The organism is Leeuwenhoekiella sp. ZYFB001, from assembly GCF_011784865.1.
In the GTDB taxonomy this organism is placed as follows: Bacteria; Bacteroidota; Bacteroidia; order Flavobacteriales; family Flavobacteriaceae; genus Leeuwenhoekiella; species Leeuwenhoekiella palythoae.
The window spans coordinates 2,572,299-2,687,641 of the sequence record NZ_CP050460.1; the positions used below are offsets into that span (position 1 = coordinate 2,572,299).

The 115,343-nt window shown below is 39.5% G+C and carries 111 protein-coding genes and 5 tRNA genes (2 of these 116 cut by a window edge); 23 read left to right on the plus strand and 93 right to left on the minus strand.

The annotated features are described in order from the left end of the window. From rpoC to HCN54_RS11110, 24 genes are all read right to left on the minus strand, one after another. Nucleotides 1–1,330, minus strand: partial view of a DNA-directed RNA polymerase subunit beta' gene (rpoC, locus tag HCN54_RS10995; RefSeq protein WP_072983809.1) — the 5' end (the start) only. It extends 2,972 nt beyond the left edge of the window; only the first 1,330 of its 4,302 coding nucleotides appear in the window; its start codon is at nt 1,328–1,330; its stop codon lies off the left edge, out of view. 88 nt (nt 1,331–1,418) lie between these two features. After that, nucleotides 1,419–5,231, minus strand: coding sequence for a DNA-directed RNA polymerase subunit beta (rpoB, locus tag HCN54_RS11000; RefSeq protein ID WP_072983807.1), 3,813 nt, complete (start codon nt 5,229–5,231; stop codon nt 1,419–1,421). A gap of 188 nt (nt 5,232–5,419) precedes the next feature. After that, complete coding sequence (gene rplL, locus HCN54_RS11005; protein WP_072983806.1) at nt 5,420–5,794, minus strand: 50S ribosomal protein L7/L12; 375 nt, start codon at nt 5,792–5,794, stop codon at nt 5,420–5,422. Between the two features lie 57 nt (nt 5,795–5,851). Next, nucleotides 5,852–6,373: a 50S ribosomal protein L10 gene (gene rplJ, locus HCN54_RS11010; protein ID WP_072983805.1), complete on the minus strand. Its 522-nt coding sequence runs from the start codon at nt 6,371–6,373 to the stop codon at nt 5,852–5,854. Nucleotides 6,374–6,383: 10 nt separating this feature from the next. Continuing rightward, complete coding sequence (gene rplA / locus HCN54_RS11015) at nt 6,384–7,082, minus strand: 50S ribosomal protein L1 (protein ID WP_072983803.1); 699 nt, start codon at nt 7,080–7,082, stop codon at nt 6,384–6,386. 21 nt (nt 7,083–7,103) lie between these two features. Continuing rightward, a complete protein-coding gene (gene rplK, locus HCN54_RS11020; protein WP_009781168.1) occupies nt 7,104–7,541 on the minus strand; it encodes a 50S ribosomal protein L11 in 438 nt (145 codons plus the stop codon). A 69-nt stretch (nt 7,542–7,610) separates the two neighbouring features. Continuing rightward, nucleotides 7,611–8,165 carry a transcription termination/antitermination protein NusG gene (gene nusG / locus HCN54_RS11025; protein WP_009781169.1) on the minus strand — a complete coding sequence of 185 codons (555 nt, stop codon included), beginning with the start codon at nt 8,163–8,165 and terminating at the stop codon, nt 7,611–7,613. 10 nt (nt 8,166–8,175) lie between these two features. After that, complete coding sequence (secE, locus tag HCN54_RS11030; RefSeq protein ID WP_072983801.1) at nt 8,176–8,373, minus strand: preprotein translocase subunit SecE; 198 nt, start codon at nt 8,371–8,373, stop codon at nt 8,176–8,178. A 96-nt stretch (nt 8,374–8,469) separates the two neighbouring features. After that, nucleotides 8,470–8,542, minus strand: a tRNA-Trp gene (locus tag HCN54_RS11035). 98 nt (nt 8,543–8,640) lie between these two features. Continuing rightward, nucleotides 8,641–9,828 carry an elongation factor Tu gene (gene tuf, locus HCN54_RS11040; RefSeq protein WP_072983799.1) on the minus strand — a complete coding sequence of 396 codons (1,188 nt, stop codon included), beginning with the start codon at nt 9,826–9,828 and terminating at the stop codon, nt 8,641–8,643. Nucleotides 9,829–9,965: 137 nt separating this feature from the next. Then, nucleotides 9,966–10,037: transfer RNA gene (locus HCN54_RS11045), tRNA-Thr, on the minus strand. Between the two features lie 167 nt (nt 10,038–10,204). After that, nucleotides 10,205–10,277: transfer RNA gene (locus tag HCN54_RS11050), tRNA-Gly, on the minus strand. 49 nt (nt 10,278–10,326) lie between these two features. Continuing rightward, nucleotides 10,327–10,409: transfer RNA gene (locus HCN54_RS11055), tRNA-Tyr, on the minus strand. A gap of 73 nt (nt 10,410–10,482) precedes the next feature. Further along, nucleotides 10,483–10,556, minus strand: a tRNA-Thr gene (locus HCN54_RS11060). 98 nt (nt 10,557–10,654) lie between these two features. Further along, entirely contained in the window at nt 10,655–10,957 is a 303-nt protein-coding gene (gene hpf / locus HCN54_RS11065) for a ribosome hibernation-promoting factor, HPF/YfiA family (protein ID WP_072983797.1), read from the minus strand. Nucleotides 10,958–10,994: 37 nt separating this feature from the next. Continuing rightward, entirely contained in the window at nt 10,995–11,891 is an 897-nt protein-coding gene (locus tag HCN54_RS11070) for a tyrosine-type recombinase/integrase (protein WP_167597836.1), read from the minus strand. 243 nt (nt 11,892–12,134) lie between these two features. Next, nucleotides 12,135–12,329 (minus strand): 30S ribosomal protein S21, encoded by a 195-nt coding sequence (gene rpsU / locus HCN54_RS11075; protein WP_009781174.1) that lies wholly within the window; start codon nt 12,327–12,329, stop codon nt 12,135–12,137. 90 nt (nt 12,330–12,419) lie between these two features. Continuing rightward, complete coding sequence (locus HCN54_RS11080) at nt 12,420–13,589, minus strand: acyl-CoA dehydrogenase family protein (protein ID WP_167597837.1); 1,170 nt, start codon at nt 13,587–13,589, stop codon at nt 12,420–12,422. Nucleotides 13,590–13,666: 77 nt separating this feature from the next. After that, a complete protein-coding gene (locus tag HCN54_RS11085; RefSeq protein ID WP_167597838.1) occupies nt 13,667–14,533 on the minus strand; it encodes a helix-hairpin-helix domain-containing protein in 867 nt (288 codons plus the stop codon). Nucleotides 14,534–14,548: 15 nt separating this feature from the next. After that, nucleotides 14,549–16,213: an alanine/glycine:cation symporter family protein gene (locus tag HCN54_RS11090; protein WP_167597839.1), complete on the minus strand. Its 1,665-nt coding sequence runs from the start codon at nt 16,211–16,213 to the stop codon at nt 14,549–14,551. A gap of 273 nt (nt 16,214–16,486) precedes the next feature. After that, nucleotides 16,487–18,172: an alanine/glycine:cation symporter family protein gene (locus tag HCN54_RS11095; protein WP_167597840.1), complete on the minus strand. Its 1,686-nt coding sequence runs from the start codon at nt 18,170–18,172 to the stop codon at nt 16,487–16,489. 91 nt (nt 18,173–18,263) lie between these two features. Further along, nucleotides 18,264–19,271, minus strand: a complete 1,008-nt coding sequence (locus HCN54_RS11100) for a potassium channel family protein (protein WP_167597841.1) — start codon at nt 19,269–19,271, stop codon at nt 18,264–18,266. Between the two features lie 3 nt (nt 19,272–19,274). Further along, nucleotides 19,275–19,502 carry a PspC domain-containing protein gene (locus tag HCN54_RS11105; protein ID WP_205881685.1) on the minus strand — a complete coding sequence of 76 codons (228 nt, stop codon included), beginning with the start codon at nt 19,500–19,502 and terminating at the stop codon, nt 19,275–19,277. Nucleotides 19,503–19,561: 59 nt separating this feature from the next. Next, on the minus strand, nt 19,562–20,848 hold the full coding sequence (locus HCN54_RS11110; RefSeq protein WP_167597843.1) for a DUF2851 family protein: 1,287 nt from the start codon (nt 20,846–20,848) through the stop codon (nt 19,562–19,564). Nucleotides 20,849–20,933: 85 nt separating this feature from the next. Between HCN54_RS11110 and HCN54_RS11115 the strand changes: the two genes are divergently transcribed. Continuing rightward, complete coding sequence (locus tag HCN54_RS11115; protein WP_167597844.1) at nt 20,934–21,464, plus strand: NTF2-like N-terminal transpeptidase domain-containing protein; 531 nt, start codon at nt 20,934–20,936, stop codon at nt 21,462–21,464. Between the two features lie 7 nt (nt 21,465–21,471). Here HCN54_RS11115 and HCN54_RS11120 read toward each other — a convergent pair whose 3' ends face one another. The 3 genes from HCN54_RS11120 to HCN54_RS11130 form a co-directional block, all read right to left on the minus strand. Beyond that, nucleotides 21,472–22,452 carry a PLP-dependent cysteine synthase family protein gene (locus HCN54_RS11120; RefSeq protein WP_167597845.1) on the minus strand — a complete coding sequence of 327 codons (981 nt, stop codon included), beginning with the start codon at nt 22,450–22,452 and terminating at the stop codon, nt 21,472–21,474. A 142-nt stretch (nt 22,453–22,594) separates the two neighbouring features. Continuing rightward, nucleotides 22,595–23,251, minus strand: coding sequence for a hypothetical protein (locus tag HCN54_RS11125; protein WP_167597846.1), 657 nt, complete (start codon nt 23,249–23,251; stop codon nt 22,595–22,597). 101 nt (nt 23,252–23,352) lie between these two features. Next, nucleotides 23,353–24,582 (minus strand): ABC transporter permease, encoded by a 1,230-nt coding sequence (locus HCN54_RS11130; RefSeq protein WP_167597847.1) that lies wholly within the window; start codon nt 24,580–24,582, stop codon nt 23,353–23,355. A gap of 7 nt (nt 24,583–24,589) precedes the next feature. Between HCN54_RS11130 and HCN54_RS11135 the strand changes: the two genes are divergently transcribed. From HCN54_RS11135 to HCN54_RS11155, 5 genes are all read left to right on the plus strand, one after another. Then, the gene (locus HCN54_RS11135; RefSeq protein WP_240924866.1) at nt 24,590–25,861 is read left to right on the plus strand and encodes an exo-beta-N-acetylmuramidase NamZ domain-containing protein; all 1,272 of its coding nucleotides are present in this window, start codon (nt 24,590–24,592) and stop codon (nt 25,859–25,861) included. 136 nt (nt 25,862–25,997) lie between these two features. Next, on the plus strand, nt 25,998–26,375 hold the full coding sequence (locus HCN54_RS11140; RefSeq protein ID WP_167597848.1) for a carboxypeptidase-like regulatory domain-containing protein: 378 nt from the start codon (nt 25,998–26,000) through the stop codon (nt 26,373–26,375). Between the two features lie 101 nt (nt 26,376–26,476). Beyond that, on the plus strand, nt 26,477–27,757 hold the full coding sequence (locus tag HCN54_RS11145) for a serine hydrolase domain-containing protein (RefSeq protein WP_240924867.1): 1,281 nt from the start codon (nt 26,477–26,479) through the stop codon (nt 27,755–27,757). 136 nt (nt 27,758–27,893) lie between these two features. Continuing rightward, entirely contained in the window at nt 27,894–29,444 is a 1,551-nt protein-coding gene (locus tag HCN54_RS11150; RefSeq protein ID WP_167597849.1) for a M20/M25/M40 family metallo-hydrolase, read from the plus strand. Nucleotides 29,445–29,508: 64 nt separating this feature from the next. Further along, nucleotides 29,509–30,162, plus strand: coding sequence for a hypothetical protein (locus tag HCN54_RS11155; RefSeq protein ID WP_167597850.1), 654 nt, complete (start codon nt 29,509–29,511; stop codon nt 30,160–30,162). Nucleotides 30,163–30,167: 5 nt separating this feature from the next. Here the strand turns inward: HCN54_RS11155 and HCN54_RS11160 are convergent, their stop codons facing one another. Both HCN54_RS11160 and HCN54_RS11165 read right to left on the minus strand, forming a co-directional pair. Then, on the minus strand, nt 30,168–31,154 hold the full coding sequence (locus tag HCN54_RS11160; RefSeq protein WP_167597851.1) for a DUF1028 domain-containing protein: 987 nt from the start codon (nt 31,152–31,154) through the stop codon (nt 30,168–30,170). A gap of 5 nt (nt 31,155–31,159) precedes the next feature. Next, a complete protein-coding gene (locus HCN54_RS11165; RefSeq protein WP_072983746.1) occupies nt 31,160–31,657 on the minus strand; it encodes a YkgJ family cysteine cluster protein in 498 nt (165 codons plus the stop codon). Between the two features lie 35 nt (nt 31,658–31,692). On the opposite strand from HCN54_RS11165, the gene HCN54_RS11170 reads away from it, so the two are divergent. Both HCN54_RS11170 and HCN54_RS11175 read left to right on the plus strand, forming a co-directional pair. Further along, nucleotides 31,693–32,424 (plus strand): class I SAM-dependent methyltransferase, encoded by a 732-nt coding sequence (locus HCN54_RS11170; RefSeq protein WP_167597852.1) that lies wholly within the window; start codon nt 31,693–31,695, stop codon nt 32,422–32,424. 94 nt (nt 32,425–32,518) lie between these two features. Then, complete coding sequence (locus tag HCN54_RS11175; protein WP_167597853.1) at nt 32,519–33,313, plus strand: membrane metalloprotease; 795 nt, start codon at nt 32,519–32,521, stop codon at nt 33,311–33,313. Nucleotides 33,314–33,389: 76 nt separating this feature from the next. Here the strand turns inward: HCN54_RS11175 and HCN54_RS11180 are convergent, their stop codons facing one another. Continuing rightward, a complete protein-coding gene (locus HCN54_RS11180) occupies nt 33,390–34,274 on the minus strand; it encodes a hypothetical protein (RefSeq protein ID WP_167597854.1) in 885 nt (294 codons plus the stop codon). A gap of 229 nt (nt 34,275–34,503) precedes the next feature. On the opposite strand from HCN54_RS11180, the gene HCN54_RS11185 reads away from it, so the two are divergent. Beyond that, nucleotides 34,504–34,668 (plus strand): hypothetical protein, encoded by a 165-nt coding sequence (locus HCN54_RS11185; protein ID WP_164916934.1) that lies wholly within the window; start codon nt 34,504–34,506, stop codon nt 34,666–34,668. Nucleotides 34,669–34,671: 3 nt separating this feature from the next. Here HCN54_RS11185 and HCN54_RS11190 read toward each other — a convergent pair whose 3' ends face one another. The 4 genes from HCN54_RS11190 to HCN54_RS11205 form a co-directional block, all read right to left on the minus strand. After that, nucleotides 34,672–35,364, minus strand: coding sequence for an HAD family hydrolase (locus HCN54_RS11190; protein WP_167597855.1), 693 nt, complete (start codon nt 35,362–35,364; stop codon nt 34,672–34,674). A gap of 95 nt (nt 35,365–35,459) precedes the next feature. Further along, nucleotides 35,460–37,151 (minus strand): energy-dependent translational throttle protein EttA, encoded by a 1,692-nt coding sequence (gene ettA, locus HCN54_RS11195; RefSeq protein ID WP_167597856.1) that lies wholly within the window; start codon nt 37,149–37,151, stop codon nt 35,460–35,462. A gap of 60 nt (nt 37,152–37,211) precedes the next feature. Continuing rightward, nucleotides 37,212–37,682, minus strand: a complete 471-nt coding sequence (locus tag HCN54_RS11200; protein ID WP_167597857.1) for a DinB family protein — start codon at nt 37,680–37,682, stop codon at nt 37,212–37,214. Then, nucleotides 37,682–37,858: a CAL67264 family membrane protein gene (locus HCN54_RS11205; protein WP_225599925.1), complete on the minus strand. Its 177-nt coding sequence runs from the start codon at nt 37,856–37,858 to the stop codon at nt 37,682–37,684. Before HCN54_RS11205 ends, HCN54_RS11200 begins: the two co-directional genes overlap by 1 nt. Nucleotides 37,859–38,094: 236 nt before the next feature. Between HCN54_RS11205 and HCN54_RS11210 the strand changes: the two genes are divergently transcribed. Together HCN54_RS11210 and HCN54_RS11215 are read left to right on the plus strand one after the other, a co-directional pair. Continuing rightward, entirely contained in the window at nt 38,095–39,723 is a 1,629-nt protein-coding gene (locus HCN54_RS11210; RefSeq protein ID WP_167597858.1) for an acyl-CoA carboxylase subunit beta, read from the plus strand. 166 nt (nt 39,724–39,889) lie between these two features. Then, nucleotides 39,890–41,065, plus strand: coding sequence for an MFS transporter (locus tag HCN54_RS11215; protein WP_167597859.1), 1,176 nt, complete (start codon nt 39,890–39,892; stop codon nt 41,063–41,065). A 37-nt stretch (nt 41,066–41,102) separates the two neighbouring features. On the opposite strand, the gene HCN54_RS11220 is transcribed toward HCN54_RS11215, so the two are convergent. The 7 genes from HCN54_RS11220 to menA form a co-directional block, all read right to left on the minus strand. Next, nucleotides 41,103–42,425 carry a M24 family metallopeptidase gene (locus HCN54_RS11220; protein WP_167597860.1) on the minus strand — a complete coding sequence of 441 codons (1,323 nt, stop codon included), beginning with the start codon at nt 42,423–42,425 and terminating at the stop codon, nt 41,103–41,105. A gap of 134 nt (nt 42,426–42,559) precedes the next feature. Further along, nucleotides 42,560–43,024 (minus strand): hypothetical protein, encoded by a 465-nt coding sequence (locus HCN54_RS11225; protein WP_128755703.1) that lies wholly within the window; start codon nt 43,022–43,024, stop codon nt 42,560–42,562. An 80-nt stretch (nt 43,025–43,104) separates the two neighbouring features. Beyond that, nucleotides 43,105–44,181, minus strand: a complete 1,077-nt coding sequence (locus HCN54_RS11230) for an AMP-binding protein (RefSeq protein ID WP_167597861.1) — start codon at nt 44,179–44,181, stop codon at nt 43,105–43,107. Nucleotides 44,182–44,191: 10 nt separating this feature from the next. Then, nucleotides 44,192–45,175 carry a CPBP family intramembrane glutamic endopeptidase gene (locus tag HCN54_RS11235; protein ID WP_167597862.1) on the minus strand — a complete coding sequence of 328 codons (984 nt, stop codon included), beginning with the start codon at nt 45,173–45,175 and terminating at the stop codon, nt 44,192–44,194. A gap of 3 nt (nt 45,176–45,178) precedes the next feature. After that, entirely contained in the window at nt 45,179–46,213 is a 1,035-nt protein-coding gene (locus tag HCN54_RS11240) for an o-succinylbenzoate synthase (protein WP_167597863.1), read from the minus strand. Between the two features lie 11 nt (nt 46,214–46,224). Further along, entirely contained in the window at nt 46,225–46,905 is a 681-nt protein-coding gene (locus HCN54_RS11245; RefSeq protein ID WP_167597864.1) for a metal-dependent hydrolase, read from the minus strand. Between the two features lie 83 nt (nt 46,906–46,988). After that, nucleotides 46,989–47,891 carry a 1,4-dihydroxy-2-naphthoate octaprenyltransferase gene (menA, locus tag HCN54_RS11250; protein WP_167597865.1) on the minus strand — a complete coding sequence of 301 codons (903 nt, stop codon included), beginning with the start codon at nt 47,889–47,891 and terminating at the stop codon, nt 46,989–46,991. Nucleotides 47,892–48,091: 200 nt separating this feature from the next. Here menA and HCN54_RS11255 point away from each other — a divergent pair, with 200 nt between their 5' ends. The 3 genes from HCN54_RS11255 (at nt 48,092) to HCN54_RS11265 (ending at nt 51,873) form a co-directional block, all read left to right on the plus strand. Further along, nucleotides 48,092–49,840: a glycoside hydrolase family 13 protein gene (locus HCN54_RS11255; protein WP_167597866.1), complete on the plus strand. Its 1,749-nt coding sequence runs from the start codon at nt 48,092–48,094 to the stop codon at nt 49,838–49,840. An 86-nt stretch (nt 49,841–49,926) separates the two neighbouring features. Beyond that, nucleotides 49,927–50,460: a DUF421 domain-containing protein gene (locus tag HCN54_RS11260; protein WP_167597867.1), complete on the plus strand. Its 534-nt coding sequence runs from the start codon at nt 49,927–49,929 to the stop codon at nt 50,458–50,460. Between the two features lie 192 nt (nt 50,461–50,652). Next, a complete protein-coding gene (locus tag HCN54_RS11265) occupies nt 50,653–51,873 on the plus strand; it encodes a DUF4998 domain-containing protein (RefSeq protein ID WP_167597868.1) in 1,221 nt (406 codons plus the stop codon). A gap of 87 nt (nt 51,874–51,960) precedes the next feature. On the opposite strand, the gene HCN54_RS11270 is transcribed toward HCN54_RS11265, so the two are convergent. Genes HCN54_RS11270 through HCN54_RS11285 form a run of 4 tightly spaced genes read right to left on the minus strand, consistent with a single transcriptional unit; the run spans nt 51,961 to nt 54,961 of the window. Continuing rightward, the gene (locus HCN54_RS11270; RefSeq protein WP_167597869.1) at nt 51,961–52,908 is read right to left on the minus strand and encodes an aldo/keto reductase; all 948 of its coding nucleotides are present in this window, start codon (nt 52,906–52,908) and stop codon (nt 51,961–51,963) included. A gap of 17 nt (nt 52,909–52,925) precedes the next feature. Beyond that, on the minus strand, nt 52,926–53,756 hold the full coding sequence (locus HCN54_RS11275; protein WP_167597870.1) for an MBL fold metallo-hydrolase: 831 nt from the start codon (nt 53,754–53,756) through the stop codon (nt 52,926–52,928). A 2-nt stretch (nt 53,757–53,758) separates the two neighbouring features. After that, nucleotides 53,759–54,553 carry an SDR family NAD(P)-dependent oxidoreductase gene (locus HCN54_RS11280; RefSeq protein ID WP_072983712.1) on the minus strand — a complete coding sequence of 265 codons (795 nt, stop codon included), beginning with the start codon at nt 54,551–54,553 and terminating at the stop codon, nt 53,759–53,761. 15 nt (nt 54,554–54,568) lie between these two features. After that, entirely contained in the window at nt 54,569–54,961 is a 393-nt protein-coding gene (locus tag HCN54_RS11285; RefSeq protein WP_167597871.1) for a DoxX family protein, read from the minus strand. 152 nt (nt 54,962–55,113) lie between these two features. Here HCN54_RS11285 and HCN54_RS11290 point away from each other — a divergent pair, with 152 nt between their 5' ends. Both HCN54_RS11290 and HCN54_RS11295 read left to right on the plus strand, forming a co-directional pair. Then, nucleotides 55,114–55,968 (plus strand): AraC family transcriptional regulator, encoded by an 855-nt coding sequence (locus HCN54_RS11290; protein ID WP_167597872.1) that lies wholly within the window; start codon nt 55,114–55,116, stop codon nt 55,966–55,968. Between the two features lie 212 nt (nt 55,969–56,180). Further along, entirely contained in the window at nt 56,181–56,774 is a 594-nt protein-coding gene (locus HCN54_RS11295; protein WP_167597873.1) for a hypothetical protein, read from the plus strand. A 51-nt stretch (nt 56,775–56,825) separates the two neighbouring features. Here the strand turns inward: HCN54_RS11295 and HCN54_RS11300 are convergent, their stop codons facing one another. Together HCN54_RS11300 and mnmA are read right to left on the minus strand one after the other, a co-directional pair. After that, complete coding sequence (locus tag HCN54_RS11300) at nt 56,826–57,761, minus strand: NAD(P)H-dependent flavin oxidoreductase (RefSeq protein ID WP_167598895.1); 936 nt, start codon at nt 57,759–57,761, stop codon at nt 56,826–56,828. Between the two features lie 6 nt (nt 57,762–57,767). Continuing rightward, nucleotides 57,768–58,967, minus strand: a complete 1,200-nt coding sequence (mnmA, locus tag HCN54_RS11305) for a tRNA 2-thiouridine(34) synthase MnmA (RefSeq protein WP_167597874.1) — start codon at nt 58,965–58,967, stop codon at nt 57,768–57,770. 190 nt (nt 58,968–59,157) lie between these two features. On the opposite strand from mnmA, the gene HCN54_RS11310 reads away from it, so the two are divergent. Further along, nucleotides 59,158–60,123 carry a fasciclin domain-containing protein gene (locus HCN54_RS11310; RefSeq protein ID WP_167597875.1) on the plus strand — a complete coding sequence of 322 codons (966 nt, stop codon included), beginning with the start codon at nt 59,158–59,160 and terminating at the stop codon, nt 60,121–60,123. Nucleotides 60,124–60,203: 80 nt separating this feature from the next. On the opposite strand, the gene yidC is transcribed toward HCN54_RS11310, so the two are convergent. The 5 genes from yidC to HCN54_RS11335 all read right to left on the minus strand — a co-directional run bounded on the left by yidC (nt 60,204) and on the right by HCN54_RS11335 (nt 66,044). Beyond that, entirely contained in the window at nt 60,204–62,069 is a 1,866-nt protein-coding gene (yidC, locus tag HCN54_RS11315; RefSeq protein WP_167597876.1) for a membrane protein insertase YidC, read from the minus strand. 101 nt (nt 62,070–62,170) lie between these two features. After that, the gene (locus tag HCN54_RS11320) at nt 62,171–63,811 is read right to left on the minus strand and encodes a CTP synthase (protein WP_072983701.1); all 1,641 of its coding nucleotides are present in this window, start codon (nt 63,809–63,811) and stop codon (nt 62,171–62,173) included. A gap of 108 nt (nt 63,812–63,919) precedes the next feature. After that, nucleotides 63,920–64,162: a DUF3820 family protein gene (locus tag HCN54_RS11325; protein ID WP_240924869.1), complete on the minus strand. Its 243-nt coding sequence runs from the start codon at nt 64,160–64,162 to the stop codon at nt 63,920–63,922. Between the two features lie 2 nt (nt 64,163–64,164). Further along, nucleotides 64,165–64,731 carry a pentapeptide repeat-containing protein gene (locus tag HCN54_RS11330; protein WP_167597878.1) on the minus strand — a complete coding sequence of 189 codons (567 nt, stop codon included), beginning with the start codon at nt 64,729–64,731 and terminating at the stop codon, nt 64,165–64,167. A 2-nt stretch (nt 64,732–64,733) separates the two neighbouring features. After that, nucleotides 64,734–66,044 carry an MATE family efflux transporter gene (locus tag HCN54_RS11335; protein ID WP_167598896.1) on the minus strand — a complete coding sequence of 437 codons (1,311 nt, stop codon included), beginning with the start codon at nt 66,042–66,044 and terminating at the stop codon, nt 64,734–64,736. A gap of 206 nt (nt 66,045–66,250) precedes the next feature. Between HCN54_RS11335 and HCN54_RS11340 the strand changes: the two genes are divergently transcribed. Then, complete coding sequence (locus HCN54_RS11340) at nt 66,251–66,835, plus strand: hypothetical protein (protein ID WP_167598897.1); 585 nt, start codon at nt 66,251–66,253, stop codon at nt 66,833–66,835. On the opposite strand, the gene HCN54_RS11345 is transcribed toward HCN54_RS11340, so the two are convergent. From HCN54_RS11345 to HCN54_RS11390, 10 genes are all read right to left on the minus strand, one after another. Beyond that, nucleotides 66,832–68,361 (minus strand): GH3 auxin-responsive promoter family protein, encoded by a 1,530-nt coding sequence (locus HCN54_RS11345; RefSeq protein ID WP_167597879.1) that lies wholly within the window; start codon nt 68,359–68,361, stop codon nt 66,832–66,834. The two genes, HCN54_RS11340 and HCN54_RS11345, sit on opposite strands and share 4 nt — an antisense overlap. An 85-nt stretch (nt 68,362–68,446) precedes the next feature. Beyond that, nucleotides 68,447–69,838 (minus strand): M20/M25/M40 family metallo-hydrolase, encoded by a 1,392-nt coding sequence (locus HCN54_RS11350; protein ID WP_167598898.1) that lies wholly within the window; start codon nt 69,836–69,838, stop codon nt 68,447–68,449. Between the two features lie 165 nt (nt 69,839–70,003). Then, nucleotides 70,004–70,870: a PPK2 family polyphosphate kinase gene (locus HCN54_RS11355; RefSeq protein ID WP_167597880.1), complete on the minus strand. Its 867-nt coding sequence runs from the start codon at nt 70,868–70,870 to the stop codon at nt 70,004–70,006. A 24-nt stretch (nt 70,871–70,894) separates the two neighbouring features. After that, on the minus strand, nt 70,895–72,058 hold the full coding sequence (locus tag HCN54_RS11360) for a sigma-54-dependent transcriptional regulator (protein WP_167597881.1): 1,164 nt from the start codon (nt 72,056–72,058) through the stop codon (nt 70,895–70,897). A 2-nt stretch (nt 72,059–72,060) separates the two neighbouring features. Next, complete coding sequence (locus HCN54_RS11365; RefSeq protein ID WP_072983682.1) at nt 72,061–72,948, minus strand: hypothetical protein; 888 nt, start codon at nt 72,946–72,948, stop codon at nt 72,061–72,063. Between the two features lie 11 nt (nt 72,949–72,959). Then, nucleotides 72,960–73,877: a mechanosensitive ion channel family protein gene (locus HCN54_RS11370; RefSeq protein WP_167597882.1), complete on the minus strand. Its 918-nt coding sequence runs from the start codon at nt 73,875–73,877 to the stop codon at nt 72,960–72,962. Nucleotide 73,878: 1 nt separating this feature from the next. Continuing rightward, the gene (locus tag HCN54_RS11375; protein WP_072983677.1) at nt 73,879–75,168 is read right to left on the minus strand and encodes an ABC transporter permease; all 1,290 of its coding nucleotides are present in this window, start codon (nt 75,166–75,168) and stop codon (nt 73,879–73,881) included. Then, the gene (locus tag HCN54_RS11380) at nt 75,168–76,124 is read right to left on the minus strand and encodes an ABC transporter ATP-binding protein (protein WP_072983894.1); all 957 of its coding nucleotides are present in this window, start codon (nt 76,122–76,124) and stop codon (nt 75,168–75,170) included. Before HCN54_RS11380 ends, HCN54_RS11375 begins: the two co-directional genes overlap by 1 nt. A gap of 331 nt (nt 76,125–76,455) precedes the next feature. After that, nucleotides 76,456–77,580 carry a molecular chaperone DnaJ gene (gene dnaJ / locus HCN54_RS11385; protein WP_009781235.1) on the minus strand — a complete coding sequence of 375 codons (1,125 nt, stop codon included), beginning with the start codon at nt 77,578–77,580 and terminating at the stop codon, nt 76,456–76,458. Nucleotides 77,581–77,617: 37 nt separating this feature from the next. Then, nucleotides 77,618–78,193 carry a nucleotide exchange factor GrpE gene (locus HCN54_RS11390; protein ID WP_167597883.1) on the minus strand — a complete coding sequence of 192 codons (576 nt, stop codon included), beginning with the start codon at nt 78,191–78,193 and terminating at the stop codon, nt 77,618–77,620. A 153-nt stretch (nt 78,194–78,346) separates the two neighbouring features. On the opposite strand from HCN54_RS11390, the gene HCN54_RS11395 reads away from it, so the two are divergent. Next, a complete protein-coding gene (locus tag HCN54_RS11395) occupies nt 78,347–79,021 on the plus strand; it encodes a YceI family protein (RefSeq protein WP_167597884.1) in 675 nt (224 codons plus the stop codon). 81 nt (nt 79,022–79,102) lie between these two features. On the opposite strand, the gene HCN54_RS11400 is transcribed toward HCN54_RS11395, so the two are convergent. Further along, a complete protein-coding gene (locus HCN54_RS11400) occupies nt 79,103–80,011 on the minus strand; it encodes a TIGR01777 family oxidoreductase (RefSeq protein ID WP_167597885.1) in 909 nt (302 codons plus the stop codon). 148 nt (nt 80,012–80,159) lie between these two features. Between HCN54_RS11400 and lnt the strand changes: the two genes are divergently transcribed. Next, nucleotides 80,160–81,773 carry an apolipoprotein N-acyltransferase gene (gene lnt / locus HCN54_RS11405; protein WP_167597886.1) on the plus strand — a complete coding sequence of 538 codons (1,614 nt, stop codon included), beginning with the start codon at nt 80,160–80,162 and terminating at the stop codon, nt 81,771–81,773. Here lnt and HCN54_RS11410 read toward each other — a convergent pair whose 3' ends face one another. The 22 genes from HCN54_RS11410 to HCN54_RS11515 form a co-directional block, all read right to left on the minus strand. Then, complete coding sequence (locus tag HCN54_RS11410) at nt 81,774–83,162, minus strand: exopolysaccharide biosynthesis polyprenyl glycosylphosphotransferase (RefSeq protein ID WP_167597887.1); 1,389 nt, start codon at nt 83,160–83,162, stop codon at nt 81,774–81,776. A 36-nt stretch (nt 83,163–83,198) separates the two neighbouring features. Further along, nucleotides 83,199–84,212, minus strand: a complete 1,014-nt coding sequence (locus tag HCN54_RS11415; protein ID WP_167597888.1) for a glycosyltransferase family 4 protein — start codon at nt 84,210–84,212, stop codon at nt 83,199–83,201. After that, nucleotides 84,169–85,539 carry an O-antigen ligase family protein gene (locus HCN54_RS11420; protein WP_167597889.1) on the minus strand — a complete coding sequence of 457 codons (1,371 nt, stop codon included), beginning with the start codon at nt 85,537–85,539 and terminating at the stop codon, nt 84,169–84,171. The genes HCN54_RS11415 and HCN54_RS11420 overlap by 44 nt, the downstream gene beginning before the upstream one ends. Beyond that, nucleotides 85,523–86,593 carry a glycosyltransferase gene (locus HCN54_RS11425; RefSeq protein ID WP_167597890.1) on the minus strand — a complete coding sequence of 357 codons (1,071 nt, stop codon included), beginning with the start codon at nt 86,591–86,593 and terminating at the stop codon, nt 85,523–85,525. Before HCN54_RS11425 ends, HCN54_RS11420 begins: the two co-directional genes overlap by 17 nt. Nucleotides 86,594–86,596: 3 nt before the next feature. Then, nucleotides 86,597–87,709, minus strand: a complete 1,113-nt coding sequence (locus tag HCN54_RS11430) for a glycosyltransferase family 4 protein (RefSeq protein ID WP_167597891.1) — start codon at nt 87,707–87,709, stop codon at nt 86,597–86,599. After that, complete coding sequence (locus HCN54_RS11435) at nt 87,706–88,698, minus strand: glycosyltransferase family 2 protein (protein ID WP_167597892.1); 993 nt, start codon at nt 88,696–88,698, stop codon at nt 87,706–87,708. The genes HCN54_RS11430 and HCN54_RS11435 overlap by 4 nt, the downstream gene beginning before the upstream one ends. Further along, on the minus strand, nt 88,695–90,236 hold the full coding sequence (locus HCN54_RS11440) for a glycosyltransferase family 2 protein (protein ID WP_167597893.1): 1,542 nt from the start codon (nt 90,234–90,236) through the stop codon (nt 88,695–88,697). Before HCN54_RS11440 ends, HCN54_RS11435 begins: the two co-directional genes overlap by 4 nt. A 2-nt stretch (nt 90,237–90,238) precedes the next feature. After that, nucleotides 90,239–91,372 carry a glycosyltransferase family 4 protein gene (locus HCN54_RS11445; protein ID WP_167597894.1) on the minus strand — a complete coding sequence of 378 codons (1,134 nt, stop codon included), beginning with the start codon at nt 91,370–91,372 and terminating at the stop codon, nt 90,239–90,241. Then, nucleotides 91,372–92,463 (minus strand): glycosyltransferase family 4 protein, encoded by a 1,092-nt coding sequence (locus tag HCN54_RS11450; RefSeq protein ID WP_167597895.1) that lies wholly within the window; start codon nt 92,461–92,463, stop codon nt 91,372–91,374. Before HCN54_RS11450 ends, HCN54_RS11445 begins: the two co-directional genes overlap by 1 nt. Continuing rightward, nucleotides 92,460–93,866 (minus strand): hypothetical protein, encoded by a 1,407-nt coding sequence (locus tag HCN54_RS11455; protein WP_167597896.1) that lies wholly within the window; start codon nt 93,864–93,866, stop codon nt 92,460–92,462. The genes HCN54_RS11450 and HCN54_RS11455 overlap by 4 nt, the downstream gene beginning before the upstream one ends. 247 nt (nt 93,867–94,113) lie before the next feature. Beyond that, entirely contained in the window at nt 94,114–94,404 is a 291-nt protein-coding gene (locus HCN54_RS11460; RefSeq protein WP_167597897.1) for a GIY-YIG nuclease family protein, read from the minus strand. A gap of 325 nt (nt 94,405–94,729) precedes the next feature. Further along, entirely contained in the window at nt 94,730–95,854 is a 1,125-nt protein-coding gene (gene neuC, locus HCN54_RS11465) for a UDP-N-acetylglucosamine 2-epimerase (protein ID WP_167597898.1), read from the minus strand. Further along, the gene (gene neuB / locus HCN54_RS11470; RefSeq protein ID WP_317171969.1) at nt 95,851–96,891 is read right to left on the minus strand and encodes an N-acetylneuraminate synthase; all 1,041 of its coding nucleotides are present in this window, start codon (nt 96,889–96,891) and stop codon (nt 95,851–95,853) included. The genes neuC and neuB overlap by 4 nt, the downstream gene beginning before the upstream one ends. Before the next feature lie 242 nt (nt 96,892–97,133). Further along, nucleotides 97,134–97,793 carry a cytidylyltransferase domain-containing protein gene (locus HCN54_RS11475; RefSeq protein WP_167597899.1) on the minus strand — a complete coding sequence of 220 codons (660 nt, stop codon included), beginning with the start codon at nt 97,791–97,793 and terminating at the stop codon, nt 97,134–97,136. Then, on the minus strand, nt 97,790–98,734 hold the full coding sequence (locus HCN54_RS11480) for a glycosyltransferase family 2 protein (protein WP_167597900.1): 945 nt from the start codon (nt 98,732–98,734) through the stop codon (nt 97,790–97,792). The genes HCN54_RS11475 and HCN54_RS11480 overlap by 4 nt, the downstream gene beginning before the upstream one ends. Beyond that, on the minus strand, nt 98,727–99,554 hold the full coding sequence (locus tag HCN54_RS11485; protein WP_205881687.1) for a hypothetical protein: 828 nt from the start codon (nt 99,552–99,554) through the stop codon (nt 98,727–98,729). The genes HCN54_RS11480 and HCN54_RS11485 overlap by 8 nt, the downstream gene beginning before the upstream one ends. After that, entirely contained in the window at nt 99,539–100,453 is a 915-nt protein-coding gene (locus HCN54_RS11490) for a glycosyltransferase family 2 protein (RefSeq protein WP_167597901.1), read from the minus strand. The genes HCN54_RS11485 and HCN54_RS11490 overlap by 16 nt, the downstream gene beginning before the upstream one ends. After that, a complete protein-coding gene (locus HCN54_RS11495; RefSeq protein ID WP_167597902.1) occupies nt 100,440–101,702 on the minus strand; it encodes a glycosyltransferase family 4 protein in 1,263 nt (420 codons plus the stop codon). Before HCN54_RS11495 ends, HCN54_RS11490 begins: the two co-directional genes overlap by 14 nt. 3 nt (nt 101,703–101,705) lie before the next feature. Continuing rightward, nucleotides 101,706–102,677 carry a glycosyltransferase family A protein gene (locus HCN54_RS11500; RefSeq protein WP_167597903.1) on the minus strand — a complete coding sequence of 324 codons (972 nt, stop codon included), beginning with the start codon at nt 102,675–102,677 and terminating at the stop codon, nt 101,706–101,708. Further along, complete coding sequence (locus tag HCN54_RS11505) at nt 102,674–103,576, minus strand: glycosyltransferase (RefSeq protein ID WP_167597904.1); 903 nt, start codon at nt 103,574–103,576, stop codon at nt 102,674–102,676. The genes HCN54_RS11500 and HCN54_RS11505 overlap by 4 nt, the downstream gene beginning before the upstream one ends. Before the next feature lies 1 nt (nt 103,577). After that, nucleotides 103,578–104,513, minus strand: a complete 936-nt coding sequence (locus HCN54_RS11510) for a glycosyltransferase family 2 protein (RefSeq protein ID WP_167597905.1) — start codon at nt 104,511–104,513, stop codon at nt 103,578–103,580. Then, the gene (locus HCN54_RS11515; RefSeq protein ID WP_167597906.1) at nt 104,504–105,337 is read right to left on the minus strand and encodes a glycosyltransferase family 2 protein; all 834 of its coding nucleotides are present in this window, start codon (nt 105,335–105,337) and stop codon (nt 104,504–104,506) included. The genes HCN54_RS11510 and HCN54_RS11515 overlap by 10 nt, the downstream gene beginning before the upstream one ends. Nucleotides 105,338–105,375: 38 nt before the next feature. Here HCN54_RS11515 and HCN54_RS11520 point away from each other — a divergent pair, with 38 nt between their 5' ends. Further along, nucleotides 105,376–106,326 (plus strand): beta-1,6-N-acetylglucosaminyltransferase, encoded by a 951-nt coding sequence (locus HCN54_RS11520; protein WP_167597907.1) that lies wholly within the window; start codon nt 105,376–105,378, stop codon nt 106,324–106,326. On the opposite strand, the gene HCN54_RS11525 is transcribed toward HCN54_RS11520, so the two are convergent. The 4 genes from HCN54_RS11525 to HCN54_RS11540 are packed head-to-tail and all read right to left on the minus strand — an operon-like array spanning nt 106,318 to nt 110,305. Continuing rightward, nucleotides 106,318–107,265, minus strand: a complete 948-nt coding sequence (locus HCN54_RS11525; protein ID WP_167597908.1) for a glycosyltransferase family 2 protein — start codon at nt 107,263–107,265, stop codon at nt 106,318–106,320. The two genes, HCN54_RS11520 and HCN54_RS11525, sit on opposite strands and share 9 nt — an antisense overlap. Continuing rightward, on the minus strand, nt 107,256–108,413 hold the full coding sequence (locus HCN54_RS11530) for a glycosyltransferase family 4 protein (protein ID WP_167597909.1): 1,158 nt from the start codon (nt 108,411–108,413) through the stop codon (nt 107,256–107,258). Before HCN54_RS11530 ends, HCN54_RS11525 begins: the two co-directional genes overlap by 10 nt. Next, entirely contained in the window at nt 108,413–109,357 is a 945-nt protein-coding gene (locus HCN54_RS11535; RefSeq protein ID WP_167597910.1) for a glycosyltransferase family 2 protein, read from the minus strand. Before HCN54_RS11535 ends, HCN54_RS11530 begins: the two co-directional genes overlap by 1 nt. Next, nucleotides 109,358–110,305, minus strand: a complete 948-nt coding sequence (locus HCN54_RS11540; RefSeq protein WP_167597911.1) for a glycosyltransferase family 2 protein — start codon at nt 110,303–110,305, stop codon at nt 109,358–109,360. It lies immediately after the preceding gene. 434 nt (nt 110,306–110,739) lie between these two features. Between HCN54_RS11540 and HCN54_RS17490 the strand changes: the two genes are divergently transcribed. After that, nucleotides 110,740–110,946 (plus strand): hypothetical protein, encoded by a 207-nt coding sequence (locus HCN54_RS17490; RefSeq protein WP_240924871.1) that lies wholly within the window; start codon nt 110,740–110,742, stop codon nt 110,944–110,946. Continuing rightward, nucleotides 110,907–111,485 carry a hypothetical protein gene (locus HCN54_RS11545; RefSeq protein WP_240924872.1) on the plus strand — a complete coding sequence of 193 codons (579 nt, stop codon included), beginning with the start codon at nt 110,907–110,909 and terminating at the stop codon, nt 111,483–111,485. Before HCN54_RS17490 ends, HCN54_RS11545 begins: the two co-directional genes overlap by 40 nt. Nucleotides 111,486–111,526: 41 nt before the next feature. Here HCN54_RS11545 and HCN54_RS11550 read toward each other — a convergent pair whose 3' ends face one another. The 4 genes in view from HCN54_RS11550 to HCN54_RS11565 are tightly spaced (at most 3 nt apart) and all read right to left on the minus strand, a layout consistent with a single transcriptional unit that may run on beyond the window. Further along, a complete protein-coding gene (locus HCN54_RS11550; RefSeq protein ID WP_167597912.1) occupies nt 111,527–112,270 on the minus strand; it encodes a class I SAM-dependent methyltransferase in 744 nt (247 codons plus the stop codon). Further along, complete coding sequence (locus tag HCN54_RS11555) at nt 112,260–113,540, minus strand: ABC transporter ATP-binding protein (RefSeq protein WP_167597913.1); 1,281 nt, start codon at nt 113,538–113,540, stop codon at nt 112,260–112,262. The genes HCN54_RS11550 and HCN54_RS11555 overlap by 11 nt, the downstream gene beginning before the upstream one ends. Beyond that, a complete protein-coding gene (locus HCN54_RS11560; RefSeq protein WP_167597914.1) occupies nt 113,540–114,403 on the minus strand; it encodes an ABC transporter permease in 864 nt (287 codons plus the stop codon). Before HCN54_RS11560 ends, HCN54_RS11555 begins: the two co-directional genes overlap by 1 nt. A 3-nt stretch (nt 114,404–114,406) precedes the next feature. After that, nucleotides 114,407–115,343: the end of an exopolysaccharide transport family protein gene (locus HCN54_RS11565; protein WP_167597915.1), read on the minus strand. Its footprint extends 1,547 nt past the window's final position; only the last 937 of its 2,484 coding nucleotides appear in the window; the start codon falls outside the window, past its right edge — the gene reads right to left on this strand; it ends in the stop codon at nt 114,407–114,409.

The window sequence follows — 115,343 nt, forward strand, 5'->3', positions numbered from 1 at the left end:
GAGCACGGTTTAGCAATACCGGGTGTCCTTTAAGAACATTCTCTAAGATATCCCAAACTACTGGCTCTTTTTTATCTATAATCTTTTTAGCAGACTTTACGGTTTTTACAATTCCTCTTTCGATCAATTTTCTGATCACGAAAGGCTTGTAAAGTTCTGCTGCCATATCTTTAGGCAGACCACACTCATAAAGTTTTAATTCTGGTCCAACAACAATTACCGAACGCGCAGAATAATCTACACGCTTACCAAGTAAGTTTTGACGGAAACGACCTTGCTTACCTTTTAAGGAATCAGAAAGTGATTTTAAAGGACGGTTTGAGTCGGTTTTTACCGCTGAAGATTTACGAGTATTATCAAATAGTGAATCTACCGCTTCTTGAAGCATACGCTTCTCATTACGCAAAATTACCTCTGGAGCTTTGATTTCCATCAAACGCTTCAAACGGTTGTTACGAATGATCACACGACGGTAAAGGTCATTTAAATCTGAAGTCGCAAAACGACCACCATCAAGTGGCACAAGTGGACGTAATTCTGGTGGAATTACAGGAACTACTTTCATAATCATCCACTCAGGTAGATTCTCGCGATTCTTATTAGCATCACGCAGAGATTCTACAACCTGAAGACGCTTTAATGCTTCGGTTTTACGTTGTTTTGAAGTCTCATTGTTAGCTTTATGACGCAAATCGTAAGACAATTCATTAAGATCAATACGTCTTAATAAATCAACTAGACATTCTGCACCCATTTTAGCGATAAACTTATTTGGATCGCTATCTTCTAAGTACATATTTTCTTGAGGAATAGACTCAAGAACGTTTAGGTATTCTTCTTCCGTAAGGAAGTCCATCTTCTTAAGCTCCTCTCCTTCTTCATTCTTAGCTATACCAGGCTGAATAACTACATAGCGCTCGTAATAGATAATCATATCTAATTTCTTAGACGGAAGACCTAAGAGATACCCTATTTTATTTGGCAAACTTCTAAAGTACCAGATGTGTGCAACAGGCACTACAAGGTTGATATGCCCAACACGGTCTCTACGTACTTTTTTCTCAGTAACTTCTACACCACAACGGTCACAAACAATGCCTTTATAGCGTATACGCTTATATTTTCCACAAGCACACTCATAATCCTTTACAGGACCAAAGATGCGCTCACAGAACAAACCATCACGCTCAGGCTTGTGCGTACGGTAGTTTATAGTTTCTGGTTTTAACACCTCTCCGCGCGATTCAGCCAAAATCGCTTCAGGAGATGCAAGACCAATAGAGATTTGATCAAATCTCTTTACTGCATTCTTATCATTATCTCTTGCCATAATACCTTATGTCGAAAATTATTCTTTTTTAACTGCTTGATACTTTTTAAATAAGGTTACGCTTCCGCGGAAGCGCAACCCTCAGTATCTATTCTTCTAGACGAATGTCTAGTCCAAGTCCTTTAAGTTCGTGCATTAATACGTTGAACGATTCTGGTAAACCAGGCTCTGGCATTGGCTCTCCTTTTACGATACTCTCGTAAGTTTTAGCTCTACCAATAACATCGTCAGACTTCACGGTTAAGATCTCACGCAGGGTAGCTGAAGCTCCATAAGCCTCAAGTGCCCAAACCTCCATCTCACCAAAACGCTGACCACCAAACTGTGCTTTACCACCTAGCGGCTGTTGCGTAATTAATGAGTAAGGCCCTATAGAACGTGCGTGCATCTTATCATCAACCATATGCCCTAGTTTAAGCATATAAATCACACCTACGGTTGCCGGCTGATCAAAACGATCACCTGTACCACCATCGTAAAGATACGTATGACCAAATCTTGGAATTCCTGCTTCATCAGTAAGCTCATTGATCTGATCTAAAGTAGCTCCGTCAAAAATTGGAGTTGCATACTTACGACCTAATTTTTGACCTGCCCAACCAAGAACAGTTTCATAAATCTGACCAATGTTCATACGAGAAGGTACACCAAGTGGATTAAGTACGATATCTACAGGAGTACCATCTTCTAAGAATGGCATATCTTCTTGACGTACGATACGTGCAACAATACCTTTATTACCGTGACGACCTGCCATCTTATCCCCTACTTTCAGTTTACGTTTTTTAGCAACGTATACTTTAGCAAGTTTGATAATACCCGCAGGAAGCTCATCCCCAACAGAAATGGTAAACTTCTCACGACGTAAATTACCTTGAAGATCATTTTCTTTGATTCGGTAATTATGTAATAAATCTGCGATCAATACATTAGTCGCGTCATCAGTCGTCCAAGTACCTTGATTTAAGTGTGTATAATCTTCAACAGCATTAAGCATCTTAAGCGTGAACTTCTTTCCTTTAGGAAGAACTTCTTCACCTAAGTCATTCTTAACACCTTGAGCAGTTTTTCCATTAACTAACTGGAAAAGTTTGTCAACTAAAATCGCTTTAAGATCATCAAATTTCTGATCGTATTCTGCTTCTAATGCAGCGATATCTTCTTTGTCTTTAGCACGCTTGCGCTTATCTTTTATCGCACGAGCAAATAACTTCTTATCAATTACAACTCCTCTTAAAGATGGAGAAGCTTTTAACGAAGCATCCTTAACATCCCCGGCTTTATCACCAAAGATTGCACGAAGCAGCTTTTCTTCTGGAGTTGGATCTGATTCTCCTTTTGGAGTAATCTTACCAATTAATATATCTCCAGGTTTAACTTCAGCACCAATTCTGATCATTCCGTTTTCATCAAGGTCTTTAGTAGCCTCTTCTGAAACGTTTGGAATATCATTGGTCAATTCCTCATTACCTAGTTTAGTATCTCTAACATCTAAAGAATACTCATCTACGTGAATAGATGTAAAGATGTCATCGCGTACAACTTTCTCAGAAATCACGATCGCATCCTCAAAGTTATACCCTTTCCAAGGCATGAAGGCTACTTTCATGTTTCTACCAAGTGCAAGTTCACCTGCTTCGGTAGCGTATCCTTGACACAATACCTGACCTTTTTTGACACGATCACCTCTTCTTACGATAGGCTTCAAGTTAATAGAAGTACTTTGGTTTGTCTTACGGAATTTAATTAACTGATAGGTTTTACTATCACCATCAAAACTTACCATACGCTCATCATCAGTACGGTCATATTTGATAGTAATTTCATTAGCATCTACATATTCAACTTCACCATCACCTTCAGCATTAATCAATACACGTGAATCAGAAGCTACCTGACGCTCAAGACCTGTACCCACAATAGGTGAATCTGCGCGTAAAAGTGGTACTGCCTGACGCATCATGTTTGACCCCATCAACGCACGGTTTGCATCATCATGCTCCAAGAACGGAATCAAAGAAGCCGAAATAGAAGCAATCTGGTTTGGAGAAACATCAGCATAATGAACTGTATTTGGCTCAACAACCGGGAAGTCACCTTCCATACGTGCAATTACGCGTTCTTCTTCAATCTTACCAGAGTCATCCATTGGGTTGTTTGCTTGCGCAATCAACATCCCTTCTTCTTCCTCTGCACTTAAATATTTTGGTTTAGTCTCTAAGTCAATTTTTCCATCGGTTACGGTGCGATATGGAGTTTCAATGAAGCCCATATTGTTCACCTTAGCATACACTGCTAAAGAAGAAATCAAACCAATGTTTGGACCTTCAGGAGTTTCAATTGGACAAAGACGACCATAATGTGTATAGTGTACGTCACGAACCTCAAAACCTGCACGCTCACGAGAAAGACCACCGGGCCCTAATGCTGAAAGACGACGCTTGTGCGTGATCTCTGCAAGAGGATTCGTCTGATCCATAAACTGAGAAAGCTGGTTGGTACCAAAGAAAGAGTTGATCACAGACGAAAGAGTTTTCGCGTTAATCAAGTCAATCGGAGTAAACACCTCATTATCACGAACGTTCATACGTTCACGAATGGTACGCGCCATACGTGCTAAACCAACACCAAACTGAGTAGATAATTGCTCCCCTACTGTACGTACACGACGGTTAGAAAGGTGATCAATATCATCAATCTCAGCTTTAGAGTTAATAAGCTCAATTAAATATTTTACGATAGTAATGATATCTTGTTTGGTAAGCACTTGCTTATCCATACCAATATCAAGACCTAATTTTTTGTTCATTCGGTAACGACCAACTTCACCTAAATTGTAACGTTGATCACTGAAGAATAATTTATCGATAATACCACGTGCTGTTTCCTCATCTGGCGGCTCAGCATTACGCAATTGACGATAAATATGCTCTACTGCCTCTTTTTCTGAGTTAGTAGGATCCTTCTGAAGTGTATTGTGAATGATTGCATAGTCAGCCAACTGATTATCTTCTTTATGAAGAAGAATTGTTTTAGCACCTGCATCTAAAATTTCGTCCACGTGTTCTTTCTCAAGAACAGTATCACGGTCTAATACAATCTCATTACGCTCAATAGATACAACTTCACCTGTATCTTCATCAACGAAATCCTCGTGCCATGTGTTCAATACACGTGCAGCGAGTTTACGACCTAAATATTTCTTTAATCCGGTTTTTGAAACTTTAACCTCTTCAGCAAGGTCAAAAATCTCAAGAATATCTTTATCACGTTCAAAACCAATTGCACGGAAAAGAGTAGTTACCGGTAATTTTTTCTTACGATCGATATATGCATACATCACACTGTTGATATCTGTCGCAAATTCAATCCACGATCCTTTAAAAGGAATTACACGTGCCGAATAAAGCTTAGTACCATTTGCGTGAAAAGACTGCCCGAAGAAAACACCTGGTGAACGGTGAAGCTGAGATACAACAACACGCTCTGCACCATTAATACAAAAAGTACCACTAGGTGTCATGTAAGGAATAGTACCAAGATAAACATCTTGTACTATGGTTTCAAAATCTTCATGTTCTTCATCAGTACAGTATAATTTTAAACGAGCTTTAAGTGGCACACTATACGTAAGGCCTCGCTCGATACACTCCTGAATTGAGTATCTGGGTGGATCTACAAAGTAGTCCAAGAATTCTAGTACAAAATTATTACGGGTATCCGTAATTGGGAAGTTCTCTAGAAAAGTATTGTAAAGTCCTTCATTTCCTCTTTCTTCAGACTTAGTCTCTAATTGAAAGAAATCTTGAAAGGATTTAATCTGAATATCTAAAAAGTCAGGGTATTCAGGTCTGTTCTTTACCGATGAGAAATTCAGTCTTTCAGCTTGTTTTGCTTGCATCTTCAACGAACGGAATTTAATTAAAATAGATTGAGAATCTGTTTATTCAGATTCTGAGACCTCTTAACATAAGAAATCTAAGGCAATAATAGTCGTAAATATTAGGAAAACCTTATATACGACAAATGGTTTAGGCCCATTTCGATAAATCGAAAAGACCTAAACCTTTGTATTTATAGTAGCTAAGCTTACTTAAGCTCAACTTCAGCTCCAGCTTCTTCTAATTGAGATTTGATAGCTTCTGCTTCGTCTTTTGCAATGCCTTCTTTGATTGGGCTTGGTGCGTTGTCAACAAGCTCTTTTGCATCTTTAAGACCAGCTCCAGTTAATTCTTTTACAAGTTTTACAACTGCAAGTTTAGAACCACCAGCGGCTTTAAGGATTACATCAAATTCAGTTTGCTCTTCACCAGCGTCATCACCACCAGCAGCAGGACCAGCAACAGCAACTGCAGCAGCTGCAGGCTCGATACCATACTCATCTTTTAAAATAGTAGCTAACTCATTTACTTCTTTTACTGTTAAGTTAACTAGTTGTTCTGCGAAATCTTTTAAATCTGCCATTTTTCTATCGTTTTAAAAAAAATTGTCTTTATATAAATTATTAAGTGCGTACGTTAATTAACCTTCTCTTTCTTGAAGGGTTTTAACAAGGCCAGCAATTGTAGAACCTCCTGATTTAAGAGCGCTGATAACGTTCTTAGCAGGCGACTGAAGAAGACCAACGATCTCTCCAATAAGCTCTTCTCTTGACTTGATATCTACAAGGGCGTCTAACTGATCGTCACCGATGTAAATTGCCTCTTCAATAAATGCTCCTTTAAGTAAAGGTTTTTCAGATTTCTTACGAAATTCCTTAATTACCTTAGCTGGTGCATTTCCTGTTTCAGAAAGCATAATTGAAGTGTTCCCTTTTAATACCTCAGGCAATTCTCCAAAATCTTTTTCTGAACTCTCCATTGCTTTTGCAAGCAATGTATTTTTAACCACGGCTAGCTTTACGTTTGCCTTAAAACAAGCTCTACGTAACTTAGACGTAGTGTCAGCATTAAGACCTGAAATATCTGCTAAATAAATATTAGCACTATCAGCCAACTGCGCAGTCAAATCTTCTATTACTTGTGATTTTTCTTCTCTTGTCATAATTTAACTTTTACTGCTCAGCAAAACGTTTTGAATCTACTTCAACACTAGGACTCATAGTACTAGACATAAAGATGCTTTTAATATAAACACCTTTAGCTGCAGTAGGCTTCAATTTTACTAATGTGGTTATCAATTCTCTTGCGTTAGCTGCAATTTTCTCAGCATCAAAAGACGCCTTACCAATCGCTGCGTGCACAATACCTGTCTTATCAACTTTAAAGTCAATCTTACCAGCTTTAACATCAGATACTGCTTTAGCGATATCCATAGTTACTGTACCGGTTTTAGGGTTTGGCATAAGACCACGAGGCCCTAATACACGTCCTAAAGGACCTAATTTACCCATAACGCTTGGCATTGTCACGATAACGTCAACATCTGTCCAACCGCCTTTGATTTTCTCTAAATATTCATCAAGACCAACAAAGTCAGCTCCCGCTTCTTTAGCTTCAGCCTCTTTATCTGGAGTTACCAGAGCAAGAACCTTAACATCTTTACCGGTTCCGTGAGGAAGTGTTACCACTCCACGAACCATTTGATTCGCTTTACGCGGATCTACATTAAGACGTACAGCTAAGTCAACAGAAGGATCAAAGTTTACTTTGCTTACTTCTTTTATTAAAGCTGAAGCTTCTGCTAAGGTATAGGTAGAACCAGAATCTACTTTAGCGCGTGCTTCTTTTTGCTTCTTTGTTACTTTTGCCATTTTAAATTGCTTTTTTGGATGTTAAAAAGGAGCCTGCCCTTTTACAGTTATTCCCATAGACCTTGCAGTACCTGCAACCATTCTCATTGCGCTCTCAACAGTAAACGCATTTAGATCTGGCATTTTGTCTTCAGAGATAGCTCTAATTTGATCCCAAGTTACACTAGCAACTTTTTTACGGTTAGGCTCACCAGAACCTCCTTTGATCTTAGCTGCTTCCATCAATTGGATGGCAGCAGGTGGCGTTTTAACCACAAAGTCAAAAGACTTATCACCATAAACAGTAATAACTACAGGAAGTACTTTACCAGCTTTATCTTGAGTTCTAGCATTAAACTGCTTACAAAACTCCATGATGTTAACACCGGCAGCACCTAAAGCTGGTCCAACTGGGGGAGAAGGGTTTGCAGCCCCTCCCTTAACTTGCAACTTAACAACCTTACTTACTTCTTTTGCCATTTTTAAAAATTTAGTTTGATATGCTCTTTAGTGGAAGCAGAAGAACGATATCTTATATATGTGTAACACTTATACTTTCTCAACTTGCATATAGCTCAATTCTAATGGCGTCTTTCTTCCGAAGATTTTCACCATCACCTCAAGCTTACGTTTCTCTTCGTTGATCTTTTCAACAGTTCCATTAAAACCATTAAAAGGACCATCAATCACTTTTACAGTCTCCCCAAGAACAAAAGGTATTGCAACGTTATCTGTTTTCACAGCCAACTCATCAACTTTACCTAACATTCTGTTCACCTCAGAAGTTCTAAGCGGCACAGGGTCTCCACCCTTAGTCTCGCCTAAAAACCCAATCACACCATTGATTGATTTAATCATGTGTGTTACTTCACCCCCTAGATTCGCGTGAATCATTATATAACCAGGAAAGTAAACACGCTCTTTATTTATTTTTTTACCGTTGCGTATTTGCACCACTTTTTCAGTAGGCACAAGTACTTGCTCGATATAATCTTCAAGATTAAAGCGAGAGATTTCTTGTTCAATATAACCCTTCACCTTATTCTCCTGACCACTTACGGCCCTTACCACGTACCAATCTTTGGTATTGTTTGCTATAGCCATTGTGATTGTTTTAAGCTCCTACCAGATTAAAATAAGCCTTGATTGCTCTACTAAATACTGTATCTACCCCCCAAATCGCTAATGAGAATACAATTGTAAAAACAACAACTACAACAGTGAGACGTTGCGCTTCTGAAAGCGGAGTCCAGGTAACGTGATTTTTCAATTCGTTATAAGACTCTTGAAGGTAATTAATTAATCCAGCCATATCGTTTAACTCTTTAAAAAGACACTCTGTCTTCTAGCGACTACCTGAAAGCAGCCTAACTAATACTAATCAAATTAAAATTTGATTTTCGTTTTGCACGGGTTGAGAGGCTCGAACTCCCGACACCTGGTTTTGGAGACCAGTGCTCTACCAACTGAGCTAAACCCGTAAAACTAGAGTTACCACAAAAGCAACCCTAAATTTTATTATAAAAATCAAGGCATCCGTTTACACGAACGCCTTAATTTATTAATCTATAATTCGTGATTATTCAAGAATTTCGGTTACCTGACCAGCACCTACAGTTCTACCACCTTCACGGATAGCGAAACGTAGACCTACGTTCATTGCGATTGAGTTGATCAATTCTACAGTGATTGTAAGGTTATCTCCAGGCATAACCATCTCTACTCCATCAGGAAGAGAAATGTTACCAGTAACATCAGTTGTACGTACATAGAACTGTGGACGGTAGTTATTGTGGAATGGAGTGTGACGACCACCTTCTTCCTTCTTAAGGATATAAACCTCAGCTTTGAATTTAGTGTGTGGAGTTACAGAACCAGGCTTAGTAATTACCATACCACGAGAGATTTGAGTTTTCTCAATACCACGTAATAAGATACCTACGTTATCACCAGCTTCACCTCTATCTAATATCTTACGGAACATCTCAACCCCAGTAATGGTAGAAGTAAGTTTTTCTGCACCCATACCAATGATCTCTACAGGATCTCCAGTATTAGCAACACCAGTTTCGATACGTCCAGTTGCAACAGTACCACGACCAGTAATAGAGAATACGTCTTCGATAGGCATCAAGAATGGCTTATCAACATCACGTGCAGGAAGCTCAATCCAGTTATCAACAGCTTCCATAAGCTCCATAACTTTATCAACCCACTTTTGCTCACCATTTAAAGCACCTAAAGCAGAACCTTGAACAACAGGACCATTATCACCGTCGTACTCGTAGAAGCTCAATAGATCTCTAACTTCCATCTCAACAAGCTCCAAAAGCTCTTCATCATCAACCATATCGACTTTGTTCATGAAAACAACGATACGAGGAATACCTACCTGACGACCAAGAAGGATGTGCTCACGAGTTTGCGGCATAGGACCATCAGTTGCAGCAACAACAAGAATAGCACCATCCATTTGAGCAGCACCAGTTACCATGTTCTTTACGTAATCCGCGTGACCTGGACAGTCAACGTGTGCGTAGTGACGGTTAGCTGTAGCGTACTCTACGTGAGAAGTGTTAATAGTAATACCTCTTTCCTTTTCTTCAGGAGCGTTGTCAATAGAGTCAAAACTTCTTAATTCAGAAAGACCCGCGTTAGCAAGTACAGTAGTAATAGCAGCAGTCAAGGTAGTTTTACCGTGGTCAACGTGCCCTATAGTACCAATATTTAAGTGAGGTTTGGAACGATCAAATGTTGCCTTTGCCATGATTTAAATAATTTTAATCTTAGTTATTATTAGTGTTCAATTTTTAAACTTACCTGATACGCAGCTATATGGTTTTTCTAAAACGCACAAAAACCGAGCACCAAGGGTACTAGTTTAAGTAGCAGCGACTGCTGTTGAGCCAACGACGGGATTTGAACCCGTGGCCTCTTCCTTACCAAGGAAACGCTCTACCCCTGAGCTACGTCGGCTTATATTTACCCTATCAAAACGACCGAAGTCTGAATTGCCCGGGCTGACCTATTCAGCTAAAGGGCTTTAAAAGTCATCTAATGACTAAAACCAAAGCCTATCAGGTTTGGTTTAAACAAAACCGAAAAACTTCGGTTAAAATAAATATCTATTTAAGATAATTAAGAGCGGGAGACCGGGTTCGAACCGGCGACATTCAGCTTGGAAGGCTGACGCTCTACCAACTGAGCTACTCCCGCATTGTGGGCGCCAAAATTAAAACAAATTTTAATTCTAGCAAAATAAAAGTGGGGAGAGCAGGATTCGAACCTGCGAAGTCTAATGACAACAGAGTTACAGTCTGTCCTCGTTGGCCGCTTGAGTATCTCCCCGATTGGTATTTTCAATATTTCAAAAAACGCTTCGACTGCGCTCCGCGCAAGCTCTAATTTGAGCTTTAAAAAGAGCCGATGGAGGGACTCGAACCCACGACCTGCTGATTACAAATCAGCTGCTCTAGCCAGCTGAGCTACATCGGCTTTTTATCGCCCCGTGAGGCATAAAAAAGTCCGCTATTTCTAACGGACTGCAAATGTAGAATAAATTTACTATTCACAAAACTTTTTTCAATTTTTTTTCACGCTGAAGCACGAATTTTTTGTTTTCGCCGCATCAACAAGCGCTCTAAAGAATGTGCACAATTGTCAGCACCCTCTTCAAAGGACTTTGCTTGTTTTTTCACTATCAACTCGTTACCCGGAACACTAAGCAAAATTTCAACAATTTTATTCTGTCGATCACTGGTATTTTCTAATTTTAAAAAAACATCAGCATAAATTATGTGATCATAAAATTTTTCCAACTTATCCATCTTTTTTTGGATGAAGTTGATGAGTTTTTGATCTGCTACAAAATGGGGTGTTTGCACATTTACTTTCATAGATCCACATGTTAAAAGGTTACTATTAATTGAAAATCTACTGTTTTTTAAAATTACGAGGGTGCGCATTTTTATAGACTCTTCCCAACTCTGCAATACTTGTATGTGTGTAAACTTGAGTAGAAGCTAAACTAGCGTGACCTAATAATTCTTTTACAGCATTTAAATCGGCCCCATTATTTAGCAAATGAGTCGCAAAAGTATGCCTTAGCATATGCGGACTCGTTTTAGTTTTTTGGGACACCTTACTAAAATAATCATTTATGATTCTGTAAACAAACGTTTCATATAATTTGTCACCCTTATTGGTCAGCAATAAAAACGGATTATTTTTATCAACCCCGTAATTTTCTCGAGCTTCCAGATATTTTTTCAAGCCTTCTTCAACCCAAAAAATTAATGGAATAATTCGCTCTTTGTTACGTTTTCCAAGTACTTTTATGTTGTGCGCACTATAATCTACATCTGAAATTTTAAGATTAATCAATTCACTTCTCCGCATTCCGGTTGCATAAAACAAAGAAACAATCGCCAGATCTCTTAAATCTGCAAACTCATCACTCGCTTGTAGTGCCCTAAGAACCGTATCAACTTCTGCTTCAGAAAAAGGTACTTGGATTTCCTTTTTCATTTTAAGGGACTTGTGTTGAGCTAATGGAGAATGCGTGATATTGCCGGTTTTAAGCAAGAATTTATAAAAGGCTTTTAAAGAGGAAATCTTTCTGTTTATGCTTCGGTGTGATACTCCGGCTTCGGTAAGTTGTGCAATCCACGATCTTACAAAGGTGTAGCTGATCATTTTTGGATCCTCAACCTCATAAAGCTCTTTCACGAAACAAAAAAAAGCCTCCAGATCTTTTTGATAAGCCAGAACGGTGTGCGCACTATACTTTCGCTCTAATTCGAGATAATCTATAAATGCGTTTAAGTACATAGAGCAAATTTTAAAGTAAGATAAGTAATGTACAAGAATTATCTCTTGTTTAAGGCGCTCTTCTATTCAAAGCAATTGTTTTAGCTAAATGAGTTTTATATACTACCAGCATAGCTTTTGCAACAGCTAAAATTCGGGCATAAAAAAATCCGCTAAGAAATCTTAGCGGATTTAATATTTTGAAAGAGGATTAGTCTTTCTGCTAATAACCATAGCAAGCTATGCGCTTACTGACGGAAATCATTAAATATTCTCTTGATCACGAAGGCCTTGAATATAAGACGCTTTCTGAATCTCTCTTCTACGCTCTACAGAAGGTTTTGTGAAAGCTTGACGATCACGTAGCTTACGCATAGTTCCCGTTCTATCAAATTTTCTTTTAAAACGCTTCAGCGCTCTATCAATATTTTCTCCGTCTTTTACTGGTATAATTAACATAGTGGTACCTCCTTTCTTTAAAATTCTTTTCAGTTTTCAGGCCGCAAAGATAGTTTAAACTTTAAAACTAACAAGCTGCTTTTAAAATATTTATTTTGTAGCCGGTTTATACTCCTTTTTATCGATAACCATTTTAGCGATAATTTCTTTTAAAATCTCAGAAGTACCGCCGCCAATAGGCCCTAACCTACTGTCTCTAAACATACGCGCCAATGGATAATCTTCCATATAACCGTAACCACCCAGCATCTGCAAGCACTTATAAATAACCTCATCTGCAATTTTTGTAGATAAGAGCTTAGACATACTTGCCTCTTTTACCACATAATCTCCGGTATTTAAGTTATGTGCTATACTGTAATTAAACGCCTTTACCATCTCGATCTCACTCGCCATCTCAGCTACGCTATGACGCAGCGCCTGAAAACGGTCTATGGTTTTACCAAAAGCCGTTCGCTCACTCATATATTGCATTGCATATTCTAAAGCAAATTCTGCACGGGCATGTGCATTTACTCCCATAATCAAGCGCTCTAAAGCAAAGTGCTGCATAATATACGTGAAGCCTTTATCTTCTTCGCCCATCAAATTAGCAACAGGTACTTTCACATCATTGAATGCAATTTCACCGGTATCTGACGCTCTCCAGCCCAATTTATCCAACTTAGTGGCGCTTACTCCTTCTGCGTTACGATCAATGACAAAAATGCTCAATCCTTTATTACCCTTACCCGGACTTGTTTTAGCGGCTACCACCAGGTAATCTGAATATACTCCGTTTGTGATAAAAGTTTTTGAGCCATTAAGAATGTAATGATCTCCTTCTAGAACTGCAGTGCTGCGCATACCGGCAACATCTGAGCCACCAAAAGGCTCTGTAATACACAAACACCCTATTTTCTCGCCGGTAATGCTAGGTGCTAAATACTTCTCTTTTATAAAGCTATCCCCTTCGGCCTTTAAATGCGTCATGGCTAAATACGCATGAGCCCACATGGCTGCAGCAAAGCCACCGCTATTAATACGCTGTAACTCTTCAAGAAAAATTACGGTGTAAAAAATATCAAGATCTAGTCCGCCATATTCTTCAGGGCTAGCCAAACCAAAGTAACCCATCTCCCCCATTTTGGTCCAGATAAAACGCTCAATCTCGCCCGTTTTCTCCCATTTCTCAATATGCGGAACCACTTCCTTTTGTAAAAAATCTCTCAAACTTTCTCTAAAGAGCTTATGCTCTTCTGAAAAATAAACGTTGTTCATTTAATCTCTTTTAATTAATAAATAGGCAGTTGGAAAGGAAGTTTTGCCAGTAGGAACTACTTAATCTTTAAGCCTACTCAGTTTTGATTGGTTGACAAATATAATTTAATTCGTTCTAATTTATATGCGGTTATTCCGTCTATTTTAAGCAAGTCGTCAAGGTTAGTTATCGCCCCGTGCAGGGTTCTATAATCTATAATATCACGCGCGATATCAAAAGTTACAAATGGAATAGTTGAAAGGTCTGAAGCATTAGCCTTGTTCACATCGATCATTACGATTTCAGGTTTTGAAAGCACTGTATAAACCTCCTTTATGCTCCTCACCTGTGATGCTTTAATACCATAAACATCGTAGAGTTGATTATCTTCTATAAATCCACCGAGCTTTTTTCTATAGGCAAGAATGCGCTTTGCGATGTTTTCATTCATATTCTCCAAAGCCATCAAAGCATTAAAGTCAACTGTATTCAAATCTTTTGTCGGATTGGGTCTAACAGGTGTAGAATACCTTCTTTTTTTAGTAGCGGGCTGAGTCACCCATTCAGGGAATTTAAAAAAGGGAGAAATTACAGCCAGAAGCGAATCTGAAACTCCGGTAACATTTTGAAAATCTTCAACAGAATTAATCCAATTATTCTTTTCGCGAAAGCGCAATAACTTATCAATCTCCTTTGTATTCATTCCCAAAGTATAGCCCTTATAATCGGTGATGAAATTAGGATTGAAAGGATAAATCTCAGGCTTATTCAATTCTTCTTTCAATTGAACTAAGGAATCTAATTGCTGCTCGTAGTCAACTAATTCAATAACCGAAACGTTTTCCTTCTGCTGAAAGCTATCTTTAAAAAAATAAGCGCCCCAGCTCAGCATAAGAATGAGTACCAAAAGTAAAATCCCACTCCGTTGTCTGCTGTCCAGAAAGAAGTGGGATTTCAGTTTCATAATTGGCTATTAAAATTAAGAGGCCTTTTTAGTACTCTTAGAGTCTTTGTCTATGACAGCGTCCATTCTGCCAATTTTAATCGCATTGAGATACGCTTGAAGTTCTCGCCGAACTTTTGGAGACAAGAGCACAAGCCCAATGATGTTAGGAAACACCATTGCGAATATCATCGCGTCAGAGAAAGCGATTACCGCACCTAGACTTGATGAAGCTCCTACGATTACAAAAACCAAGAACAATACTTTATATACAATATCGGTTACTTTTCCTTTTCCGAATAAAAACTTCCAAGATTGAAGTCCGTAATACGACCAAGAGATTGCGGTTGAAATTGCAAACAACACCACAGCGATGGTAAGAACAATAGAGAAATAAGGAATTGCAGAATCAAAAGCTACCGAAGTAAGATCTACACCATTAATAGGCTCATTGGTTTCGTTAAGCATCACGTTACTTGCTGCATCCAGATTTCCGTAGGTAAACAAGTTGTGTTTAGCATTTGTAATAATGATTACAATTGCAGTCATCGTACAGATAATTACAGTATCAACAAACGGACCTAAAGAAGCTGTTAAACCTTCACTTGCAGGGTAGCGTGTTTTTACAGCAGAGTGCGCGATTGCAGCAGAACCTACACCAGCCTCATTAGAGAATGCCGCACGCTGAAACCCAACAATCATTACCCCTACAACACCACCAAAAGCAGCATTAGGGTTCATCGCACCATCCCAAATCTGGCCTAAAGCGAATCCAACCATATCTATATTGATCGCAATAATGATAAAGCCGGCTAATACATAAATGATCGCCATAAAAGGAACCACTTTTTCTGTAAAAGAACCGATTCTCTTAATTCCACCGATGATCACTAAACCAATGATCACCGCCATTATAATACCTAAATACAAACCTGCATTAGGGTTGTCCCAACCGGTCATCTGAATCAACTGTGAAGATGCCTGATTAGACTGAAACATATTACCGCCGCCAAAAGAAGCACCAATACACATAATTGCAAAGAAAACAGCTAGCACCTTACCTAGCCCTTTCATCTTCATCTCATTCAAACCTTTAGAAAGGTAGTACATAGGGCCACCATAGGTTTTTCCGTTCTCATCAACTTCACGGTATTTTACACCAAGGGTACACTCAACAAATTTAGAAGCCATCCCTAAGAGTCCTGCGATGATCATCCATACAGTCGCCCCGGGACCACCAATAGCAATCGCCACGGCCACACCGGCGATATTCCCTAAACCTACTGTTGCAGAAAGTGAAGCGGTCAACGCTTGAAAATGCGTTACCTCTCCTTGCACTTCACCCGTAAGCTTTACAGTATCTTTTACTTTACCATCTTCAACAACAATTTCTTCTTCCGCTGGCACATAATGATCAAGATCATCATACTTCCCCCAGGCGGTTTTTATACTGTCTTTAAAATATCTTAGATTAACTCCTTTGAAGTAAAGTGTAAAAAACAAAGCCCCTAAAAGCAAAATAAGAATTACGATAGGTAATTCTTTTCCGGCAATGACCACAGGGTACATTATAGTTTCAACGATAGGGGTAGTATATTTTTCGAAAGCTGCGTTAATTGATTCCCCCACACTCATATTTTCCTGAGCAAACGTCATAATAGGAAACATTAGACAACAAATAGAAAACATAATTTTCTTCATAAGTACTTTTGTATTTGAATAAAATTTTTGAAGTAAAAGCAGCAAGATGCTAAAAAATTAAGCGTTTTCAAAGGTAAAGCCCGTTAAAATAGTATTTCGTTGCATAATTCGCAGTAATATTACCAAAAGGTTTTACTTCTTTTCACAAGGTATTTTAAGTCCCTTTGTTTCACTCGAAAACCAATATCAAAAGTCCTAAAATACAAACCCCCAAACCGTTACCGGTTTGGGGGTTTCAATAAGTTCAAATCTCGATTATCGAGCAACCTTCTATTATTTTAAAGCTTCACGTTTTAATTTGATCGCATCAAGATATCGGTTAAGTTGTTTCTTAACAACCGGAAATAAAAAGAATAATCCTACCATATTTGGGAAAATCATCGCAAAAATCATCGCATCTGAAAAATCCCAGATCGATCTCATGTTTGCAGCAGCACCAATTACGATAAAAGTTAGGAACAACAGTTTATAAACCATATCTGCCACCTTACCTCTTCCGAATAAGAATTTCCACGCTTGAATCCCATAGTAAGACCAAGAGATCATCGTAGAGACAGCAAATAAAACCACCGCTATAGTCAAGAATATATTTGAAAAAGGAATATACTCAGCAAAAGCCTTTGAAGTGATCCCGGCTCCTTCATACGATAAGCCATCAATAATCACTGCACCAGAGCCATCACCACCATACTCAAAGAAACCACCAAAGTTAAAAATGATGATCACAAGTGCGGTCATAGTACAAATAACAACAGTATCAATAAAAGGTTCTAACAAGGCCACAAGACCTTCACTTGCAGAATACTTGGTACGCACCGCAGAGTGCGCAATAGAAGCTGAACCTGCACCGGCCTCATTAGAAAAAGCCGCACGTTTAAAACCTTGCAGAAGTACTCCTATAACTGAACCCACGCCAAAGGCAGTAGGATTAAAGGCCTCTTCTACAATAAGCGCAATTGCGTCATCGATCAGGGAAAAATTCAATCCAATTATGTAAATACAAGCTACCAGATACATCACCGCCATAAATGGCACTACTTTTTCAGTAACCTGTGCGATACGCTTAATACCGCCAATGATGATCACACCAACTAAAATTGCAATTACAACACCAATCCAGAATCCTGCACCTGTACTCTCTAAGTTAAAAAGCTCTTTAATTACAATGGTGGCTTGATTACTTTGCGCGGCATTACCACCACCAAAAGAACCTCCAATACAGAAAATAGCAAAAACAACTGCTGCAATTTTTCCTAAAGTAGCAAAACCTTTTTCTTTTAAACCTTTGGTCAAGTAAAACATTGGACCGCCATAAACGGTACCATCTTCACCTACATCTCGGTACTGAACCCCAAGCGTACATTCAACAAATTTGCTAGACATACCTAAAAGTCCGCAGATGATCATCCAGAAAGTAGCTCCGGGACCACCAAGTGCGATAGCTAAAGCTACCCCGGCGATATTTCCGTTACCAACAGTTCCTGATACTGCAGTTGCAAGTGCTTGAAAGTGGCTCACCTCACCTGCTGAAGATTCGTCACGTATCGTATCTACGATATCGCCATCAACAGCCAGATCATCATCAAGTGCTTCTATATGCTCCTCGATGTCAACTTTATTAAGATCTACACCATTTGCGATTCCGTCCTCTCCATAAAGAACTTTAGCTCCGTGATTCTCAATATCTTCATATTTACCACGTACGGTTTGAATGGCACGCCAGAAATATCTAAAGTTGGGAAAGCCAAAATAAACTGTGAAGAATAAGGCGCTAAAAACAAGAAGAATTAATACAAACGGAATATCAAAAATGGTGAAGAAAACCACATTAGAAAAGAACGTTGAAACCGGTGCAAATGCCTGATCAATTTGATCATCTATTCCTATGGGAGCTGATTCCTGAGCAGAACCGATTAAAGAAGTGAATAGGAAAACGAGTAGGGATAATTTGTGTTTCATGCGCAAGCAAAATAGTTTAGTTAAAGATTGAAGCGGCCTTACAATCATTAAAAAAATATGTATAGCTCACTACTGAACCGTAAACATAATACTAAATCGCAAATTCTCTATGTAAATTTTCAATCTGTTCAGGTCTTCCAATCACAATTAAGATACAACCACGCTCTAATTTTAAAGAAGCTTCAGGATTTATGATATAATCACCATCAGCAGATTTATAGCCTATAATAGAACATCCGGTTTTATTTCTAAGGTCAATATCTCTGATAGACCTAGTTTTAAGATCGGGGCAGACCGCTTCAAAAGTCACCTGCTGCACATTGACACGACCTTCGGTAGCGACTTGTAGATTATCTAAAAACTCTACTAAATCTGGCACCACAACCAACGACGCCATATGGTCACCCCCTATTTTATCTGGCATGATCACATTATCTGCTCCGGCGAATTTCAGTTTTTGATATGTAGTTTCTTCTGAAGCTCTACTGATGATTTTTAGATCAGGATTTATCTGCCGAGCCGACAGCACCACAAACAAATTATCAGAGTCATCTGGTAATGCCGAAATTAAAGTGGATGCCCGCTTCACCCCTGCCTGTACTAACACTTCGTCTTCATTAGCATTTCCTGTCACAAACAACATCTGGTCTGAGTGAAACTTATTTACGATCTCTTCATCCCGTTCGATCACCACAAAAGGGCGACCATAGGTCGTAAGTTTTTGCGCTGCTTGCTTACCATTTCTTCCAAACCCCACAACGATCACGTGGTTATTTAAACTGTCTATCTTTTTTTGCACACTACGTTGTTTTATAAGTTCAAAATTACTGCGACTCAATATATATTCGGTGATGATAGATATCGCATAACCCAGCACGATCACGCTCACTAAAATTAAAATTACCGTAAAAATCTTAGCAGAATCATTCAGCGGTTGCACCTCACCAAAACCTACCGTACTTATCGTGATCATCGTCATATACACCGCATCGGTCCAGGTGTATTCTGCTAAAAACCGAAACCCAAAAACACCAAGCATTAACATACTTATGATTAAGAGTATGGCTACGTAAATTCGGCTTCTAAAAATTTTCAGCATAGATTATAGATCAAAAACAGAAGTGCGTTTGGTGTACACCAAATCTTTCAATTTTAGCCAAAACGCTAAAACCAAGTACACCGCAAACCAGAGCCCCGCAGTCGCAAAGGATAAATAAATAAAGAATAAACGCACATTTTTAGCGCGAATCCCTAACCTATCGGCCAGTCTTGAACTTACGTAAAAGCCGTTTCGCTCAAAAAAATGTCTTATCGCATATATAAATTTCATCACGTTCCTGTTATTCTGCTGCAAAATACAACACTTCAAAAACAATCATTCTATCAAACTTAATTCGAAATTAAATAATTACCTATTTCACATTTTAAACATTGATTGAGATCACAATATTCTCTTTTTAATTGTAGCAAAGCCTGACTGTGCAACGCATCACGCTCAAAAGTCTTGAGTTTTTCAAAGGTACTTACAACACTGTTTTTCTCTAGCGGAATGCTACGCATCAAATCTAACAATTGCTCTTGCACATCTAGGCCTTTAGCCTGAGCATAAACAAACTTCAACGGAATTACACTATTTATGATAAGCACATCGATAAAGGCATCAGACAATTTTTTAATTCGGGGTTTATGAGGTTTTCCAAAAGTATAATGGGTTTCCCAATAGGTTGATGTACTTACCTTAAGTAACTTCTGAAGTTCTGATCGGGTTTGTGCTGCGATACATTTTGAGAACAAATCTTGATGTTGCTCATATAATTGCGCGAGTTGCGAAATTCGGATTCCCGGAAAATTTGGTGGACGCAACTTAAAAAACTGCATCGGATACCGGATTCCTTCAGACAGTTCAAATTTGTGTTTTACATACAAATAGTCCTTCTTCCAAAGTTTTGGTTGCTGTTCAATAGGATCATCAGCTAACATTTGTGCTTGTCCCAGTAACGCGGCTTCGAGTTGTCCCGTTTGTTGAGCCAACTTGCGCACTATTGAAAACGGAATAATCTGAGCGAGTTCTTCAAAAGCATCCGCATTGATCACCGTCCCAAAATTCCGCGCCAGCGTCATAAACAAAACAGCTTCCCAATCGCCGGTTACCGACTCTACTTTGCCAAGAACATGACTTACTTTACGCTCTAGCCTGTCAAAATACAACCGCTCAACCCAATGCTCAAAAAGAGCCGCATCAACCTCTGCAAAATTTGACTCGCAATTGATAAACCTATAGGATTTTGCTTCCAGTAAAACTTTGTAACTCTGCAACATTTGTGGTGAGACCTTATCGCTCAATACCAAAGTAGGAATCGGCAAATTTGCTGCGTCAAAAACCTCGCAGTCGTCTTCCCAGACCACGTGTAAAATTACATTTGAATACGCCTGATCGCGCTCGTGCCGATGCAGATACCAATCTGAACTTTTTAAATGCACCTCAACATTTCCGGCCCATAACTGATCGCCAATGCGTATCTGCGCATTAAAAAAATCAGGACCAGCAAGTTCGTTATAACTCCCGGGATGAATCACCTGAATACTTCTTTGCTCATCAGACAACAGTAACCCACTTGAAGCTGCGCCTTCAAATTTTCTGAACTGCCATAAATAGTGCAAAAAAGCCTCTTTCATTAGCTTAAAGTTAATTCAATTTTAGCATAACCTTAATAGCCTCAAGACTTAAGGCTGATTAATTTTATCAAAAACTAATACAACTATGAAAAATTCAATGCTAACCATAGCTTTAGCTACTTCAATGATTTTTGCTTCTTGTGTAGATCGAAAAACCAACGATAACGGCGAGGTTGAACTCGAAGAAAAAAATCAACAGGTTACCCCTGAAGATATGTATCAAACCTCAGGACAAGAAGGAGAAACTTCTCCCGAAGATCTAGCCGAAATCAACAGCGCTAAAAAAGTCATTAATGATTATTTTGACGCCTTAGAACGCGGGGAAACCAACGAAGCTTACGAAGTGTTATCTCAATCAAATAGTGAAAGGACAACACCTTCTGAATTTGCTGAGAAACACGCTAATGTAGAAACGGCGACAGTAAGCTATACCACAGATCCTCAAGTAGTAAAAGGCGCAAATGGCACAGATGTGAAGTTACCGTTTAGATATACCATTCTTACCAAAGATGGAAACACTATGTCGTATAACGGCTCTGCAATGATCGTTAAAAGTAGCGAGGAGGATGCAGATTATAAAATTCAAGGGATGACCATGACTCGCGAAGAAAGTTAGAAAAGAATTACTCTAAAAATCCTTTTTCACGCATCCACTCATCGTTGTACATTTTGTTGATATAACGACTACCGTGATCGTGAAAAAGGATTACTACCACATCATCTTTGGTAAACTTATCTTTCAATTGCAGCAAGCCTTTGATCGCTGCACCAGCCGAATTTCCCAGAAAGAATCCTTCTTCTCGTGCTAGTCGTCGTGTATAAATGGCTGCATCTTTATCGGTTACTTTAGTAAAGCCATCAATAATTTTAAAGTCCACATTTTCAGGAAGAATATCCTCCCCTATTCCCTCAGTGATATAGGGATAGATTTCATTCTCATCAAAAATACCGGTCTCGTGGTATTTTTTGAAGACCGAACCGTAAGTGTCTACACCCCAAATTTTAATGTCGGGATTTTTCTTTTTTAAAAAATTCCCTACTCCAGAAATGGTTCCTCCGGTTCCTACTCCGCAAATAAAATGGGTGACCTTCCCATCAGTTTGATCCCAGATTTCAGGGCCCGTAGATTCAAAGTGCGCTTGCGCATTACTAGGATTATCATATTGATTTACATACCACGAGTTTGGCGTTTCTTTAGCCAACCGCTTAGAAGTACTATAATAGGACTCAGGGTCGTCTGGATCTACATCTGTGGGGCAAACCACAACCTCGCACCCCACAGCCTTTAAAATGTCAATTTTTTCTTTACTCTGTTTATCTGAAATCACACAGACCATAGTATAACCTTTTACGATGGCTGCCAGCGCCAACCCCATACCTGTGTTTCCTGAAGTTCCTTCTATGATCGTACCGCCGGGTTTGATCAGGCCTTGCGCTTCGGCGTCTTCAACCATTTTTAAAGCCATTCGGTCTTTAGTAGAATTCCCAGGATTAAAGGTTTCGTATTTGGCTAAAACTAAACACGGAAGTTGTGCAGTAAGTTTATTCATTTTGACCAAAGGCGTTTTGCCAATGGTTTCTAATATATTTTCGGCGTATTGCATACAGGCGGTCTTCTTTTAATTTTTCAGCTATTTAAAGATTTTCTATTAAGATCAACAACTGATTAATTATTCTCAAAAATTAGAGATAAAAACCGACCCCAACTGAAGGTTTAACAACAATTTGAGTTTTTCTCAAGAAGATTTAAGAAGTGACTTTTTTCCGCTTTTTAAAACCTCCGCGTACTTTAATGATATAATAAATGATAAAGGTGTTACCTATGATTGAAGGTAGAATCCAGACCATAAGCCCTTGCATTTTCATACCGCCCACGAGAAAAGCGGTCACCGAAGCAATATAGGCACCGGTTATTTTGCCTATATGTTGTGCCAGCCATCCGGTTTTTGACCTTCTCGGCTTCCGCCAAAATCTAAAATCCTGAAAGCACAGCATCAAGCTAATGATTCCGAAGAAAATGAAAAGGACGTTGTTTCCGAAGCTATTTAAGATTCCACTTAAGATCATCAAAACCGAAAGCAGCGTCATGGCGATGGTAATCCCCCAATCTAATTTAGAAACCTGGGCGGTCTTGCGCTTAAAGCGTAATACGCGCTTGCCTACCAAAACCATATAAATAGTAAAAACACCTATTAAGAACAAAAAAGGATTGTGATGTCCCGGCATACAAGCGATAGGTAACGACAGTCCAGAACTGACCAACATTCCTATTACAAACCATTTTCCGGATTGTTTATGGACTTTTCCTCCCTTTTTTGTGACTAAACTGAGTGTTCCTGAAAGTAAACCTATTCCACCAAAAAAAGCGTGAATGTAAATCGCTGTGCGTATTGCTGTTTCCATAATTGAAGTTTTAACACCTCAAAGATGAAGGCTAGAAGTCATCTATTCAATTAGAAAACACTCAACTGTTGTATGGAGCTACTCAATTGTAAAAAACGGCATTATTCAAACTTGATGGTTTTCACCGGCGAGATACGCGTAACCACATAAGACGGAATCAACAGCATTAAAGCGCAAAGCAAAAATGTACCCACGTTAAGCAACACGATATAATACCAATCGATATAAACAGGAGCCTCACTCACATAATAGGTCTCAGGATTTAGTGTGATCAGTCCAAAATAATGCTGTAATAAGAGTAAGCCCAATCCTATGACATTTCCCCAGAATAAACCAACGCCTACTAAATACAATGCGTTATACATAAAGATTTTTCTAATACTCCAGTTGTTTGCCCCCAGCGCTTTAAGAATACCCACCATAGGTGTACGCTCCAGAATCAACACGAGCAACGCAACGATCATATTGATCCCCGCAACGATAATCATCACCACAATGATAAGTGCGATATTGAAATCAAATAAAGACAACCACTCAAAAATAGAATAGTACTTCTGGGTGATAGTCATTGTATTTAGAAACGAATCTGTGTTTTCATAGATCGCTGTACCGATCTCGTTGAGTCGATCAAAATCGCTTACAAAAACCTCAAACGCACCCACTTGATCTGCCTCCCAATTATTGAGTTTTTGAACGTGCCTGATATCTGCAAAAACAAAACTTTCATCAAACTCTTGAAAACCGCTGTCATAAATACCTACGATGTCAAACCTTCGATTTAAAAAACCGCCATCCTCTTTCAAAAAGAAAACAATTACTTTATCTCCATTTTTAAACCCCAAACGGTTGGCTTGATATCGGCTTACGAGAATTTCTGTATTTAGATTTTCAGTATAATCAGGAACACGACCTTCGATAAGAAAATCCTGCATATAATCCCATCTATAATCGTCACCTACGCCTTTTACGATAATTCCTTCAAAATCAGTCGCAGTACGAATCACACCGGCTTTTGTAGCGGTAACCTGCACGTGAGTTACTTCAGGAACGGCATCAAAATCGGGGTAAAAATTTTGGTTTTTTGGAATAGGGTTCAGCGTGATATCGCTGTTATTTCCGTCAAATTGAGAAATAATAATATCCCCATTAAATGCTGAAACTTTTTCTTTGATCTTTTGCTGAAGCCCCACGCCGGTGGCAATGGTAATCATCATCATGACCACGCCTAGAATTATTGCGATGATTGCAATTTTAATTATAGGGGTTGAAGCAGTACTTTTATACTTCTTGGCGCCAATTATGCGTTTAGCTGTAAAATATTCAAAATTCAATCGTCCTATGGCGTTTCGTTTATTCAAAAGTACCTTTTTTTTAGTTTTTGTAATTAGTATTTCCTGCGGAAACACGCCCGGAACTAAAAATCAAAGCCTTCCATCCCCCGAGTCACAAAATGACGCGCTGGCAAAAACTCAAACTCCAGAACCTGCACCAATAGTTCTTGGCGCCAATCGCACGGAAGTTTATCTCCCTTTATTAAAAGACAAAAAGGTTGCAGTTGTTGGCAACCCTAGTTCCCTTATTCTCAAAGCCTCATCATCAAGCGAAAAAGTATATACTCATTTAGTAGATTCTTTGGTCGCGCATCAGGTCAATATTGTAAAAGTGTTTTCGCCGGAGCACGGCTTTCGAGGCACTGCAGATGCAGGGGAAGCGGTCAAAGACGGGAAAGATCCTAAAACCGGTTTACCGGTGATTTCTTTATACGGAAATAATAAAAAACCAAAGCCAGAGCAATTAGCCGGAGTAGATGTTATCGTTTTTGATATTCAAGATGTAGGCGTTAGATTTTACACCTATATCGCCACTTTACATTATGTCATGCAGGCTGCAGCTGAAGCTTCAATTCCTGTAGTTGTTTTAGATCGGCCCAATCCTAATGGAAGCTATGTAGATGGCCCCATTATGGAAGCAGCGCATACCAGTTTTTTAGGAATGCATGCGGGGGTTCCGCTCTTACACGGGATGACCATTGGCGAATATGCGCAGATGATGAATCAAGAAGGCTGGCTTCAAACAGCACACCCGGCAAAACTTACCGTGGTCGCTATGCAAAATTATACGCACAATTTAACTTACTCCCTACCGGTGCGCCCTTCTCCTAACTTACCCAACGACCAATCGATTATGCTTTACCCTAGTCTTGGCTTATGCGAGGGCACAACGTTAAATGCTGGTCGCGGGACCGAAATGCAGTTTCAAGTCATTGGCTCTCCGTTTCTTCCACAAGAACAATATACGTTTAGTTATACGCCGCAACCTAATTTTGGCTCTAAAAACCCAAAATTCAAAGGCGAAACCTGCAATGGTCTAGACTTGCGAATGCTCCCGAAACTTCAAAAAGTTGATCTTCATTTTATTATAGATGCCTACCGCAATTATGAAAAGAAAGCGGAATTCTTCAACACTAAAAATTTCACGGCACACGCCGGCACCGCACAGTTACAACAGCAAATAGAAAGTGGAGCTACCATGCAGGAGATTAGAGCAAGTTGGCAGGATGGCCTAGACGCTTTCAAAGTACTTCGCCAAAAATATGTCTTGTATCCATAGAGCAGACATCGGCTAACTGGGGTTTAACGTACTTATCTGAAGAATTAACTTTTTATCTACAACGAAATAGTTATATTTATCCGCTGATTTAGTTTTCTGAATCCGTGTTGAATACAAATCCGATAACGATTGAGCTATGAAATCTATTATAATTCTTGTTTGTGCCTTTTTTTTCAGCGTCCCATTTTACGGGCAACGTCTGTACGGTACGATTACCGATGCTAAAACTCAAGAACCTATTGAAGGGGTAAATGTTTTTATCAAGTCTATCAAAAAAGGAGTGACTTCTAAAAACGACGGTATATTTTACTTCGAGCAAGCACACGGACTGGAGCAGCAAGACACCATTCTTTTTAATATGGTTGGATATCATACCTTAAAGTTGACCTTAGCGCAGTACGAAACTCAAAACAAACAAGTGCGTTTAGTTGAAGAGAAGTTCATCAATAGTAAGCCGATTAAAGGCAGTAATCGGGTGATTACGTTGGGCAAAGCCAACAGCAGCATTAAGTGATCACGCAAACGATATATTAATTTTTGAATTGAATTAAGTTTAAATTTATACCTCAGAAGAAATTCTGAGGTATTTTTTTTTTGCAACTAACCCATTCCATTATGAAAAGATCTTTTAGCCTGCGCTGGCTATGTATTTGCGCAATTCTCGTTCATGTTCAATTCTTTGCACAAGAAAATCTGCTCCCCAAAGTACAACCCGAAGCAGCCGGAATGAGCAGTTCTAGACTCGCTTATCTTGATACGATGGCGCTTGAAGCTCTCGCAGAAAAACAAGTGCCGGGAATGGTAGCTTTAGTAGCCCGCAATGGAAAGCTTGTTTATCATAAAGCCTTTGGCGCTGCTAATGCTCAGGGCGAAGCGCTTGATAGTAATTCGATTTTTAGGATCGCATCTCAAACCAAAGCCATCACCTCAACCGCAGTAATGATTCTTTGGGAACGCGGAAAATTTCAACTCGACGATCCCATTTCTAAATACATTCCGGAGTTTAAAGATGCTCAGGTTCTGGACTCCCTTTTACCTGACGGAAGCTACACCACTCATCCCGCTGTGCGCCCTATAACTATTAGACATTTGCTTACCCATACTTCAGGAATTGGTTACGGTCAAATTGATGGTGATCCCAGATTCAAGAAAATCTATGATGCTGCTGGTGTGACTGATCTTTTTACCACCGAAAAAATCACAATTGAAGAAAGTGTCAAAAAACTGGCAAAATTGCCACTGCATCACAATCCGGGCGACAACTTCACCTATAGTGAAGGCCTTGATGTATTGGGCTATTTTATCGAAATTATTTCAGGGAAGCCGCTTGACGAATTTTTTAGAAAAGAAATCTTTGAGCCTTTAGCCATGCATAATACCTACTTCTACCTACCCAAAGAAAAGCAAGATCTGCTGGTAGCTGTTCAAACCAAAGAGGATGGAAAATGGATTGATTTCCCAACAACATTTTATGATCCTGATTATCCTAAAAAAGGAAAAATGACTTTCTTCTCCGGTGGAGCAGGATTATCAAGTACGCCAGTAGATTATGCGCAGTTTCTTCAGATGTATCTCAATAAAGGAACTTTCAATGGAAACCGAATACTAAGCCGCACAACGGTTGATTTTATTTTGAGCAATCAAATAGGAGAAATATGGAAAGGTAATGGGTCGCATCACGGGCTTGCGTTTAGCGTTGTTGATGATCTAGGTGCGGCCAAAGGCGGCAAAGGAAGTGCAGGCACTTTTGAATGGGGCGGCTATTTTAACACCCAGTATTTTGCAGACCCTGAAGAGCAACTCATTGGGATCATTATGAAGCAAACCCAAAAAGTTGGCGGTGATGAAACCAGCTGGAAATTCAGAAACATCGTCTTAAGTGCCATCGCTGATTGATTCTATTTTTTTCTATTCGGTACTATCTTTTATTCCTTAACAAGGTACCTGCTATTATTGCATCTTTTTAGTCAACAGTAGCGTACGAAATCTTAATTTTAAGGTCTAACACTATTTAGCACTTAATTTTATTTAAATGAAAAAAACGTTTTACTTATGCTTGCTTGGCGCTAGCCTAAGCACAGGGCTTTTTGCTCAAACGCAAGAAGAAACGGTTGAGGCGATCGTAAAAGAAGCCACCGAAAACTCACAACTTAAACTTCTTGCGCACCAACTTCTAGATGTAGTTGGACCACGTCTGGTAGGCTCTCCAGAAATGAAGCACGCGCACGATTGGGCTGTTGAAACCTATGCTGATTGGGGCATCGATGCTGAAAATCAACAATGGGGTGTTTGGAAAGGTTGGGATCGTGGGATCACACACATCGATTTGGTAAGTCCACGCCGGGTAAGCCTTGAAGGTATGCAATTGGCTTGGTCTCCTGCAACCAAATCAAAAGGTGTAGAAGCCGAAGTTATAGTACTTCCGGAGGCTAAAGATTCGGTTAGTTTTAAAAATATGCTGTCTCAAGTAGCGGGGAAATTTGTTTTGGTTTCTATGCCTCAACCTACCGGTAGACCTGACGATAATTGGGAAGAATGGGCGACTCCTGAGTCTTTTGAGAAAATGAAAAAAGATCGTGATGCACTCAATGACGCCTGGAATGCTCGCATCAAAGCTACGGGGTATTCTTCAAGAGAACTTCCTAAAATATTAGAAGAAGCCGGTGCTGTTGGTGTGATTACCAGCAACTGGTCGCGCGGTTTTGGTGTGAACAAAGTATTTTCTGCCTATACTGAAGAAATCCCAATGGTGGATATCGCTTTAGAAGATTACGGCCTGCTTTACCGTCTTGCAGATTACGGCGACAAGCCTGTGATTAAAGTGGTTGCAGAGTCTGAAGAATTAGGTGAACAACCCACGTTTAATACCATTGCTCAAATAAAAGGAAGTGAAAAACCTGAGGAGTATGTAATTCTTTCTGCGCATTTTGATTCTTGGGATGGTGGCCAGGGCGCAACAGACAACGGTACCGGAACCTTGGTAATGATGGAAGCTATGCGCATTTTGAAGCAAGTATACCCTAACCCAAAACGTACCATTCTTGTAGGACATTGGGGCAGTGAAGAGCAGGGACTTAATGGGTCGCGTTCTTTTGTAAAAGATCATCCTGAGATTGTAGCGGGTGTTCAAGCGGTCTTTAATCAAGATAACGGAACAGGTCGTGTAGCTAATATTTCAGGTAACGGATTTTTAAATGCTTACGACTATCTAGGTCGTTGGTTAAATGCAGTTCCTGATGAAGTAGCATCAATTGAAACGCATTTCCCTGGAGCTCCGGGGCGTGGTGGTTCTGACTACGCTTCTTTTGTAGCAGCTGGTGCTCCAGCGTTTAACCTAAGCTCGCTAAGCTGGAATTACTGGAACTACACGTGGCATACCAACCGCGATACCTATGATAAGATCGTTTGGGATGACGTGCAAAACAATGCGATCCTGACCGCTGTCTTAGCGTATATGGCGAGTGAAGACGATGAGAAAACTTCTCGTGACCAAATTGTACTACCGGTTAATAAAAGAACAGGTGAGCAAATGACTTGGCCAGAACCTCGTGATGGAAACCGTCGCGGCGGTCTAGACGATTAATTTTTCGTTTAATAGTTTTACTTTAAGGCTCGAAATTTATCGAGCCTTTTTAACACGCTAAGTAATGATTCATGGTTTTATTAAATTCTCTAAATTAGAACACCTAAAAAAAATGCTAATTGATGGGGAGTTATATTGCAATAGAATAGCCACTATAATCAAAAATGAGGGTAAACATTGGGGAGATAAATTTGAAGGAGTCAATGAAATTGAAAACTACTCACAAGGTAAGCTATCTTTATTTGATGAAAATGCAAAAGAATATGTTTCCATTCCAAATATTAAAAGAATTCAACGTTTGAAACGTTATAAAGCAAAATTCAATAACATTCTTTGCCTTTATACCATTGATAATTTCAATATTAAAAACAACCATTTAATTGTTGATGACAGAATGAAAGGTTACGGAGAAAACGCTCTCATAATTTACAATCCGGCCTTGTTCTATAAAAAAATTAAGAATTCTTGTGCAGAACTAAACATAGAACTTTGTTCTCAGAAGGTTCATTACTATAATGAACTGAACAATCAAACTAAGCTCACTTTATTTGACAAAATAAAAGCGTTTGAAGGAGAAAATGAATTCCGTTTTTTATTTGAAACAGATGGCTCTAAAATTTTAAAACTAAACATTGGTTCTATGAAAGATTATGCTAAAATCATCAATACAAAAGACTTAATTAATAAAGTCCATCCTCCTAAAATTACAAACGAGTAATTCTCTTATAATTTCTGAATTTCCGCTACTTCAGATTCGCTCACGGTAAGCAATCCCGGTTTTACTAAGCGTCCTATCATTTCGCGCCAGTTTTCATCCTGTTCAAAAATCGCCTTAAAAATAGGTTTAGCTTCTTCAAGCTGACCGTCATTAGCCATCGCTACCGCCTTCCAGAATTTCATTTCCAGATTGTCAGGAAACATCGTTTCGGCGGTGCCGTATTGTTTTAACGCTTCGGGCATATCACCTGCTTCTACAGCCAGATCACCGCGATTCATATACTCGTATGCTCGAGCAACCTTCAGTAAATGACCTAATTCTTCAATAGGATTTTGGTGATCATCTACACGCAAATTGATCTTATATTCTTCCCACGGATTCTCAACCAATTCTGGCCCTACAACGATCAATGCTGCAGATTGCTTTCCGCGGATATCGCCACCGGCAGCCTGTGCTGCTTTTAAAACTTCAACCATTCGCTCAGCTAACGGAAGCTCGCTGTACTTCTCAAAAGCTTCTGCCATCGCAGGAACCGTTTGATCAGTCAGCATCATATTAGCCTGCACCGAAAAATTGTCTCCGGTTATTTGACTCGCATATACCACACATTTTTCACCTGTGTAGGCTGAAGCACTTCCGTTAACATCTAAGAAAGCAACTTGCCGATAGGCTTTACCCTCATCTTCGGCGATAAGCTGTTCAAGTGCAGCTTCCGCAGTCATTCCTTCCTGCATCAAGGCTAAACCTTTAGGTCCGTAAGAAGGATTTACAAAAGACTGAGTAGCAACTACTCCTACTCCGCTCTTCCCCCAACTCACCAGAGAACCCACGCTAAACCAATGGCTTTGCACAGCTACCGCCATTTCACCGGTCTCAGCATCACGTGCCACAATAGAAAATGTGTGAGCGAAGGCACTTTTATCGGCATCTATCTGTTGGCTAAAACCTGTTGCAGTCAGTGCTAGAAATAGAATTTTTATAATGTTTTTCATAGGAATTATTTGAGTTTAATACGTTCTTTCATTTGCTCAACAATGTTATACGCGGCCGGACAAATAGCAACATTCTTTAAAGTGATATTTGTGATTTGCTGAAATTTCTTTCGGTCTGTGTGTGGAAATTCGGCACAGGCTTTTGGGCGCACATCATAGATCATACAGTAATTATCTGCTCCCAGAAAGGTACACGGTACTTCTTGCAGCACATAATCGTTGTCTTCATCAATGCGTAAATAAGTATCTATAAATTGCGCGTCTTTCATTCTAAAATGCTTCGCGATTCGGGAAATATCTCTATCGGTAAAAAGCGGACCAGTAGTCTTACAGCAATTTGCGCAGGTGAGACAATCGGTACGCTCAAATTCCTCATCGTGCAATTCCTGCATTTGATAATCCAAATCTTTGGGCGGTTTTCGCTTCAGCTTTTTAAAATAGGCAGCAGTCTCTTTATGCTTATCTTTGGCAAGATTGGGCAGCTGCTCAATAAATTCATCCATACCGCAAAAATAAGCATTTAAAGCCCCCTTAGTTTATGGCCGAAAAAGATTCTCAAAACCCGGATATATTTGGTCAAGCACTTCTTGATTTTTATAACGAAAACTATACAGAAGACATTACGGTGATCTCCTCGCTTACCGAAGATGACGAGATACCTGTACCTTATCTTTTCCGCAGTTATGAAGAAATGCCTCTGGTTGAACAGAAAGCACTCGAGCTCGCCCAAGGAAAAACGTTAGATATTGGCGCTTGCGCCGGCAGCCATTCGCTTTATCTTCAAGATAAGGGTATTGATGTTTTGGCCTTAGACATCTCAGAAGGTGCCATAGAAGTTTGCAAAAATCGCGGTGTTAAAAATACGGTTGTTTCTGATGTATTGGATTATGATGAAAACGGTTACGACACCCTGCTGTTAATGATGAATGGTACCGGTATTTTTCAAACACTTAAAAATACCGAAGGATATTTAACCCATTTACGCAGCCTACTCAAACCGGGCGGCCAGATCCTTGTAGACTCAAGCGATATTGCTTTCATGTATGAGGAAGAAGACGGGAGTTATTGGCGTGATGCAAGCCGAGATTATTATGGCGAAGTCACTTTTAAAATTCAATACAAAGAGCAAACTTCTCCTGCGTTTGACTGGTTATACCTCGATTACAAAACCTTGAAAACCGAAGCAACAAAAGCAGGTTTTACGTGTGAAAAAATCTGTGACGGACCGCATTATGATTTTCTTGCAAGACTAATAAAAACTACTTCGTAAAAAACCACGTAAGTATTAAAAACATCATAAACCCTATACAACAAGACCTTAAGCTAAAACGTTTAGTTATTTTAGCCGCACTTAAATTTAAACAATGACTTTACACAAGATTACCCCCTACTTCACCCTACTTTTCACCTTTTTAATTTTATCGTGTTCCAGTGGAAGCGATAGCGACAACACCCCTGCTGATCCTACACTGGCTAACAAACAAGCTTTGGGAAGTTCGGCGAGAGACTTTTTAAGCGCCGAAGAATTCACGTCAATGAATGTAGAGATCGCTTATGTAGATGGTTTTAAACCTTCAGAAACTACGCTAAGTAATTTGAGATCCTTTTTTACTGAGCGCCTAAACAAACCTAACGGTGTGACTTTTACAGAAACGGTGGTACCCGCTACGAGCGTAGGATCGCTCAACCGCGATGAATATGTTGCGATCGAAAATGATAACCGAACCGTTTTTAACGAAGGCGATGCCTTAGGCGTTTGGGTATTTTTTGCCGATCAGAATTCTGAAAGCGATGAAGGTAACAGCCGCATTTTAGGTACTGCCTATCGCAATACGTCGTGCATTATTTTTGGTACTACACTGAGAGAATTTAGTCGTGGCATTACAGGACCTAGCCTCACACAACTGGAAACCATTACTACCGAGCACGAATTTGGGCATTTATTTGGTTTAGTGAATCTAGGTACAGAAATGGTACGTGACCACGAAGATGAAACTGCAGATGACGATGGAGGCGAAACTCCAAATAAACATTGTGATCAAGAAGATTGCCTGATGTATTTTCAAACGGTTGCTGATGCGACCAGTACTGCAATGAATAATCTACCCACTTTTGGTGAGTTCTGCTTAGAAGATTTACGCGCCAATGGCGGAAAATAGATGTAAAGAAACAGTCTTAAAAAAGAAAAGCTTCGGAGGTTATCCGAAGCTTTTTTTATACTGAATGATTACAGGATTAATCTAAAACCAAGTTAGTGGTTGCGATCATTCTTCCACCGTCAAAGATGTTGATCTTGTAAAGACCTTTTGCAAATTCGCCACCTTTAGGTGCGATGTTCTCACAGATATCTAAAGCGGTTTTCTCATAGTAAAATTTAGAGATCGCACTGTATGTTACCGAAGTAACACTATCTAACGTAACGGTTTTATTTTCACCTAAAATATTGTTTTGAGGGTCTAAAACCTGAACGTACAATTGCTTATCTCCGGCATCAGCGATACGGTTTTGCGGTACGGTATAACACGCTCTGATGCGATCTACACGACGTGCATTGTCGTTTTCTACAAGCTTCCCGCTGTTTCTGACAATGACTCCCGTTCCTACCAATTTATTTGCAGCAAGACTTGCGCCAAGGGCAACTTTTTCAGCTAACTCTTCTTTTACCATCGCCAGACTGTCGCGCTTCATTTTTGACACTTCAAGTTCGTAGCTTGTACTGTCAACACGCATCGCAAGCATTTTGTTCATTCCTTTTAAGCTGTCGTTTTGCGCAAATAAAAATTCGCGTTCTTTTTTAAGCTTATACACCTCATCACGGTAGCGACGTAAAACAGAGATACTCGCATCCATCTGCTGTACAGAATCGATCAAAACTTGAATACGATCTCTTGCCTGATTGAGTTCGGTATCTTTTAGATTGTTCTCTTCAATTACCGCGTCGTACTTGGTAACCATTTGTTTAAGATCATTAAGAACCAGTTCTTTTTCTTCGGTCAGTTCGGCTTTTGTATTTTTTTCCTGATTGTACAGTTTAATAGCAAATGCACCGGCAACCACAAGAAGTACGGCTAGAATACCGGTAACGATCTTTATACCTGTGTTTTTATTTTCATTCTCCATAAATAAATAATGCTTTGATTAGATTCGGTTTTAAATATTAACGTTAAAGCTGATTCAAAAGTGTACAAAAGCGATCATAAAGACCTCTTAATTTACTGTTTTTTAACGTAAAAAACAGCAAAACCTGCATTTGAAATCGGGGTCAAACATACAAAAAAGACTAATGCAGCTCTTTTAATTTTTTATTAATACCTTATAATTAAAATCGCATATCTGTATCTTTGATTCTATGAAAGAAGAACACAAACGAGCGGCCATTTTGTTTGCAGTCTTAGCCGCTTTTGCGATCATTATCTGTTTTTTTCAACCCAGTTTTGGCAAAGGTTTACTCTTTGGTCTGGGTATCGCTGTGCTTATTTATATTCTGCGCAGTTTTCTTCCGCGCAGGCAATAACAATTACAAGAGGTCTAAAAGTTCGTAAGCACTTTTAAGCGCTTTAAATTTGGAGTGATTGATCTCATCATCTACTTGCTCGTGAGACCACGTAGTATGAAAGGGTATATGAAACGCATAACCGCCCATAGCCAGTACCGGGATCACATCAGACTTTAACGAATTACCGATCATTAAAAATTCGTGGGGCGCAATATCTAGATGCTTGACTAGCTTTTTGTATTGCGTTTCCTTTTTGTCAGAAACGATCTCCACGTGATGAAAATAATCGATCAGTCCGCTTTTAATCAACTTGCGCTCTTGATCTAGCAGATCGCCTTTAGTCGCTACTACAAGTTTATATTTCTTAGCAAGTTGCTCAAGTACCTCTTCTATATGCGGAAGCAATTCTACCGGCTCAGCGAGCATCTCTTTCCCCTTATTGAGAATAAAATCTATCGTATTGGCCTGCATTTGATCTCCCATTAATCTATGCGCCGTTTCTAGCATAGATAAGGTAAACCCTTTAATGCCGTAACCATAGGTGTCCAGGTTCTTTATTTCGGTATCTAAAAGTTTTTGAACGATCTCATCCTCATCGCCATAAGCAGATAAATGTTTGGCAAATGCCACTTCGGCATCTCTAAAAAAGGTTTCATTGACCCATAAGGTGTCATCGGCGTCAAAAGCAATGACTTTTAAATCTTTAAGACTCACACTAAATTGATTTATGATTCTGATTAAAAATACTTAAAATAAAAATCCTCACGCGAAGAATCACGTGAGGATTTTGAATACACTTAGTGCTTAGATTATCGCACCAGCTTTTTATACTTGATACGTTTAGGCATGAGATCACCGCCCAGACGTTTTTTCTTGTTTTCTTCGTAATCAGAAAAACCACCTTCAAAGAAATACACCTGGCTATCTCCTTCAAAAGCTAAAATATGCGTACAAATTCTGTCTAAGAACCAACGGTCGTGAGAGATCACTACTGCGCAACCTGCAAAATTCTCAAGACCTTCTTCAAGTGCACGCAGCGTGTTTACATCAAGGTCGTTAGTAGGCTCATCAAGTAGAAGTACATTCCCTTCTTCTTTAAGGGTCATCGCTAAGTGCAAGCGGTTGCGCTCACCACCAGACAACATACTTACTTTTTTGTTTTGCTCGCTTCCGCTAAAATTAAATCGGCTTAAATACGCTCTACTATTCACTTGGCGCCCGCCCATCATAATCAGTTCTTGCTTATCGCTGAAGTTTTCCCAAATGGTTTTCTCCGGATCAATATTACTATGCGACTGATCTACGTATGCGATCTTTGCAGTTTCTCCTACGGTAAACGCTCCTTTATCTGGCTCGGTCTCTCCCATAATCATTTTAAAAATCGTGGTTTTACCGGCACCGTTAGGACCTATAACACCTACGATTCCTGCCTGCGGAAGCACAAAATTCAAATCTTCATAAAGCAACTTTTCACCGAAGGCTTTACTCACGCCTTTAGCGTCGATCACGTTAGTACCTAAACGCGGCCCGTTAGGAATATAGATCTCTAATTTCTCATCGGTTTGTTTTTGATCCTGAGAAAGTAATTTATCATAATTGCTCAAACGTGCCTTTTGCTTGGCTTGACGCCCCTTTGGAGCCATACGCACCCATTCTAACTCCCGTTCTAATGTTTTTTGACGCTTGCTTGCCTGCTTTTGCTCTTGAGCCATACGCTTGGATTTCTGATCTAACCAAGAAGAGTAGTTTCCTTTCCACGGAATTCCCTCTCCACGGTCAAGTTCTAAAATCCAGCCGGCTACGTTATCCAAGAAGTAACGGTCGTGCGTTACAGCGATTACCGTCCCTTTATATTGCGCCAAATGATGCTCTAACCAGTGAACGCTTTCTGCGTCTAAGTGGTTGGTAGGCTCATCAAGAAGTAATACATCAGGTTCTTGAAGCAACAGTCTACAAAGGGCTACACGACGGCGCTCCCCACCAGATAGCACCCCGATCTTCTGATCAGCAGGAGGCGTACGCAACGCATCCATCGCAACCTCTAATTTATTATCTAACTCCCACGCCCCGCGTGCATCTATCTCATCCTGAAGCACCGCCTGACGGTTCATTAGTTTTTCCATTTTATCAGGATCGCTATATACTTCTTCTAAGCCAAACTGATCATTAATCTGGTTGTATTCATCTAGGATCGCAACGGTATCTGCAACTCCTTCTTTAACCACCTCAAGTACCGTTTTCTCATCATCCAATTGCGGTTCTTGTTCTAAGTATCCCACAGAAAACTCCTTATCTGAAGTTACATCGCCCTGATAGTTCTTGTCTATACCAGCAATGATTTTGAGCAAGGTAGATTTCCCCGAACCGTTAAGCCCCAGAATTCCAATTTTTGCTCCGTAGAAAAAACTCAGGTAGATATTTTTAAGTACCGGAGTATTGGCACCGGGAAAGGTTTTACTCACCCCGGTCATTGAAAATATTATTTTTTTATCGTCACTCATAGTCGTTTGTTTAAATCTAAAATTAAAAATATGCTGTTGTACCTAACGCAAAAATACGTGTTATAGTAAGCCCAATAACCTAAGAATTATAGCAAGCTGGCCTGTATGATAAGCATTATGCTCGAGGACTAACGCGAGTTCACGCACTATGGTTTGTTCCTTGCCATGCTTAGGGGTGTCCAACAGGCTCAAATCTGTTGAAGCGATAAACTCCCGCAAGGCTTCCTGATCTGTATAAAACTGCTGCTGCAATGCCTGCCATTCTTCTTTAGTAGCAGCGGTATTGCTCCCCGGCCAGTAATCTTTAGGCCAAGAAGGCGTATTATATTCTTCGGCAATGCAAAAGTCTAAAATATCTTTTTGCGCATAGACCATATGATAAAAAACTTCGTAAAAAGAATACGGCAGTCCTAACGGTCGTTTTCCTGATTTTTTAAAAGAAATTTTATCTAGCAACTCGCTAACAGGAGTAAAGGCTTCACCCCCTTTGAGATGTTTCAGAAGCTGTTCTTTTAAAAGTGCTTCTTCCATTAAACCCTTCCTTTTAATGCATTAAAAACCCAGGCGATTGCAAAAAAACCAATACCTACCGAAGCAAAACCCCAACCGGCAACTTCAGAATATTTAAAAGCGCCCATTGCAATAAGACCAAGCCCTACAACAATCATTATAAAAGTTGCCCAGCCCAATACTGTATTCTTATTCATCATAATCGTTTATTTATTCTATTTTGGGAAGTTACAGCCCAGAATGCAATACTACAACCTAAGTTTCATAAGCGTACAACGCATCACCGGGAATTCCATTAAAACGCAAATATCGCGTTTTTCACATAAGTATAACGATTTCATAAGCCCGTGATTTCGTATTTTCGTTCACACACATTAATACACTTCACGAGTATTTTTTAGCAATCTAAAAACTACTCTTACATATTATTTCAATGGATATTAAGTTCAATAAAAACGAAGACCATAACAAACTTTTAGTTTCTGATTTAAAACGCCGATTTGCTAAAGTGCAATTGGGTGGTGGCGAAAAGCGCATCGCAAAACATCATGAAAAAGGAAAATTAACAGCTCGAGAACGTATTGATTTTTTATTGGACGACGCCGAAAAAGCCATTGAGATCGCCGCTTTTGCCGGAGAAGGGATGTATGAAGAACACGGGGGCTGCCCCAGTGGTGGTGTGGTGGTCAAAATGGGCCACATCAGCGGTAAGCAATGTATTGTTGTTGCTAATGATGCTACGGTAAAGGCAGGTGCCTGGTTCCCGATCACCGGAAAAAAGAATTTACGCGCGCAAGAGATTAGTATCGAAAATAAACTGCCCATTATTTACTTGGTAGACAGTGCAGGAGTGTATTTACCAATGCAAGATGAGATTTTTCCTGATAAGGAGCATTTTGGCCGCATTTTTAGAAATAACGCGGTGATGAGTAGTATGGGCATTACGCAAATAAGTGCGGTAATGGGCAGTTGTGTCGCCGGGGGTGCCTACTTACCTATTATGAGCGATGAAGCAATGATCGTAGATAAAACGGCAAGTATTTTTCTCGCCGGAAGCTACCTTGTCAAAGCTGCCATTGGCGAAACTATTGATAATGAAACGCTGGGCGGCGCAACCACACACTGCGAGATTAGCGGTGTAACCGACTATAAAGCTACAGACGATCGGGATGCACTCACCCGAATCAAAAATATAATGGGTAAAATTGGTGATTTTGAAAAAGCCGGTTTTAACCGTATTGATGCAGCTAAACCTAAGGAAGATCCTCAAGATATCTACGGAATCCTGCCTGCCAAACGCAGCGACCAATATGATATGACCGAAATCATAAAGCGGCTGGTTGATAATTCTGAATTTGAAGAATACAAAGAAGGATATGGTCAAACGCTCATTACCGCCTATGCGCGCATTGACGGCTGGGCGGTAGGCATTGTGGCCAATCAACGTAAGATCGTAAAAACCAAAAAAGGCGAGATGCAGTTTGGCGGAGTGATATACAGCGACAGTGCAGACAAAGCCACTCGTTTTATAGCCAATTGCAATCAGAAAAAAATACCGCTGGTGTTCTTACAAGATGTTACCGGTTTTATGGTGGGAAGCAAAAGTGAGCACGGTGGCATTATTAAAGATGGAGCGAAAATGGTTAATGCCGTTAGTAATAGCGTGGTTCCTAAATTCACCATTGTAGTTGGTAACTCTTACGGTGCCGGAAATTATGCGATGTGCGGAAAAGCTTATGATCCCCGACTGATCGCTGCTTGGCCCTCGGCGGAATTGGCAGTTATGAGCGGAAATAGCGCTGCAAAAGTTTTACTTCAAATCGAGACGGCTTCCCTCAAAAAGCAGGGTAAAGAGATTACGCCCGAAGTTGAAAAAGAACTTTACGACAAAATCAAAGCACGCTACGATGAGCAGGTTTCGCCCTATTATGCAGCTTCCAGAATTTGGACTGACGCCATTATTGATCCATTAGATACGCGTAAATGGATTTCTACCGGTATTGAAGCTGCTAACCACGCTCCTATTGAAAAGAAATTCAATTTAGGAGTAATTCAAGTTTAGCAGGCAACCTCCACAAACTTAACATTCTAAAAGACACCTGTTGTATTTTGCACTTTTTTAGTGACTAAATCGGTTAAGTCAACATAGTTAAAGCCCAAATAACTATCCTATCTTTGCCAGATTGTATCCTGTCATTTGGTTTGACAGGTAATTAAAAACACTTTACATGTTTAAAAAGAGTCTGATCGCGTTAGCAATAGGTGGTTTTGGTATTGGTATGACTGAGTTTGTGATGATGGGTATTCTACCTGACGTTGCTAAAGACTTGAATATTACCATTCCGCAGGCAGGTCATTTTATTTCTGCTTACGCGCTAGGCGTAGTTATTGGCGCACCAATACTTGTGGGAATCGCAGGCAACTATTCGCCTAAAAAGATTCTTTTTTCGCTAATGATAGCCTTTACCGTTTTTAACTCATTATCTGTATTTGCTTCAAGCTACGGACTGATGCTGATCTCAAGATTACTTTCGGGCTTACCGCACGGGGCGTTTTTTGGTGTTGGTGCTGTTGTCGCCAGTAGGCTTGTTGCAAAGGAAAAAGCAGCAAGTGCCGTGGCTATGATGTTTAGCGGACTTACCGTTGCCAATATCATTGGGATTCCGCTAGGGACTTACGTAGGACATAATATTTCGTGGCGCTACACTTTTATGATCGTAGTTGTAATAGGACTGATTACGGTTTTAGCTATACGATTCTGGCTTCCGAAGATTGAAAAGTCAGAACCTATTCCTATAAAACAAGCATTGAAAATCTTTAAGCGTACAGAACTCTGGCTTATATTAGGGATTACTGCCATTGGTACCGGTGGTTTTTTTGCGTGGTACAGCTACATCACCCCACTGCTTACTGAAGTGAGTGGCTTTGACAATGATATGGTGATCTTCATTTTAATGCTTGCAGGATTAGGAATGACCTGCGGAAATGTTCTGGGAGGGAAACTCGCTGATACGTTTTCACCAATAAAAGCTACTGCCATTTTACTGAGCGCGATGACGCTTTGTCTAATAACCATTTCGCTGATCGCTCCTATTCAATGGGCGATGTTGTTGATGGTATTTGTTACCGGCGCGTTTGCGTTTTCTACTGCACCTTCCATACAAATGTTGATGATCAAATCTGCTAAAGAGTCTGAAATGCTTGCTTCTTCTGTGAATCAAGCTGCATTTAACATCGCCAATGCGGTAGGCGCTTATTTAGGAGGTTTACCTATTGCTGCAGGTTATGGCTATACGGCTCCTGAATTAGTAGGTGCTTGTCTCGCCTTTGGCGGAATATTATTATCAATTAGTGTAATGCTTCTGCGAAAAAAGCGTGCAAAATTAACCGCTCAGCAAGCCTAACATATTCTGAAGCGGTGCTCTAAAATAGAAAGATGCTTTATTTCAGCAGCAGCAAAGCTTCCTGACGTTGATTGATATACTTGAATCCGTTAGCACCCCAAAAGCCATCTTCTTCGAGCATAATGCGAATGTCTTTATCCCATTGCGGCAGCGTCACCGTGGTGTTTAATTCTATCGCATAGATCGTATTCTCATACAAGGGGTAATCACCAGATCCCGGCACACCCTCTTGTGCATCCCACATCCCAATGGTTGGCCCGGCAGAATGCCCATACAAGCCTAGTGGATGGGTGTAGATAGAAGGCTGAAGTCCGGCTTTTTTAGCTTCTTCAAGTGATTCTTTTAAAATTGCATTACCCGACTTTCCGGTTGCGAAATTACCGGTTAATATGTCTTGAAGTTGATTTCCTTTTTTAAACGCTTCCCTTAAAAATTCCGGGGCTTGAGTTTCACCATCTTTTAAGACATAAGCGTGTTGCTGACAATCTGTATTTAAGCCTAAATAGGTGATCCCAAAATCACAATGCAATAAATCTCCCGGCTGAATTACTTGGCCTTCGCTGTGATTAGTAAAGGCAGTAATATGACTTTCCAAAGGTTCGCTGTCACGTTGAAGGTCCACAGTAGGGTGAAACCAAGTCTCCAGTCCCATATCGGTAACTTTTTGTCTTAGAAACCACACCACGTCTTCGGTGGTTGTTTTTCCCGGTGTAATTACTTTTGAACTAAATGCCTCTTGAATAATATCGTGCGTGATCCCCACCAATTCTTCAAACAATTGCATTTCAAGAGCTGTACGGGTTTCGATCCAACCTACGGCAAGATCTTCAGCTGAAACAACCTTGTTCTTATAGTTTTCGGGAAGTGCATTCATAAACAGCTCATAATCTGTTTTTGAAATTCCGTCTGCAATTCCGTAGTTATCAGAGTAATTTAAGCCTATTTTTTGCGGATTGTATTTTGTAATAAGCTCCATCAACGCTTTCCATTGATCCGGCTCCTTTTCCTTATCCCACGCCGAAGTAATGTTGTCGCCAATATTATATCGCGCCACCGCCAGTTTTTCTAACTTAAAGCGCTCTTCATCCCAATAGAATACAAGCATCGTGCGTCTTCTTGCATTGAGCCACGTTGCCGGCAACATCGTACGCACTACCGGATCTTCATTATATTCTCGTGTAATGAGCACCCACATATCAATGCCGCTGCGCGACATCACATCAGGTAAAACCCGCTTAAAACGCTCAGAAAGAATTTTGTCAACGAGCACTGCCCGGTCGCGTTCCGGTAAAATCTGACTGTAAGAAAAAGGTATATTTAAGAAGAAAAGGCAAACAAGTAGGAGAAGTATTTTACGCATTATAAGAGTTTAAAATCAACTCTAAATTACGTATTAAACCCCAATAAAAAAAGGTGCTCTAGGCACCTTTTAAATTCCGTTTTGAGATTCAATTAGACTAAAAATCGGTAAATCTCAATGCTGGTTATAATGATTTAATTATCACGGTTTTTCTTTCGTTTCCGCACCGCCGAATTTGAGAAATCCATCGCTATGAGTTTTTCTACTTCTTCTTCTGTGAGGATTGATTTAAGATCTGCTTTAAATTCATTTTGCATACGCTCAAAATCTTTACGCATCGTTTCGGCATCTTTGGTTTCATCTTTTTGAAGCCCCATTACCTTATTGAAATAATCTTCTAAATATGTGCGAAGAACTTCAGTCTGAAAAGGATCGAGTTCAAATTCTGCTACATAATCAGGCAAACGCTCTTCAGCAATTTCAGCAGCAGTTGGAGGTTCCTCCGTAGGACCTTGTGGCGTTTGACTGGCTCCCATCATACTTCCCATACGACTGCGGCCATAGCCTCCATAACCACCATATCCCCTACCGTAACCGTACTGAGCATAGATAGATTGCATTGAAAATAAAGTGATTGCGATGATAAAAAGATAGCGCATAATATAAAATTTTGCCAAAGATAATAAGTTCGTTTTAAATCTGAGAATGTTCTGTGTTAAGGCATAAACACAAATTGTGCCTAAATCTCTTCGGCTGCCGTGAGGGATTTAAGCGTAGCGCCACGCTTGACCTTACCGTTATTTGTGCGAATAAATTTTGGCGTACAGTAGATACGTTTTGGCGTTTCATACTTACCTAAAACTTCAAAGTTGAGGCGAGAAGCATCAAAACTATCACACTCGATAACCAAGATCAATTTCTCACCAAGAACCGCATCTTCTTCGGCACCAATAATAAATGGAACATCTATTTGATGGGCCAGTTTTTTTTCAATCGACTCCGGATAAAGTTTAATCCCACCACTGTTGATCACGTTATCTATGCGGCCCAGCCAGTGAAACTTTTTATAGGATATAAGATCTACCAGATCGTTCGTAACGATAGGATCTGTGGCCACTCTGGGTGCTTTGATCACCAGACAACCCCGCTCGTCTTTGCTTACCGTCACCTTGCTCAGGGTTTTAAACGGCGGCTCCCCTTCTCTATTTTTCTTTGAATTTACACGACGTACCGCAATATGGGTGATCGTTTCGGTCATGCCGTAAGTCTCGTAGATCTTGGTTGGGCAATCCTGAACCAATTCTTTCAAGGTTTGTGAAAACGGACCGCCACCTACAATGAGTTTAGCCAGCAGATGCATTCTAGCAATACTATTATCAAGCTGAAAAGGTGTCATTGCCGAAAAATCATAACGCTTTAATACCTGATCTAACGGGTTGGATTTAGGCGGTACCACATCAAGTTTCCAACCTAAAATCACTGCTCGCACCAACATCATTTTACCTGCTATAAATCGAGTAGGCAAGCAATGTAAGGCAGTTGCCCCTGCTTCGAGATCAAAGCGTTTGCCGGTAGCTTTGGCACTGTTAACCATATGCTTTTTAAGCAATTTGATGCTTTTTGGCGCACCGGTAGATCCCGAAGTATTGACGAGTACGTAGTCTTTATCATTAAGCCAGTCTAGAATAAATTCTCCTAATTCTTGCTCATAAAGCTCTCCTGTTTTCTGAATTTCTTGAGCAAATTCTCGTAAGCCGGTAGCTTTTAGAGACATTCCGTTGAGTTGAAATTCGGGGTGTACAGGATATTTAGACATCACATCAAATTTAATCAGGCACTAAATTATCTTCAAGTTGTGTTTCTTTTGGTTTTTCAACAGGACCGAAGAGTTTCTCTTTCCAACCGGTCCATTTATACTTATAAGCCAAAATCCCTAAAAAGATAGGATAAATTATAAAAACGGGCAATACATCTACAATTCCGGCGGTGGGATCAGAGATGTCTTTGAAAATAGAATAGGTTTGAAAGGCTGTCCAATCAGCGGTAACTAATAACGCTGAAATTAAATTGTTTGCTGCGTGAAAGCCTAAGGCAAGTTCCATTCCTTCATCCATCAAGGTCATTATTCCAAGTAACAAACCGGTACCGAAATAAAATACCATTACAATGTCACCCATAGCACCAATTTCTGGATTAAAATAGTGTAAGCCTCCAAAAATAAAGGAAGTCATCACTAAAGGAAACCATCTGTTTTTTGCTAAAACCCCAAATCCTTGCATTAAATATCCTCTAAAAACGAACTCTTCTACGCTGGTTTGTATGGGCACAAAAAGAATAGCAACCACACATAAAATTAAAAATGGAATCAAGTCAAAGGTGACCTCAAACTCTTCCGGAGCTATATAATAGGAAAGTAAAGTTGTCCCTATTGTGTAAATGGTAATCATTATAAACGCAAACCATACCCGTCCCCAGTCAAATTTTTTACGCGTAGTGATAATATCTTTCATCTTCTGCTTATGCAGATATTTTACAGCAAGAAAAACACCTCCTAGAGCAAATACAAAAGATAATAACAATAAGAACAAGGTTAAGTTTTTATCCAATACACCCATCAGCGTAGCTTGATCAAGACTGCCCATTGCATTTCCTAATTCTTCAGGACTACCTTGATTATCCATCCATAGTTTTCCTAGAATGGCGAGAGTAAATGGTATTTGACCTATAGTTGATGCAGCAATTATAAGAACTGAACCTACAAGATATCTCCAGAACTCGTGTAATGCTTTATACGCCTGTGCTATAAACATAAATTAAAATTGAAAACTCCAGCGATTCTCAGGCATATACCACAATTCACCGTGTTTAATTTCTAATGGGGAAGATACATTATTTGTGTATAACGCACCAGTACCCAAACCTTGTGGAATACTAGTGCTTTTAGTATAGGTGTATTGTGCAATGGCATTGAGCCCAATATTGCTTTCTAATGCCGAAGTGATCCACCATCCTATGCCCTGCTCTTCTGCCAGTTGAATCCAAGTATCGCATCCGCGGAAACCACCTACTAAGCTGGGTTTTAAAATAATATATTGAGATTTTATTTTTTGCAATAGCTCCTTTTGCTTAGCATAACCAAAAACACCTATCAATTCTTCATCTAACGCAATCGGCAAAGGTGTTTTTGCGCATAACTGTGCCATCGCATCTTCCTGTTGCTGTTTGATAGGCTGCTCTATAGAATGTAAATCTAAAGCAGCAAGACGCTCAAGCTTCTGTAATGCTTCGGCTGGAGCAAAAGCACCATTAGCATCGACACGCAGCGTAATTTTTTCTTTCGGGAAACGGTCTCGAATTCCCTGAAGCAGTTCAATTTCAGCATCAAAATCGATGGCTCCAATCTTCATTTTAATGCAATCAAATCCTGCCGAGAGTTTTTCGGTAATCTGGTCTTGCATATATTCAGGCGATCCCATCCAGATGAGACCATTGATGGCAATCCCGCTATTTCCCTGCGTAAATGCAGAAGGAAAAAGTTCAAAAGGATTTTTAGCGTGAAATGATCTAAAAGCCATTTCTAAGCCAAATTGAATACTGGGAAAGTCAGTAAGCCGCTCATAAAGCGTTTCTTCTCCCAGGTGAATGTTTTCGCAAACCCATTTTAGTGTGTCTTCATAGTCAGGACGATCATCAATGCTAAGACCACGCAGAATCCCACATTCTCCAAAACCGACTTTATCTAGCTCTTCGATTTTAAGAAACCAGGTCTCTTTAATATTCATAACGCCCCGCGAAGTTCCGCTGGGGCGTTTAAAATTTAAAATGAATTTTTTATAAGATGCTGTCAAAAATCACGTGTTTAGAGTTCGTACGAACTTCCTATTTCTAAAAGGGTAAGTTGTTTTTCGACGGCGTCAAAGGCTTTTTTAGCGCCTTCGTGATCAATCTCTATATAGCCAAAGGTATCATAATGACATCCTATGATGTTGTTGCATTCGATAAAGTCACTGGCTAAAACAGCATCTTTGATCCCCATTGTAAAATTGTCACCAATAGGTAGGATCGCCAGATCAAGATCAAACTCCATCCCAATCAGTTTCATATCCATCGTAAGTGCAGTATCGCCTGCCATATAAATGGTTTTATCATCTATGCTGAACACAAAACCACCGGGTTGCCCGCCGTAGCTTCCGTCAGGAAATGAGCTTGTGTGAATGGCATTTACATATTTTACTTTACCGAATGGAAATTTCCAGCTTCCGCCGTGATTCATCGGGTGCGTTTCAATACCTTTTTCGCCGTAATGATTAGCGATCTCAAAATTACTTACGATGATCGCATCCGCTTGTTTTGCGATAGTCTCAGCATCTAAGGTATGATCTTGGTGTGCGTGGGTTAGAAAAATATAATCCGGATTAAGATCTGCGATGTCTATTTTATCTTTAGCGAGTTCGTTTCCGGTTATAAAGGGATCTGTAAGAATCGTGGCTTCCTTGGTTTCAAAGCCAAAACAGTTTTGCCCGTAATAAGTAATTTTCATAGTTGTAAATTTTTGCAACTAAATTTCGATAAGCTAAAGCACAACAGAAAATCCCTAACTATAAGTTTTCGTTAAAAAACGATTTAAAATAAAAATCCTAAGGTAAATAAGACCGAAAAGAAAAACGTGGCCAATGCGACCTTTTTGAGTTCAGGATCTAACAACGCCGGACTTTCATTTTGCGCCACATACGCCAGATGTTTTCCTAAAGGAATAAAAACAACACAGGCAATTACAGACCATAAATAGGTATTGGTAAAATGAAAAAACAGTAAACTCGCCACTAGTGCTCCCACGATTAAAAAGTAGTGATAGAACTTCGATTTTTTTGGCCCTAGAAAAACCGCCAATGTATTCTTTTTTGCACGCGCGTCACTCAACCGATCTCTCATATTGTTAAGGTTCAAGACCGCTATGCTCAAAAAGCCAACAGTTAATGCCGGAAGAAAAACAACAGCATTTAGCTGTGCTGCATATAAGTAGTAACTCCCTGCCACCGCGACAAGGCCAAAAAAGATAAATACAAACAAATCTCCAAGTCCCATATATCCGTAAGCACTTTTACCAACTGTGTATTTTACGGCAGCAAGAATGGCCAACAAACCCAACACAAAAAACAACACAGATTCTAAAAAGCGTTCTGAGCCAAATGCGGTATAAATAAGTGCGATACTGATCAAAAGCGTTACCGAAGCGGTAAAAACCATTCCGTTTTTTAATTGCTTAGCTGTAAGCAGTCCGCTTTGCATTGCTCTTGCCGGACCAATGCGTTCGTGATTATCGGTCCCTTTAACACCATCGCCATAATCATTGGCGAAATTAGATAGAATCTGAAATCCTAAAGTTGCCAATAACGCCAGAATACAAATATCCCATCTGAAAAATCCAGAGTTATACGCCATTGCGCTCCCTACAATAATCCCTGAAACGGAAAGCGGCAAAGTACGAAGTCGGGCTGCAGAAACCCACGCCTTAACTGGTGTCATAATTGAATCTTTCGCACAAAAATACGCTTATAAAAGGGTTTAGAGAAACGAGCAATTATAATTTTAAATGCTTTAAAAAAGATACCGAAATCGTTGTAGCGACTTCTAAAAATAGTATTTTAAACCTGATTTTGAATGAACTAACAGTTCAAGACAAAAATTCACACCTTGAATTTACAACCACTGTTTAAAAGATTACTATGAAAAAACTTCTACTTTTTAGTTTGCTACTTTCTGTCATTGTAAGCTGTAATGAAAATAAAAAAACGTCAAATACCTCAACAGAACCAGAGCAATCCATTGACAAAAAATGGTGGAAAGAAGCCATCGTTTATCAAATTTACCCGAGAAGTTTCCAAGACACTGATGGTGATGGTGTAGGAGATTTACAAGGAATCATCAACCGGCTAGACTACGTGAAAGATCTTGGAGTTACGGCGGTATGGCTTAATCCGATTTATAGTTCGCCCAATGATGATAACGGGTATGATGTGAGCGATTATAGAAACATAATGAGTGATTTTGGCACTATGGAAGATTTTGACACGATGCTTTCTGAGATGCACGCCAGAGACATAAAGCTCGTGATGGATATTGTAGTAAATCACAGCAGCGATGAACACCCTTGGTTTAAAGAAAGTCGAAGCTCTCGAGACAACCCTTATCGCGATTATTACCACTGGTGGCCGGCAGAAAAAGGAGAACCACATTACCGTTATAGTCTTTTTGATGCAGAAGGAAACGCTTGGAAGTATGACGAAAAAACCAACGCCTACTATCTGCATTACTTCTCTCAAAAACAACCTGATTTAAATTGGGAGAATCCAAAAGTGCGGCAAGAAGTTTACGATATTATGACGTATTGGGCAGAAAAAGGTGTTGATGGTTTTAGACTTGATGCATTTCAGTTTGCAGCAAAAGACACCACATTTCCTGAGTTTCCTAAAGGTTTTGAGAAAAACTTCATTCAGTATTACGCCATGCAAGATGGTCTTCACGATTATTTAAAGGAAATGAATGAGCAAGTTTTTAGCAAATATGACGTGATGAGCGTGGCCGAAGGCGCAGGTAGAACGCTTGAAGAAGCACACGAACTCGTTGATGCAGACCGCAACGAGATCAATATGGCATACGCCTTTGACGGAGTCGATATTCCTAAAGCAGAAGGGTATGAACTTTCAACTTTTAAAGAAACCTCCTCAAAATGGGACAGTGCTTTTGCAGACAAAGGGTGGATTTCTATTTTCTTGTCAAATCACGACCAAGCCCGTATGGTAAGTAGGTATGCAAATGACAGTCTGCCGTATCGTGCTCCATCTGCAAAAATGCTCAACACGTTTATTTTAAGTATGCGTGGTACACCCTATTGTTATTTTGGGGACGAATTGGGAATGACCAATAATCCTAAACTTCAAAATATTGAAGATTACCAAGATATCGCCGCCATTAACGGATACAAAAAAGCAAAAAGTCAAGGTGAAGATATGGAAACTTTTATGCAGAATTTACGCTTTGGCTCCCGCGACCATGGCAGAACTCCGATGCAATGGGATGCTTCAGAACATGCAGGCTTTACCTCCGGGAATCCTTGGCTGCCTTTAAATCCCAATTATATTGACGTAAATACCGAAGCAGAACTAGCCGATGAAAATTCGGTATTAAATCATTTTAAAAAGATGACTGCTCTAAGAAAAGAATCAGATATCTTGATTTATGGAGACTACGAGCTTCTATTACCCGAACATCCGCAAGTATATGCGTACACACGCAGTTTAGGAGACGAGCAGTTTCTTGTTATGCTCAATTTTAGCAAAGAAAAAGTTTCGGTAACACTTGAAGAGCTCGGCAACTTTTCAGAGCTAAAAATCAACAATTATTCTAATTTGAATAAACAAGCTAACGAGCTACAGCTTGAACCGTATCAAGCGGTGATTTTGGCAAAATCTTAGCTACGCTTTAGAAATTATTTAATAGCGCTAAAAGCGATTGCAGCGGCTTGAATAAGTAACTTCAAACGCAATCTAACCACGCTACTATGGATACTTCTTACTTTTTCAAAAACTTAACTATGATCCCTGACGTTTTTCTGGGGACACTTTTTATTTTCTTGCTCGTTGTAGTATTGACGCGAATTTTTGGACTGAAAAGTTTCAGCAAAATGACCGGCTTTGACTTTGTCATCACAGTTGCCATTGGTAATATTATTGGGATGAGCATCAACTCGAGTAAACCGGCAATTCTTCTGGGAGCTTTTATATTACTCGCACTTTTTGCTTTGAATTACGCGGTAACCCTATTACGCTTCAAGTCAAAAAAAGCTGAAGATCTTATTGACAACGATCCCTTGCTGCTGATGGAAAACGGTCAAATATTAGAAGAAAATATGAAAGCCAGTAAAGTGACTCAGGCCGAATTGCAGTCAAAATTACGTGAAGCCAATGTAATCAGATTGAGTCAGGTAAAAGCGGTGATTTTAGAAACTACCGGAGAAATAAGTGTATTGCATAGCAATGATCAAAGCATCACGATCGAAGATTACATTATGGGCGACGTGATCAGGCAAAAGTAAATGACTTTTCAAACGCTTGCTTGAAGTACGCTTCTCCAATTATTCAAATAATCCTTTGAATTTCAGTTGATTTAAGCAGGACACTACAGGTTAGACAAATGCAAACCCTTAATTAATTTTACGGGGATATGAGCGAACACCTTGATCTTCGCAATCGATATCGTTAATAAAGTTTAATCATACGTAGTACACATGAAATTAAAATTACGCTTACATCCTTTTTTCATTTTGAGTTTTCTGGCACTTGGAAGCACCTGTATGGTATCTTGTGATTCAGACGACACCTTACCGGTAGAACCGGAAGAAGCTACGGTTGCTCAGCTGCAATCCTTTTCGGTCAAACCAGGAAAAAACCGAGTTTTTGTAGAAGGAACAGTTCCTGCCAATGCCGATATTGCTGAAATTAGAATTTACTGGAATGAGCAATCAGACTCCAAGACCATTGCGGTCTCCTCTTCTTCTGAAGCGCAGCAAATCTCAACGTATATCGAAAACCTAGATGAAAAATTTTATGCATTTGAAGTGCAAACAGTAACCGCCGCCGGAGATGGCTCTATCCTCTTAAAAGGAGGCTCAGAAGTTTACGGCGATAATTACAGCAACCTTCTATTCAATCGTCCTGTTAACGCCAATGTTCTTGAAGAAAGTTCGTTAACTATAGAATTTGGTGAGATGGATTTAAGTACCGGTGTCATTGGCACACAACTCAATTATGAAACTACCGAAGGTTCCCAGGAAGAGCTTTTTATTCCGGTGAGTAAAAACGATCTTAAAATCACAGACTTCAAAGCGGGTACGTCGTACAGCTATCGCAGCGTATTTGTGCCCTCTCCTGTGGCTATCGATACGTTTTATACAGACAATGCGAGCTATATGCCTATTGAGTTTCCTAAACTCGTAAATGCTGCTGTACCTTTTGCGGCAAGCTCCATAAGCGGTCGCTGGGGAATTCTGGAAGATTGGACCACTACAGATCCCGTACTTATTCATAACGGTCACGGCGGTTGGGATGAGTGGAATAACAATATTTTTAATATTGAATCTGGCTGGGGAGCTCCTGCTATCACGAATGGAAAAGTTTACCAATCAATAATGACCGGTCCCGGCGAATTTGCGTTAGAAGTTTCTGTAAGAGATAGTAACCACAGTGAGAGTGATGAAGGCGGTGCTTATTTTGTGATCGCTAAAGGAACAACATTACCTGACGTGGCTGATGTAACAACCTCTGCCGAAGTTCTTGCTTACGAACGCATACATACTACTGCTAATTCCGGCACCCCGGAAGTCTACAGCATTCCTTATACCATAGAAGAAGCTACAACCATTACCATCGGTCAGGTAACCACACAATGGGGACAAACACCCGGACGTTTCTGCAATATTTTCTCTTTTGAAATTGTGCCCGGTAATTAAGATTATTTATTTGAACTAGCCATCCAAATAGAAAGGGGAACTTTAGTTTAAAGTTCCCCTTTTTAAAATCAAAACAACTAACTAAACTTACTTACTCGCTGTGTTTAAAACAGCAAGATCTTCAGAATCGAATTTTAATTTTGGTGCTTCAAAAATAGTCTTCAATTGCTTTTCACTCGTCGCGCTGGCAATAGGAGCGCCTATATGCGGTTGCGCCATCAACCAAGCCAAGGAGACGGTCGCTTGAGATGTGTTATGCTTTTCAGAAACTTGATCTAAGGCTTTTAAAACTGCAAGTCCCTTCTTATCTAGATATTTTTTTACACTATCTCCGCGTACGCTCTTATTCAGATCGTCCTCAGAACGGTATTTACCGGTTAAAAAGCCAGCGGCTAATGACCAATACGGAAATACCGTAAGGTTATATTTTTCGGCCAAAGGTGCATAGTTGCTCTCGTAGCCTTCTCGCTCTACCATATTATAGTGCGGTTGCAAGGCTTGATACTTAGGCAGATTATTTTTTTCTGAAGCAGCAAAGGAAGCTTCTAATCGTTCTGGTGAAATATTTGAAGCCGCAATATGACGCACCTTTCCGGCTTTTATGATTTCATCGTATGCCTCAAGCGTTTCTTCTACCGGAGTTTTTTCATCATCAAAATGCGTGTAATACAAATCAATATAATCTGTTTGTAAGCGCTTTAATGATTTGTCAACCGCTTCCAGAATATGTTTCTTAGTGGTGTCAACAGGATGTGTTCCGGTTTCTCCTCCTACTTTAGTCGCCATTATGATTTGATCTCTGTTTCCGCGAGATTTCATCCATGTACCTAATATGGTTTCAGACTGACCGCCATCTTTTCCATCTACCCAATACGAGTACATATCTGCGGTATCAATAAAGTTGAAACCTTGATCTACAAAGGCATCCAGAATTTCAAATGATTGTTTTTCATCTAAGGTCCAGCCAAAAACATTTCCTCCTAAATTAATAGGTGCTACGTGTAAATCGGTGGTTCCTATTTGTATCTTTTTCATTGCTTTTTATTTTCTAATTATTGTCCTATTGATTTTTCCATAAGAATGCGCCACACGTTCATGGGTAGCCATTCTTCATAATTTTTCCAATGTTTGTATTTTGGCAACTCAACCTTATTTGGAATCTTAAACAGATTAGTCCCGTTATCCAGCTCTGTTTGAACTGCGGCATATAAATCATCAAAGTAGTTTTGCATCAACGTTAGATCTTCGCGCGTACCTATGGCACGCACGTGCGACATCAATAAAGTATCAAAATCCAATTGCTGAATCTCTTTTAGCGATGCCACCCAGTTTTTAGGATCAGCGTCAGGGAGATACGCATAAAGCACACGATCTGGCACCACAAGGTCAATGGTAAAGACGATGTTATGCTCAGGAAACCTAAATACGGTCATTCCGTCTCCGTGATTTCTTCCGTAGAAAAATAACTCGATTTGCTTATTTCCAATGGAATAAATGGTATTGCTTCCCGTCCAAGTTTGATCAGGCATCAAGACATCCGGATTGGGCGTAATCGTTTCTGCCGCTTTTTCGTGACTAATGATCGTTGCACCTTCCGCTTTAAAAATTTGAGCTCCGCTGATATGATCCCAATGATTATGACTGTAAAACACTGTTTTAACCGGCAAGTCCGTCACTTTATTAATAGCCTTCATTGTAGCTTCAGCATGTCGTGCATCTAAAGGATCTATAACCACAACTTGATCATCAGTCACATAAAAGCAAGAAAAGGTACGGTCGCCCACCATATACAAGTTGTTTTCGACCTTAATTGTCTTTATTTCCTGCGCCCGAGATAATACTCCAAAAAGGATGGCAATCGCTACTGTGATCTTAGTTCGCATCACTATACTATATAATTAGCCACACCACCATCTACACGTAATGCTGCCCCATTTGTGGCTGCTGAAAGCGGACTCGCAACATATACGACCATATTAGCTACCTCTTCTGTCTCTGCAAATCGTTGAATGAGCGAAGTAGGTCTGCGCTCTTCAAAAAACGCTTCAACAACTTTTTCTACTGAAGTATCCTGTTCTTTGGCGGTTTCCTCGAGATCATTGGCATTCGCTCTACTCATTGTTGGTCCCGGCAATACACTGTTTACGGTCACATTAGTTCCCTTACTCAGCCTTGCTAAACCTCTTGAGATCGCAAGTTGGGCGGTTTTACTAAAGCCGTAGTGTACCATTTCGGTTGGAATATTCAGCGCAGATTCACTTGAGATGAAAATAATTCGGCCTTCATTTTTCTTCAACATTTTAGGGAAATAATGACGCGCGAGACGTACGCCACTCATCACATTCACTTCAAACATCTCAAACCATTCGTCGTCTGTGATATTCTCAAAATCAACCTGATTAAAAATCCCCACATTATTCACGAGAATATCTACATCAGGAATCTCCTCTAGTAGATGATCAATGTGCTCCTTTTTTGCGAAGTCGGCAACGATGCCTGTAATTTCTTCGTTTCCGGTTTCTTTCTTCAAGTCTTTAATTACTTCTGCGATATCCTTGGCTTTTCTTCCATTGATAATTACGTGCGCACCTTCTTGCGCCAGACCTTTGGCAATGGCTTTTCCTATTCCGGCAGTAGAACCGGTTACCAATGCAGATTTTCCTTTTAACTGTAAATCCATAGCTTTTTTTTGTTGTTAGTTGCTTTTGCTTAAAACGCCTTGATTGTGTTCTGAAAACAAGAAGAGGATTGCGAGGTACAACCCGTAAAAGAGTTGAATCGCAACCGCCGACCAATTTTCTTGAAACGAGCTTCCAAAAATGAGGACACACACCAAAACAATACTTATAGCAGCAGTCTCCTTTGCTTTAAAACCAATGATAAGCGCTATTCCCAATAACAACTCGACAAATGGAAGTATAAGGGCGAAAGGCTTAACGAGTTCAACCGGCAAATAGGTTTCGGCAAAGGAGTTGGTCATACCTTGGGCAAAAGTCGTGAGTTTAGGGATACGTATAAAACCGTGTCCTAGAAAACTAAACCCGATAGGCAATCGCGCCAACGTATAGGCTGCTTGTTTCTTAGTCATAACTGTGAGGTGGGTTAAGGCTATATTGAAGTCCTGCTGTTTTGGACAGTTCTTCTGTTTTAAGCATTAGCTGTTTTTCTTTTCTACGAAATAACAACAGAACGACTTCAACTTTCTTGTAAAAACAAATGATTAAACTGTAATTTTACATTATGAAACGTTATACTCAGTTTAACAGATTAATCGTTGACGACTTTACTACTGATGTTTGGGAGCATCCGTTGCATAACCACAATCATTATGAAGTGATCTTCATCAGGTCTGGCAGCGGCATTCACCATCTCAACAATAGTTTAGTACCTTACGAGCCCGGACACCTCTATTTACTAGGACCCGAAGACGAACACGAATTCATTATTGAAGAGACGACAAACTTTGTCTATTTTAAGTTTACCAAACTCTACTTTGACACCTTTGATGGCGAAAATCCGGCGGTATGGAATCAACATATTGATAAATTATTGAGTAAAAAATGGAGTAGAAAACGGAATTTACTGAGAAACAAAGAGGACGTTAGTATTGTTGACGATCTGTTTAAGCTCATTGTAACCGAATATGAACGTAATGCACTTTTAAGCAAAAAGCTGGTCAATCATCACTTTAAAGCCATTTTATTGGTATTGAATAGAAATGGGCCGAATTGCGATAAAAAGCAACAACGAAGAGCCGACTCAGATATCACCGAAGCTTTGCTGGAATATATTGAGCTCAACATTTACGATCCTAAAAGTGTTTCTCAAAAGCAGATCGCGCAGCATTTTCACTATTCACCAAATTACATCGGCATCCTGTTTAAAAAGAACATTGGAGCTTCGCTTAAAAAGTACATTCAGGATTATCGCTTCAACCTATTAAAACAGCGTCTAAAACACGGTCACTTGAGCACCAAACAACTCAGTCTTGATTTCGGGTTTACTGATGAAAGTCACCTGCATAAGTTTGTAAAGGCTCAATCAGGAAAAAGTCTACTTCAGCTAAAAAAACAGATTTTACCAGAACGCGCGTAGTCTTCTTTTTACACATTTAACATTCATAACCGCTTTTATTAAGCACATCAAACACTCCTCTGTTAATCAACACATTAGTGCTTTAAATTATGTGAATTTTTAGAATTTTCACTTAACAGAGCTTAACAAAACCTGAATTTTTTTAATACTTCTTAAGCATTAGGCTGTGGAATATAGCCCTAGTTTAGCTCTAAACATTAAAATCTAAAAAGATGAAACATTTATTGATATATACAGGAACAGCTATTTTTTCGTTAGCGATTTTGGCGTGTAATACGCAAACAACTAAAAAAGATCTAGCTGAAAATAAACCTGCAGAAACCGAACTTATTAAACCGCAGCCACCTGCTGAAGAAGTAGTTCCTGAAGGGTACGAAGTTTATAAAAGTCCGAGCCTTATGGAAGGTTGGAAGTTGAGCTTTTTACATCCCGAGCGAGCTTCGGTAGAAGGATCAGGTACACAAATGATCATTAGATACACCGGCGAAGACAACTCCTTTTACGGTGGTCTAACTGACGGATTCATCGTTTCTATGACAATGAGCAACGATGAAGCTTTAGAGCAAAAAATTGAAAACAACACCCCAGAGAAAATGGGAGAATACGAGGTGTATTCTTATCGAGCATTGAATAGTATTGGTTCAGCGCAGGTAGATCATTACTTGATTCAATTAAATGCTTCCGGAGATTCACAGCCCGTATATGCCGACTTTTCAATGGCGGTTAAGGGTGATTCAGATGCTGAATATAAGGCGATGATTCAAGAGATTTTTGAATCGATGACTTGGTCGCAAGAAACGGTATAATAAGAACTGATTAAAAAGTAAAAAGGGCGCTCATAGCGCCCTTTTCTATGTTTACAACTCAGGGAGTTTTGTTGCCTGAAATTCTGAAATGATCTCGTGTACGACGGCTGCCGCAGGTTTGATCTCGTGAATGAGTCCGGCGATTTGACCGATTTCGAGTTCGCCTTCTTCAAGATCACCCTCGAACATTCCTTTTTTAGCTCTTCCTCGGCCTAGTAGATCACTAAGTTGCTCTTTAGTCGGCGTAGTTTCATAAAGACGCTTCACATCAGTATAGAACTTATTTTTAAGTAATCTTACGGGAGCAAGCTCTTTTAGTGTAAGTTCGGTAGCGCCTTCTTTGGCCTCCACCACCAGATCTTTAAATGCTTGATGACTGCTGGCTTCGGGCGTAGCTACAAACCTGCTGCCGATCTGCACACCATCTGCTCCCAAAATCATCGCAGCGAGCATCCCTTTTCCGGTAGCAATACCGCCGGCAGCAATTAAAGGAATATCAAGTTGCTCTTTCACCATGGGAATCAACGCGAAGGTCGTCGTCTCCTCCCGACCGTTATGGCCTCCTGCTTCAAAGCCTTCAGCAACCACGGCATCCACACCTGCTTCTTGCGCTTTCAAAGCAAACTTTACACTGCTTACTACGTGCACGACTTTTATACCGTGTTTCTTGAGATGTGAAGTCCAGGTTTTAGGGTTTCCGGCACTGGTGAAGACGATTTGTACTCCTTCCTCGATAATGATTTGCATTAATTTATCGATATCAGGATATAGCAGTGGTACGTTGACACCAAAATGTTTTGTGGTAGCCGCTTTGCATTTTTGAATATGCTCGCGTAACACTTCAGGATACATAGAACCTGCACCAAGAAGTCCCAACCCCCCGGCATTACTCACAGCGCTGGCGAGTTCCCAGCCACTATTCCAGACCATTCCTGCTTGAATTAATGGATATTCAATATCAAAAAGTGCTGTTATTCTATTCAAAATAAAGCTTTATGAGATTACACCGCTGCCTAAACATTCTGCGCCATCGTACCAAGCAACAAATTGCCCTTCGCTAATCGCAGCTTGCGGATTTTCAAACGAAACAAACAGACCGTTTTCCACTTTGTGCAACCACGCATTTTCTAGCGGCTGGCGGTAACGTATACGTGCTTTTGTCGCTCTAACTTCACCTTCTGCTAGCTTGAGGTCTTCTCTAATATAATGCACTTCACTTTCCTGTACAAAAAGTGCCTTGCGCAATAATCCCGGATGCTCTTTACCTTGCCCGGTATAAATGATATTTTCCTCAACATCAGTATCAATAACAAAAAGTGGCTCAGGAGTCCCGCCTACTGCGAGTCCCTTGCGCTGTCCTTTTGTAAAGTAATGTGCGCCTTGATGCTTTCCAACGATTTTTCCATCGGTTAAGCTGTATTTTGGCTTTTTAGCTAAAATGGTAACATCTTCTACAGCCACATCTGCAGCACTACTTTCGTATAAATCTTCAATTTTTTCCTGGGCGCGTGCTGCTGAAATTTCAACGATCACACCTTCTTTAGGCTTCAATTGCTGCTGAAGAAAATCTGGCAAACGCACTTTTCCTATAAAACATAAGCCTTGAGAGTCTTTCTTCTCTGCAGTGACCAAATCTTGTTCCTTTGCTATCTTACGCACTTCGCTCTTTTGCAAATGCCCAATAGGAAATAAAGTTTTAGACAACTGCTCTTGAGATAACTGGCATAAAAAATAGGACTGATCTTTGTTAGCATCGGCGCCGGCAAGCAATTGATAAACCGATTTGCCATCAACCTCTGTCTCACCACGCTGACAATAATGTCCTGTAGCAACAAAGTCTGCGCCCAATTCTAAAGCGATTTTCATAAAAACATCAAACTTGATCTCCCGATTGCACAGCACATCAGGATTAGGGGTGCGGCCCATCTCATATTCCCGAAACATATAGTCTACAATACGCTCTTTATACTGCTCGCTTAAATCCACCGTTTGAAAAGGAATACCTAGTTTTTCGGCGACTAACATTGCATCGTTGCTGTCATCAAGCCATGGACATTCATCTGAAATAGTCACCGAATCATCATGCCAATTCTTCATAAAAAGGCCAATAACATTATATCCGGCTTCCTTTAGCAAATAGGCAGAAACACTACTATCTACTCCACCACTAAGACCTACAACTACGGTTTTCATACTGTTTAATTTGAATGCTAAGTCGAATTCTATGGTGCAAAATTACGAAAGTTTAAAAGAGTTTTCCTGCTTGGCCACATCGAAGCTCATATATAAAAATATAAGTTTTTGTTTAATCTTTTTAACTATCTATTAAACATTATGAGTGTGAACAACTTCTATTTTTACCAAAAATCAAAAATCAAATCCTATGAAAAAGTTAACAACAAAAATCCAATTAATCCTGTTTACCGCACTACTAGCGGGGTTTACATCGTGTAGCGATGACGATGATGCCGGGATGATCACTGAAGAATCTGAAACTATTGCAGATTTTGTCGCAAGTGAAGAAGATTATTCTTCTTTAGCAGAAGCACTAGACCGCACCGGTCTTACTGCTACGCTTGATGCAGAAGGAGCTTATACAGTGTTTGCTCCGAATAACGCTGCATTTGAAGCGTATTTGGGCGGAACTGCCGTTGCAGATGTTCCGGTAGAAGATTTGACGCAAATCTTATTGAATCACGTTTTAGCAGTAGAAGCACGTGCGAGCAGTTTGGCGACCGGGTATGTAAATAACTTGGCTACCTATGCAGATACAGATGCAAATCTAAGCATGTATATCAATGTAGACAGCGATGTTGTTACCATTAATGGAGGTTCTGAACTTGAGGGTGGTGCTAATGTAACCGCAACAGACTTTGAATTCTCTAATGGAATTGTGCATACTGTAGACGCCGTGATCGCATTGCCTACCGTTGCTACTTTTGCAGTGGCTGATCCTACTTTTACACAATTAGAAACAGCACTAACAGCAGATGCGTCTTTCTCTTTTGTAAATACGCTTACTTCTGCAGGAACCTTTACCGTTTTCGCTCCAACTAACGATGCTTTTGCAGATCTATTAGCAGAGCTTGAAATTTCAGGCTTTGGTGATCTAGATACGAGCGTACTTGCCGCAGCGCTTTCATTACACGTGGTGAACGGAGCTAATGTAAGAGCTGAAGATCTTACTACAGGAACAGTAACTACTTTAGGTGGTGCTATAGAAGTAGATGCTTCTAATGCTACGCTTACAGATGCTAACGGAAGAGTGAGTACTATCGTAGTAACTGATGTACAAGCTTCTAACGGAGTGGTCCACGCTATTGATACCGTTTTGCTTCCGGGCTTATAAGCCATTGAAAAAAAAATTGCAACAAAAAACCCTTCAAGAATTCTTGAAGGGTTTTTCTATTTAAGTTGGGACAAAAAAGATTACTTATTGCGTTGCTGTTTTTCAGCTTGCTCCATCATCTCAGAGAACTTCTGAGAGAATTTACTTTTCTTTTTCGGCTTTGCCTTAGCTGTAGCGATCTTCGCGTGAATTTTATCTTCATCTAAAATAAAATTCTTGATCACAAGCATAATTCCGATGGTGATCAGGTTTGAAATAAAATAGTACAAACTCAATCCACTCGCATAGTTGTTGAAGAAAAACAACATCATAATTGGCGACAGATACATCAAGAATTTCATATTAGGCATTCCCGGTTGCTGCGCTTGCTGCATACTTTGACCGGTGGTCATTGTCATATAAATAAAGATCGCAATAGACGCTAAAATCGGGAATAAGCTCACGTGATCTCCGTAAAACGGAATATGGAACGGTAAGTCTGCAATTTTATCATAGCTAGATAAATCATCTGCCCAAAGGAAGCTCTTATGTCTTAATGCAAATGCCGAAGGGAAAAAGGTAAACAACGCATAAAACACAGGAATCTGAAGCAATCCGGGAATACACCCACTCAATGGGCTGGCACCGGCTTTACTATACAGCTTCATCGTTTCTTGCTGCTTTTTCATCGGGTTATCTGCATACTTCTCATTAATCTCATTGATCTCCGGTCTTAACACCTTCATCTTCCCTTGAGACAAGTACTGCTTATACTGTACCGGAGAAAGTAATAATTTGATGGAGATCGTCAATAAAATAATAGCGATTCCTGCAGGGAAATACGCGATCAAGAAATTAAAGAACGGAATGATCAAGTATTTATTGATCACACCAAAAATACCCCAACCTAGCGGCATTGCTTCATCAATATCACGATCGTAGTTGTTTAAGATCTGGTAATCGGTAGGACCATAATAAAAGTCCATCGCATAATTAAGCTCACCATTTACCGGCTTCAGTTGCATATTTGCAGCATACTGCTTGGTATATACGGTATCCACTTCTTCATCTTCAACCAGGTTTTTAGAAGAAAAACGCACTTCGTCAAAAGGCTGATCGGTTAATAAAATAGAACTGAAGAAATGCTGTCTGAAGTTAAACCAGTCTACATTGGTCTCGATCGCATCATCGTCACCGGTCTGGCTTAATTTATCGTGATCGCCTTCCTCATATTCATAGGTTAGGCGTGTGTAACGGTTTTCATAGGTAATACTTTTAGCGTGACGATAGCCCTTCAATTGCCAATCTAAATTGATAGGCTGCGAGGTATTAACCACATTTTGTAAACCAACAGTTTTTATACCGAAGCCCATCATATAATCGTCTGGCTTCAATGTATAACGGTATTCTAAATATTCTGAATCAGAAACTTTGAGCTTCATAGAAAGTACTTGATTCTCTCCTTCTTTCGATAACGAAGGTTCAAAGTACAGGTTCTCACTATTCAACGTGCGGTTGTCAGTGGTACTGAAAGTCAAATTAAATCTGCTGTTTCCATCTTTAATGAGATAAACAGGAACCGAATCATAACTTTTAAAATTCTTCAAACGCGCTTCGGTAATAAAACCACCTTTATTGCTCACTTTAAGCGCTAGCACATCATTCTCCAGTTCGGTAACATCGTCTGTCGCTGAAGGTAAAGTTGCTGAGTACGCAAAACTCCCTAAAGTAGCTTTGTAGCGCTCCAAGGCCAAAGAATCATTTTGCGGCGTGGTGCTTTCAACCACAGCATCGGTTTGTGATGCTTTTGCTGCAGCTGCTTCCTGAGCTTCCACTTGCTCTTCTTGTGCTTTCTGCGCAGCGAGCTCTTCTTCAGAAGGCTGGTTTTGCCAAAGCATAAATAATAAAATAGCTCCTATTAAAAGGAACCCAATCATTGACTGTTTGTCAAATTTCTTTTCTTCCATAATCATCGAGGCTTACGCCTAATTGTATTCGTGTGTAATTTAGTTTACGGGAAACCCGGCTAAAATGCTTGAGTGGCTAGAAGCAATAACAATCCCATAGATTAGTTATGTGCCACATTGTCGGAACTTTTTGATTGACTGTATTTTACTGCAGCCTGAACATACGCCACAAAAAGCGGATGTGGATTCGCCACAGTACTCTTATATTCAGGATGGTATTGTACGCCCACAAACCAAGGATGATCTTCCATCTCAATGATCTCTACCAAGCCCGTTTTTGGGTTGGTCCCGGTGATTTTAAGTCCGGCTTTTTCAAGCGTTTCTCTATAAGAATCGTTGAATTCGTAACGGTGACGGTGACGCTCGGTGATCATTTCTGCATCATAAACATCAGCAACAATACTACCAGCAGCCAGTTTGCAATCCCAAGCACCTAAACGCATCGTTCCGCCCATATGCTTTAGGTCTTTTTGATCTTCCATCAGCGAAATTACAGGAGCCGAAGTGTCTTTTTGCATTTCGGTAGAATTGGCATCTTTTAATCCTGCGACGTTGCGCGAGAATTCAATAACTGCCATTTGCATTCCTAAGCAAATTCCTAAAAACGGAATTTTATGTTCACGGGCATATTGCACCGCTTTGATCTTTCCTTCGATACCACGCTCACCAAAACCAGGAGCAACGAGCAAACCGTCGAGTTTAGAAATTTTATTCTGAATCACATCCTGCGAAATAAATTCAGAATGAATAGGCTCTACGCGTACTTTCACTTCGTTTTCAGCACCGGCGTGAATGAACGCCTCAAGAATTGATTTATAAGAATCCTGAAGCTCAACGTATTTACCAATAAGACCAATAGTTACTTCTGCCTTTGGGTTTTTATGTCTGCGTAAGAATTCATTCCAGCGGATAAGTTCCGGCTCATTCTCCTGAGATAAGCTAAGCTTCTGAAGCGTGATGGTATCAAGCCCTTCTTCTAACATCAAGTTAGGCACATCATAAATCGTTGATGCATCAATAGACTGAATCACCGCCTCTTTGCGCACATTACAAAACAAAGCCAATTTCTCACGAAGATCATCGCTCAATTCGTGCTCAGTACGACAAACCAGAATATCAGCTTTGATTCCACTTTCCATCAAGGTTTTTACCGAGTGTTGCGTAGGTTTAGTTTTTAATTCACCCGCAGCTGATAGGTAAGGAACTAGCGTTAAATGAATAACCAAAGCATTCTCATCACCTAATTCCCATTTTAACTGACGTACCGATTCGATATACGGTAACGACTCAATATCCCCAACGGTCCCGCCAATTTCAGTGATCACAATATCATAATCTCCGGTATTCCCAAGATGTTTGATACGCTCTTTAATTTCATTGGTAATATGCGGCACCACCTGAACGGTTTTACCTAAAAATTCACCACGGCGCTCTTTTTCAATAACGCTTTGATAAATACGACCGGTGGTCACGTTATTTGCCTGCGAAGTATTTACATTTAAAAAGCGCTCGTAATGCCCTAAATCTAAGTCGGTTTCTGCACCATCATCGGTAACATAGCATTCTCCGTGCTCATAAGGGTTAAGTGTTCCCGGGTCAACATTAATGTATGGGTCTAATTTTTGAATAGTCACGCTATAGCCTCTAGCCTGAAGTAATTTAGCCAATGAAGCTGCGATTATACCTTTACCTAATGAAGAAGAAACCCCGCCCGTGACGAAGATGTACTTTGTATCTGCCATCTGTATCCTGATTATTTTTTAAGCTCTTTTTAACATGAAGAGCGCGTCTACGGGATGCAAAGATAGCGATTTATTGACGAACCTTTTAAGCGGATTTTAGGATAATTTTTAAGGTTTTCTTTTAGGCTGAGGCGCTGGGTATTGTCGTTTGATTTTAAAAATAAGCTCTTCTAATCCATTGATTTTAATCTCGTGCATTTGCTGCATCATAAAACCCAGTTTCCCTTCAGGAAAGCCATTTTGCTTAAACCAAGTGAAATAATACTCGGGAATTTCTACCAAATACCGGTCTTGGTATTTACCAAACGGCATTTTATAATAGGCAAGTTCGATAAGGCTTTCCGGGTTCAAGATCAAACAATTTTAATGTGGTAACTACTGAGTAATCCTGCTAAACCTTCTTTGCTGAAGATCGCCCCGCGTATTTTATTTTCATCAGGATTGAGTTCATAATGTACCGCGGAAGAAAAATCGGTTTTTTCCAGATTGGTTTGGTCAAATGTAGCTCCTGCAAGATTGCATTCGTCAAGAAATACCCCCGAAAGATTGGCTTCAGTAAAATCAGCTTCTTTTAGTTGACATTGGCTGAACTGAGACGAACTCAAATCAACTTGATAAAAACTACTAAAATCAAGCGTGCATTGCGCACAATAGATCTGAAATAAAAAAGTATTGCACGCTTCAAAGGCAATCCCCAGCATTTTACACGATGAAAATTCGCATTCCTGAAAGGCCGTCTGTACTAGTTTCGCAGCGCTCCAATCACAATTTTCAAACGCACAATTGGTAAATGTAAGCTTTGAAAGATTGGCTTTTGCAAAAACACAACTTTTGAATACGCAATCTTCAAAATCTGCTACAAGTGGATTATCGGCAAAATTGTGATTTTCAAAAATTTGGTCTGTGAGGAGTTCGTTCATAATTAGCCTGCTGTAGTTTTTCCTTCGGAAACTTGATGGATTAGTTTTCGGCTTAAATAAATAAAACGAATATACAACAACACCGCCGAAGCACTAAGCCCCGCAAGCAAACCATACCATATTCCCTGACTTGCCATCTGATCTTCCTGACCAAAATACCAAGCCACCGGAAAGCCAATTAACCAATAGGCGATAAAACAAATAAACGTGGGGATATTCACATCTTGCAGTCCGCGCAACGCGCCTAGAATCACCACCTGCAAACCATCACTCAATTGAAAAAGTGCCGCAACTATAAGCAACTGAGCCGCGAGAACGATCACCTCAACATTGTCTAAATAAAAAGTAGGCAGAATATCTTTGAGTAGAATAAACCCAACGGCAAAAACCGCTTCGATCAAAAATACCTGCAAAAACAGCGAGAATGCAATACGCCGCATATTTTCAAAATCGGCTTTCCCTTTTTGATTCCCGACTCTAATAGTTGCGGTAACCCCGAGTCCCACTGCGATCATAAACGTCATCGCCGCAAGGTTGAGTGCGATCTGATTTGCAGCCTGAGCATTAGTACCTAAAATTCCAGATAAGAAAATACAGGAAGTAAACAGTGATACTTCAAACAACATTTGCATTGCCGTTGGAAAGCCTAGATCAAAAAGCTTTTTGAAAATAGGAAGCTGAAACGCTTTGCGTCTTGTCCACACAAAATACGGTTGAAATTTCTTTTTTCGGCTTAAAATATAATACAGCATCCATAGCATAAAGAAGCGCGAGATCAAGGTTCCATAAGCGGCACCCACCAACTCCAAACGCGGGAAGATCCAGAAGCCGTAGATGAGGAGAAAGTTAAAAAGTACGTTAACCACATTTGAAACCAAAGTAGCGTACATCGCATAACGCGTGTTTGATAAGCCGTCTGCAAACTGTTTAAATGCCTGAAACACCATCAAAGGAATCAATGAAAACGCCACAATATCCATATATGGGATGGCGAGCTCAACAACCTCAACAGGCTGATCGAGATAGTACAAAATAGGTTTGGCCAGCAGCAATAAAACAAAAAGTAAAATACCATTTAAGGCACACATCACGATCCCATGATGAAAATAATTACGTCCGGTTTGTGTATCATTTGCTCCATCAGCTTCAGCAACTAAAGGCGTGATCGCAAATGAAAAACCTATACCTAGCGAGAGTGCAATAAATATAAGGCTGTTCCCCAAAGAAACAGCTGCCAGTTGGGCAGCACCCAAACGCCCAACCATAAGATTATCGGCTAAAGCGACAAGAATATGTCCCAGTTGCCCCAACATAACGGGGTAAGCGATCTTTAAATTTTGTCGAAATTCTTTAGTATAATTTGATAGCACGACGGTATTTTTTTAAGGACTGCAAAAGTAAGATTTAAGTTCAAGAACAGTTGTACCCAAAATGAACCTTATTCTAAATTTAACCGGGAATGCATTTTAAAAACTAATTAACAGCCCAAGGCTTGCGCTATAACTATCTTTACCATTCTATGCACAACGATCCCGAACTGACACATAAAGAAATACCGGATATTCTTGCCCAAGAAATTAAAGTGGCACTCTCGTATTACCCCGAACTTATAGAAACACCTATTGCGTTTCGGTTTAAGAAGGATATAAAAAAGTCTACGATGCAGGCGCAGCCAGCGTTCAGTTCTCTATTGAATCCGCGTGCAAAGCGGAAATATTTTGTGTTTATAAGTGAAAAAATTCAGATTGAAACCGAATCGTTCAAGATCACTGATATTCCTTCTGATGTTCTAATTGGATGGATTGGCCACGAACTGGGTCATATTATGGATTATAAAAACCGAAGCAGTCTGGGTCTGGTTTGGTTTGGCTTAAAATATTTGTATTTCCCTAAATTCATCAGAGAAGCAGAACGTGCGGCAGACACCTTTGCCGTCTCGCACGGTATGGGAAAGTATATTTTAGTCACTAAAGACTTTATCCTGAATCACGCACACATTTCAGCAAAATATAAAGCGCGTATCAAACGCCTCTACCTTTCTCCGGAAGAGATTATGCTATTAATCAATGAAAATAAAAATCTAGAAGAAGAACTCGAAGTTTAAGCGTGTTCTTTTACAAAGGCTTCCCATTCGGCGAATTTTTCTTCATTCATTACCTTTTCCATTTTTACTTGACCGCCTTTTTTCTTGTTGGCGCCACTCCATTCATAGAAAATTTCAGGACTTACCGTGTTTACAAAAACGCCTTTAAGCGCTTTGCTACGTGCGACACCGTAATTCTTATTAGCTTCCTGCAAACTTTTATCTAAAGCATCTGCCAGTTCTTCATTAGAAACTGAAGTTTCGGTTCCCAAATACCAATAATGGTAAAACTCATCATCGTCGGGATTGCGTTTTGCCGCGATAGTAAATTCCGGAATTTTAATATCAAATTGTTCCTCAAGTTCCTGCACCGCAGCTTCCATCTTATTTACTGAAAGTTGCGAACCTACCGTATTCAGGAAAAACTTGGTGCGCCCGGTTATTTTAATTTCTGCGCGTTCTTTGTTAGTAAAGGCAATGGTGTCCCCAATCAAATATCGCCAGGCTCCCGAAACTGTAGAAATAATTAAAATATAATCTTGATTTTCTTCTACATTTGCCAGACCCACCACAGGCGCATCTTGCACTATAGAACCGTCTTGATTGATATAATCCGGGTTCATAGGCACAAACTCAAAGTAAATACCGTTATCAGTTACCAATTTCATCGCATCGGTTTCAGGTCTTGCTTGAAAAGCAATAAAGCCTTCGGAAGCCAAATAGGTATCAATCACGGTGATGGGTTTCCCTAGAAGTGCATTGAAACTCTTTTCATAAGGCTGAAACGCCACACCACCTGAGGTGTACACTTGCAAGTTTGGCCAGATCTCGTGAATATTATTTAAATTATGATGCTCAATCACCTTCTCTAGCATCAGCTCAATCCAGCTTGGAATACCGCTTAGGGCTCCAATATCCCATTCTTCGGCTTTCTCGGCAATATGCTGCACACGCTCATCCCAATCATCGATTTTTGCAATATCTTCTCCGGGTTTGTAATAGCCTCTAAACCAAAATGGAATATTACTCGCGCTTATTCCACTAATTTCGCCTTCTTCGTGACCATCGCGTTCTTGTAGATTGGTAGAACTTCCCAGCATCATAATTTCCTTTTCAAAAAAATCGGGTTCCAGATCAAAATGCGCCAAGGCTCCTACCTGTTTGATCCCTGCCATACGTATAGCATCAACCATCTCATCAGTCACCGGGATGCGCTTACTGCTTTTTCCGGTGGTACCGCTGCTTAATGCAAAATAATGCGGTATTCCCGGCCAAGTAACATCACTTTCCCCATCGTGCAACTTAGACCACCATTCTTCATTTAAGCTGTTATAATCAAAAAACGGGACTTCCTCAGCAAAAGTCTTTGCCGGATTTTCTGACTCTAAAATAGCTTCAAAACCGTAGAAGCTTCCAAACTGTGTGTTCTTAGCTTTTTTAAGCAAGGATTTTAAAACTTCCTCCTGCTCATCTAACGGATTAGACTCCGGTATTACCTTATCTGAAATATCAATGATGCCTTTAATAAGCGAACCTAAAATTGCCATGATTTAGTTGTTAGTTTGGTTTGCTATAAAATTAAAAGACCTCGTGAAAACGAGGTCTTTACTTAGTAGAAGTTTAACAACAATCTTAGTCTTTAAGCGGCTTCTCATTAGTTATAGGAGGAATCACACCGTGGTTATCAAAAAGATAAACCAGACTGGTCATCGTCGCTGCACCCAATTCTAATTCTCGTTTGTTTACCGCATCAAAAGTATCGTTAGAAGCGTGATGATGATCAAAATAACGCTGCGAATCAGGACGTAATCCTGCCAGAACAGTTCCTTCTTCTTTAAGCGGACCAACATCTGCCCCGCTTCCGCCTAATTCAAAAAAGTGAATCAAATACGGTTTAAATAACGGAATCCAACTTTGAACCTGCTCAAAATTGGCCTTATCAGCATCAAATGAGAATCCGCGCGGTGTAAAACCGCCTGCATCACTTTCTAAAGCAAAAACGTGCTTCTCGCCTTCTTGCTTCGCCACTTTTGCATATTCAGTACCACCGCGTAACCCGTTTTCTTCATTCATAAAAAGAACGACGCGTATGCTGTGCTTCGGTTGGTAATTTGCAGCTTTCATCAAACGCAATACTTCCATACTTTGTACTACACCGGCACCATCATCGTGGCTTCCGTCACCTAGATCCCAAGAGTCTAAATGACCACCAACAACCATAAATTCATTAGGCTTTTCACTTCCGGTGATTTCACCAATCACATTAAACGAAGGCACATCTTCTTCATAATTTTTGCAATTCATTTTTAGATAAAATTGCGTGTTCTTGTCTTTTTTAAGCAGTTTACTCAACAGCGCCGCCCCATTGGTACTAATCGCTGCTGCCGGAATACGCTTATCGTTAGGCAAGTCGCCATAAGACATAGAACCGGTATGCGGAAGATCGTCCATTCTTAAATTCATGGAGCGTACAATAACTCCCACGGCACCGTACTTTGCCGCTTCTCGCGCTCCAGAATAACGCTGATCTACACAACCGCCGTAAGCAGAAAACGTCTGGATCAGATCGGCCTGCATAGGACGGTTATAAAAAACGATCTTACCTTTTAGTTGGGCTTCGCCAAATTTTGCCAAATCCTCTATCCCTTGAACTTCAACAACCTCAGCGGTGATGCCGTCAGCAGTCGTAGCGATGGAGCCTCCCAAAGCACAAACGGGCACATCGATACTACCATCTGGCCCTTTGATGTGTGCTTTTTCTGGTGCGCCTCGTTCCCATTTAGGGACCATTACCGGCTGTAACCATACTTTATCAAGTCCGATAGATTCAAGTTCTTTTTTTGCCCATTGCACGGCTTTTTCAGCGCCGGCACTTCCGCTTAGACGTGCTCCGATATCATTAGATAATTCGTCAAGCCACTCATAACTGTTGCCGTCTAAAAGCGATAAATCATAAAAATTGCGCAGTTGCAAAGAGTCTTTAGTTGTTTGTGCAGAAACCAAATGAAACCCTGCAAACAACATGACAAAGAGGAAAATTCTTTTCAAAATTATTTGTGTTTTTAGATGAGTCCTAAAAATAATATTCTCTCGCGGTATTTATGCGATTAAACAGAAAAATCGCCCCTTCCGTGACGATTTTTGAGAGTTCTATTAAATATGGAGTTGATATTTAAAAGTTCTCAGCCATTATTCTGATTCCAACTGTTTGCGGTAAGCGTCAATATTACTTTTTGTTTTCTCATCAAGTTCAGGCTCTTTAATGTCTTTATACGAGGAAAGCTTTTCTAAGAGAATATTGGCTAAGATCAGGCGTGCGGTAGGTTTGTCATCTGCCGGAATAACATACCAAGGTGCATGAAATTTAGACGTTTTGTTGATCGCATCTTCATAACACTGCTGGTATTCATCCCACAATGCGCGCTCTTTGAGGTCTCCCGCGGAAAACTTCCAGTTTTTGTTCGGTTTATTTAAGCGACGCAACAACCGATGCTTTTGCTCTTCTTTAGAGAGATGTAGAAAAAATTTAAAAATGATTGTTCCATTATCAGCGATATGCTTTTCAAAATTATTGATCTGCTCAAAACGCTTCTCCCAAAAAGCTTCATCAATATCTGAAACATCATTGATCCCGGGAATGTTTTCATTTAAAATATATTCCGGATGCACGCGCGTAACCAAAACATTCTCGTAATGCGTTCTATTAAAAACGCCCACCTTACCTCTGGCCGGTAATGCGATGTAATGACGCCACAAATAATCGTGACCCAATTCTAGAGAAGTCGGTGTTTTAAAACTATGCACGACCACCCCGCGAGCATTAAAATTTTTAAAAACCTCGCGAATCAAACTATCTTTTCCGGCTGTATCCATCCCTTGAATGCAGATCAGCGCAGCATATTTTCCGTGGGCGTACATCGCATTTTGAATAGCTGCAATCTTCTTACTTACCGCATCCAACTCCTGCTCGAGTTCTTTGGTTTTACCAAAATCCTCGTGGGTTTTACGATCGGCTAGTTTAATGGGTGCGGTGATTTGATAGTCTGAAGCTTTCATAAACGATGGTATTGGTATTACTTTTTATTTGCTGGCAAAGAGTTGTACATCTTCTTCAGAGACTTCGCTGCCTCCTAATATTATTAGACGCTCTACTACATTACGCAGTTCGCGTATGTTACCCGTCCAATCATATTCCTGTAGTTTTTCTACCGCCTTACCTGTAAAATTCTTAACTGCGGTCCCTTGCTCACCGGCAACTTTATTTGCAAAATGACTTACCAAAAGTGGTATATCATCTCTTCGATCATTAAGTGGTGGTACCGGAATTAAAATCACTGCAAGACGGTGATAGAGATCTTCTCTGAATTTTCCGTCTGCGATCTCCTTTTTAAGATCTTTATTAGTTGCTGCGAGTACCCGCACATCAACTTTAATATCTTTATCGCTACCCACGCGAGACACTCTGCTTTCTTGCAAAGCGCGCAACACCTTAGCCTGCGCCGAAAGACTCATATCTCCAATTTCGTCAAGGAAGATTGTTCCGCCGTTTGCGGCTTCAAACTTTCCGGCGCGATCTTTATTTGCCGAGGTAAACGCACCTTTCACGTGACCAAAAAGTTCGCTCTCGATCAACTCCGACGGAATCGCTGCACAGTTGACCTCAACCATAGGTCCCTTTGCGCGGTCACTTTTTTCGTGTAGCCAGTGTGCAACGAGTTCTTTCCCGGTACCGTTGGGGCCGGTGATCAAAACGCGTGCTTCGGTAGGCGCTACTTTTTCAATTATATCTTTGATCTTAGCAATAGGTTCACTCTCGCCGATCATCTCGTATTGCTTGCTTACTTTTTTCTTTAGACGCGTATTTTCAACCACAAGATTTTTTCGATCTAAAGCATTGCGCACAGTATTTAGTAACCTGTTTAAATCCGGTGGTTTTGAGATGTAATCAAAGGCTCCCAAACGCATCGTATTCACCGCAGTATCCAGGTCACCGTGCCCGGAAATCATCACCATTGGGATTTCGGGCTTTATTTTTTTTGTGGCTTCAAGCACCTCAACACCATCCATTTTAGGCATTTTGATGTCGCAAAGCACCAGATCATAATCCTGATCTTTTATCTTTTCCATTCCGGCGAGACCGTCTTCGGCCTCTTCAACCTGATAGGCTTTATTTTCTTCGGTTAAGATTTTGGTAAGCACGCGTCGTATTGCGGCTTCATCTTCTATGATTAAAATTTTTGACATGCTTAAAATTTAAATTTCACACCGGTTCTAAAATAAAACGTATTGTCACTATTAATCGTGTAAATATCGTCCCGGTCATTATTGCGCAACCTAAAATCATTGCTGATCGAGTGCGTGGCGTAAGCGTAATATAGCAAATGCTCTGTAAAATAGTGCTCGTAGCCTAACCCGCCCATAATGATAGTCATTGAAATGTTTTCGGCGGTACGACCATCAATGATCATATTGTTCTGAATATTGGCGAAAAAGTTATCTAGGGACACAAAAGCTTGCAATGCATCTTTATGTGAGTCATTTAAATAATGCCGCACATTAGTCTTAGGCACACCCAAAGTGTATGTCCAGTTAGGGTGAAATTCTCTGTAATAATTGACTAGCGGAAGCGGAAAATTACGCCCCGGCGTTGAAGAATAGTCCAATCCAAAAATCCAGCGGTAGGGTTTTGTGGGTGAATTTTTCTTCATATCGTTAATTGCATAAATCGAAGCTGTATAGATCCAATCATCAGGCACTAAAGTCCCGGCGATATTAGAGTTAATACGTGCACCGGCTTTTACGCCGAATACCCAATGTTCTTTAAACCGCCATACATAACCTGCATACGCCGAAATACGGTGCAGTGTGCTCACATCTTGCACATTGAAACCATCAGGAACCGCATCTTTAATATCAATATGGGTGTTTCGATATTCAAAACCGGCTACCAGAATGTTATTAAGCTCTTTATCTAACGGAATCGGTACTTGCAACAAAGCCCTAAACCGACCAACCGAATTGTTCGAATTACTAAACGGAATATGCATATATTCTACCCTGGCAATATCTGTGGTTTGCGATCGCATCGTAAACATCGCAACAAGCATTACAGGTACTAGAATATATTTTGTCATAAAAAGGCTTCTTATTGGTTTTCGGCTGGGTAAAAATGAACATCGCGCTGCGGAAACGGAATCGTAATGTTGTTCTTTCTGAATTCTTCATCAATCCTAAAACGGATTTCACTCTTAATCCGCGGGTCTGAAAAACTGTCATTGATAAAGAAGAACACTCCAAAATTCAACGAAGAATCGCCAAACTCTTCAAAAAGCACAGTTGGTTTTGGGTTTTTAAGCACCCCATTCTGTTTGCCGGCACAGTCTAATAATATTTTACGCACAAGCTGGGTATCGCTTCCGTAGGCCACGCCTACTTTAACTGTTTCTCTTGTGGTTTTATGGTTTTGGGTATAATTGAAAACGATCTCATTAATAAAGTGATGATTGGGTATAATGATCACTTTATCATCTCGGGTTAAAGCTCGGGTAGTACGCAACTTAATTTCAAAAACACGGCCTACTTTTCCGTCGATCTCGATCACATCTCCTACCGAGAGCGACTTATCGACCATTATAAAAATACCCCCAATGATGTCTGTAAACAAATCTTGTAGCGCAAGACCTAAACCTACAAATAAAGCTGCGGAAGCTGTAAGCAATACCGTAACGTCAATTCCCGAAGCGCTTAAGGTGATCACCACAACAATGACATAAACAATATACCTGATGAACTTGAAAATGCTTTTAAACTTGAGCTCATTCTCCAGGTCCATATTCCGCGTGATAAAACTACGTATCAAGCGCAAAGCGGCGGTGGCCACAATAAATGCGAGAATTACCAGCAGCAAATGACCAACTGTAAAATCTATAGGCGTGTTTCCGGTCTTAAAATGGATACCCAAGTTGAGAAAATCTTGTATGGTTCCCCACACATTTTCTTCAATGACGTCCTTTACTTTTTCAGCGCCTTCCTTTACCGTTTCTTTTACCTCTTCCTGAATCATTTTAGTACTTAATCCACTTTAAAATTTCTTTATATGTGGGTTTCTTACCATACATAAGAATCCCTACACGGTATATCTTTGAACCAAACCAAACGGTAAATATAAAAGTTGCGATCAATATCCCTACGGAAAGCGCCAGCTGCCACCACGGCACTCCAAATGGAATACGCATTAACATCACAATAGGCGACGTTAACGGAATCATCGAGAAAATTGTTGCTATAGAACCGTCAGGATTTTCGATCACAGCAAAAAAGCCTACGTAAATCGCCAGCATCAGCGGCATTATAATAGGCAACATAAACTGCTGGGTATCGGTCTCACTATCAACAGCTGCCCCAATTGCCGCGTAAATAGAACTATATAAAAAGTAACCTCCTATAAAATAAATAAGGAAAAAACACGCAAGTTTCAATAACGGCAGATTGAGCACATCTAGCAAAATCAATTCAATTTTATCTAGATCTGTTGTAGCCATTCCGCCCATCGCTGCATTAGGAGTATTGGCATCTAAGCCTAAGAAAAGCGTTAAAAAGGTGAGCAATCCGCCACCTATAAGCAACCAGATCATAAACTGTGTAATCCCTGCCAGCGTAGTACCCATTATCTTACCCATCATCAGTTTAAAAGGTTTTACCGAAGAAATGATTACTTCAATAATCCTGTTTGTTTTTTCTTCGATCACCGAGCGCATCACCATATTGCCATAAATGATGATAAACATCATTAGCAAATACCCTGCTCCACCACCAAAACCGGCTTTGATCCAATTTGATATTTTTGAAGTGCGCTCGCCTGAAAAATCTTCAATAGTAATAGACACTAAGGTTTCTGAGGCGTCGATCAAGTCAAGATCTACGCCACGATCTAGGAGTTTTTCGTTAGTGAGTTTAGTTTCGATTTGCTCTTCTATACTTTCAATAGTTGAAATTCCCGGTGCTTCATTACCATAAAAACGTACGCCAGAAGTATTCTTCTTTACATTTTCTGGAATGTACAAAAGGCCGAAATAATTTTGTTCTTCCACCAGATCTTTAGCGGTATCCAAACCTTGCGGCGACAGATCGAGATAATCAATTTCTGCGGTGCTTTCAAAATCTTTATAGAAAAGTCCGCTTTCATCTACAACCACAATGGTTTGTTTTCCTGCCTGATTGAGTTGCGTTAGATACGTGATCAACATAATCATCCCAACGACAATCAACGGACTCAAAAAAGTCATGATAATGAACGAGCGATTGCTTACGCGGGCTTTATATTCTCTCTTGATTATTAATGCTAAAGAACCCATTAATTTGCATTTATCGTTTGGATGAAAATATCATTTGCTGTCGGAACCACCTCAACAAAATGGTTGATCGTTCCTTTATTGGCCAGAAAACCTAAAAGATCATTCGGACTTAAACCTTCCGGAATTTTAACCTGAAGTTTTAAGTCGTGTTCGTTGATGGTTTTAAAACTTGCAGGTTGCAGTTGCCAATCATCGTGCGCACTCTCAAGCACATTTTTTTTGAGCACTTCAAGACTTTGCACACTGTCATCTGCGGTCTGAATTCCTACCTCAAACGTATTGGTGCGATACGCTCTTTTTATATCAGAAAGGCGCCCGTCTAGCACTTTATTACTTTTATGCATCAATGCGATATGATCGCACATTTGCTCAACAGATTCCATACGGTGGGTAGAAAATAAAATCGTTGCCCCGTCGTCGCGTAATTTTAGAATTTCGTCTTTGATCAAAGTCGCGTTGATAGGATCAAAACCACTAAAAGGTTCATCAAAAATGAGCAGTTTAGGTTGGTGCAATACCGTAACAATAAACTGCACCTTTTGCGCCTGCCCTTTAGAAAGCTCCTGAATTTTTTTGTTCCACCAGTCCGTCATTCCCAAGCGTTCAAACCAATATTTACTGCGCTCTTTAGCTTCGGCTTTGGTTAGCCCTTTAAGTCGCGCCAAGTAAATAACCTGCTCACCAACCTTCATGGATTTATACAACCCACGCTCTTCTGGCATATACCCAATATTGATAATATGCTTTTGATCAAGCGCTTCCCCATCCAGATATACTTTCCCGGTATCTGGCATGGTAATTTGGTTAATGATGCGTATAAGTGTCGTCTTACCGGCTCCATTAGGCCCTAAAAGACCAAAAACACTTCCTTTAGGAACTTGGATAGAAAGATCGTTCAGAGCGGTATATTTCCCGTATTTTTTATGAATATGGTCAGCGACTAAAAGGTCTGTCATAGAAGTTTGTAGTAAACTACCTCGGGGCAAGCCCATAAGGCATTCGTTGCGAACAAATTTTAATTTCGTATCATCCTGATAGCTATCGGGATGGGGCACTACACCCTTTGGCTGTGCCAATAAAGGCTAAAGATATTGAAAACCATAGACCTCAAAGGTCAGTTAAGAATTATTTAGTATCAAAAATCGGTATATCAAGCCCCTAAAACAAAAACCCACCCTTAATGTGAATCAAGGATGGGAAAAAAATTGCTATGAAAAAGAAAAATATCACTAACTAGTGATTAGTGATATTCAAATATACACTTTTTTCTTAATAACATCTTAAAATTTAAGAAAACATGTCTTTTACCTTTTCAAAGAAGGATTTGTCCTCCTGTTGTGGCTGCGGTGAGAAGTGCTCATCGTCTAACATATTTTCAAAAAATTCACGTTGTTCTTTCTTAAGGTTTTTTGGTGTCCACACATTTACGTGTACCAGTAAATCTCCTTTACCATAACCGTTAATTGAAGGAATACCTTTTCCGCGTAAGCGTAATATCTTTCCGCTTTGCGCGCCTTCTTCGATCTTGATGCGCACTTTTCCGGTAACGGTATCAATCTCTTTGCTGGTACCCAATACAGCTTCTGGAATACTGATGTACAAATCATAATGCAGGTTATCACCCTCACGGCTTAAGGTCTCGTGTTCTGCTTCTTCAATAACCACAAGAAGATCTCCTGCGATCCCGTTGTTTCCTGGAGCTTCATTACCTTTTCCGGTAACTTTCAATTGCATCCCATCTACTACTCCGGCAGGAATTTTAATAGAAACTGTTTCTTCTTCGGTCTTCATTCCTTGTGCATCAGCATCGCTCGGTTTAGAATCTATCATCTGACCGCTACCACCACAGGCCGTACACGGTGAAGCCGTTTGCATTCTACCTAAAATCGTATTGGTAACCCGTGTTACCTGCCCGGTTCCGTTACACGTAGAACAGGTTTTGTAAGTAGTTCCGCTAGCTTGCTTTTTGCGCTTAACTTTGATTTTCTTTTCGGCACCGTTGGCAATTTCCTCAAGGGTTAGCTTCACGCGAATGCGCAGGTTGCTTCCCTTAGTTCTACGCTGACCACCAAAGCCACCGCCGAAGCCACCAAAGCCGCCTCCGCCGCCAAAAGCACTCCCGAAAATATCACCAAACTGACTGAAGATATCGTCCATATTCATACCTCCGCCACCGCCGAAGCCACCGCCTTCAAAGGCTTGATGACCATACTGGTCGTAGCGCGCACGCTTGTTCTCATCTCCTAAGACTTCGTAGGCCTCTGCTGCTTTTTTAAACATATCTTCAGCCTCAGAATCTCCCGGATTTTTATCTGGGTGATACTTGATCGCTTTCTTACGATACGCTTTTTTAATCTCTGCAGCAGTCGCATTCTTGCTTATGCCTAGTATGTCGTAATAATCTTCTTTCATCCCTATCTCTTCTTCAATCTTTAAAATTCATATACAATTACTGGCCTACAACCACTTTAGGATAACGTATGATACGCTCCCCAAGCTCGTAGCCTTTCTCTACCACATCAACGATCTTCCCTTTAAGATCTTCCTGCGGTGCAGGAATTTGAGTGATCGCCTCGTGCACATCTGCATCAAATGCATCTCCAGCTTGTACTTCCATTTGCTTAAGACCTTTTGTCTTGAGCGTTTCGCGCAGCTTATTGCTGATCAGCTCAACTCCTTTCTGAAGGTTTTTGTCTTTAGCTTTTTCGATTTCCACCATTGCGCGATCAAAATCATCAAGCACCGGTAACATGGCCTGCATCACTTCTTGACCTGCAGTTTTAAAAAGCTCAACACGCTCCTTACTGGTGCGACGTTTGTAGTTCTCAAATTCTGCAAAAAGACGTAGAAACTTGTCTTTTTCCTTTTCTAAATCGGCTTTGTATTTTGCCAATTCGTCCTCATCTGTTGCTATATCTTCTGCAGCTGCAGGCTCTTTTTGAGCTTCCTGCGTTGCATCTTGCACATCCTGTGCATTATTCTCTTCGTTCTCGTGAAGAATTTCTTCTTTATTCTCTGAACTCATGGTATATCAAATTTGCTTTGCAAATGGCAAAAGTACTGCCAATTCTATAAAAATGTCAAAATGTCACCGATATATTTTATAGTTTATTTAAGAGCAATTTTCAATGTTTCTGCTATTTTTGACCTCTCAATTAACACTAAAAAAGTATTTATAATGAAAACCAAATTTTTATCGCTATTTGCTATGGCTGCGCTATTTACAGCTGTAGTATCTTGTAAGAACGACAATAAAAACGAAACCGAAGCTGCAGAAGCAGAAGCTGCTGTTGAAGCAACTGCTGAGGCTACCAAGTATATGGTAGACAAAGAAGCTTCAGAAATTAAATGGTTAGGTGAAAAACCTACCGGAACGCACGACGGTGTAGTTGGCTTAGAATCTGGTGTAGTTCGTGTTGAAGGCGAGCAAATCAGCGGAAGCTTTTTAATTGATATGACTTCAATCACTGTTCAGGATTTAGAAGGAGATCAGAAAGCAAGTCTTGAAGATCACTTAAAAGGAACTGTTGAAGGTAAAGAAGGTGACTTTTTTAACGTTCAAAAATTCCCTACTGCTGCTTTTGAAATCACCGGTGTAACTGAAGGTGAAGACGGAAAGAAAATGATGTCTGGAAACTTAACTCTTAAAGAAACTAAGAAAAACATTGAGTTCCCTGTAACTTACGAAGTATCAGGAAACACAATGATGTTGAAGTCAGAGCCCTTTACAATTGATCGTACTGATTGGAATGTAAACTACGGTTCTAAATCAGTTTTTGATAACTTAGGTGACAAATTCATCAACGATGATATTGAGTTAGAATTTACAATTGTTGCTAACCAGCAAATGTAATTTGTAACGCTATTACAAATTAAAAACCGGCTAAATGCCGGTTTTTTTTATGTCTTCTATTTTCTCGTGACATCTTGTACTCTAATCTTCAAGAAGATCTTTAAGTGCTTTATTCAATTGAGTAAACTTAAAGATGTAGCCTTTATTTTCTATTTTTTGCGAACTTACTTTCTGACTTTCTAGTACGATGGCTGCCATTTCTCCTAAGATCAACTTGAGCATAAATGCAGGAACCTTAGGCATAAAAAGCGGTTTGTTTAAAACGGTCGCAGCTTCCTTAGTCAAAGTTTCATTAGTGACCGGCGCAGGTGCTACCGCATTGTAAATTCCTTCATAGGCATTTATAATAACTGTTTTAAATATTCCGGCCAAGTCATCTAGATGAATCCAAGATTGCCACTGTTTTCCATCACCTAAAGGACTGCCCACATAATAGTTTATAGGCTGAATTAACTTTTCAAGCGCACCACCGTTTTCAGCCAATACGACTCCAACCCTAACTTTAGAAACCTTAAGCCCTAAAGATTTAAATTGATCTGCTGAAGCTTCCCAGGCTTCTACCACCGTTCCTAAAAAGCCCGGATTATACGTCTCAAATGCTTCGGTGTACAATTGCGTTTTTGAAGAAGGATATGCGCCAATGGCACTAGCCGAAACAAAATGGTTTACCTCGTGTTCAGTGCTTTTTAAAGTATCAAAAAGTAATTGAGCTGTTTGGGTTCGGCTTTCTAAAATGGTCTTTTTATAGTCTTCGGTCCACCGCTCTGCAATACTCGCCCCGGCTAAATGCACGATGGTCGTTACACCTTTTAAACAGGCTACATCTAATTCGCCCTTGGCGGTATTCCATAAAAAGCCTTTGTAATTGGATTTTGATTCAATTTTATCCGGACTTGTAGTTAAATAATGGACTTCGTGGTTTGCACGAAGCAACTGTTTAGTAAGCGCCTGGCCAATTAATCCCGTCGCTCCGGTGATAAGAATTCGCATAGTTGGTTTTTGCTCTAAGTTAATCACAAATAGAAGAGTGCTCCCTTGCTTTTAAATAGGTTTAACAAACGTTAGTCTATATTTTTGAGTTGGTATTTACGTTATAAATTGCGGTTGCTTTAACTTGCCTATGCATTAGAACGCTGTTATGAAAAACCTTTTATTGGCATGCGCTACCGGTTTACTCCTCGCACTAGCCTGGCCTACTTACGGATTTCCACTCTTATTATTTTTTGGGTTTGTACCCTTATTATTTGCCACACGCAATCTGAACACTTCTGACGTCAAACGTCCAAGACTGAAACTTTTCGGTCTTTCCTATTTAGCTTTTTTCATTTTTAACATCATCACGACTTGGTGGCTTTATAACTCCACGGGATTCGGGATGTGGTTTGCAGTTTTAGCCAATTCCTTACTTATGACCTTAGTCTGGATGCTCTATTCCCGAATCAGCAAGCGATTTTCAACCAGCCTAAGTTTAACCTTTCTTGGTGCTTTATGGATGCTTTTTGAATTTATGCATCTCAACTGGGAATTTGCCTGGCCGTGGCTGAATTTGGGCAATGCGTTTGCGACCTTTACAGGATGGATTCAGTGGTATGAATATACCGGAACTTTTGGCGGAACGCTTTGGGTATGGGTTGTTAATGCTTTGATCTTTAAAGGAATTTTAGCTTACGCCGAAAGTAAAAATCGAAAAATATTGAGCGTCAAACTGGCCATTGCGGCGGCTGTGATCCTTATTCCTATAGGGATTAGTCAGTTAATTTTATTGAATTATACCGAAACCGAAAACCCAATTGAGGTGGTGTTATTGCAACCCAATATTGACCCCTATACCGAAAAATACAACACTACAAACGAGCGAATAGCCGACTTACTTTTTGAGGAAGCAACAAAAACGCTCACTTCTTCAACCGATTATTTGATCGCACCTGAGACAGTTCTTGCGGAAGGTGCAGGTGTTGATCTTCGCAGTTTTGCCTTTAGTGCAGAAAGGCAAAAAGCACAGCAATTTTTAGAAGACTATCCCAACCTTAATTACTTAGCCGGAATTCAATTTTACCAGGTGTACAATGACAAAGCCGCTACCTTACCAACTTCAAATTATGTTGGCAAAGACCGCATAGGAAATCCCATTTGGGCAGATTTTTTCAATTCGGCTTTTTTACTAAATCAACAAGACAGCATTCAGATTTATCACAAAAGTAAATTAGTGGTTGGCGTTGAAAACTTTCCGTATCAAAACGTTTTAAAACCGCTCTTAGGAGATATTATGCTTGACCTGGGCGGAACGGTTTCTATGAAAACAACACAAGATAATCGCGTTGCTTTTACGGGAAGTAATGACACTAAACTGGGACCGGTGATTTGTTATGAATCGGTTTACGGGGCTTTTGTTACCGATTATGTTAAGGAGGGAGCAGAATTTTTGGCCATCATTACTAACGATGCCTGGTGGGGCGATACTCAAGGCCACAAACAACATTTAAATTACGCACGCCTTCGTGCCATTGAAACCCGAAGAAGTATTGCCCGCAGTGCAAATACAGGCATTTCAGCGTTCATCAATCAAAAAGGCGAACTGACCAAAAAATTAGGATACGGCCTCCGTGGAAGTTTAAAAGGTACGCTCAATGCCAACGATACGTTGACCTTTTATGTACGCTTTGGAGATTATCTTGCCAGACTCGCTTTTATTCCTGTTCTACTTCTATTAATACTTTCATTCTTCAGAAAACGTCGAGTAACCCAAGTGTAGCTATTGACCGCGATAGTATAAAACTGTACTGATGGTTTTCAGCAAAATATTCAAATCAAGAAAGAGATTGCGGTGTTTGATATAAAAGAGGTCATACTGCAATTTCTCTAAAGTATCATCTATTGATTCTGCATATCTGCCGCGCACCTGAGCCCAACCGGTCAAACCCGGTTTTACCGTATGCCTAATTTGGTAAAAAGGAATTTTCTCTGAAAGTTCCTTCACAAAAACAGGACGCTCCGGCCGCGGACCAATAAGACTCATTTCGCCCTTAAGAATATTCACGCATTGCGGAATTTCATCAATTCGCAGATTGCGTAAGATCTTGCCAAAAGGCGTTATGCGGCGGTCGGTTCTACTGGCCCATTGGGCTCCTTCCGCCTCAGCATTTATGATCATTGTACGCAATTTTAGAATATGAAAAGGCTTACCGTTAAGGCCTACACGTTCTTGAGTATAGAAAAGTGGACCACGATTGCCTATAAGATTCCCTATAAAAACTAAGGGAATAATAAACAGACTAACAAACATCACGCAAAGCGCAAAAATCACATTAAAAAGCCTGCTGATAAAAAGATAAAATCGGTTTTTATTACTGCGGCTAAACGGAAAATATTTATAAAAATCCCGCTCTACGTGCTGTACGGGTACGCGATGCGTGATCTCTTCATAGACTTGCGTGTATTCCCGGATAGGAAAACCACGCTCAAGTAGCACCAGCAACTTATTGTACAACTCAACCCCTACACCTTGCGCAGCGCTTGCCACAACAATTTCGGAAACCGAATATCTTTTAATGGATTTGATCAGGTTAGCAACTTCAATGGCTTTCAACCTTCGGTCAAAATCTTTTGCTTGTATTTCATCGGTATTTACAAAACCGATTACCCGATAATTGGGATCTGCCTTATGAAGATTTTCAGCAATGAGATTGATATCAAAACTGTTCCCTACTACTAAAATACGCTTATTGAATCGCGGAGCGGAAACTAAACTGATATACGCATACCGCCACACCAGTAAACCTATCACCATCGAAGCAAAAAAGAGTAGGATTTGCAATCTGTTTTCCGGTAAAACAGGAGTTACAAATGGAGTAAGAATAAAAAACAAAACCGTTGTAGAAACGGTCAAAAGGATATTCTTTAAAGTAGTCTGAAAGGAAGCTGCTTTTTGTAAATCGTAAAGCTCAAAAATCGCAGCAAAAACAGTATAATAGAGCCATAGTACAAACACCCAACCCCACCTACTGTACCTGATCTTAAGGTAGTCAAATTGAAAAAGGCTATACACCAAAACTAAAGTTAGGGTTATAGCGACCAGATCAAAAATGCGCAAAAGGATCTTGCGCTCTGAAATTTCAAAATGAATATTAGGTATCCAAGACATCAAGGGGGCTGTTTGGTCTTTCAAAGATAACGCATTTTAAAACAACAGCTTATGCCATTGTTGCTTTACCTCCTCCCAATTAAAAGTTTGCACAGTCTGATATGCACGGGTAGTAAGATGGTCTACCAATTCTGGATGTTGTAACAACCGCTCTATTGCGCTTACAAAAGCAGCGGCATCATTAGCGGCAACCAGCAAACCATTTTGATCATCAGTTATAAGTTTCGAAATCCCTCCCACATTAGTAGAAATTACCGGAAGTCCTAGTGCCATCGCTTCTAACAAACTCACCGGAGTATTGTCGTAGTGTGTTGTATTGATAAAAAGATCGTAATCGGCTGCCAAAGTACACCAAGCCTCCCGAGATAGTTTACCGGTAAAGCGCACAGTGATCCCTAAAAGTTCGGCTTCGGCTTTACAAAGTTCGAGTGAACCGTCTTTATCAGGTCCTACCATACACAATTCGGCAGTAGGGTATTTTATTTGTAAAGAATGAAATAAGCGTACAGCAAGCAACGGATTGTAGATTTCAGCAAAAGAGCGTACCCATAATAGTTTAGGCTGAATAGTTTTTCGTTGCTTAAAGTGATACAGATTTAGATCGATCGCATTGGGAATATTGATAAGCTTTTTATAACCGTTTTTACTGAAACAGTCCATTAAATAAGCTGATGGCGCTACATTGATATAGGCATTTCTAAATAAACTTTCAGAAGCTTTCGGACTCGTTTTAAGCCGCTCCGGAAGATTTCCGCCGTGTAAAATGGGAATGTAGGTTAAGCCTAACAAGGAGCATAATCTTCCACTACAATACGCAAACCAAAAACTTTGCGTGCTATAGGTGTCGATCAACACATAAGCGGCCCAGTTTCGACTTTTGAAAACCGCCCAAAACATTGCAAGTAAGCGCAAGACTTTGTTTCTCCTACTACTTGCATACCGCAACAGAAAACCTTCAGCCTCAAGTCTTGGACCAAGTGTGTCTATTCCGGTGGGCGTAAAACCTTTATTGGCTAATTTGTTGCCGAGGTACAGTATTCTTTGGCTCATGCATTACATTTAAAAGGACTAAGGCGTACAGAAAAGCCGGTGCTGCAACCCGCATAGAGGAGTGATTGATTGTCAAAAACCAAAACCCATAAAAGGAATAAAACAAGTAATTTTTCCGATTTCCGATACGATAAAATAACGGTGCTGCAAGTAAAATTAGTAGTGCTATAAGTCCGAAAACGCCGTGTTCAGAAAGCAATCTACTGATCTCATTGTGGGAAGCCGCCAGAATATCTAGTTTTTCCTCGCGGTATTCTTTGGTTTTGCCAACACCAATACCCATCACCGGATTATTCATAAAAAAAGTAAGTTCAGAGGTAACCAACTCCTGTCGGCCTGTAGTAAGATCTTCTTTAATTCGGCCTGCTGCATCTTTATTGGCATAGCGTAAATCAATAAGTCCCATGGTGCGCACCGAGGAAATCAGCCACGTGATTGCAATAGCACTTCCTAAGATCACCAAATAAAAAGAGATGGCATTTCGTTTCTTACTGGAAACTCCCTGAAAATACATAACAATAAATGCCAGACTGATCAAAGCTGCAGTAAAAATTCCACCACGAGAAAACGTAATGATACCTCGATACGTCAAAAACATCAGCAAACCCAAATTAATAAAAAAGATAAGCTTGTTTTTACTGTTCACAAAAAGCTGAACCACCAAAGCAAACATTCCTATTCCTAGCGCCGTAGCCACTTGATTAGGACCGTATCCACCGGAAAGCGCAAAATTAGAATTGGTACCATTTAGTACTTCCCGAGTATCAGGGGTGTAAAATAAAAGGTAAACTCCAAGGGCAATAACCGGCATCAATAAAGCCCAAATAAGATGATGAAACTGTTGTTTAGATATTTTGCGATCATAACAATACAACGCCGAAATTCCTAAGCAGAACGGTCCGCTCAAATTGAAAATGACTGCTTTACGCACATTCGTATCAAAATTTAGGGTTTCAGCGGCATAGAGCACTCCAGGAATCAACAACAATAAATACAACCAATACGGAGCGGATTTCCTTGAAGTACCACTAAAAAACAACCCGATCAAAATAAAGCAGATCACTGAGTATTTACCCGCTTCCCAAGGAATCAAACTTCCACCAGTCATCCTGAAAAACACCTCTCCAGCAGTCATATAAGCTGCAGCTAAAAGTGCCTGATTTTGCTTGTTTCCAGATTGAAAAATCCATAGAATGAAAAAGACTATAGCCCCTAAAAAGTAAAATAAACCCAAAAACCGAAACAAATAAATGGCAAAACCAATAGCGACGTGGAGCCCTATTAATTGCAAATACTGCTTGTTATAGTTTTTAAATAATTTGAGCATAAATAGAAAGTACTTCAGTCAAGATTGACGGAGCTCCATATTGTTCTTGCACTTTATTTTGAAATATTTTGGCTTTTTGCTGTGCTTCTAGACGATTCTCTTCCAAATAAAGTAAAGCCGAAGCAAATGCTTCAGTATCTTCTGGCGGTACGCAAATCCCCGCATCGTCCAGCACCTGCTTACATTGTCCAACGTCTGTAGTGATTACAGGAAGTCCGGCTTGTCCATACTCTAATATCGCCAAAGGCAAACCTTCCGAATTTGAAGATAATACTCCAGCATCAAAATGTGGTAAAACAGCCGACATTTTAAAATAAAGCCCATGGTAAAAAACAGAACTTTTAAATGGATGCTCTTTTAACCGCTGCAAAATGGATTTTGCATACAGCGTGTCAGGTGCTTCTCCGAATAAATGTAACGTATACTCGGGATCTGTTTCAAGTAACTTTTCAAAAGCATCTAAGAGCAGATGATGGTTTTTTTGAGGCCTCAAATTCGCTAAGCAAACAATGCGTTTTCCGCGCACCCCTTGGAAATTTTTAGTGATGTCATAAGGCAGAGCTTCAGCAATAAAATTTTTAATGTAAAAGGTTTTTTTAACTTTCAAAGTTTGTTTTGCCCAAATTGCTAGTTTCTTATTTACCGAAAAAACAGCGTCAAATAATGTACTAAAAACCCTCAGATATCCGGTATTCCGATCCTTCAAAAACTCACTATTCCCGTAATGATCGTGCCAAATCAATTTAAGGCCCGGAGTCATTAACTTAACCAGAGCAGCTATAAAATAGCTGCTTCCGTGCGCATGAATGATTTCAATCTGATGTTGTTTAATGAAACGCTTTAATCTAAATACAGCAGCTACATCTAAGCGGCGTATCCGCGCTAAATACAAATAAGGCACTTCGGGTTTAATCAACTCCCTTAAAAGCCCTTCTTGTCTGGTAGAACAAAGAGCAGAGACTTCAACCCGATCGTATAATGCATTGGCATAATTAACCGCCATACGTTCTGCGCCACCAATAGCCAAACTATCTATCAATTGTAGAATGCGCACGGTTTACAAGAGTTTTTTAAGTTCAGCTTCAAACAAATCTAAAGTATAGCTGCGTGACCAGGCAGATGCTTTTTGCGCCATATCTTTCAGACCCGTTTTATCTTTTAAAAATGCTTCTAATTGAGCTGCATCAGATTCAAGCTTGGCCTTGATTAAAATACCACGATTACCGTGATCAAGCATCCACGGCACACAGGAAATTGCAGTAGCGATAGGAATCGCACCCCACCACATGGCTTCTGCAATGGCTTTTGGCCAGCCTTCGCTTTTAGAAGGAAGTATCAAAAAATGACTTTTCGTGTAGGCTTCAGCAACGGCAGCAGCCGATTGATTACCGTGAAGAAAAGCACTTTTCTCTAGATGATGCTCCGTGATAAATTCGAGAAGCAATTCCTTCTGAGGTCCATCGCCATAAAAATGAAGTTCTGACGGAAAACCTTTGGAAATAAGTTCGCTTACAAGCTCCAGAACATATAAAGGACGCTTACCGGGAACCAAACCACCAACAAATAAAAAACGTAATGGCAAATCGTATTTACGCAGTGGAAGCGCTTTCTTATCGGCTTCTGTATAGGTCGCGGTAAAAAAAGGCTTGATATTTTTGCTTTGGTCAGACCAATCTCCATAAACCAGAACCTGCATATTCTTGGTTAAAAAGCTATTCCTTAGAATCCATTTTTGCAGCTTATAACTCCAGGGTTGCTTCGCTTTAGGATCCCAGTTACCTGCATACTTTGCTGTTTTTTTCTTCTTCGGAAAAAATACCTGAACTATAGCACCAAGTAATCCTATATTTCCGGGGCAACGCAGATGTATATGATCTGCACCCAACATTACTTTGTAAATTCTCTTCAAAATTCCCGGCAATACCAAAATTGCCCGACCAACCTGAGTAACACTAGTAATATCAAACGAAGGGACTTTGATCAATTGCAGATATTTAGCTTTATAAGGCAGATCAATACTTCCCGGATTTTTTGAACTAAACGTGCCTACAACTTGAACCTCATCGACATAGCTGAACCACAGATTCATTTCACGAACATAGGGTCCGTAAGAGTACAATATTCCATTTTTCTCAAAATGCTCGATATGGGTGATTACGGCAAATTTCATTGAAGCTTTGGCTTATCAAAAAGTAAACTCCACCATCCTACTACCCTTCCATTTGCTTCATTAAATGCTCCCTTTTTGTCAGAAGCTGTCAAGACATTACTATACCGGATCAAAGTAAGAAGCAAAGCAGTGGCATTCCATTTGAAACGGGCTTTAAAACTGGGGTTGGGATATTTAATGCGCCAGACATACCAGCCGTTGCGAATCACCATTTTACCATATTTATATAGGTCCGGTCTTCCAGAAGGATCGTGATGATGCTCTAAACGAGCCGAAGTACACAAGATATTCTTACCATATTTCAAGGCACGAAGACAATAGTCTGCATCTTCATAGAGTCCGTATCCATCAAAATACAGACTAAATTTTTCAGCTTCAATTACCTTGCGATGAAAATTCATGGACATCCCAATCAGTAAATCTACCTCGTAATTTTTTCCGGTTAAGGGATAGCCATAGGTTCCGCCGTGTGAAAAAGTTGGCATTATTCCCGGAAGTTCCTGAGACTGGAGCCCTAATTTATTCCGAAGATAAAAGCGCTGTGATTCATTTCGTTCATAACCTTCAAAAACATAAACCTTATCTGTTGAATGCTTCCGACTTGAGGGTTTCCAGAGGTTTTCGTTTGTAGCAACTCCGCCTACTCCAACAATATAAGGATTCGAATCAAACGCTTCCAAGACTGCTTTAAAATAATCTGGTTCAAGAACCACATCATCATCTAAAAAACACACGATTTCAGACTGAGGATTTAACTTTTCAATACCAAAGTTTCGCTGGCGTGTAAGTCCGCGGTCTTTATCTTCAACCTTGAAATACTTGAGGTTCCCGATAATTTGTGACGAAATACTTTGCTGAGTTTCCAAATCTTTTGACCCGTCGATTATTAAAATCTCATCTGGATATGTCGTTTGAATGGCAACTGAAGCTAACAACCTGTTTAATGCTTCAGCACGCTGATAGGTACAAACAATTAGAGAAAACATCATTTTGTATTCAAAAGTTTTTGTGCCCAAAATAAACTAATCTTCCAACGTTTCTGCATTTGACGAAAATAGAAAAATGGATTTTTAATCTGCTGCAAGCGGTAGAATTTTAAAAATAATAAAGTTTTATATCCCTTTATCTGAGACGGTGTTGCGTGCTTGAGAATCGATGCTAAAACTGTTGGCGCAGGTTTAGGCGAAGGATTCTCACTATGCCAAGGTTTATCAACTGGCTTTCGAAAACCTCCCACAGGAGCCTTTAAATGTAAAAGTGTCAAGAAAGGGGTATAAAGTATATCAACGCCAGATTTACGCAACTGCATTCCAAAATCGCCATCTTCACCAAAACCGTTTTCCAAAGCCAAATCAAAACGTATGTTTTCTAAAGCCGAAGCTTTAACAAAACTGCAGCCAGAACCAAAAGAAGGCCATTGAATTACTGTTTCCTCCTTCTCAACCTCTCCTTGCTGTAGGCAACTCACTGTAAAAGCTTGAGGCTTTTCCTTTTGTATAAAAGAATTAGCGCTCTGTAAAAAATCATTGGGAATACGCAAATCATCATCAGCCAAGAAAACCCAGTCTGCCTCAACCTGGTCTAGAGCCAAGTTACGAGCGTTACAAGCCCCAGTTTGATGGGTAAAAGTATGTTTGATTTCAAAAGGCCAGCTTTCGGCATGTAAATAATCAAGCTCTGATACTGAATCGGTATTGGGATTCTGTTCAATAATAATTATACATTCAGGTACATGTGATTGATGAGCCAGGTCTTCTAAAGTTTGCTTTAAAACCTCTTTTCGTCCTAATGTAGGGATTACAATATCAAAGCTTAACCTAGATTCCGCTTCGTTTCGATTGGTATCTTCTATTTCTAAATGAGGAATTACAGCATAGGAAATAGATTTGATCAAATAGGTTTTTACGAGCTGAATTGGATTCATTTTTCTGCTATACATTAAACGTTGCAATTCAAATAGCAGCAGCCACTTTTTACCGAATAATATAGCAATCGCATTATAGGTTTCTTTCATTTTCTTTGAAAATGAAATCTCACTTTTCTCAGAAGATGAAAGAAGTCGTGGCTCTCTATAAACCCTCAAACCCTTTGTCATTCCAACTTTGGCCAATACACAAAGGAACAGATCAAAGTTAGCATACGGCGGAATAAAACTTCTAAAATGATTAAAGGCTTTACAGCTTATGCTACCAGCAGTTCCACTCATCAACCAGGTTGGATATTTTACTTTGGGTTGTATTCGGAAAAACACACTTTGATCTACATAACCCATTTCTTCCGAAATAACCAAAGATTTATTGGCTGCGTAACTAAGCATTTCTATAGTATTTGAATGTGCTTTGAAAAAATCAATGTTGAGGTTACCTTTTAAATCCTGATGCGCCCAAACAAGAAATTCCTCGGGGAACTTTTCGGCTAAAAGAAAACAAGCGGCACTTACCGCTTGTTTTTGAATATACATATCAAGAGGCTGCCCGTCTTTCAGAATTTCGACGGGATGTTTGTTATTATGAATTAATAAAATCAAGCTTAGACTAAACTTTTATAGAATTCCAGATTTTGTTTAACAACTACCTGAGTCGCAAATTTTTCAGAAACCCGTTTTCGGGCGTTAATCCCCATTCTTTTTCTTAAAGTTTCGGAATCGAGTAGTTGCAAAATTGCATCTGAATATGCCTGATGATCTTTAGGGTCCACGGCATAACCAGTCTCTCCGTCGGTCATCACCTCATTTGCCCAACCAATATTAGAAGTGACCAGCGCTTTTTCCATCGCCATAGCTTCGATCCAGGTCATCGGTAAGGCTTCTGCGAAACTGGGCAAAACAACAACGGAAGCCTTAGCAATTTCTTCCTGAACAGCCTTATAAGAAAGTAGCCCTTTAAACTCAATTTGATTATGAAATTTAGACTTTACTACTTCCATAAAAAGTTCCTGAGTTGATCTGCCTGTAAAAACATCTTTCACATCATTTCCTGCAAGAATAAGCCGCGCACTTGTGTTTTCCTTAAAAACCAAGTTGCAAATTTCAGCCAGTTCTAAAACTCCTTTTTTACGGATGACACTTCCATAATACAGTATGCAATTGGAAACCTCCGGAATTTGAACCGGCTTAAAAAGCTCTGTGTCGATTGAATTAGGTATAACTTGTATTTCATTCTTCAGTCCAAAAATTGCTTTGGTCAGTTTGGCAGTAAAAGCACTTACCGCAAGAATATGATCGGCATTTTTAAGCGCTTGTTGTTCAAACCAACGGTTTTTGGGTTTTTGCTTTCGATTATCTAAATGGCAAAAATACCCGTCACTTCCGTTACAGCGAATTACTAAAGGACATTTAAAATGCATCAAAGCCGTAATCCCGGTCCAGTCAGGTGCCTCAAGAACATTTATTCCCTCTAGAAGAATAATTTTATTGATATAGCACTGTAAAAATTTACGATGCAAATACCAACCGGCAAATGTATAATTCCGTTTGGCAATACTATGAATTTTGATTCCCTGATCTTCAAATTGCTTATCCTCTGCCTGACTGTAAACAAAAACCGTAACGTATTCCCCAGCCTCAACCAGACTTGAGGCCAAATTTTTGATACTGGTTCCCAAACCGCCACTTCGGTTTAAATCAGGATGAGGATACTCTGGAGTTAAAAAAGCGATGTGCATCAATTCAATAAATTAATATGTTCGGCAACCATACGGTCTAGTGAATATTCCTTTTCTATGAGAAGAGAAGTATCCCTTGAAATTTTTCGATCTCCTAAAACTACTCCTTCTAATATTCGGGCAATAGCTTGTTTGTTTTTTGGCTTAAATAGAAAACCGTTTATACCTTCATTGATGATCTCAGGGTTTCCTCCGACTGTTGTAGTAATTACAGGAACATTTGCTGATAAGCTTTCCAGGATGGAAAGGCTAAAGCATTCCATATACGTAGGTTGAATGAGATACTGGTAATCGGCCAAAAGTTGTGGAATCTCTGAAGAACTGCCTTTGAATGTCAGCAATTGATCACCCCCTTTGTCTTTGGCCTGTTGCTTTAGGCCTTCTTCCAGCGGACCTTCGCCATAAATGGTGATGTGGAGTTTGTTTTGCAAATCGGGTTTCAACAGCGCCAGGGCATCTATCAAATCCTGCAAGCCTTTAGATTCCCGCAGGTGAGAAACCACAACAAATTGAACTTTGCCTTCCTGATTAAGATCGTGGTTTTCTCTTTTTTTAAAGACCGAAGTATCAATACCGTTGTAAATCACTCCGGTTTTGCGGGCTACCACTTTGCCCAGATCTTTCACAATATGCCGGGCCGTATAGCTGCTTACTCCTATAAACCGGTCTATAGCTTTATGATGTAAATAGCCTTTAAGACGGTTTTTCAACTGCTTTTTAAGCGGAAAACCATTTAAAGGACGTGGATTGTGATCTATGGCGATTAAGTTTTTGATCCTTCCGGCTTGTTTGGCTTTTTTATAAAAAGGGGTACACAACTCGGTAAAATGGGTAACTAGAGCGGTATAGGTTTTTTCATTTTCCTGAAGGTAATTGAGAAAAAAGGCTTCGACACTTGAATTTCCTTCCGCAGAAAAAAGGGTAACACCCTCGTAAAATGTTTTATCCAAAACATCCGGAAAAAACCAATCCACGGCATAACCTTTGGCTTTAGCTGCGGTATCATAGGCTACAAAAAAGCGATCCATACCTCCTATTCGATCCTGGCGCAACACGTAATTACAAACTACTGCTAGTCTTTTGGCACTCATAAAATATTTTTTAAAGCCTGCACACAAGCCTGCGTAGTTTCGTCAAGGGGTTTTCCCACCTGCATATCTATAAGCTTCCTGCGATTTTCAATATCCAGATTAGGATTTCGCAGATATGCGTTTACAGCAGTATACAATTCTTCTGCATTTTTGGCGATTTTAACTGCGCCGCTTTTAACCACATTATCATAATGTTCATACTGCAAAAAGCGCTGATCATTATACAAGCCGTTCTCTCGGCTCCCAAAAGCGGTGTTGACCACAGGTTTTTCAAACAACATAAAATCAAGACTCATTGTAGACAACATGTTTACATTCACATCACAGTACTTTATTATTGCTTTAAGCATGCTCAGGTCTTTGCGTGTAGGTACGCGCTGAGACCAAGGCTCGGGATGCCCTTCCCGGGTAAGTTCCCATTTGGGATGATTCCATTTTATTTCAGGGTATTTGGTTTTGGTTTCTGCGAAACGCTCCTCATCTTCTGCCGGTGAAGTCCGTACCAAAAGCTGACACGAATCGATTGCTCCCGAACGGATACCTTCAGCCAAAGTCGCGATCACCAACGGATCGTTAGGGCCAATCGTGGCATCAGCGCAGCTGTAGCACATAATTTTTTCATCAGCATTTAGGTCGAAAGCTTCCAGAAAATTAGTCTTTGGCATATCGAATTCTGGCAATACATACGGCTCAAATTGCGGAGTCCCTACGATAGAAACCGCCTGCGGATTAGTATAGGGATAAAACCGAAGTAATTCCCTTTTCATCAAATCGCTCCAGACCAAAAAGTAGTCAAAAGTTGAGGCCATCCTCCCTTTGGAAGCTAAATTGTCCCAACTAAAAATAAACGAAGTGGTAGGAATCTTTAGCTTTTTCGCCCAAAAAACCAGAGTAGCAATAAAGGGTGGTCGCTGATGTGTAAAGAATAAAATATCTGGCTCATGCTCTTTTAAAATTTCACCGTATTTAGTTACAATAGCGTCTCCTGCAAAGCTTCGCTCCTGGAACTTTTCATACCGAAGGATGTTCTTTTCGCTATGAAAAATTGAACTGACGGCATAAACAAGTCGAACCAAAAGTCCGTGCGCACTCCAGCTCTTGGCTTTGTTCATCTCGTAATTATCTGCAATACCCGGATTGGATTTATGTTTCTGCAGGTGTGCTACTTCTTTCAGTTTACGCCAAAACCAATTCGTTTTAGTTTCAGTAAAAACAGGAAGTTCTACAATGGTAAAAAACGCCGCATCAAGGTCAGGATATGCCGTAGATGGGAGTCCGGAAAATATAACTACTTTTTCAAAAGATAGGGCAGCTTTAGTCAAGAACGTACTCAGCACAAAATTCCGAAAGCCAACCCCATCTGTTATTACAATTCCTAAGGTCTTTTGAGATGCTAAAGTCAAGGTTTTAGATTCAAAGTTATAAGTTTAAAATGCATATTTCGTTTTTCGTTTTTCGTTTTTCGTTTTTCGTTTTTCGTTTTTCTAAATTAAAGATATCAAAATCTGTCACTTCGAGTGTTTGATTGAGGCCACAAGTCGAAAGCAAATGTATCGAGAAGCCAAGTGAACTCAAGACATCATAACTCCTAAAACTTCTCGATACATCTGAAGCACCGCTAACGCTATGCTTCAACCACTCGAAGTGACATTATTTAAAACGTTTTTTAGCCAAGTTAGGTAGTTTTTCAAATTCCCCATTAATCAAAGCTTCTTTCTTAGCCTGAGACCATTTTTTAATCCGCTTCTCAAATTCAATTGCCAACTCTGGTTCTGTAAATTCACAATAATAAACCAATTCAATTGGTCTTCTGCTAGATGTATAAGAATTGTTGTACTTCCCCGATTGATGTTGTTCAACCCGCTCCCAAAGATCAGAAGTTATACCGGTATAATAGGTTTTATCCCGACATCTTAGAATATAAACATTATAGACTTTCAAGAATTAGGATTTGTTTGTCACTTCGAGTGATTTTTGAGAGCCTGGGCTCGATAAAATTGTATCGAGAAGGGTCACTTCGAGTGCCGGTCGAGACCTCAAGTCGAGACTGGTGTATCGAGAACCCTGTCAGTTTAAATGTTTATTGAGGCCCAATGCAAAACGTAATTGATCTAGGACACAGTCACTTCGAGTGTTTGATTGAGGCTTCAAGCCGAAAGCAAATGTATCGAGAAGCCAAGTGAACTCAAAACATCATAACAAAGAAGACTTCTCGATACATCTGAAGTTCCACTATCGCTTCACTTCAGCCACTCGAAGTAACACTTTAAAGATCCCGAAACTGCTTTTGATGGTCTATTTTCCAAAAGGCTTCGGTTCTTAAGGCTTCCAGAAATCCAGAAGCTGCTGTTTTAATACTTTTTGTTCCTTTTGGATTGATCTTTAATGCTTTCGCGGAAGCAATACCTTTTAAAATAGCTGCTTTAGCATTATCCACGTGAATGATGCTGTTAGTTTGTAAGTCCCTATTTTCCTGTCGCCTGCCCACATTTACCGTTGAAATACCCAGATAGGGAGCCTCGTGAATGCCGGCACTGCTATTTCCTATTAAGAACGTCGCGTTTTTGAGCAAGGTAATGAAATACTCAAACCGCAAGGACGGAAAAAGTCTGAATCGCGGATGCCCATCAAATTGACTATACGCCTTCAAAATTGCGGAAGAACCCAGATCATTATTGGGGTAGATCACCACATAGTTTTGATCATCTTCCAGAAGCGCCCGTACAAAGTCACCTGCGTGCGTGGCAGTTTCCTGATGCGCGGTGGTTACCGAGTGAAATAAGACTACCGCATAGTTTTCAAACGGAATGTCGTAATAAGTTTTTACAGTTTTGAGATTGGGTAAGGTCTCACTAAATAACACATCTAAATCAGCCGAACCAATATTGAATATACTGCTCTCGAGTTCGCCCATTTGCACCAAGCGTTTAGCCGCCGTCTCGTGAGATACAAAATGAATATGACTCAATTTACTTACCGAATGCCTAATGAGTTCGTCAACCGTTCCTGAAAGTTCGCCACCTTCAATGTGACCAACTAGAATATTATTCAATGAACCCACAATTGCACCGGCCAAGGCTTCGACCCGGTCGCCATGAACGATTATTAAATCTGGCTGAAATGCTTTCACATAGGCCGAAAAACCTTCAATAGTTTTAGCCAGAGTGAGGTCCATAGTGGCTTCAGAGGTGTAATTCGAGTAGCGCTCAATATTTTGAAAACCTGCTTTTTCAATTTCAATAACAGTGAGGCCATATTGCTCGAGCAGATGCATTCCGGTTGCAAAAATCCCATAGTTAAAGTCAGTTGAATCATGAACCACCTGAATAAGTGATTTCAGCTTCCCAAAATCTGCACGAGTACCGGTAAGAAAAGCTATTTTTTTAATCACAGCACGTCACTTGCTTTCAACTGTTCATCTTTAGCAATAGTTCTTGCTGCCTTTTTTCCTAAAATAGCTTCAAACTGTTCAGCTAAAATTTCCCCGGTTCCGGGACGCTTTACCCAAATATTTTTTTCAGTAAAAACCTCACCTTCTTGAATGGGTGCAATGGTACACACTGTTGCAAACGCAAAATCTATGGTTACCTGCTCTTCCTTAGCCGGAGCTTTTTCACCCCCGCGCATCATCCAGATTTCCTTACTCGACTGAATGAGTTCAGCGCAAGCTTCTTCATCCATGCTGCAAACGATATCCGGACCTGTGCGCTGCATATGATCGGTAAAATGCCGCTCTAAAATAGACGCTCCCAACGCTACTGCTCCCAAACAAGCGTTGTTGTTGAGGGTATGATCAGAAAGTCCAAAAGGCACCTCTGGAAAGGTCTGGTGTAATTGACTCATCGCGCCCAAACGTACCAAATGCGTGGGGGTTGGGTATAAATTGGTGGTGTGCAGCAAAGCGAAAGGTGTATCGGCGTTCTTAAAAATTTGTACAGCTTTAGCGACACTATCAAGTGTATTCATCCCCGTACTGAGTATAACCGGTTTACCTAAACCTGCGATGTGCTTTAGCAACGGATAATTATTACATTCCCCAGAACCAATTTTATAGGCTGAAACATTCATCTTGTTTAAGCGATTTGCGGCAGCACGCGAAAAAGGAGTGGAGATAAAAATCATTCCTTTTTCCTCTACGTAGTTCTTCAGAGCAACTTCATCCGCTTCATCAAGCGCGCAACGCTTCATAATCTCATAGATAGAAACATGAGCATTTCCCGGAATCACTTTCTTTGCCGCACCGCTCATTTCATCTTCTACAATATGCGTTTGATGCTTTACAACCTCAGCTCCTGCGCGTTGGGCTGCATCCACTAGTTCCTTTGCCACTTCTAGAGATCCTTCGTGGTTAATACCAATCTCGGCGATGACAAGCGGTGGGTAATCTAGGCCTATTTTTCGGTTTTCGATTTGAATGTATGGGTTCAAGGCGTATTTGTTATTTGTTATTGAACTTATAAAATATATCGAGAATGTCACTTCGAGTGATTTTTAAGAACCTGAGTTCGAAAAAATTGTATCGAGAATTTCACTTCGAGTGTTTGATTGAGGCCATAAGCCGAAAACAAATGTATCGAGAAGCCTTGTAAACTATAAACATCCTAACTAGCCAGACTTCTCGATACAAATTAAGTTTCGCTATCGCTACACTTAATTCACTCGAAGTGACCCTATTTAAAATGCTTCAAATACAACTCAGCCTTTATAAAATCGGCTTCTGTATCAATGTCGATTTCGGCAAAAGGATGGTCAACAATCAAGGGATAGTTTTTTGCTCCAAGAAGCTTTCCTTGCTTTAAGAGTTCCGTTTTAAAAATATAAAGCAAACCATTCTCATGAAACAAAGGCTCAAGATCCTGACTTCGCTGGCCCATTTCATAATTGTAAGGTATAAATTGATGATTAGAAATGGTTCCCAATTTATGTTCATTTCGGGAAACGGTCATGAGGCTGTCGCAATCCTCTCGATCAAAGACTGCGATAGCCTCTTTAAGAAGCCCTTCTGGTCTCAAGGGGTTTGTGGGCTGCAGTAAAATAACCGCATCGTATTTTTTTTGTAATTGATTTACTGCGTGTTGCAAGGCTGTTACAACAGGTTCTTCACTACCTGCTAATACATCGGGTCTTTCAACTATCTGAACATCATTTTGAGTGGCAAAATCTAAAACGGCAGCGTCGTTTGAGGTGATTACTATATCGCTCAAACCATTTCTCAAAGCGTATGTAATGCTATGACCAAGGAGCGGTTTATCTCCTAATTGCCGCATATTTTTTCCGGGAAGTCTTTGCGAGCCGCCACGGGCGGGTATTAAAACCAAGTAGTTTTTCATTTAAATAGCTTTTGACCTTTACCGGTAATCATCAAACTGGAAAGCCCCAGACCCACTTTACTCCAGCTTTTAAGTGTCTCAAAATTTAGAGAACCTAATTTTAATAGCACTTTTAAAATAGATCTGGTTGTTGTTGAATCCTTATAAACCAGCGGTATCATTTTTCGTAATTCAATAGTATAAAATCGCTTAAGCTTTTTTGAGAGGAGATTCATGCTACGCAGGTTATCTATAAACTCAATCAAAGTTATTGCTCTTGATGTACTCACTTTTAAGTTGTTAACCGTATATGTTTGATGGGAAATAGAATTCTTATGCTTGATGTAGGTAGTCAAATAATCATCAACTACTTTAATTGTGGGCTTTAATAACAATACGTTGAGAAAAAAGTCCCTGTCCTGAGCTGCCAGGTCATATTCTTTAAAATGAAGCTTATATTTATCAAGGAATTCCCGGTAATACATCGGGTCTGGCAAATACCAGGATATTTTACGGGTAATAAAGTCTTCGAGCAGATTAGCCGTGAGCTGGGTTCGCTGTTCCAACACTTCCGTTTGATCTTTCATATAATAGATTTTCGTTTTTGACAAAACGATTTCTGTTCCCGTATCAAAAGCTGCAAGCTTCTTCTGAATAAAATCCGGCTCCATCAAATCATCTGAATCAAACCAATTGATAAATTTTCCTTTAGCATGTTCAAAACCAAAATTACGACAGACGTTGGCTCCTTTAGGTCGGCTACCAGGGCGGATCAAAACTTTAAACCGGGGATCCTCTTCTTCAAATGCTTTTAGTATTCTCAACGAGGCATCCGTGCTATGGTCATCTACTAAAATACACTCCCAATTGCGATAGCACTGTGTCCTTACCGAGTTAAGCGTAGCTTTTAAAAAGGCTTCCCGATTGTAAACAGGAATAATTACAGAAACCAAATCAGTCATCAAAATACTTTCCCAGTTTGTTTTGAATTCTTTTTTTCAACTTTCTAAGACCTAACTTATACTTAAAAAACTCATCCTTAAAGATTTCAGCTTCTTCAGCATGATCATTTGAATCGGATGCATACCTATCTATAATGGCGTCTATTCTTTTTGTTTGCGCAGCATTTTTCCCATAGGCTCTGGCATACCAGGTATGAATGAGAAAAGGTTTGTTATCCAAAGCATAAACTTTTGTTGCCAAATCGTCTGTATTGGGATGTAAAAGATCTGCATTTAGAAAAAGAAACTTGTGATTCTTGCGTTTCAGCCATAAAAAGAAACAGTAATAAGGCTCATAAAGAGAATTCGCATCAAATCCAACGTGTAGGTGGTTTAAATCGTCGGTAAACTCTTTAGGATTGCTATACTGCTGTTTTTGTATTTCTTTTCTGCTATAAATGGTAGAGATGTTTTGATAGTCAAGAACACAAAAAAAAGTATTGGGTATATATGGATTAAAGTTCCTATGATTTAAACATCCTCCATCTCGCACACCTGAAACGGTATAATTAGCCGACTCCATTTCTTCTATGATTTTTATGAGTGCTCTGTTTTCCAGAAATAAGACATCCTCATCTGCCAAAATCAGCCATTTGACGTCCTTAAGCGGCAACTCCTCAAATGCATAGAATATGCTGTCCAGCCCGTACATACCTCCTCGACCGTCTATTACCAATTTCCGAATTCCAGCTGGCTGATAAGACCTCGTCTTGTCATAAAGATCGAAATTAGCCACCGTAGTCAATAGCGCGATTTTAGAATAATCTATTCCGGTTTCCAAAAAATAGGTGCTTGTGGCAATGATAAATAGGCTTTAAGCCTTTCGTTAGAAAATCGTAAGTCCAGCTTTTGTCGATGTTGTCTATTCTGAATGAGCGCTAATCCGGCCTTGCCTATACTCATCAGAATATCGAAATCTCCTTTAAAAAATTTAAGCCTTAATTGTTCTTTTATGGAATATATAATCTTAAACCAGGCTTTTTGTTTTGGGTAAAAGATCAAATAGTTACTCCAGGCAGCTTGCAAAGCCCATTGGGTTCTTAAGCTGGTTTCTTCAGCACTCTTTTTTCGATTCTTAAGTGATACCCGATGATGAACGAGCACTTTTGGAAAATAAAACACTTTTTGTTCTCCCTTAAACAATTTCATTGCGGCATAGTCTTCCTCTCCATAGAAATGGTACCACTCCGGATAATATTCGACATAATTCTTCCAAGCTTTCATTCTAAAAAGGTGGCCGCAACCTACATAATTAGAAATCCTATATTTTTCTTCATTAGTGTCCGTGATTCTTGGCTCTTTCAGGCCCCAAAATAATCGGAACGCCAATACTGCACAATCCATATTATCATTCATAAAATTCAATGCGTCGAATAAACTTTCCGGATTCACGAAATTGGCATCATCATCAAGCGAAATAATATATTCTGTAGTTGCCACCTTCATCAATTGATTGCGATTGGCTATCAAACCCTTATTTGATTTGTTTTGAAAAATATTAATCTCTGGATATTGATTTTTAACGTATTTAAAAGTACCATCAGTAGATGCATCATCCCAGATGTAAATCCCCTCAAGACTAATAACATCTCGCAAAGTATTCAGGGTAAAAACCAATTCCTTTTTGCGGTTGTACGTGGTAATAAGTATACTTACATTTTGAGAATCAAGCAGAGGCATTCAGAATGTTTTGAATTTGTTTATTAAGGTACTCCGATGAAAAATAGCCCTGTAAATCGACCCGGTTTAAACGCCAGGATTCTGCCCTGGTATTTTTCCATTTGAGGTAGAGTTCAGAGAGAGTTCCGGCGATCTGTTCGGAATCGTCCGCTTCACTTTGCCAGGTGTAATCTTCCCCGAGCAGCCTACGCACTTCACTTTTTTTTGGGCTTAAAGCTAAAATGGGCTTATCTACCATCACACAATGAGCCATCTTGGCCGGTAAAAACGGGCTAAAGTCGGTATCACTTGCCTCAATGATAAGGTTTACCGAAGCAGCTTGCTGTAGTGCTAGAGATTCCGCATATGAAACACTTGTATGAGTAATTAATTGTGAAATATGAGCAAAAGAGCCTATCAGTTTTTTATAATTACTGGACGGCCCCACTAAATACAAATAACTCTCCTGCCTCGCTTCTTCCATACTTTCTAAAAAAAGTTGAAATCCTTTTAATAGCCCTTCAGGTGATCTGCCTCCTAACAAATTTCCGGTATGAACCAGATTGAATTTTCCCGTATGAAAAAATGAAGGCAAGCTCGCTTTTGGAACATTTACATCATACTGATGAGGGATAATAAGTGACTTTTCTCCAAATTGAGGATAAAACTGAGACATATGCTGAGCTAAATAAAAAGACGGAAATCCGGCAACTCTACACGAACTCGAAACGCTTTTAAAAAATGCATCTTTTTGTTTTGCCCCTTTGGGAATAAAAGTATACGGTTTAGGATAATGCTGAAAAGGGTAGGGATCATGAATATAAGCTAGCCATTTTTGATACCATTGAGGTAATCGCAAAACCGCATAATGCGGGCGAAAACTCTCGCCTTTACTTAGGGTTAATACCAGATCAAAACTATTGGTATCAATAGCTTTTATTTCATTACATAGTGACTTACAATCATTAAAAAATGTAAAACTAAATCCAAATATATTCTCCATAAAGACAGACCAGTCCACACCCAGATTACGTTGTACAGTACGTTGAATTCCTCCTAGGACGTAGAGCAAATTAGCTCTTCGCTCTTTAGCTAAAACACATTCAGCACCTTTAATTTGTAATTCAACCTGTGTGTAATGTATAACACACACTTTATATCCATTACGAATCAGGCTTTTAATAAAGGCCACATTAGCTTTAGAACCGCTGCTGTCTTCGGGATTAATAGAATCTGTAACAACGAGTAAATTTTTAGAACTACTTTCCACCAATTAAAGTTTAAACAGTCGCTTAATTATCTTGAACGCCAATTTGCGTAATGTCCAGGGTAAAAGAGACCTTTTTGAATAGCTGGCTCTTTGGATCAGGTTTTCGCTTACCTTGTTTTCCTTTTCAAGACTAAACGATCTGGAATGCTCATCCAGGTTGTTTGCCATATGATAGGCATAGGTTTTAACTGTTGAAAGGCGGTAATAGCCCTTTTCATCACTTAAAGAATCAATAAATTCTTGTTCCAATCCATTTTTGAACTTAATAAGTGGCTGATTCTTCTTACCTTCAAAGAGTTCATTGCGATAGGTAGCCACAAAATGACCACAACCAATTAATGCATTGACATTTTTAAGTACATACTGCCTTTCTTTCCAAGAGTACTTTCGGTTTTCCCGGTTTAAGAGGGAGTCATTTCCCATTCCTGCCAAATAGAGTTCTACATCTGCATCTGACATCACCTTTTGATAAGCGATACCACTGGTCAAATACCGGTCTGAAAAAACTGCTGTATTTTCATAGAAAGCTAAAGCCGGGGAAGGTAAGGGTGCAACTACACCGGCTTTAGGGCACAAAGCGAAAACTTTAAAGACAGCCCGTTCCCAACCTTCGTAGAAAAGAACATCAGCATCAGTTATAGTAATAAAAGCTTCTGCAGCAGCGCGAGCCTCCTGCAATACCGGAAAGACCTTGCCTTTATTATCGTGGTATCGAACCAGCTTATCAATTGCTGTACGCCTGTTCTCTATTAAACGGGAGATTTCTTCACAAGAGTTATTATTGATCAGCGTTATAGCAGTGGTTTGAGGGTTTATAGTTTTAATTAATCGGTTGAGAAATTTTTCAAAAACCTCATACTGATTGCGATAATAGGCATCGTGAAGATTTGGTATATAAACAGGAACAACAATGCGGTGCATGAAGACAGGCAGCATCTCATTTTTAAACTTTTCTGGATTTACACCGTTTCTCAAAAGCGAATAGATTTAAAGGCATTTTTCAAAAAAGGCATCACTCGCCGAAACTCTCCATTCTTAAAATATACGTGGATCAGATTAAAAAATAATTTCAAATTTGTTTTATCATTGATAACGGACTTCTCAAGCTTTGTAAGAAGTAAGTTTTTATCTCTCTCAATGAACCAGTCCTCAAACCGGGTTAGCAAATGATGGAAGAATACATTTGAGGCTATGTTCTTTTTTCGATTCAGCAATTTATTCCCTGAAATATTAAGTGAACTTGCGCGTACATTTACTTTAGATTCATTAATGGTGTAAATGGTTCCAAAATCTGAAGCCTTGAGATATAAAAGATCATCAGCATACCATGCTAATGGAAGTTCTAAGCGTGATAATTTAGCCTGTTCCAAAAGAAAAATATACTCACTTAAAGAGCTTCTTGCTTTACCCGACAATTTTTTTATAAAAAACTCTAAAGAACTTTCATATTGAACGCAGTAATGTTCTTTACCAATTGGCTTGCCTAAGACATCAATAACTCTTGTGGCATAACGCAGAACTTTAATATTTTGTTTTTCTATCAAATCAACAACCTTATAAAATTCTTGTATGCAGTCAGGGTCTAGAATATCATCATCACCTAGGATCATTAGATATTTCTCATCATTAACCATTGAAATGCAACGGCGCCAATGATTTACTAAAGAAGTGCTCCCAACATTATTTTTAAAATCCGTATAATTTATAGATATTCTGCTTTGGTATTCTGAGATGATGCAATCCGGATTTTCTGGAGAACCGTCATTACCTATATAGACAGTAAAAGACTTATTACTTTGACTTGCAAGAGATTCAAGGGTATGTCGAAAAAATTTAAGCTTATAATATGGGATTACAATTGCTAAAGAATTCATCTTATCCCTTTACCAATTGAAACAATTTACTATATATCAATAAAGCTAATCTATTTGGAAACAAAAAGTTTCGAGGCTTTGCTAAATTATTCTGAATCTGCTTTATATAATCATTTCTCCCGTTCTTTATTGCAATTCGTACGTAAGATTTCAGAATATAGAATGGTGGCTTCTTTTGCCTTAATACTAATTTCAAAAAGCCATCTTGAAACCGCTTTTCTGACTCAGCCTTAATTTCAGGATTTGAATAGAGATTTGAGGTTATTGCCTTTGGATGTTTTCTATACCAAAACAAGATTTTTTTTACCGGGACATATGAAATAGATTTCAAAATAAAAATTCTCAGATAAAATTCGCGCTCTTCTGCAAAAAACAAACTTTCGTCAAACCTATAATTTGCTAATGACTTTCTCTTCCATAGTGGTCCTGGAGAATTAAGGTTGAACTGATTCAGGTAAAAAGACTTAAGAATATTTTTTGAAACAATTTCACAGTCTTGATTATCCGCTTTATTTAGATCAAATTCTATAGTTTCTAATTCCTGAAACTTTCTGTACATACAAATGGTAAGGTCCAAATCCGGATTCTTGTAAAACGGCTCCATTTGTAACTCCAACTTTTGAGGATGCATAATGTCATCATCATCAAAAAATTGGATAAACTCGGCATCTCGCTTTTGTGCTAAATCCAATCCGAAGTTCCGGGTAGCCGACAATCCTTGAGGATAAGTTGAGGGTTTTCTGTAATATTCAAAACGCTCATCTTTATCTATAAATGCTTTAACGACTTTCTCGGTATCATCAGTTGAATTATCGTCGGTTATCAAACATTTAAAATTTATATACGTTTGATTTTGAATAGATATTAATGTCTCTTCAACTAAATGCGCCCGGTTATAAGTGGCTACTAAGATATATACCTGTGGGTTTACTTCCATAGACTTTTAAATAAACGTAGTGGGTATAAAAATGCCTTTCCCAAATGGAATTCCAGACGTTGCGTATTCTTAATTTTTTCAAGTTCTTCCCGCCTCAGCTTTTCCAAAAAAAAATCAATGGTTTCAGGGTAATATTTAGAATATAATATCTCGTGCTTCCTAAAGATATAGTTATACAAGTAATATTTATTTTTATTTGCCCGTGATGTGGTGGAACCATTCCTCTTTCGATAATGAAAAAGGACTTGGGGGATAACTTTGCAAACTCCTCCAAGAGCCATTAACCGAATGTAAAACTCCCAATCTTCCCAACCAGTCCGCATAGATTCATCATACCCACCCACCGTTATAAAGTCTGTTTTTTTAAATAGTGCATTACCAATGGCTGCATTTTCAAATAAAAAATGCCTTAAACCCCCGCCTTTTGGCTTATAGATCCATTCCCTTGTATCTGTAAAACACCGAGCCCAGCACGTTACTAAGGAAACTTCTAGTTCTGATACCTGTAATACGGCAAGCTCTAAAAAATTACTCTCAAAATAATCATCGCTATCCAGAACTAAAATCCACGAACCTCTCGCATTTTTAATACCGTAATTACGCGCTGCACTTTGTCCTCCATTTTTTTGGACTAAAATGGCATCAGTATACCCTTCTAAGTCCCTTAACTTAGATTTAGTTCGGGCATCTGAACCATCATCAACAACAATTATTTCTTTTTGGGGGTAGGTCTGGTAATATGCTGATTTGACAGCAGCTTCTATATACTCGAAATCATTATAACACGGAATTATAATTGACACGAAAGGGGTTGTAGTTTCCAATAGACACTATATCTTTATAGAGAGAAAATATACATAATTTGAAAATCTGTTATTTACTAATCGCTCACAAAAACCCTGAACAAGTTTTACGCTTAATGACCCGGTTAACTTCAACGGATAGTTACTTTTTTATACACATTGATCAACGAGTACCTGACGCAGCATTCAGAAATGTCTTTAAAGGCTTTAATAACGTGTACTTTTTTGAAAACGATTTGAGGTGCAATGGGATTTGGGGTGGCTTTGGAATTGTTCAAGCTACTGTTAATTTAATATACTATGCATTATCCAAAGTATCGGATTCTTTTTTGGTTCTGCTAAGTGGGCAGGATTACCCGCTGCAATCACAAGGTCAAATTCAACAGTTCTTTAATAAAACCTCATTCCAAGCCTTTATCTTCGGAAAGCCAATGCCCACAACCTTTTGGCAAAACGGTGGCTTAGAGCGTATAAAAAAGTATCGTTTCTACTTATCAAATACCCGGTATGATTTTGTACTAATCCCTTCGATATGGAATAAATCATTTTACAGGAAAAAAGTACTAAAAGATTTATATGCAATCCTACTTCGGGGTAATAAAAAAGATCTACTAAAAATCTTCAAAACAAGAAAGCACCCCGCCAACATCAAAGCCTATGGTGGCTCCCAATGGTGGGCGATGTCATCTAATTTAGCGCAACGTATTCTAGATTTTATTGACAATCGCCCTTCTTTCTTAAACTACCATCAGGACACTTTACTTGCTGATGAGATTTTCTTTCAGACTTTAATACACCATATTGCAAAAACCGACAATACTTTAAAAATCGCACCTTCTTTGACCTACACCAATTGGGAACGAAAAAATGTACCGCTTCCCGTAACCTTTTCCGCTGAAGACTTTATGGAACTTAAAAACGCTTCAGAAACACATCTATTTGCACGAAAATTTGACATCGAAAAAGACACTATAATCTTAGATAAGATAGATACCGAACTACTACTTTAGCTTTTTACATTTTGCAATTTCTAATAGTGCCTCTCCCTTTTGAGTTAAAGCAACACTGACCAATGCCAGCTGATATAAAAACACCCCTTTTAATTTAAACTTTTTATAGACTAATCCTGTAACTTGAAATAAACGAACCGGTACGGTGCACAGTTTTGCTAAACCAAAACTTAGGTTCATCAAATTCCGTGTAATTTCCATTTCGATGTTACTGGAAATTTGCCCTTTAATATCTTGAAAAGTATACCAATACACATCAATCAAAGCACATTTAAAAGAACTGGATGAACGGGTCATTTGTTTTTGAATAGAGACCCCGTGCAATCTACGATGGGTCAAAACTTGTGGAATATAATATCCCGTTGTGGTCACTAGTAACATTTTACAAAAATAATTATAATCCTGCCAGGATTCTAAGTGTTCATTCCATCGAATACGCGCAGCTACACTGCGTTTCAACATGACATCATAGGTATACCAATGAATCCGCCTTAAAATAAAATCTTCTGCGGTGATACCGTAGGGTTTTTGCTCATACACATAGGGGGCTTCAAATCCTCTATCGCTAAAATTTTGAGTCTTAGCGATAACAAAATCAGCTTTCGTCCGTTGAATCTCCTTAAGTTTTACTTCCAAATGGTTTGGGGTCATCAGATCATCACTATCGAACCAGATAATATAATCCCCTGTGCTTTGATCAAAACCAATATTCCTACAACTGTTAGCACCTTTCAAATGCGTTTTACCGCGAAAAAATAATTTAAAACGAGGATCGGTTGAACAAAATTCTTTTATAACAAGTACAGTATTATCTATAGATCCGTCATCAACCAGTATACATTCAAAATAAGGATACGTTTGCTGAGATATAGAGGTTAAAGTTTCACGTATTAAAGAACCTCTATTGAAAATAGGTATTATTATATTTACTAGTGACAAGCATTTTCATTTAACGCACAAATTAATCTTTCCATCTTTGTTGGGTTTGAAAAGAAAATCACATATCGTTCCTTTAGCTCTTTTTGAAGCAACTTTAAATCACTATCTATCAAAGAGTAGAGATTATGTATTTTCATATACATATCATCAAAATCTTGTGCTATTAAACGATCAGACAATTTCCCCAATCTTTCCTGCATTGCCCCTACATCGTAGCTTATAACCGGTGTTCCACTTGCCATTGCCTCCAAACCAGCTGTTGGCCCTCCTTCTCCTTTTGAGGTTATGATTAAACAATCTATTGATTGTAAAAAAGATGGAATCAAATTTTGACTCAGATTAAATGCTTGTAAATCAATAAATGCGTTTAAATCTAAATCTTCAATCAAATCTTTAAGCTGCTTGAAGTAGTTCTCTGATGAACAAAATCCTTGCACCACTAACCTAACGTCGATTTCATTTCGAAGTCTGGCAATTAAACGTATTCCATCTTCAATATTCTTCTCGGGGGAAATCCTACACAGCATACCTAAACGTTGTGATCTTCCATTTTGTCTTTCAAGATTTATTAAGACTTCCTCATTCCACAGAAAAACGTCAATAATTGAAACGTTGATATTTTTAGAAAGTCTTTGTAAAATCCTTTTTTGAAAACTACACGTCACAAATAAAACTTTAACCTTTTCGAAATCTTTTATTCTAGATTTTGTAGGGGTATAGTTCTTTTCAAAACCTGTAAAGCGTATGTGAATAACATTCTTCTTTAGACCTTTTACGACAGGAATGTAATAATCTGAATAAGTTGGCGTAATTATATAAGCGATATTAGTATTAAATCGAAATCTTACATTTAACCAATAAAAAAAGTGTAAGGGATTATAATCACAGTTTAAAAATTTAAAAATAATTTTTAAACGTGCCTGTATTACTTGTCCAAAATAAGTATTAAATATCCTTGGATAGCTTTTATAAATAAAAGAATATGAAGAACAGTATTCTCGGACTTTATTGCTAGCCTTATGAGAACTGAATACAATAACTTTATTAGCAATTCTCTTTTCTATAAATACGCTTGCAGTTATAAGTGTCTCTAATTCTGTTCCAGCCAGATGATTAAGATCCTGACAAATAATATACGCCCTTTTCATTATTTGTATTCTTTGAAAAAGATATAACCTTTACCAAAAATAAAATATGAGATAAAACCAATACCCCCTCTAATTCCAAAATTCAGGTCTTTGGTATAGTAACTTATTAATAATAAATATTGTAATAATTTAAAACGCCATTGCTTTTTATTTATAAAGACCCATAGAATATTACTTTTGATTTCGCGTTTTACTAACCTCTTAAATCTTAAATCTTCAATATTAAGCTTATTAAGTATTTTTAAATGCTTTATTCGTGTTCTATGTAGTGAATCAATTTCGATTTCATCTTTTAATAGCAATTTTTGCGAAAGTGTATTAGAATGTATTCTATATAAGATCAAAGGTCTATCAACAAAACTTATTTTAGGATTTGAATAAAGCATTCTTAAGTTAAAGTCCCAATCATCTAAATTCCTAATATCTGGATCAAACAACTCAGGTTGTTTTTCCAAAAAAGATTTTTTCCATATAGGCCCGGAAACAAAAAAAATTACTCTCCCAATCAAATATTCAGAAATTAAGTCATTAGAAGTCACAGTTGTAATACCTAGAGATTTTTGCAAATCAAAATTCCAGTGGGTTAATGGACAGACTACACAATCAGTATCTAACTCAAAAGCTTCCATTCGCAAGGATAATGCATCTTGCAGCATAATGTCATCATCATCAAACCAATTTATGTAATCGCCAGTACTCCTAGAATAACCATAATTTCTGCAAGATGACGGCCCTTTTTCAAGATGTTTCGGCCTGAGGTAATATTTAAATCTGGGATCTGAGCTAACAAATGCGGAAACCACATCTTTCGTATTATCATGTGACTCATCATCGACTATAATACATTCCCAATTACTGAAACTCTGTTGTTGTATACTTAGTAGAGTTTTTGAGATTAAATTGGACCTGTTGAGAGTAGGTATGACGATGGATATTTTTTTCAATTAAAGTGTAATTCTTTTTAAAAACCTATCACCTCTATTAAAAACAAGATAAGAAAGGAGTGATAGAAAGGCATTAAATTTTACAGTTATGGTTAAAGTTTTGTCTTTAAGTACGTATCCTCTGAAAGCTTGATAAGAAGCATTAAAATCACGATCTCTAACAAAATATTTATAAGAATTAAGCAAATATTCTCTCAAGTAATTCAGGTCTTTATCTAGTAAAGTCAATTTCGTATTGAAGTAGATTTTTTTTCTTGCAAGAAAATAGTTAAAGAGTCTCTTGTCTTGTCTGTATGTAATACTATTTGAATGTTCTCGCAGGTAAACCAACGGTTTGTTTAAAACGATATAAATGGAGTTATAGTCTAAAACTCTAATAAAAAACTCCCATTCCTGAGCTGCTTGTAATTCTTCATCAAATAATGTGTCAAATAGGTTCAGAAAACTTCTCTTAAATAAAGGATTACTAGTCAACCATACTATTTCAGTCCTTAAGTAAGAGGATAAGTTATTTTTAGATTGAAGCCTCTCGTGCCTGAGACCTCTTGTATTTATGATTTGACCTGTAAATTTTATGGAATTACATACGCAGAAATTATACAAGGAATATTTTAAGTGAAATAGTTGGGATTCTATTTTGTTAGAAAACATTAAATCATCATCATCAAACCAATTTACAAACTCCCCATTGCTCAACTCAAACCCATAATTCCTACACGCATTAGCCCCTTTAGGTCGATCTTTTGGTCGGTGATGGTATTGAAACCTGGAATCTTTCGCTACATATTCGGCCAGTACCTCATCCGTACCATCCGTGCTTCCATCATCTACTACAATACACTCCCAGTTGGTATAGGTTTGCGCTAATACCGAATCTAAAGTTTCACCGATAAAATGCGCTCGGTTATACGTAGGGATGATGATAGAAACTAAAGGCTGTTCGTGCATAACTAAAAATCCTAAATACCTTTTTTAATAGATTACCGCTGTAGGAGTACCGACTTAAGCAGGCTGACCCTTTTAGAAACCTCCTGGTCAGGACAAACAAATTCGTTCAATTCGTATAGAGCTCCATATACCTAACTTATAACTTTCGCATCACCAACTCTTAGCTACTAGGTCGCAAAGGCGTAGTTAAAGCGTAGATAAAGCGTGTTAAGCCCTCATTAAAAAAACACCTTATTCCGGCATATTCGGCAATAACGGCAAAATCGGCAGGAATGATCACTACCTATTGTCGTAACTTAAAAAGCCACCTAATTTCAGCCTCATAAAATTGCTTTAAGGCTGTTCTGAGCTATACAAATCAGCAAACAGGCAGTTAATAAATAGCAATAACAAAGCAATGAGCATAAAACACACATAATTTAATTAATAGTATTATGGCTGTACTCAAAGGCTTGATCAAAATTATAGGCTCCCTTGACGGGTTAACCTTCTACAAAGGAAAAAACGGCTACTTCATTCGCACCAAAGGCGGCATCAGTAAAAGCCGTATTAAAACGACCCGGCATTTAAACGAACCCGGGAGAATACCAACGAATTTGGCATGGCTGCGACTTCAGGAAAAATACTACGGCATACATTAGCGATGTTCATGCGCAATACTAAAGACACCACGCTGCCTTCTCGGCTGATGCGTAGACTGATGTTGGTTAAAAATCAGGACACTATTTCCCCAAGAGGTCAACGCAGTCCTGCGATGGGCTTAACAACTCCTGAAGGCAAATTCCTCTTACAAAATTTTGATTGTAATGAAAATGCAATTTTAGCGCAAGTGCTTCGTGCCGACTATACCGTAAACACTACCACTAGAGCGATCAGTATTCCGAACTTTATTCCGGACACCCATTTGGTGGCTCCACTGGGAGCTACACACGTTACTTTACAATCGGCCTTCTTAAATTTAGATTTCACAACCGGTGTCAGAGATTTGCAGCTTAGCGATCCGGTGAATTTACCCATTAACTTGACACCGAAAGATGTCGCCTTAAGCCCGGCTGCGGTTACAGGTTCAGGGGTTACGATGATCCTTTTACAACTTTCCTTTTTCCAGGAGATAAACGGAGTACAATACCACCTCAACAACGGAGCCTTCAATACCTTAAACATCTTACGTGTGGTCTAAACTAAGCGTTCGAAAGCCGGTTAACCGTTTAATCGGCTTTTTTACTGAAAAGCATACGGACTAGCATCAAATTTAGATGCAGAAGCCAGAACCCCATACCGCTTATGTAAACTAACGTTTAAATTACTTTCAGCTTGCCAGGTTTCTATAATTTCACGTTCCATAGATCTGCCGGTATCATCCAGAAACCATACCGTGTCTGCATGACTATGATCTTTCAAAAAAGGATAAGCACTATATCGCGCATAAGGCGTACTCCCGCCAAAGGGTCCATCGACTAGTACAAAATCAAAAATGGCTGTTCCTATCTGATCTTTAAGAACTTTGGTATCATACCACGTTTGCTGCTCCTTATACGAAAGCTCCTTTGAAACGGAAACTAACGGACAATGTACCAGGGTAACATACGTATCAAGCCCCAGCACTTCAAGTTGTTTTTCTAAAGATACTTTCCAATCTAAGTTAGATTCTACAGAATAAAACGTAGTAACTGTACCTTGATTTTTAAGAATTTGAGCGATATAGATAGTACTTGCTCCACTACCAAACTCTATAATAGTGCTAGTTTTTTGAATTTGGATGATATTCAAACAATGCAATAAAGCTTTTGGTGTCATAGACCATCCGGTCTCAGGTATAAAATGAGCCTTAGGCAAAATAGCACTCAATTTATTGGATGCATAAAGTTGTTCCTGAGCATATTGAATTTTTTCTTGAGCAGCTAGAGTCTTCTTCTGATTGGCTCTAAGTTCATTAATAATACGCTTTATTTTTTTAAACATCATAAGAAACCTTATACTCGACTAAAACCTTACTTTGATTGGAAACTACTTCTTTAAATCCGTTGTAGAAAAAACCTTCAGCCACTTCAAATTGAAAAGCATTTTTAGCCCAGTCTGCAACTTCTCCTTTATAAGTCAAATGCGTAGTTACCCAATAAGAACCGGAATTAAGCGGTAATTTATCAAGACTAAAAATGATTGTATTTGTGGTATTTAGACCCGCTCCTTCACCTTGCATTTTGGTACTAAACCATAGCAACCTATTACCGGTTATATCATCTATGCGAAAATCAAGCCGCACATCTTTTATTTGATAAGCAACAGCACTATCTAGCTCAAAACAAATATCTAAAGGCTTTCCGGTCGTTGGTTTTTGATACTGACCGCCGTTTAAAAAGCAAACAGATTCTATTTTCACGGTACCGGTTCCGCTTCTTTCAAAATCACTTATGGAGATACGATCTGATGTATTCTTTTGGACTCCCAAACTCAAATAATGCCCAATAGTATCATCCACACTTCCATCAAAAATAGAAGTCCCCTGCTCCAGTAAAAGTCCGCGTGTACACAGATTGCGAACACTTTCCATATTATGACTCACAAACAAAACCGTCCTTCCCTCTCCCTGAGAAATATCCTGCATTTTACCAATAGCCTTTTTTTGGAACTCCGCATCACCCACGGCTAAGACTTCATCCACAACTAAAATTTCGGGTTCTAAATGCGCGGCAACAGCAAAAGCAAGACGTACCGTCATACCACTACTGTAGCGTTTAGTTGGTGTATCGATATAACGCTCACACCCGGAGAAGGCAATGATCTCATCGAGCTTTCGGGTGATCTCTGCTTTTTGCATCCCGAGTATAGCACCGTTTAAATAAATATTCTCCCGCCCGGTCAGTTCGTGATGAAAACCTGTTCCTACTTCGAGTAAGGAAGCGATTCGGCCTCGGCTTTTAATAACTCCGGTACTTGGGGCAGTAACACGGGAAAGAATTTTAAGTAAAGTAGATTTTCCTGCTCCATTTTTCCCTATAATTCCTAAAACCTCCCCTTGTTTAACTTCAAAGTTGATATCCCGTAACGCCCATACATAGTCTTCCGTCGATTGCTGACTGCGATCATTCACGGCACCTACTTTCAAAAAAGGATCTTCCTTACCGAGTAAACGTGCCCAATTCCGCTTAAGATCATCCCGCAATGTACCAGTTCCAACTGTTCCTAGTCTATATTGCTTAGAGATGTTTTCAGCTTTGAGGATTATATCGCTCATCAAATCGTATCAATAAAATTCCTCCCGGTTCGATTAAAAATAATCAACCCAATAAAAAACACTGCCAGACTAAGAACCCCGCAATACCCCAAAAGTCCCCAATCAAAAAGTCCCTCTTGAAGACTCATAAAACGAAAGGCTTCAATAAGGATCGCAATAGGATTCAGTTCGATCAACCATGAATATTCGTTTAAGGTAGTGCTATTTTGTACCTCAGCAATAGGATACATCACCGCCGAAACATACATCAACAAGGTGGTAGCAAAACCGATCAGGATTCTAAAGTCACGGTACTTCGTAGTCAACGAACTGATTAACATCCCTAAACCTAAGCCCAAAACTGCCAGAACTCCCAACACCATCGGAAATAACCATAACGTAATGTCGGGTTGTAACGCATAGCCTTTCAATTCAAAATATAAATAGAAACACGCAAAGATAACCAATTGAATACTCAGCTTGAACAAGGCAGAAATCGCCTGAGACAATGGAGTGATGATTCGTGGAAAATATACTTTAGAGAACAAACCTGCATTACTGGCAAAGGTATTCGAAGTATTATTGAGACATTGCGAAAAATAACTCCACATCGTAATCCCTGCCAAATTAAAAAGAAAAGGCGGTACCCCTCCGGTTTGAATACTGGCGATATTATTAAACACCAAAGTAAAGATCACTCCGGTAAACAAGGGTTGAATTAAATACCATAACGGACCTAAGATCGTCTGCTTATAGGCTGAAACAATATCCCGTCGCACAAATAGTAATAACAGATCTTTGTATCGCCAGATCTCTTTAAAATCAATACGCAGCAAAGACTGCTTCGCATTGATTTGGTATAACCAATCGTCCTGCTCTGTCATTAATTAATGCTCCAACTGATCGTTAAACCAGCGAAATGCTTTTTTAATATTATGTTTTACTCGACCTGTGATTCCTACAGATTTTTTTTGGCGATATGCTTCTCCATATTTTCCATAGCCGTAACCATATTCATAGCCATAACCGTAGCCATAACCCAACTTGCTTTTGGCACTAAAATAGTTCAACACAAAACTTATATTTGTGATTTCTTTTTTCTTGTATTTATCATTGATTAGGCGCAACATACCTTTCTTAGTATAATGTTGACGAATCACATACAATGTGGCATCTACATATTCGTCCAATTCTAAAGCGTCTGAAACCAAGCCCACAGGTGGTGTATCTAGAATAATATAATCATATTCTTTTTTCAATTCTTCAATAAGCGAATCCATCTGCTCGCTCATCAATAATTCTGAAGGATTTGGAGGCACTGCTCCGGCTAAAATCACATCAAGATGAGGAATCTTTGTAGGCTGAACAATTTCAGATAACGAGTTGTCTCCAATTAAATAATTCACCACCCCGGTATCGTTCGGCAAATTAAAATCTCCAAAGATCTTCGGCTTTCTTAGATCTAAACCTACGAGCACTGTTTTACGCTGACTTAACGCAAAAACGCTAGCTAGATTGATACTGCAAAAAGTCTTTCCCTCTCCACTAACTGATGAGGTAATACGCACAGTTTTTGCTCCTTCGATCTGTTGCTTTCTGTAGATAAATTGTAAACTGGAGCGTAGTCCCCTAAAGGCTTCTGCAATTGCCGAGCGGGGATCTTCAATAACCACTAAATTGCTTTTTGAAGTGCTCTTCCCTATAGCTCCTAAAACAGGAATACTTGAAAGTCGTTTGATCTCATTCGGGTTACCAATTTTAGTATCAAAGAAAAATAATAAAAACACGATGGCTAACGGCACAACAGTTCCTCCTACTACAGCC

What these genes read in the sequence shown, in the direction of transcription:
- rpoB (WP_072983807.1), bottom strand. Translation starts at nt 5,231, where the DNA reads ATGCAAGCAAAACAAGCTGAAAGACTGAATTTCTCATCGGTAAAGAAC.
- rplL (WP_072983806.1), bottom strand. Translation starts at nt 5,794, where the DNA reads ATGGCAGATTTAAAAGATTTCGCAGAACAACTAGTTAACTTAACAGTA.
- rplJ (WP_072983805.1), bottom strand. Translation starts at nt 6,373, where the DNA reads ATGACAAGAGAAGAAAAATCACAAGTAATAGAAGATTTGACTGCGCAG.
- rplA (WP_072983803.1), bottom strand. Translation starts at nt 7,082, where the DNA reads ATGGCAAAAGTAACAAAGAAGCAAAAAGAAGCACGCGCTAAAGTAGAT.
- rplK (WP_009781168.1), bottom strand. Translation starts at nt 7,541, where the DNA reads ATGGCAAAAGAAGTAAGTAAGGTTGTTAAGTTGCAAGTTAAGGGAGGG.
- nusG (WP_009781169.1), bottom strand. Translation starts at nt 8,165, where the DNA reads ATGGCTATAGCAAACAATACCAAAGATTGGTACGTGGTAAGGGCCGTA.
- secE (WP_072983801.1), bottom strand. Translation starts at nt 8,373, where the DNA reads ATGGCTGGATTAATTAATTACCTTCAAGAGTCTTATAACGAATTGAAA.
- tuf (WP_072983799.1), bottom strand. Translation starts at nt 9,828, where the DNA reads ATGGCAAAGGCAACATTTGATCGTTCCAAACCTCACTTAAATATTGGT.
- hpf (WP_072983797.1), bottom strand. Translation starts at nt 10,957, where the DNA reads ATGAAAGTAAATGTGCAAACACCCCATTTTGTAGCAGATCAAAAACTC.
- HCN54_RS11070 (WP_167597836.1), bottom strand. Translation starts at nt 11,891, where the DNA reads ATGTACTTAAACGCATTTATAGATTATCTCGAATTAGAGCGAAAGTAT.
- rpsU (WP_009781174.1), bottom strand. Translation starts at nt 12,329, where the DNA reads ATGTTAATTATACCAGTAAAAGACGGAGAAAATATTGATAGAGCGCTG.
- HCN54_RS11080 (WP_167597837.1), bottom strand. Translation starts at nt 13,589, where the DNA reads ATGAACAACGTTTATTTTTCAGAAGAGCATAAGCTCTTTAGAGAAAGT.
- HCN54_RS11085 (WP_167597838.1), bottom strand. Translation starts at nt 14,533, where the DNA reads ATGAAACTGAAATCCCACTTCTTTCTGGACAGCAGACAACGGAGTGGG.
- HCN54_RS11090 (WP_167597839.1), bottom strand. Translation starts at nt 16,213, where the DNA reads ATGAAGAAAATTATGTTTTCTATTTGTTGTCTAATGTTTCCTATTATG.
- HCN54_RS11095 (WP_167597840.1), bottom strand. Translation starts at nt 18,172, where the DNA reads ATGAAACACAAATTATCCCTACTCGTTTTCCTATTCACTTCTTTAATC.
- HCN54_RS11100 (WP_167597841.1), bottom strand. Translation starts at nt 19,271, where the DNA reads ATGCTGAAAATTTTTAGAAGCCGAATTTACGTAGCCATACTCTTAATC.
- HCN54_RS11105 (WP_205881685.1), bottom strand. Translation starts at nt 19,502, where the DNA reads ATGAAATTTATATATGCGATAAGACATTTTTTTGAGCGAAACGGCTTT.
- HCN54_RS11110 (WP_167597843.1), bottom strand. Translation starts at nt 20,848, where the DNA reads ATGAAAGAGGCTTTTTTGCACTATTTATGGCAGTTCAGAAAATTTGAA.
- HCN54_RS11115 (WP_167597844.1), top strand. Translation starts at nt 20,934, where the DNA reads ATGAAAAATTCAATGCTAACCATAGCTTTAGCTACTTCAATGATTTTT.
- HCN54_RS11120 (WP_167597845.1), bottom strand. Translation starts at nt 22,452, where the DNA reads ATGCAATACGCCGAAAATATATTAGAAACCATTGGCAAAACGCCTTTG.
- HCN54_RS11125 (WP_167597846.1), bottom strand. Translation starts at nt 23,251, where the DNA reads ATGGAAACAGCAATACGCACAGCGATTTACATTCACGCTTTTTTTGGT.
- HCN54_RS11135 (WP_240924866.1), top strand. Translation starts at nt 24,590, where the DNA reads ATGGCGTTTCGTTTATTCAAAAGTACCTTTTTTTTAGTTTTTGTAATT.
- HCN54_RS11140 (WP_167597848.1), top strand. Translation starts at nt 25,998, where the DNA reads ATGAAATCTATTATAATTCTTGTTTGTGCCTTTTTTTTCAGCGTCCCA.
- HCN54_RS11145 (WP_240924867.1), top strand. Translation starts at nt 26,477, where the DNA reads ATGAAAAGATCTTTTAGCCTGCGCTGGCTATGTATTTGCGCAATTCTC.
- HCN54_RS11150 (WP_167597849.1), top strand. Translation starts at nt 27,894, where the DNA reads ATGAAAAAAACGTTTTACTTATGCTTGCTTGGCGCTAGCCTAAGCACA.
- HCN54_RS11155 (WP_167597850.1), top strand. Translation starts at nt 29,509, where the DNA reads ATGATTCATGGTTTTATTAAATTCTCTAAATTAGAACACCTAAAAAAA.
- HCN54_RS11160 (WP_167597851.1), bottom strand. Translation starts at nt 31,154, where the DNA reads ATGAAAAACATTATAAAAATTCTATTTCTAGCACTGACTGCAACAGGT.
- HCN54_RS11165 (WP_072983746.1), bottom strand. Translation starts at nt 31,657, where the DNA reads ATGGATGAATTTATTGAGCAGCTGCCCAATCTTGCCAAAGATAAGCAT.
- HCN54_RS11170 (WP_167597852.1), top strand. Translation starts at nt 31,693, where the DNA reads ATGGCCGAAAAAGATTCTCAAAACCCGGATATATTTGGTCAAGCACTT.
- HCN54_RS11175 (WP_167597853.1), top strand. Translation starts at nt 32,519, where the DNA reads ATGACTTTACACAAGATTACCCCCTACTTCACCCTACTTTTCACCTTT.
- HCN54_RS11180 (WP_167597854.1), bottom strand. Translation starts at nt 34,274, where the DNA reads ATGGAGAATGAAAATAAAAACACAGGTATAAAGATCGTTACCGGTATT.
- HCN54_RS11185 (WP_164916934.1), top strand. Translation starts at nt 34,504, where the DNA reads ATGAAAGAAGAACACAAACGAGCGGCCATTTTGTTTGCAGTCTTAGCC.
- ettA (WP_167597856.1), bottom strand. Translation starts at nt 37,151, where the DNA reads ATGAGTGACGATAAAAAAATAATATTTTCAATGACCGGGGTGAGTAAA.
- HCN54_RS11200 (WP_167597857.1), bottom strand. Translation starts at nt 37,682, where the DNA reads ATGGAAGAAGCACTTTTAAAAGAACAGCTTCTGAAACATCTCAAAGGG.
- HCN54_RS11205 (WP_225599925.1), bottom strand. Translation starts at nt 37,858, where the DNA reads ATGAATAAGAATACAGTATTGGGCTGGGCAACTTTTATAATGATTGTT.
- HCN54_RS11210 (WP_167597858.1), top strand. Translation starts at nt 38,095, where the DNA reads ATGGATATTAAGTTCAATAAAAACGAAGACCATAACAAACTTTTAGTT.
- HCN54_RS11215 (WP_167597859.1), top strand. Translation starts at nt 39,890, where the DNA reads ATGTTTAAAAAGAGTCTGATCGCGTTAGCAATAGGTGGTTTTGGTATT.
- HCN54_RS11220 (WP_167597860.1), bottom strand. Translation starts at nt 42,425, where the DNA reads ATGCGTAAAATACTTCTCCTACTTGTTTGCCTTTTCTTCTTAAATATA.
- HCN54_RS11225 (WP_128755703.1), bottom strand. Translation starts at nt 43,024, where the DNA reads ATGCGCTATCTTTTTATCATCGCAATCACTTTATTTTCAATGCAATCT.
- HCN54_RS11230 (WP_167597861.1), bottom strand. Translation starts at nt 44,181, where the DNA reads ATGTCTAAATATCCTGTACACCCCGAATTTCAACTCAACGGAATGTCT.
- HCN54_RS11235 (WP_167597862.1), bottom strand. Translation starts at nt 45,175, where the DNA reads ATGTTTATAGCACAGGCGTATAAAGCATTACACGAGTTCTGGAGATAT.
- HCN54_RS11245 (WP_167597864.1), bottom strand. Translation starts at nt 46,905, where the DNA reads ATGAAAATTACTTATTACGGGCAAAACTGTTTTGGCTTTGAAACCAAG.
- menA (WP_167597865.1), bottom strand. Translation starts at nt 47,891, where the DNA reads ATGACACCAGTTAAGGCGTGGGTTTCTGCAGCCCGACTTCGTACTTTG.
- HCN54_RS11255 (WP_167597866.1), top strand. Translation starts at nt 48,092, where the DNA reads ATGAAAAAACTTCTACTTTTTAGTTTGCTACTTTCTGTCATTGTAAGC.
- HCN54_RS11260 (WP_167597867.1), top strand. Translation starts at nt 49,927, where the DNA reads ATGGATACTTCTTACTTTTTCAAAAACTTAACTATGATCCCTGACGTT.
- HCN54_RS11265 (WP_167597868.1), top strand. Translation starts at nt 50,653, where the DNA reads ATGAAATTAAAATTACGCTTACATCCTTTTTTCATTTTGAGTTTTCTG.
- HCN54_RS11270 (WP_167597869.1), bottom strand. Translation starts at nt 52,908, where the DNA reads ATGAAAAAGATACAAATAGGAACCACCGATTTACACGTAGCACCTATT.
- HCN54_RS11275 (WP_167597870.1), bottom strand. Translation starts at nt 53,756, where the DNA reads ATGCGAACTAAGATCACAGTAGCGATTGCCATCCTTTTTGGAGTATTA.
- HCN54_RS11280 (WP_072983712.1), bottom strand. Translation starts at nt 54,553, where the DNA reads ATGGATTTACAGTTAAAAGGAAAATCTGCATTGGTAACCGGTTCTACT.
- HCN54_RS11285 (WP_167597871.1), bottom strand. Translation starts at nt 54,961, where the DNA reads ATGACTAAGAAACAAGCAGCCTATACGTTGGCGCGATTGCCTATCGGG.
- HCN54_RS11290 (WP_167597872.1), top strand. Translation starts at nt 55,114, where the DNA reads ATGAAACGTTATACTCAGTTTAACAGATTAATCGTTGACGACTTTACT.
- HCN54_RS11295 (WP_167597873.1), top strand. Translation starts at nt 56,181, where the DNA reads ATGAAACATTTATTGATATATACAGGAACAGCTATTTTTTCGTTAGCG.
- mnmA (WP_167597874.1), bottom strand. Translation starts at nt 58,967, where the DNA reads ATGAAAACCGTAGTTGTAGGTCTTAGTGGTGGAGTAGATAGTAGTGTT.
- HCN54_RS11310 (WP_167597875.1), top strand. Translation starts at nt 59,158, where the DNA reads ATGAAAAAGTTAACAACAAAAATCCAATTAATCCTGTTTACCGCACTA.
- yidC (WP_167597876.1), bottom strand. Translation starts at nt 62,069, where the DNA reads ATGGAAGAAAAGAAATTTGACAAACAGTCAATGATTGGGTTCCTTTTA.
- HCN54_RS11320 (WP_072983701.1), bottom strand. Translation starts at nt 63,811, where the DNA reads ATGGCAGATACAAAGTACATCTTCGTCACGGGCGGGGTTTCTTCTTCA.
- HCN54_RS11330 (WP_167597878.1), bottom strand. Translation starts at nt 64,731, where the DNA reads ATGAACGAACTCCTCACAGACCAAATTTTTGAAAATCACAATTTTGCC.
- HCN54_RS11335 (WP_167598896.1), bottom strand. Translation starts at nt 66,044, where the DNA reads ATGTTGGGGCAACTGGGACATATTCTTGTCGCTTTAGCCGATAATCTT.
- HCN54_RS11340 (WP_167598897.1), top strand. Translation starts at nt 66,251, where the DNA reads ATGCACAACGATCCCGAACTGACACATAAAGAAATACCGGATATTCTT.
- HCN54_RS11345 (WP_167597879.1), bottom strand. Translation starts at nt 68,361, where the DNA reads ATGGCAATTTTAGGTTCGCTTATTAAAGGCATCATTGATATTTCAGAT.
- HCN54_RS11350 (WP_167598898.1), bottom strand. Translation starts at nt 69,838, where the DNA reads ATGTTGTTTGCAGGGTTTCATTTGGTTTCTGCACAAACAACTAAAGAC.
- HCN54_RS11355 (WP_167597880.1), bottom strand. Translation starts at nt 70,870, where the DNA reads ATGAAAGCTTCAGACTATCAAATCACCGCACCCATTAAACTAGCCGAT.
- HCN54_RS11360 (WP_167597881.1), bottom strand. Translation starts at nt 72,058, where the DNA reads ATGTCAAAAATTTTAATCATAGAAGATGAAGCCGCAATACGACGCGTG.
- HCN54_RS11365 (WP_072983682.1), bottom strand. Translation starts at nt 72,948, where the DNA reads ATGACAAAATATATTCTAGTACCTGTAATGCTTGTTGCGATGTTTACG.
- HCN54_RS11370 (WP_167597882.1), bottom strand. Translation starts at nt 73,877, where the DNA reads ATGATTCAGGAAGAGGTAAAAGAAACGGTAAAGGAAGGCGCTGAAAAA.
- HCN54_RS11375 (WP_072983677.1), bottom strand. Translation starts at nt 75,168, where the DNA reads ATGGGTTCTTTAGCATTAATAATCAAGAGAGAATATAAAGCCCGCGTA.
- HCN54_RS11380 (WP_072983894.1), bottom strand. Translation starts at nt 76,124, where the DNA reads ATGACAGACCTTTTAGTCGCTGACCATATTCATAAAAAATACGGGAAA.
- dnaJ (WP_009781235.1), bottom strand. Translation starts at nt 77,580, where the DNA reads ATGAAAGAAGATTATTACGACATACTAGGCATAAGCAAGAATGCGACT.
- HCN54_RS11390 (WP_167597883.1), bottom strand. Translation starts at nt 78,193, where the DNA reads ATGAGTTCAGAGAATAAAGAAGAAATTCTTCACGAGAACGAAGAGAAT.
- HCN54_RS11395 (WP_167597884.1), top strand. Translation starts at nt 78,347, where the DNA reads ATGAAAACCAAATTTTTATCGCTATTTGCTATGGCTGCGCTATTTACA.
- HCN54_RS11400 (WP_167597885.1), bottom strand. Translation starts at nt 80,011, where the DNA reads ATGCGAATTCTTATCACCGGAGCGACGGGATTAATTGGCCAGGCGCTT.
- lnt (WP_167597886.1), top strand. Translation starts at nt 80,160, where the DNA reads ATGAAAAACCTTTTATTGGCATGCGCTACCGGTTTACTCCTCGCACTA.
- HCN54_RS11410 (WP_167597887.1), bottom strand. Translation starts at nt 83,162, where the DNA reads ATGTCTTGGATACCTAATATTCATTTTGAAATTTCAGAGCGCAAGATC.
- HCN54_RS11415 (WP_167597888.1), bottom strand. Translation starts at nt 84,212, where the DNA reads ATGAGCCAAAGAATACTGTACCTCGGCAACAAATTAGCCAATAAAGGT.
- HCN54_RS11420 (WP_167597889.1), bottom strand. Translation starts at nt 85,539, where the DNA reads ATGCTCAAATTATTTAAAAACTATAACAAGCAGTATTTGCAATTAATA.
- HCN54_RS11430 (WP_167597891.1), bottom strand. Translation starts at nt 87,709, where the DNA reads ATGAAATTTGCCGTAATCACCCATATCGAGCATTTTGAGAAAAATGGA.
- HCN54_RS11435 (WP_167597892.1), bottom strand. Translation starts at nt 88,698, where the DNA reads ATGATGTTTTCTCTAATTGTTTGTACCTATCAGCGTGCTGAAGCATTA.
- HCN54_RS11445 (WP_167597894.1), bottom strand. Translation starts at nt 91,372, where the DNA reads ATGCACATCGCTTTTTTAACTCCAGAGTATCCTCATCCTGATTTAAAC.
- HCN54_RS11450 (WP_167597895.1), bottom strand. Translation starts at nt 92,463, where the DNA reads ATGAGTGCCAAAAGACTAGCAGTAGTTTGTAATTACGTGTTGCGCCAG.
- HCN54_RS11475 (WP_167597899.1), bottom strand. Translation starts at nt 97,793, where the DNA reads ATGAAAAACTACTTGGTTTTAATACCCGCCCGTGGCGGCTCGCAAAGA.
- HCN54_RS11480 (WP_167597900.1), bottom strand. Translation starts at nt 98,734, where the DNA reads ATGACTGATTTGGTTTCTGTAATTATTCCTGTTTACAATCGGGAAGCC.
- HCN54_RS11490 (WP_167597901.1), bottom strand. Translation starts at nt 100,453, where the DNA reads ATGCCTCTGCTTGATTCTCAAAATGTAAGTATACTTATTACCACGTAC.
- HCN54_RS11505 (WP_167597904.1), bottom strand. Translation starts at nt 103,576, where the DNA reads ATGAATTCTTTAGCAATTGTAATCCCATATTATAAGCTTAAATTTTTT.
- HCN54_RS11510 (WP_167597905.1), bottom strand. Translation starts at nt 104,513, where the DNA reads ATGGAAGTAAACCCACAGGTATATATCTTAGTAGCCACTTATAACCGG.
- HCN54_RS11530 (WP_167597909.1), bottom strand. Translation starts at nt 108,413, where the DNA reads ATGAAAAGGGCGTATATTATTTGTCAGGATCTTAATCATCTGGCTGGA.
- HCN54_RS11540 (WP_167597911.1), bottom strand. Translation starts at nt 110,305, where the DNA reads ATGCACGAACAGCCTTTAGTTTCTATCATCATCCCTACGTATAACCGA.
- HCN54_RS17490 (WP_240924871.1), top strand. Translation starts at nt 110,740, where the DNA reads ATGGCTGTACTCAAAGGCTTGATCAAAATTATAGGCTCCCTTGACGGG.
- HCN54_RS11545 (WP_240924872.1), top strand. Translation starts at nt 110,907, where the DNA reads ATGGCTGCGACTTCAGGAAAAATACTACGGCATACATTAGCGATGTTC.
- HCN54_RS11550 (WP_167597912.1), bottom strand. Translation starts at nt 112,270, where the DNA reads ATGATGTTTAAAAAAATAAAGCGTATTATTAATGAACTTAGAGCCAAT.
- HCN54_RS11555 (WP_167597913.1), bottom strand. Translation starts at nt 113,540, where the DNA reads ATGAGCGATATAATCCTCAAAGCTGAAAACATCTCTAAGCAATATAGA.
- HCN54_RS11560 (WP_167597914.1), bottom strand. Translation starts at nt 114,403, where the DNA reads ATGACAGAGCAGGACGATTGGTTATACCAAATCAATGCGAAGCAGTCT.